A 115343-nucleotide genomic window follows, 5' to 3' on the forward strand; every position below is an offset into this window, starting at 1 on the left:
CGACGGGTGGCGGGTCTTCCACGCCCGCAGGAACGGTCCGATCACCGCCCACTGCTCGTCGGTCAGGTCACTCGGATACGCCGCGCGTTCACCCATGATCGACCCAACGCGGTCGGGTCCTCACCGGTTACGACCAACGTTCACATCCGCACGATCAGACCAACCCACAATGGACAAGACCTAGCGAACCAGCCTCTGACGCCGCGGGCACCGGTTCAGCCGACGCGGAGCGCGGCGGCCATGGGCGGTTAATCGACCGGGTCGCCGCTGCGGCGCATCGCCCACAACGGCGGGCCACCGGCCGGCAGGTGCGCCACCCGTACGACGCGGTAGCCGTGGTGTTCGTAGAACGCCTTCGACCGTTGGCTGCTCGCCTCGACCACAGCCGGCATGCCGATCCGGTCCAGCCGGTTGTGATGCGCGGCCAGCAGCGCCGACCCGATGCCTTTGCGTCTCAGCCAGGGTGCCGCCGCCAGGAACGCCAGGTGGTGGTGCCGGCCGGTCGGTTCCAGACGGCCGGCGGTGAAGGTGTAGTGCGCGTACGGTCCGTGCCGATCCCCGCAGGACCGCAACCTGCGCCGCTGATGCTCCGCACCCAGCAGCCGATCCGCCGGATGCGGATACCAGATCGCCACCCCGTCACAGTGCCCCACCACATCGACGACCCCGTGCCGCACACCGAACTCCACCTCGGCGGTGAAGAACTGATGCATCGTCAGGTAGCGCAGCGCGTGATCACCGATCAGCCACGCCACCACCGGATCCACCACACACGACTGCGCCAACAACTCCCCCAACGGCTCCACGTCGGCGGCCGTCGCCGCCCGCACGGTCAGCACGGCCGCCACGTCCACACCAGGAACCGGTCGAACAACTCCGCCGCCGTCACCTCGGGCAGGTCGAACGCCGCCTCGGTCATCCGCTCCACCGCGTACGTCGCCAACGCGACCGGCCCGAACACCCCTGCCAACTCCACCCGCGCCACCAGACACGGCCACAACCCGCCGCAGCCGGCACACGACCACGACGGCCGCACCGCCACATGACCACCACCGCCGCCGCTGTCGGCCGCCGGCTCCACACCGGTCACATCGCGGTACGCCGAACCGCCGACCCGGCCGACCCCAGGTTGCCCGCCGTGCCGGACGACCAGCACCCCACCACCAGCAGCGGCCAGCTCCCGCAACTCTGCCCTCACCGCGACCACCGGCCACGGTTCACCCGAGCCGCGTCCACCGCCGCCCGACCCACAGCCCCGGACCGACCAGCACCCGCCGCACCGGGCACGCCGGCCGGACCGGTCGGGCTGAACCGCATCGAATGCCGAGGCCCACACTCCGGACACCGCAACGTCGCCCCACACACCGGACACCACCGCTGCTTCAACCGGAACGTGAAGAAGCCGAGCATGAATCCGGCAGCTATGCCCACCGTGGTGAACGCCAGCAGTCTTCCCACAGTCGTCTCCCGCAAGATCGATCGGACACGAATCGCGTGCCCACCGAGCGAACTCGCCCGATCTCGTTGTCGGCTACGCCGTCACGCCACGGCAGCAATCGGCTGACACTCCGGGCACATCAGCCGTCGACCCATCGGTGCGCCATGATGAGGACATGCGGCTGCTGATCCTGGGCGGGACCTGGTTCCTCGGACGCCACCTGGCCGAGCGGGCTCTCGCCGCCGGCTGGGCGGTCACCACCTTCAACCGGGGCACGTCAGCAGCCGACACCCCAGGTGTCTCCGCTGTCCACGGCGACCGGGAGAGCCCTGACGACCTCCACCGGCTGGCCGACCACGGCCCGTGGGACGCCGTGATCGACACCATCGGCTACGTCCCGAACCAGGTCCAGGCCGCCGCGACGGCGCTGGCCCCCGTCGTCGGACACTACGTCTACCTGTCCACTGTCAACGTCTACACCGGTTGGCCGGACCAGCCGCTCGACGAGGACTCCCCTGTCTTCGACTGCCCACCGGACGCCGGATCTGACTTCGGGGCAGACCTCGGCTACGCCGGCCAGTACGGCGCGCTCAAAGCCGGCTGCGAACAGGCCGTGACAGCGGCCGTCGGCACCGACAAGACGACGATCCTGCGCCCCGGCGTGATCCTCGGCCGCTACGAGTACGTAGGTCGGCTGACCTGGTGGCTGGCTCGCGCCGCCCGCGGCGGTCAGCTACTCGCGCCCGCCCCGGCGGCACGACCGATTCAGCCGATCGACGTACGCGACGTGGCCGACTTCGCCCTCCGCTGCGCCCGCCACGGCACCTCGGGCACCTTCAACATCACCGCCCCGCCAGGGCACGCCACATTCGCGGACCTGGTCACCGGCTGCATCACGGCAACCGGATCGGATGCGGAACCGGTCTGGGCCGACCCCGACTGGCTGACCGCACAAGGCGTCGAGCAGTGGACCGGCCTGCCGCTGTGGCGTACTCATGCCGGCGTGTGGGCCGTCGACAGCTCACGGGCACAGGCCGCCGGGCTGCGCTGCGCACCTCTCGCGGCGACCATCGACGACACCTGGGCGTGGCTGACCGACGGCGGCAGCTGGATCGTGGGCGAGGGCGAAGCGGCCCGCGCCGCCGACCACGGCCTGCCGCAGGACCGCGAACGCGAACTGCTGACCGAGTGGCAGCGCAGCTCAGACGCCAGGTAGCGCCGGAATCTCCGGCCGTACGGCCACGAACGCTGCGGCCCGATCGACGGTCGACCGGGCGATCGAGCTGCCACGCCAACGGCGGTCGTTGAGCGAGCCTCGGAGACTGTCGATCCGGCCGATCAGTCCGGCGCGACGCCACTGCGGCGGCATCGCCCACACCGGCGCGAGCGTCGGCTCCACCGCGTCGAGCTGCCCACCGAGCAGCAGACAGGCCGCCAGGTCGACGCGGGCTTCCGCAACAACCGTCGGCCACTGCGCCTGGGTCGCCGCCGCCAGATCGAGCGCACGTCGCGCCGCGTCGGTGGCCTGCGCGACCTGGCCGACCTGCAGCAGCGCGGTCCCGTCGCAACGGGCCTGCTGCTCGACCGTGAATCCGAACTCGCCGCCAACGACATCGTGCAACTCGTCACGACCGGCCTGGCTACGGGCGTCCGCTGCGGTGGCGATCGCGGTCACCACCGCGCCCGCGTCCCCTCGGTACGCCAGTGCACGAGCAAGGACGCTGTACGCGCGGACCCGCGCGACCCCTGCCGGGGCGAGGTCGGCGGCGGCCTGTGCGTAGTGAACGGCGTCGTCGACCTGCCCTGTCCAGTAGGCGATGGTCGCCTGCATCCCTCGGGCATAGGCACAGGCACCGGCGTGGCCGACTATCTCGCCGTAGGCGTAGGCGGCTCGGGCGTACTGCATCGCCGGTGACCACAGGCCGAGGTCGACGCTTTCGCTGACCAACAGCGCCGCTGCCTGGGCGACGATCAGATACAGCTCACTCTGCTGCGCGGGCCTGCGGGTGTGCTCCAGCAGACCGACCGCGAGATCGCGAATCCGAAGCGTCTCGCCGACGATCTGCTGCAGCTCCAGCTCCGGGAAGCGCCGCGCCAGCCGGCTGACGTCGTCGCGCAACTGCTCGATAGCAACATCTGACACTGCCAATGCACCTGCGTTCAAAGCATGTTCACGGGTCTCGTGCGCGGCCTGCACGATCGTTCGGACGGCTCCGCCCTGACCAGGCTCCGGCGGGGTCTCCGGAATCACCTCGGCCGGAAACCGGCTGGCCATCTGATCAACTTTATGCCGGCGGTGCTGCGACTCGACACGGTCAAACGCCGCCAGCAGGTCACCACCGGCGTCCAGCAGCTTGTCCGCCCGCTGCCAGAAGTCTCGTGGCGCTCGCTGACGACCGGTCTCCACGTTCGCCACACTGCTGCGGTGGTAGTGGATCAACCTCGGCAACTGATGCTGCGTGTAGCCGGCCGCCTGCCGCAGCACCGCCAACCGACGACCCAGCGCACGTCGCACCTGTAGAAGATCATCGACCGGCGACTCTTGATCAACACGACCATCGGACATACACAAATGATCTCGCATCCGCCGCCCAACGTGGAGGCGCCGGTTGTCAACATTTTGTCGGCAGGGCTCCGGAGATCACCTACACGGACCCTGGAACTATATTGTTTCCCTAAAGCTCCGCGACCGAGCCCAGCACCCCACAGACTCACTCTCACAAGCAATACGAAAATCGACATCTGCAAATCAAGGGAGTGCACTGGGGGCGTGATCCCGACCAGGATCCTCCAGGAGGTATCAATATGAGATAATTTCTCATCCTGATCTTGATCAACCGTTCGGAGACTTCACCGCCATGCGCGACACGTTTGACTTTGTGATGACCGAGCACGCCGCCTGGCAACCGGCCAACGGCACCGTACGACGAGTCTTCGTCCTTGACGACGGCGGCCGATGGCTGGCCTCACACCGCAGCGGCCAGCTGACTCTCGACCGTTTGACCGGCACTGGGGCTGGGCCGATGCACGATGTCTTCACACTGCCAAACACGTTCGACAGCGCTCCCGAGCTGGCAGACTCGCTACGCTCTCTGGGCTCGGTCATACGGCTTCGGAACCCGAGCCTATGGGACGCGATCAGCACTGCGGTCATCCGGCAAGTCATCCGCGCCGGACAGTCGAAGAAGCTGTATCGGGCCTTCTGCGATGCGCATGGCGAGAAGATCCCCCTACCGGACGGCAACTTGTATGCCCTTTTCCCGGCACCAGAGATCGTGCTTGAGTTGAGCGACCACCAGTTCAGTTCCCTCGGGATGGCTTTCAAGCGTCGCCCCTTGCGGGCTGCCGCCGAGGCCTACCTGGAGCGTGGCTTCAAATGGCGTGAGCTTGTGCCCGATGTGCTCGTCGCCGAGCTCCAGACCGTGCCGCGCATCGGCCCGTGGACCGCGCAGGCCGCCGTGGCTGACTGGTGCAACGACTGGTCGCTCTATCCCTACGCCGATCTGGCAGTGCGCACCTGGGCCAAGCGAGCTGCACCCTCACACGACTGGCCGGCCGACGAATCAACTTTCGGTCGCACCTGGCGCGCGCTCGCTGGCGAACATCTCTGCTCGCTCACGCTGTTAACGCTCGCTTGGGGTTCTCGACATGGAGATATCGGCTGACCGTGCCGTGGCAGGCGCGGACATCACTCGCCCTCTTGACGCCCTGTTCATCAACGCGCCGCTACGCGACTACAGTCTCCGTCCCCGCGTAAACGACTTCACGCTGCCCGTGCTCGGCATGGGCTACATCGCCACCTACGCCAAACACCAGGGCTTCAACGTCGGCATCATCGACGCCGAAGCCCTCGGGCTCGGCCTCAGCCAGACCGCGCAGTTCGTCAACCGCCTGTCGCCACGCTGGGCAGGCTTCAACCTGCTCGCCCCGACCTACGAAATCAGCGCCCGAATGGCGTCGCAGCTAGACCCGTCGATCAGCCTCATGCTCGGCGGCCATCAGGCCAAAGCCATGCCGACTGAGGCGCTGACCGACCCGCGGTTCGCCCGCTGCCAGGCGTTGGTGCTGGGTGAAGGCGAAACGCGAGTGGCCCAACTGCTTCAGGACCACCGCTTCCGCACCGAACTTCCAGGCGTGATGTGGCTCGACCCCATCCTGCACACCCCGGTCACCGGCGGCAGCATCGGTGCTGGACACCACCTCGCGCCCGACATCAACCGCCTGCCGTTCGTGGATCGCGCGTTTCTGGCTGACGACCCGTACCTCGCCGCTGACGGACGGCTGGAGGCGAACATGGTCGGGGCTCGGGGCTGCCCCTACGACTGCTCGTTCTGCGGAGCAGCCGTGTCAGCCAACCCTGACATCACCATCCGCACCCGCACGCCGGAGAACATCATCGAGGAAATGATGGACCTGCAGACAAGCTACGGGGTGACGGCCTTTCGCTTCGTCGACGATCTGTTCCTGGGGTACGAGCGCTTCATCCAACCCAGCATGGCCGCGTTCGCGGCAGCCGGCATCGGCGACCGCTTCGTCTGGGATGCGACCGGCCGCATCAACATCCTGCACCGCATGAGCGACGACATGCTGCAGACGTTGCAGCTCAACGGCTGCCGGGAGGTCGCGCTCGGCATCGAGTCCGGCAGCGAGCGACTGCTGAAACACATGGGCAAGCGCATCACCTCGGACATGACGCGCACAGTTGTCCGGCGCCTGACCGAGCGCGGCATCTCGGTCAAGGGCTACTTCATCCTCGGGTTCCCGACGGAGACACGGCAGGAGTTAGCGGAGACCGTGCGTCTCATCCACGACCTGTGGGAGACAACCGCCGACCAGCCCGGACGCTTCCGGGCCAGCGTCTTCGAGTTCCGGCCCTACCCAGGCACACCTGAGTGGAAGCGACTCATCACGACAGGGAAGTACAGCCCGCAGCAGCTCCTGGACTACACCGCCGTGGACCTCACCGCCGGTGGCGTCGATGAGGCGATGCGCGGACGAGACAAGTTCAACTTCTCGGTCAACATCCAGTTCGGCGAGGCTCCCGTGCACGAGGTGCGAGCCCGACTAACGGAACTGTCCCGCGAACAGTTCCAGCGTTCGTTGGCGATCTCCGCATGAACTTGGAGCCTGGGCTCTTCGTCGTGGTCGAAGGGCCGAGCGGCGTCGGCAAGAGCACGGTGGTCGAACACCTACGCGCCGAGCTGACCACCCGCAAAATCTCGGTTGTCGCCACCAAGGAGCCGTCGGACTCAACACTCGGCAAGCTGGCACGCCAGGGCACTGACGAGTACCGCGGTTTGGTGCTCGCCTGCCTCGTCACCGCCGACCGGTATCACCACCTGGAGCACACCATCCTGCCTGCTCTCCGGACAGGCACCATGGTCGTCTGTGACCGGTACGTGCCGACATCTCTCGTGCTGCAGCGGCTCGACGGCGTCGATCCGGAGTTCTTGACCCAGCTCAACCGGTACGCGACCAAGCCCGACCTGACGGTCGTGTTGACAGGAGAGGCGGAGCGTTCAGCCCAACGCGCGTCAGACCGTGGCATCTACAGCCGGTTCCACCGTGGTGGGGCAGCGACTCGGGCCGTCGAAGACCGGCTCTACCGAGACCTTGTACGCCAGCTTCGCGAGGCCGATTCGGACGTGCTGCACCACGAGGTCACGGACGAACCGGCCGAGGCCGTGGCAGCCGTCGTGCTCGGTGCCGTGCTGCAACGGTGGGAGCAGCGATCAGGCTGAGGCGAGGGCCGCGCGGACGAGGGAGTCGTACGTTTCATCGGTACGGAACGCCGCGATCCCGAGCGAAGCAACGAACGCCGCCAACTCGGCCTGCACGGCCTCACCCGGCACGCCTTCGGCCACCATGCGCTCCAGCTCCAGGAACGTGCCCAGTTCCGCGACCTCGTCCACGCACAGCTCACCACCGGGCATCCTGGCTACACGGCGTACCTTGGCGATCCGCATCGTAGCGCGGAAACCCATCGCCAGGATGGCGTTGTGCATCTGCTGGCGGTCGGTGACTTCCGCCTCGTACTCGTCACACGACAGGGCGTTCTCGGCGGGGCGCTTGAGGGTGAAGGTGTGCCGCCCGTCGACGGTCCGTAGCCGCACGAAGGGGACGCCGAGCTTGCTGTCGCCGTACGACCAGTCCTCAGGCGCGTACGCCTGATCGTCCTGCACGACCGGCGCACCCAGCTCGATGCCGCATGCTGCAAGCGCGGCGAGCAGCGCTTCGGTGTCCTGGACGCGGTATTTGACCTCGACCTCGCGCACTGTGCCTCCGTCGTCCCGCCATGCTGACGGCGCAGCTTTGCACGATCAGCACGACGGAGCAAAGCAACGCGCCAGCGCAGGTCTGGCAACGGGCGACGCTGGCCGCAGCGATAAGGAAGGTTGTTCATGCGCGAGTCAGTGCACTGTCAGGTCGTCACGGCTACCGACTCCCGTGCGGTGGCGGAGACACTGGCCGATACTGCGGTCGCGGCGCGGCTGGCCGCCTCCGCGCAGGTCGCCGGCCCGGTCAGGAGCACCTACAGGTGGCAGGGCGAGGTGGTGGCCGCCGAGGAGTGGCGGGTGACGTTCAGGACCACGGTCACCCGGTACGCGGAGTTGGAGGAGCACATCCGGGCACGCCACAACTACGACGTGCCCGGCATCGTGTGCATGCCGATCGTTGCCGGATACGCACCGTACTTGGAGTGGATGGCCGCCGAGACGCAGGAGCGTTGAACGTTTACGCCACGTGGGTCAGTAGCCGGTCGTCCAGCTCGGCGAGCACCGGGGCATCGAACTTGTTCCGGGTCCGGTGATCCAAGCCGTCCCAGTTCAGCCGACCCGGAGGGCGGCGGCCATCGGTGGTTGGTCGACCGGGTCGCCGGAGCGGCGCATCGCCCACAACGGCGGCCCGCCGGCCGGCAGGTGCGCGACGCGTACGACGCGGTAGCCGTGGCGTTCGTAGAAAGTCCGCTGCCGCACGCTGCTCGCCTCGACCACCGCCGGCATCCCGATCCGGTCGAGCCGGGCATGATGCGCGGCCAGAAGCGTCGACCCGATGCCCTGGCGTCTCAGCCAGGGTGCCGCCGCCAGGAACGCCAGGTGGTGGTGCCGGCCGGTCGGCTCCAGCCGGCCGGCAGTGAAGGTGTAGTGCGCGTACGGGCCGTGCCGGTCACCGCAGGACCGCAACCTACGGCGCTGATGCTCCGCACCCAGCAGCCGATCGAACGGATGCGGATACCAGATCGCCACCCCGTCACAGTGCCCGACCACATCGACGACCCCGTGCCGGACACCGAACTCCACCTCGGCGGTGAAGAACTGATGCATCGTCAGATACCGCAACGCGTGATCGCCGATCAGCCACGCCACCACCGGATCCACCACACACGACTGCGCCAACAACTCCCCCAACGGCTCCACGTCGGCGGCCGTCGCCGCCCGTACGGTCAGCACGGCCGCCACGTCCACACCAGGAACCGGTCGAACAACTCCGCCGCCGTCACGTCGGGCAGGTCGAACGCCGCCTCGGTCATCCGCTCCACCGCGTACGTCGCCAACGCGACCGGCCCGAACTCGGTCGCCAGCTCGACCCGCGCCACCAGACACGGCCACAACCCGCCGCAGCCGGCACACGACCACGACGGCCGCACCGCCACATGACCACCACCGCCGCCGCTGTCGGCCGCCGGCCCCGCACCGGTCACATCGCGGTACGCAGCACCGCCGACCCGGCCGACCCCAGGTTGCCCGCCGTGCCGGACGACCAGCACCCCACCACCAGCAGCGGCCAGTTCCCTCAACTCTGCCCTCACCGCGACCACCGACCCCGGTTCACCCGAGCCGCGTCCACCGCCGCCCGACCCACAGCACCAGTCCGACCAGCACCCGCCGCACCGGGCACGCCGGCCGGACCGGTCGGGCTGAACCGCATCGAATGCCGAGGCGCACACTCCGGACACCGCAACGTCGCCCCACACACCGGACACCACCGCTGCTTCAACCGGAACGTGAAGAAGCCGACGCACAACCCGCCCAGCGCGGCCAACACGACTCCTACCAAGGTCAACACTCTTGATCCTCCCCACCACACCGGTACGGCCGTGGCCAATCGGCGTGCTCATGAGCGTCTGAGTTGTCCTGTCGCGGATCGCGACGACACGCAGCTTGGCGATCACAGATAGTCAGCGCCACTCACAGCGGCATAGGAATCAAGATCTATACCTTCAGGCATACGCCTGCGACACGGAAGCGGCATAGTAGAGGAGGTCCGTGCGCTTCCCTGGCGAACGGATGCGCAGCACCGCAGGAGGGACAGATGCAAGGGCACGAACCAGCGCCGAGCTGCGCAGGCATGAGCGAATGATCAAGCTGCCACCCGAGATCCTGGAGCGAGCAGATGTCCGCCAGGCGTTGAAGGCCGGCGACTGGGCCACCGTCCTTCAGGTCGTCGCGGCAGAAACTCGGGTGTCGCAGACGGAGATTGCGCAAGCCGTTGGCGTATCGCAGCCACACGTTTCTCGACTACTCACCGGACGGAGCCGAGATCCAGGGCTTCGCACCGTACGGGCACTTTGCGACGGCCTGGGGATACCTCGATCTCTGGCCGGCTTGCTGGATGAACAGGAGAGTGATACGAACCGCCGCCAATTCGTCGCCGCAGCCGCAGCAGCCACGGGGGTGGCCCTGGTCGGCACAGCCGCTGGAGGCGTTCCCCTCGAATCACGCGACGACGAGCAACTACTGACCATCCCCTCGACCACCTACCGCAGGCTGGAACAGCGCATGCCTGCGCGCAGCCTACTTCCGCCCGTGAGCGCACACCTTGCGCTCATCCGCCAACTCGCATCGCGGAACGAACGCTCACCTGTGCACACCCGCCAGCTTTACTCGGTGCTCAGCGAAACCGCAGGGCTGACCGCGTGGCTGTACGTCGATGTCGACGACCGAGCCAACGCCCGCCGCCACTACCAGCTCGCGGTCCACGCGGCAGATCGGTCTGGACACCCGCTGCTCCTCGCATACATGCGGGCCAGTCTGGGCCAGTTCGCGGCAAACTGCGGCGACGCACGCGAAGCCGTCCAGATTGTCGCATCCGCTCGCCTTGCCCTCCCCCGTTCAGCGCCCGCTATCTCTACGGTCTGGATGGACGCGATCGAATCACTCGCGCTCGCTGAGGCTGGCGACAAAAAGTCGCTTCACCTCCTAAGCCAGGCCGAAGATCGCCTAGCGAAGGCTCGGAACGATGAGCCCGTCTGGCCTTGGATCTTCCGCTTCGATCACCAAAAACTGGCATCGTTTCGAGCGCACGTCGCAAGCAAGCTGGATCAGCCCAACCTGGCCAGCCGGGCGCTCTCTATAGCAGCCAGCGGTCCAGCTCAGAGCCCGAAAGCCAAAGCCTTATCCGACGTCCTTCGAGCAGAGATCCTGGCAAAGTCCGGACGCCTCGACGAGGCATGCAACATCGCCTGTGAGGCTTTCGACGCAGGCAAGAAGTACGAGTCAGAAAAGATCCTCCAATCAGTCTCGCGATTCCGCGAAGCCATCGGGGGACGGGCCGGAAAGCTAACCCTCGATCTTGACGATCGACTCTACGGAAGATATCAGGAGGATCGCTAAGTTGCGGATCGCCATCACCGGACATCGCGAACTGAACGACGAAGTCACCGCCAAGGTCACCGAAACCTTGAATATGAGGCTTTCCGAAGTCAAGGAGGAAATCGTCGGCCTAACCTGCCTCGCCGACGGAGCCGATCAACTCTTTGCCGAGGCGGTGCTCCGGCACGGCGGTCAGCTTGAAGTCGTCGTCCCCGCCCAGGAGTACCGCGACGGACTGCCCGAGCATGCCCACGCCACATACGACAGGTTAATCAGTCAGGCCGTGACCCTCCACCGCTGCGACTACCGCATCTCCGACTCGACTGCCCACATGGCCGCAAGCGAGTTGATGGTCAACCAGTCGGATCGGCTCTTCGCCGTTTGGGACGGCATGCCCGCCCGAAGCTACGGCGGCACCGCCGACGTCGTCGCCTACGCCGAGGCGCGCGGGATCCCGGTGACTGTCATCTGGCCGCCTGGCACCCACCGCGATTAGCCGGTTGACCGCTAACGGGGTTGACGAACGATCAGGACGCCGAAGAACCATGCGGACAACTTCCCGAGCCTCCCGAAATCTTCTTAGAGATTTTTATCTTTGGCTCGACCTCAAGGTCGCGACAGCGCCGCGCCCACGCATCGATCTTTTGTTTCAAAATTATCGATCCCGTATCTGATACACGAGCAGGGGTACGACTGACCGAAAAGGCGAACCAGAGGCAGTAGCTTACAAATTTTTGATCAAGAGCTTTGGTATTAGCCTTATTGCGCAAGATCTCCAGCACATTGCTTGCTTGATCACAGGCATAGCCAAGTTTTTGCGGCGTTCCAAACTTGACCGCGTAAACAGTTCCATCTCGGTATAAATCCCACGCCTCAACGGGAGTGCCTGTCGAAACACCAATCTTCGTAAAGTCCCTGTCAGCACTAGCATATCCGTAACTATTTATATACTCTGCCGCGTTGAAGCAACACTCCTTCATGTCGATTTCAAGCAGATCAGTTTCTGTCGACTCAACCGTTATTTCATCGATTGATAAGTTAAGCTGATGGATATAATCCTCGTTGAAGCGAACCCAGCGACCCTGAGATAGCATCACGTTCTCATCGTCGACAACGAACTCCAACGCGTCACGCAGGCCTTTTGAGTAAGTTCTCTGCCCTTCGTTCTCGACCTGGATCCGAACATCGAAAATCTCGCTGACAGGAATCCGCTCGGCTAGCACGTATTCTTGCAAAGTAGCCAGGTCCAATTCTCGCTCCCCGAGCTCGGCCACCCTCCTTCCCCTTAGAGAGAAGGAATATCGCTCGCTCCCCGAGAACACGAAATCGACACCCACGATATCATGCGTATCACACGAGAACTCGGCGTATCCGCCGTTCCCAAAAATTGCATCCAACAGCTTCTTATCATACTTTGCAACTTCGTCATCATCTCGAATAACACTCGTGCGAGGGAGTTGAAATTTCTCCTCTCGCCCCATAACCGCTACAATCTCGTCCAGAAGAAGTCCGAGTCTGTCCTTAGTAACCGGTGCTCCGATAAGCATGGAGGATCCGAACTTGCCGGAACGACCAAACTTGTCTTGCACCTCTGGGTCGATGGTTATCCTGAGATAATCAACCGACTCACCGCTCTCTACGCTGAGAGGTGAGTTGGTCGTATAGCTCTTGATTTCCTTCCGCTTCCGCCCCGCGAATCGTTTCGAAGAAGTTTGCTTCACATCCCGCTTATTTCCTAGCCTCTTAGCCATCTCAATACCGAAGTCATGATCACAGTACTGACGCACGTAGAAGTGACTCTTGCCGTAACTCAGAACGAAACATTCTCGCCCCTTCCGAAAGAAGTAGACCGCAAAGTAGATCAGATTGGCGGGCCGCCCTTCATCCATGAAAAAGTCGCTGAACGTTTCAACCCAGGGTATCGAACTCGGCCCTTCATCCTTCGAAAAATAGAACTTTCCCTCCCAGCCTTCTAGCTCACCTTGATGAATTACCCTCAATCCAACCGAACTAAGCTTCCCTTCCAAAGCAGCCACGTTAGCTTCGGGAATCCGAAAAATATTCATCTTCACTGAAGATATCCTCCAAACGAAATTGCGACTAAACAGCATCAGCATTTCTGCTAGGAGCCTGGCGCGAGATCTAATCTTATTGACATTAAGCGGCAAGACTGACCACTCATACAGCTGGCCGAGTCGAACCAAACGGAACCAACTTAGACGACAATTTTAAATACCTCAGGCCAGACTCAGAACTCGGGATAGCTTCGCAATTCTCAACTTTGCCGAATTTTAGCCGGTTGTGCGACTCAATAGCAAGAATCGGAGGGTGGTTCACGAGCTGAAGGAGGCTGACTCATGATCGAAAATGCCATCCTTGATCAGTCAGGAGGGGACGCGACCCTCGGATAAGTGCTTCCCGTGAGGGCTTCCGCGATGGCGGCGAACTCGCGTAGGGCGGCTTGTAGGTCTTCGACGATCTCCTGGGCGATGACCTCGGGTGGCAGGAGCGCGTCGGCGTCCTCCAGTGAGGCGTCCTTCAGCCAGGTGATGTCCAGGTTGACCTTGTCGCGGCTCAGCAGTTCGTCGTAGTCGTACGCCCGGAACCGCTCGCTCTCCACCCGCTCGGCCCGGTCCTTGCCCGGCAGGTAGCAGTCGACGAACTCCTGCAGATGCTCCCGGCGCAGCGGGTTCTGCTTAAGCGTGAAGTGCTGGTTGGTCCGGAAGTCGTACACCCAGAGCTTGCTGGTCCACGGCTCCTCGCGGGCGCGCTTGCGCTCGAAGAACAGCACGTTGGCCTTGACCCCACCGGCGTAGAAGATGCCGGTCGGCAGCCGCAGCATGGTGTGCAGGTCGTACTGCTTGAGCAGCCGCCGCCGGATCGTCTCCCCCGCCCCGCCTTCGAAGAGCACATTGTCGGGCAGCACCACTGCGGCCCGCCCGTCGATCTCCAGCATCGAGGCGATGTGCTGCACGAAGTTGAGCTGCTTGTTCGACGTCGTCGCCCAGAAGTCGGCGCGCTCGATCTCCCGCTCCTCGCGGCTGGCCCGCCCGTCCTCGCCGATCATGCGGATCGACGAGCTACGCCCGAACGGCGGGTTGGCCAGCACCAGGCTGACCTTGCCGTCAGGCTCCCGCCCGAGCGAGTCGCGGACGTCGATCAGCGACGGGCCGCTCGGCGTACCGATGCCGTGCAGCAGCATGTTCATGGCCGCGAGCCGCGCGGTGCCGTCGACCAGCTCGGTGCCGGTGATCCCGCCGTTGGCGAGGTGCCGGGCCTGGTCGCGGGTCAGGCTGTCGCCGTGGTGCCGCTGGATGTAGTCGTACGCCGACAGCAGGAACCCGCCCGTGCCGCACGCCGGATCGGTGATCGTGTCGTCCGGCGTCGGCTGCACGCAGTCGACGATTGCCTCGATCAGCGCACGCGGCGTGAAGTACTGCCCGGCACCCGACTTGGCGTCCTCCGCGCCCTTGGCCAGCAGCTCCTCGTAGGCGTCGCCCTTGACGTCGACGCCGGCCTGCGACCACTGTTCCTTGTCGATCAGGTCGACGATCAGCTTCTTCAGCTTCGCCGGGTCCTGGATCTTGTTCTGCGCCTTGCGGAAGATCGTGCCGAGCGTGCCGGACTCCTGCCCGAGCCCGCTCAGGATGTTGCGGTACTGCACCTCCAGCCGGACACCATCACTGTCGAGCAGCGTCTGCCAGCTCAGGTCAGCCGGCACGATCTGCTCCGGCTTGAGCGGCCGGCGCGCCCGCTCGTCGGCCATCTTCAGAAACAGCAGGTACGTCAACTGCTCCACGTAGTCGATCGTGGAAACCCCGTCGTCGCGCAGCACGTCGCAGTAGTTCCACAGCTTCTGCACCAGCCGGCGCGAATCCACGTTGCTCACAGCGGCAACTCTCCCTGCTGAAAATCGGTCCCAATCGCCCTGGTCGCGGGCGCTGCCAGCTCCTTGGCCGTACGCCGACCCCGCTGCTTCGGCACCTTCACCCGTTGCGCCCGGATGCGCGCCAGCAACTCCGACGCCGGCTCATCCGCCGGATCCTGCTCCACCAACCGCCCCGCAAACGCCTCCGCCAACAACGCCTCACGCAGCCGCCCAGCCCGCACCCCCGCGAGCTGGACCGAGTCCGCCAGCCGAGTCAGCCCGTCCAGCCGCTCCTTGGTCTGTGCGACGATCGCCCGCTGCTCCTCGATCGGCGGCACGGGGAATTCGACTTCCTTGAAACGGCTCGCAGACAGGTGTGCGATGTTGGTGGTAATTCGTACTTCCTTAATGAAACGTCCCGCGTGCATGTGCCTCCGGAACACCAGCAACGCCCACTCAGGATCGATGCCCTCGTACGCCCTAAACCGCAGCAAGCTGTTGGTGAAGGCCATTTCCGCTGGCTCACCCCGGTACATGGCGGGGCGACCGAGGTACTCCGGGCTCTGTCCCTCGTTGAGCAGGATGTCACCCGGCGTCAGCCGGAAACGCTCGAACACCTCGGGCGGAAAGTCCATCTGCATGACATCACGAAGATCGATTCGATCCTCGAACACGTTGGCCACCCGCAGGTACGGCCGCATGTTCGGCCCAGTGTGCCAGTCAGGATGCCGCTGGCGACCGAGATCCACCTTGCCAGCCTGGCCGACCGTGATAATTCGCCATCCAGGCTTGCCAGTCACCGGCACCGACTCAACCAACACGCGCTTCGTAAGCAGCTTCAGCCGAGCGCCGCCTGTCGCCACACTCTCTGTAGCTGCGGTGAGATGAGAGAACAGAGTCTCGATCTTCGTAACCATGCGGCGCTGCTCGACGAGCGGTGGCAGTGGGAGCCTTACAGCTCGCAAGCTCGCCCCTGAGATTCCGGCCTGGCCTGCGGTTGTGCGAGCGAGTGACCGTACCTGTTCGCGGATCGTCGAGGCGTTGAACGCGAGGCCGATGAAAGCCGAGTCAACGAGTCCTGCATCGACTCGAACCCGGATCAGCTTGTCGGGATAAGTCAACAGGTCAAGGCCACGAGGAACCAAGGCGCACGCGCCAACATAGTCGATGTTGCCGTTGTAACGGGTGAAGAGCAGGTCACCCGGCACAAGCAGCGCATCTGCAGCGGCGAGTTCCCGCTCATCCTTCCCGCTGTAGCGAACATCATCGGTCTGCAACTCGCCTGGGCGTACTGCGCTGATTCGTAGGATCGGAACGCCCTTGGGCTCGGTCCCCGGACGCGACACGAAGATGCCGTTCTTGACGGATGTCGCCACCTCTCCGAGAGTCGTCCACTCCCAGCCGGGGGGTAGGTCGCTCATGCGGTGAGTTCCTGGTTGAGTTCGGTGAGGAGGGGTTGAGCACGGTCGTCACCGAAGGCTCGCAGGTAGCCGTCGATGCCGCCGCGTTCGGTGAACGGGGCACCGTCCAGGTCGTCGGGGGTGACGGCAACACTTGCCGCTATCACGTTCTTGATCCTTTCCAGCCACCAGAGTTGTTCGGGGGTGAAGGCGGCGCCGGCCTGCTCCTGGCGCAGCAGCCAGGCGTGGAAGCGTTCCTCGACGACCGACCGGTAGGGGCGCAGCTCCTGGTCGAGGCCCAGCTCGTAGCGGACCAGGGTGATCAGGTCGGTGACGCCCCGGTCGCCGGGTGCTTCGGCGGTGCGGCCGAGCACGGCGTACGCCTCCCACAGCCGGTCCGGGGTCCACGCCTGCGGCGGTCGGGAGATCCGCGCGGCCAGCTCTTTGAGCTGGTCGAAGTCGACGCGGCCTTTGCCGTCGAAGAAGATCTGCAGCGCGGTGATCTCGTCGCGGTGTTCCTTCAGGTAGGCGTGCCAGCTGCGGACGACCTTCTGGGCGCGTTCGGCGGCCGGCACCCCGGCGGCGGACAGCAGGGTGTCCCGGTTGACTTCGTCGATGGTGATGTCGTGGGCGCGGCGGATCTCCAGGATGCGTTGCCGCAGCTGCGGTGCGGCGGCCAGCGGCCGGAGCGCGTCGGCGAGCAGGTCCCGTACCGCGTCGGGGCCGGCGGTGTGCGCGGGGATCAGCGATTCGGGGGCGACGGCGTCGGTGAGTCGGCGGGCGATCGCGGCGAGGGGTTGGCCGTCGGCGAGGTCGGTCAGCTCGGCGCGTTCGTCGTCGGTGAGCTGGCGGTCGAGCCGGGCCAGTCGGGCGGCGAGCGTGGCCACCTCGTCGGCGTCGGCGGTGAGGGTGCCGGCCTTGCCGAGCAGTTCCTTCAGCGAGATCTGCGCTTCGGTGCGCCGGTGCAGCGGCACCGCCTCGTCCAAGTCTTGCTCGGTGACGCCGACCGCGTCGACGATGACGAACCGGTCCTTGACCTGGGCGTCCGGGGTGACGGACTGGAAGTCGGCGGGGTCGATGGTGCGGGCGCCCCGGCCTTTCATCTGCTCGAAGTAGGTCGCTGTCCGCACGGGGCGCAGGAACAGCAGGCATTCCAGCGGCCGTACGTCGGTGCCGGTGGCGATCATGTCGACGGTGACGGCGATCCGCAGCTCGGGGCTGTTGCGCAGCGCCTGGATCAGCTCGTCAGGGTTGTCGCCGGTGCGCCACGACGCGTACGTGATCTTGGTGGCGAAGTCGTTGCCGCGGCCGAAGACGTCGCGGACCATGGTGACGATCTCTTCGGCGTGGTTGTCGTCCCGGGCGAAGATCAACGTCTTGGGTACGGTCGTGCGGCCCGGGAAGATCTCGGTGAACAGCCGGTCCCGGAAGGTCTCCAGCACCAGTTTCAGCTGCCCCTTGGAGATCACCGACCGGCCGACGTCCTTGCCGGCGTAGCTGAAGTCCTCCTCCAGCTCCTGGTAGCGCTCGGCGCGGGTCCGCCGGTCGCGCAGCGGCACCACCGTCTTCGCCTCGATGGTCGACCCGGCGTCGGTGATCTCGGTGCGGATGCGGTAGACGTCGAAGCCGACGTTGACCCCGTCGGCGACGGCCTGCTCGTACGTGTACTCGGAGACCAGATTCTGGCGGAAGAAGCCGAGGGTCTGCTTCACCGGCGTGGCGGTCAGCCCGACCATGAAGGCGTCGAAGTACTCCAACACGGCCCGCCACTTGCCGTAGATCGACCGGTGGCATTCGTCCACGATGATCAGATCGAAAGCTTCCGGCGGGATGGCCGGGTTGTAGGCGACCTGCGCCGGCTCGTCCAGCTCATAGCTGTCGTACGCCTGGTCGTCGACGTCGACGTCAGGCAACTCCCGCCCGGCCAGTGCGCCGTACAGCCGCTGGATCGTGGAGATCACCACCGCCGACGAGTCGAGCATGCCTGCCCCGGCCAGCCGGTCCACGTTGAACAACTCGGTGAACTTGCGCCCGTCGCCCGGCGTGGCGTAGCCGGCGAACTCGCGCAGCGTCTGCCGCCCCAGGTTGTTGCGGTCGACCAGAAACAGGACGCGGATCGCCTTGGCATGGTGCAGCAGCCGGTAGCTGCTGGTCACCGCCGTGAACGTCTTGCCCGCGCCGGTCGCCATCTGGATCAACGACCGGGGCTTGTCTGCGGCCAGCGCACCTTCGAGGCCACGTACCGCATCAATCTGGGCCTGCCGCAACCCCTCCTCCGCAAGCGGCGGCAGTTGCCGCAACCGGGCCCGCAGCGTCGGGGCCGCCGGGTCGTCGTCGGCCTCGCGCATCCAGCGGGCCAGGGTCTCCGGGCGGTGAAAGGCGAAAACCTCGCGGGTACGCGGCTGCGGGTCCAGCCCGTTGACGAACGCCGTCTCGGTGCCGGTGGCGACGTAGCCGAACGGCAGCGGCGCGTCCCGCCGCCACGCGGACATCCGCTGCGCGGCGGTCAGCCCGCGCAGGTAGCGGTCCAGCTGCGCCTCCACCCCACGCGGCGCGGTGCCTTCCCGCTTGGCTTCGACCACCCCGACCAACCTCTGCTGTACGTAGAGCAGGTAGTCGGCCCGGCCGGTCGCCAGGGTCACCTCCCGTACGGCGACACCCGTCCCCGCGTACAGATTGATCTGCTCCTGGTTCTGGACCTGCCAGCCGGCGGCGGCGAGCTGCCGGTCAATCTCGACCCGGGTCTGCACCTCGTTGAGCGGCTCGGCCGAGGCACGCCGGGCGCGGCTGATGAAGTCCTCGCGCCTGGCCGCCGACACCTTCGCCGGCTTACGGGCGGCGAACTCGGCACTGGCCGCCGTCATCTGCGGCTCCAGGTCGGCGACCAGCTCGGCGGCGACCGCCCGGCGGGCCGCCGACTCGGTGACCGCCCGGTCGGCGGCGGCTTCGGCCGCCGCCTGCGCCGCCGCCACCGACGACTCGCCGTCGAGCAGCAGTTTCGCCTCGGCCAGCTCGTGGCGGTAGCGGTCCAGCTCGGCCCGCAGACCGTCGACGACCTGCTGCGGCACCTGCTGAGGAGGTGGGCTGGGCGGGACGAAGCCGATCGGCCGGCGGTCGCCGCTCAACGCCCGGTGGAACCACACGCCCAGCTCGAAGCAGTCGCGCAGCAGCTCCAGCGCGGTGCGCACCTGGTCGAGGTGGTCGTGGACGGCCTGGTTGCCAATTGTCCGGAGCCGGTGGAACGCGTCGTTGATCTTCGGAGTGAGGACACCTGCTGCGTTGAGCGCCCGCACCTGGTGGAAGAAGCTGTCGCTTTCCGCCTGGGTGGCCGTACGGTGCACCAGCTCACGGGCGAGCGTGTCGCCGAATGCCCGCGCCTTGAACATCGATGCCTGCGCGTCCACGTAGATCAACGACTCGGCGCCGACGCCGTACCAGACCAGCAAACCATGATCCACAAGGAACCCGAAGTTGGCGGACTGGTTGGCGAGACGCCGAATCCGTTGATGATCCACAACTCTCCACAGGGGTACCCGACCGATGTAGAACGTCGGAGCCTATCCAGACTCTTGCCGGAATGGCATCAGCCGGGAAGCATCTGTTCGGTACCGATCGGGCAGCTTCCGCCGATCCGTCGAGGTGGCAGCCGGCTACGGTTGGCTGGCAGCCGACAATCCAGCGGAGTCCGATGGCCTGCGGATACCGGAGGCGTATCCGGGCAAGTTCTGCGCCACGACGCTGTCGACCCGCGAGTGGAAGCGGCGCTAACCGGGCAGCGAGACCCCGGTGGCCGGCGACGGGGTGAAGGTGGCGGGCAGGTTGACGTACCCGTTGACCACGCCGATGGACGGGTAGCGCTCGACGCGGTCCTCGTCGATGACGTAGTCGGGAATGCGCCGCAGCACCTCCTGCAGCATCACCACCGCCTGCACCGTGGCCAGGTGGGCACCGACGCAGCGGTGGACGCCAGAGCCGAAGGCCAGATGCCGGTTCGGCGTACGGTCCAGGCGCACCTGGGCCGGGCAGTCGAAGACGGCCGGGTCCCGGTTGGCGGCGGCAAACGACACCATCACCCGCTCCCCGGCGGCGATGCGCTGCCCGCCCAACTCGACGTCACGGGTCGCTGTCCGGGTCATGAACTGCACCGGGGCAGCCACCCGCAGGAACTCCTCGACCGCCACCGGGATCCGGGCCGGCTCGGCGATCAGCCGCTCGCGCTGTGCCGGGTGCCGGTGCAGCCAGTGCAGCGCGTGCGAGACCAGCGCGGTCGTGGTGTCCACTCCCCCGGCGATGACCAGCCCGCAGGCGGAGATCACGTGATCGAGCGGCAACAGTCGCCCGTCGTCGCCCGTCGCGGTCGCCAGCAAACTGATCAGATCGTCGGTCGGGTCGGTCCGCCGACGTACCACGGTCTGGCCGACGTCGGCCATCATGTCGCCGACGGCGGCCGCGGCCCGCGAGGCTTGCGCGCTGGCCGGCGGCGAGTGGACGATCCGGTGCACCGCCCAGGCGTAGCGTTCCCACAGTGGCAGCGGCAGGCCGAGAATGTCCAGCGTGACGATCGCCGGCACCGGGTTGGTCAGCGCAGCCACCAGGTCGGCGGCACCGGATTCGGTGATCCGGTCCAGGCAGGCGGTGGTGATCTCGCGGATGAACGGCTCCCGCTGGCGGGCCTGCTGCGGGGAGAACGGACCGCTCAGCAGCCGCCGGTAGACCGTCGACGCGGGCGGGTCGAGCTCCAGCGGCACGCTCAGTTGCGGTTGCGGCGGGGTGCTGGTGCCGCGTCGCGGGCTGGTCGGGTCGTGGTGATCCTGGTACGACGAGAAGGTCGTCCACTCGCGGAGCACCCGCACCGCGTCCTGGTGGCCGGAGACCACCCACACTCCGCCGTACGCTTCGGTCCAGGCGACCGGGCAGCGGTCCAGCAGGTCGTCCGAAATCTGCGGCCAGTGCTCCCGGTACGTCGCCGAGTGCTGGTCGAGGTCGACCGTGACGCGTTTCCGCCCGCCGGTAGTCGTCCCGTTCGTACCGCTGTCGGTCGTCGCCTCCACCACCGGACCACCTCCGCGTGTCGTCCGTCCATGTTGGCAAGATGGCCGCGCATCAGGCATGAACATTCGATTACATATCGAAGGCGACGGGTGACACGGGCGGGAGCCTGCGACCAGGCGGTCGGCGCAACCCCGGACGACGATGCGGATCGGGCCGGGTGAATGATGATGCGGTGAGCGAGTACCAGTACTACGAGTTCCTGGCGATCGACCGGCCGCTGAGCCCGGGGCAGATGGCCGAGCTGCGCGCGCTGTCCACCCGGGCGGAGATAACGCCGACGAGTTTCACCAACACCTACCAGTGGGGGAACTTCGGCGGTGACCCGGCCGCGATGGTCGAGGAATACTTCGACGCACATCTGTATCTCACCAACTGGGGCACCCGGCAGCTGATGTTCCGGCTGCCTGCCCGCCTACTCAGTCTGGAGACCGCGCAGGTCTACTGCTGGGCGGAACCGGCCGAGGCGTACCTGGCCGGCGAGCACGTCGTGCTCGACTTCACCAGCGACACCGAAGACGACGACACCTTCGACCGGGGCGGCGAAGGCTGGCTCGGTTCGATCGTGCCGGTGCGGGAACAGCTGGCCACTGGCGACTTTCGGGCTCTCTATCTGGCCTGGCTGGCGGCGATCCAGACCGGCGAATTCGGCGATCAGGCGAACGAGCCGCCGGTGCCGGCCGGGCTGGGTGAGCTGACCGGGGCGTTGGAGAGCTTCGCCGATTTCCTGCGGGTGGACCCGTACCTGATCGCGGTGGCCGCCGCGAGCAGCGCCAAGGCCGCCTCGGCCGCCGCCGATGCCGCCGAGCTCGCCACCTGGGTCGCCGGACTGCCGGTCGCCGACAAGGACCAGGCGCTGATCGCCCTGCTGGGCGGGGACGGGCTGACCGTCGGCGCCGAGTTGCGCCAGCGGTTCCGACTCGATCACGGCCAGCTCAACGGGGTGGCCAGCGGCGGCGGTTCAGGGCCACGGACCGTCGGGGAGTTGCTGGACGCGGCCGAGGCGATGCGAGGACAGGCCGGATAGATCGATTTCCATCTATTGACGTACGTCTGAGCGCCGGCGGAGAATCAGCGGACCGCTCCATCGCCCACACCGCGCACCCGGTTGGGAGTATCGATGAAACGATTCATCCGTCCGCTTCCTCGGCGTACCATGCTTCGCGGCCTGGTCACCGGCGCGCTCGCCGCCGCCGGTGCCACCGCAACCACTGCGGCCACCGCCTCCCTCGCCGGCTGCGGCACCCCGCTGGCCGCCGGCCTCACCGGCGCCGATCCGGCCCCCGGCACCGTCGAATACTGGAACCTCTTCGGCGGCGGCGACGGCGTTCGCATGCGGCAGATGGAACAGGGCTACCGCGCCGCCGACCCCGACCACCGGTTGCGCGCCGTCACGCTCGCCTGGGGCGATCCCTACTACACCAAGCTGGCCCTGGCCACCGTCGGCGACCAGCCACCCGACGTGGCGATCTCGCACCTGACCCGGATGACCACCCTGGTCGAGGCCGGTCTGCTGCGTGAGCTGACCCCCGGCGACCTCGCCCGGCACGGGCTGACCCCCGACCGGTTCAATCAGCGTGCCTGGCGGGCCGGCCTGATCGACGGCCGGGTGTACGGCATCCCGCTGGACACCCACCCGTTCGTGTTGTTCTACAACACCGACATCTGCGACCGGGCGGGGCTGCTCGACGCCGACGGCCAGCTCACCCCGATCCGCGGCGAGGACGGCTTTCGCGACGCGCTGGACCGGGTCAAGGCGGTCACCGGCCGGTACGCCGCCACCCATGGCGTCAACGCCGACCCGGCCTCCCCCTGGCGGCTGTTCCAGACCATGTACTCGCAACTCGAAGGCGAGATCCTCGCCGACAACGGCCGGCGCATCGTGCTCGACGACGACAAGGCCCGGCAGGTGCTGGACCATCTGCGGCTGCTCACCGTCGAACTGGACCTGATCCCCAGCGCCGACTATCAGGGTGCCATCGCCCTGTTCGCCGACGGACAGGCCGGATTCCATCTCAACGGCGAATGGGAGATCAGCACCTTCCAGACCGCCGGACTGCCGTTCGGCATGACCCTGGTGCCCAACGTCTTCGGTGGACCGCACGCGGTGCAGGCCGACTCGCACATGCTGGTCCTGCCCCGGCAGCGACACCTCGACCAGGCCGGCTTGGACCGCTCGCTCGGCTTCGTCCGCTTCCTGCTCGACCAGAGCGAGACCTGGGCCGCCGGCGGGCACGTGCCGACGTGGCAGCCCTTCGCCGCCAGCGACGCCTATCGCTCGATGACCCCTCAGTCGAACTACGCCGCCGCCGCGGACACCGCCGTGTACGACCCGCCCGCCTGGTACTCCGGCTCCGGTTCCAACTTCGAAGCGGTCATCGGATCCGCCGTCGGTGCCGTCGAAGGCGGGCAGCTCACCCCCGACGACGCGATCGCCCAGATCCGCTCCGACCTCGCCGTCCTCGCCGCCACCCCGTCCCCGGTCTGAGAGCGCAGAAGCCGACAGGAGGATCCCGTGGCCACCACGGCCGTCGAAGCGGTTCCGTCCGCCGCCGAGCCAGCCCCCGATACGCCCCGACGCCCCGACCAGAGCCGGCCCGCCTGGCTGTTCCTGACCCCGTTCCTGCTGCTCTACCTGCTGTTCGTGCTCGGCCCGGCACTGTACGGCCTGGTCATGAGCTTCTTCCACGCCAGCCTCGTCCAACCAGGGCTGGGAGCCTTCGCCGGCATCGACAACTACGCCGAAGCGCTGGGCCGCGACGACTTCTGGTCGGCGCTGTGGAACACCATCTGGTTCACCCTGCTCACCACCCCGCCGCTGGTCGTCCTGGCGCTGGTGTTCGCGCTGCTCGCCGAACGGGCACGCCGGGGCCGCTGGTTCTTCCGGCTGGCCTTCTTCCTGCCGTACGTGTTGCCGTCGGCGGTCGTCGCGCTGATCTGGATGTGGCTCTACGCCCCGTCGCTCGGGCTGCTCAGCCGCGCCGTGACCGCGCTCGGGCTGGCCGAGCCGAACTGGCTCGGGGACCCGGACTGGGCGATGGCGTCGCTGGCCATCACCACCGTCTGGTGGACGCTCGGCTTCAACTTCGTGCTCTACCTCGCCGGGCTGCAGGACATCCCCCGCGAACTGTACGAGGCGGCGGCGATCGACGGCGCCGGTCCCTGGCAGCAGATCCGCCGGATCACCCTGCCACTGCTCGCCCGCACCACCACCCTGGTCGTCGTGCTGCAGATCATCGCCTCGCTCAAGGTGTTCGACCAGATGTACATCATGACCAGCGGCGGGCCGAACTTCAGCACCCGCTCGGCGCTGCAGTACGTCTACGACGTCGGCTTCACCGACTACCGCACCGGCTACGCGGCCGCCGTCTCGACGCTGTTCTTCCTGGTGGTGCTGGCCGCCTCGGTGGTCTGGCTCACCGTGACCCGGCAGACCAAGGAGATCTGAACGACATGGCCGACCAGATTGTCCGCTCCGTCGACCGCCGGGTACGGCTGTTCAACCGCTGCTGCGTCGGCGTACTGATCGCCTTCGCGTTGCTCTGGCTCGTGCCGCTGGCCTGGGCGGTGGACACCGCGCTCAAACCCAACGCCGAAACCACCCGCCCGACCTGGCGGATCGAGGATCCGACCCTCGAATCGTTCCGCACCCTGCTCGTCCAGGGCGACATCCTCGACTGGTACGCCGCCAGCTTCGTCACCGCCACGCTCGCCGCGCTCGGCACCGTCGTCACCGCCAGCCTGGCCGCGTACGCGCTGTCGCGGCTGCGGTTCCGCTACCGCCGCGCGGCGTTCTGGTTGATCCTCGTCGGCGTCATGGTCCCCGGACAGGTGCTGATCGTGCCGCTGTTCCGGGAGTTCGGCGCCGTGCACCTGCTCAACACCTACTGGGCGGTGTTCCTGCCGCAGGTGCCGACCGCCATCGCGGTGTTCATCTTCAAGCAGTTCTTCGACGGGCTGCCGCGCGACCTCGACGACGCCGCCCGGGTCGACGGGGCTAGCCTGTTCCGCACGTACCGGCAGATCATCATGCCGTTGTCCCGCCCGGTGGTCTCCGCGGTGGCGATCTTCAGCTTCGTGTGGACCTGGAACAACCTGCTCTGGCCGCTGCTTGCGGTCACCAACCCGAACCTGATGACCATCCCGGTCGGGCTGGCCACCGTGCAGGGCACCTACGGCATCCGGTACGCCGACACGATGGCCTCGGCCGTCCTCGGCGCGCTGCCGCTGGTGCTGGTCTTCCTGCTCTTCCAGCGTCGCATCGTCGAGGGAATCGCCGGCACCGGGCTGAAAGGCTGACCGCTTCGGGAAACCCGGGCTGACCGCACCCGGCCGCTCGATCGGCGCGGACCCGGCCGCTAAGGTGCTGCGGGTGAAGTGGCCTACGATGCGGAACCTGCGCCAGCGTGTCCTGCTACCCGTAGTCGGCGTGTCGATCCTACTCAGCGCCAACGTGCCGCCACTGTACGACTTCACCAGCACCTGGCTACACGAGCGTGAGCTCAACAGCGTCGAGTACCAGCGGGCACACGGCTACTGGCGGATCCTCGAACTGCCCGAGAGCCAGCGGGTCAACGCCATCCACGCCGCGCTGCTGCCCACCGGCAAGGTGTTGCTGATCGCCGGCTCCGGCAACGACCGGGAGCAGTTCGACGCCGGCACGTTCAAGACTCTGCTGTTCGACCCGGCGACCGAGCAGACCGAACTGGTGCCGACCCCGGAGGACCTGTTCTGCTCCGGGCACGCGTTCCTGGCCGACGGCAACCTGCTCGTCGCCGGTGGCACCCAACGGTACGAAGTCCTGGAGTCCGACGTCGAACGGGCCGGCGGCACCATGCTGGTCAAGAACGAATCCCCGGACGGCGGGCCACGCAGCTTCGTCAAGGGCACCGAGTTCGTCGCCCCGGACGGGCGACGCTACACCGCCGGGCACGATTTCGTCGTACCACCGGCCACCAAGTCCGACGAGTCGGCGGGGCCGGCCGTCGTCACCGCCAGCGAGACGCAGGTCTGGGTCGACGCGGCCGGTTTCGGCGACGAGTACGTCGTCGACGGGCAGACCCAGTACCGGGTCAACGGCCTGGTCGGTGCCGACGCGCGAAACGTCTACGGCCTCGCCGAGGCGATCACCATGGACAAGCAGGACTACCAGGGGCTCGAGGACGCGTTCGAGTTCAACCCGTACACCGAACGGTACGAGCGGGTCGACGACATGCACGTCAAGCGCTGGTACCCGACGATGACCGCGCTGCCGGACGGGCAGGTGCTCACCGTCGCCGGCCTCGACGGCAGCGGCCAGGTCCTCGACGGCACGCAGAACGAGATCTACGACCCCGAGACCAAGAGCTGGACCCTGCGCCCGGACCTGGAACGCTACTTCCCGACCTACCCCAGCCTGTTCCAGACGGCAACACCCGACCTGCTGTTCTACACCGGGTCTAACGCCGGTTACGGACCCGACGACCAGGGTCGCGACCCCGGCTTCTGGGATCTGGGCGACAACACGTTCACCGAGGTCGACGGGTTGCGCGACACCGACCAGCTGGAGACCAGCATGAGCGCCTGGGCCGGACCGGTGCAGGAGCAGCGGATCATGGTCGTCGGTGGTGGCGGGGTCGGCGAGTCGGCCCTGTCCAGCGATCGGATCGACCTCATCGACCTGACCGCCGAGGATCCACGGTTCACCGCCGGGCCGGATCTGCCGGACGGGACCCGCTACCCCAATCTGGTGCAGCTGCCCGACGACACCGTGCTGATCACCAACGGTTCCAGCGACTACCGGGGCCGTGGACTCAGCGACAACCACGACGCCCGGATCTACCACCCGGACAGCAACACCCTTACGCCCGCCGCCGACCCCCGGGTCGGTCGCAACTACCACTCCGCGGCGCTGCTGCTGCCCGACGGGCGGGTGCTGACCGTCGGCTCCGATCCGCTGTTCCGCGACGCCAAGAACAGCATCAGCGGCGAGTTCGAACAGCGGCTGGAGCTGTACTCGCCGCCGTACCTGTTCCGGGGCACCCGCCCGGTCGTCGGCGCGGTGCCGCAGCAGGTCGAGCGCGGCGGCAACGTCGTCGTCATCAGCCCGGACGTCGACCGCATCGCCGCGATACGGCTGATCCGGCCCGGCGCCGCCACCCACATGCTCAACAACGAGCAGCGGTCGGTGGCCGTCGACTTCACCGCCACCACCGCCACCGGGCGGCTGGAGCTGGACCTGCCCGGGGAGGCGACGATCCTGCCGTCCGGGCCGTACCTGCTGTTCGCCGTCGACGTCGACGGGGTGCCGTCGGTCGGCGCACCGGTGATGGTGCGCTGACCCGTCGCCCGTCGCCCGTCGCCCATCGCCTGTCGCCCATCGGTCGCGCGTCGCTACCGCCGATGGTCAGGCCGCGCCGGCCAACCGGAGGGCGTACTCGGGCCACCACCGGCCGGCCGGCGGCTCACCCGGCCGGCAGTCGCCGTCGGACTCACCCGGGCGCTTGATCCAGAGCAGGGCGTCCACCCGGTCCAACCCGGTCGTCGTGGTCGGGGCCTCCCCCAGCGAGCGGCCGGGCGGGTTGCACCAGGCCGGACCGCCGTCGACGGACGCGCCGTCGACCGGTCCGGCACCGTTTCGGCTGGTGTCGACGACGAAGCGGGTACGCCCGCCGAGCGCGTCGGAGAGCCGGTGGCCGTAGTCGACGTTCTCCGGCGTACCGATGAAGTTGGAGACGTTGAGGGCGAAGCCGTCGGCCTGCGCGATCCCGGCCCGGCGTAGCGCGTCGGCCAGCTTCGGCAGGTCGCCGATCCAGCGGGGGTGACCCGCGTCGAGATACACCTGGGCGCTACCGGTCTGCTTGAGGACGGCGACCGCCTCGGCCAGCAGGGCCAGCCGGTCGCCACCGGCCGCGCAGCTGTCCAGGCTGTGCGCGACCGCGTCCGGTTCGACGATGACCGTGACCGGGCGGCCGGCGATCCCGGCCGCGAAGCCGCGGATCCAGGCCCGGTAGTCGTCGCCGTCGAGCGCGCCGCCGCCGCTGAAGCTGCCGCAGTCCCGGTCCGGGATGTGGTACGCCACCAGCACCGGCATGCCACCGGCCGCACCGGCCCGGGTCAGCACCGCATCGACGTCGGCCCGCACCGCGGCGGTGCCGCTGGTGATCCAGGCCGCCATCGGCCGGTCGCTGATCCGCCGGATCCGCTCGGCGTCGCCGGTCCGCCCGGCCGTCTCCCACTGGGCCGCCTGGTCGGCGGCGGCACCGGCCGGATCGACGAACAGCCGCGCTCCGGCGAGCGGCACCGCGACCGGCTGGCCGCCTTGGCCGGGCGGCGCGGCGGTCGGGTCAGCTGCGGGCTGGTTGCTGGCGGACTGGTTACCGAGGCTGTCGGCGGCCGTCGACGACGGCGCCGAGCCGCAGCCGGCGGCCAACAGTACGGCCGGCACGGCGAGCAGGGACACCGCCGACCGGCGGAGCATCGACCACAGCACCGTTCGTCCTCCGTCGCTGGCGTAACGCACGGCCGAGACTAGCTCAACCGGCCGATCCGGGCGCAGATCCCCGGTGCCGTACGATCGCCGGGACCGCCGGCCGGGGCGTGGAGGCCGGTGGGCACGCGGACGTGACGGCAGGGCTTGCTACTTGTGGCGGAACCATTCGACATCCCGGTGTACGGGCAGTCCTGGGCTCGACTCGAATCCTTCAGCCGGCTCGCCGGCCCGCTGAGTGAGCCACTGAGCGGCGAGCCACCTGGCGGCGAGCCCTACCGGGTGCGTTACCGCAGCATGCACCGGACGTACGGCAACCGGCAGATCGTTACGGCGGTGCTGATCGCGGTGGCGAACATCTGCTTCGAGGTGTTCTTCTTCGTCTGGCTGCTGCAGCCGGGCCACTTCGCCGACACCAACCCCGGTCCGGTGGCCGAGGCGGCCCGGGTCGCCAACGTCTTCGTCATCTGCTCGATCGCCGTCGTCGAGGCGTTACGGCTGGTCAACGTACTGTCGTTGTCGCTGGCCTCGGTGATCGCGCGGGATCCGGTGCCGGTCGTCCCGCCCCGGGGGTTGCGGGTCGCCTTCCTCACCACGATCGTGCCGAGCAAGGAGCCGATCGCGGTGGTACGCGACACGCTGCGCGCGGCGAAGCGGATCCGTCACCGTGGCGTCTTCGACATCTGGCTGCTCGACGAGGGCGACGACGCCGAGGTCAAGGCGATGTGCGAGCAGCTCGGTGTCCGGCACTTCACCCGCAACGGTGCAGAACGGTACAACCAGCCGCGCGGGCCGTTCCGGGCCCGGACCAAGCACGGCAACTACAACGCCTGGGTCGACGCGCACGGCGACCGGTACGACGTCTTCCTCTCCGTCGATCCCGATCACGTGCCGCTGGCCAACTTCGCCGAACGGATCCTCGGCTACTTCCGCGACCCGGACGTGGCGTACGTCGTCGGCCCGCAGTGCTACAAGAACGGCGAGGCGTTCGTCACCCGGGCCGCCGAGTCGCAGCAGTTCCCGTTCCACAGTGTCATTCAGCGGGCCGCCAACGCGTACGGCACGTCGATGTTGGTCGGCACCAACAACGCCGTACGGATCAGCGCGCTGCGCAGCATCGGCGGGCTGGCCGACTCGATCACCGAGGACATGGCCACCGGGCTGGCCGTGCACACCACCCGCAACCCGTCGACCGGACGGCGGTGGAAGTCCGTGTACACCCCGGACGTGCTGTCCGCCGGCGACGGTCCGGCCAGTTGGAGCGACTACTTCTCCCAGCAGCGGCGCTGGTCGCGGGGCACCTTCCAGCTGCTGGTCGGCCGCTACTGGCGGCACTTTCCCCGGCTGTCCGCCGGCGGGATGCTGCACTACACCCTGATCACCACCTTCTACCCGTCGATGGCCGTCGCCTGGCTGCTCGGCATCGTCAACGCGGTGCTGTTCCTGGCGCTGGGTGTCAGCGGCATGACGATCTCGCCGCAGATCTGGTTCGCCCTCTACACCGACGCGACCGCCTTCTCGCTCTGGCTCTACCTGCACAACCGGCGGTACAACGTCAGCCCGTACGAGGCGCCCGGTTCCCGCGGGCTCAAGGGCATGCTGATGTCGATCATCTCGGCACCGATCTACGCCGGGCAGCTGGTCAGTACGCTGCTGCGCCGCCCGGCCCGGTTCGTGGTCACTCCGAAGGGCGCGCACAGCAGCAGCGACGCGCTCTACACCTTCCGGGCGCACCTGGGTTGGCTGGCCGTGCTCGCCACGGCGATCGCCGTCGCCGTCGCCCGCGACTACGCCAGCCTGCCGTCGCTGCTGTGGCCCGGGGTGGCGCTGCTGATCTGCCTGCTGCCGGTGGTGCTGTGGCGCCGTGACCTGCGGTTGCGCTCCCGCCCGGCGCCCACGCCTGCCGACGATGCCGCCCACCTGCCGGCGCCGGTCCCGGAGGTGCGCGGTCCGGACCGGGCCGGCGACATCACCATGGAGATCCCACGCGCGCTGCTGGCGGCGCATCTGGCCAGCCGGTCGGCCGGTCAGCAGCCCGACGACGTCTCCGCCACGATGATCCTGCCCAGGGTGTCGGATGCGCCACCGATGGTCGACGCGCCCCGGGCCGCGGAGATCCCCCACCAGGCCGGCCCGCCCAGGACGGAGCGGAGCGACCTGCCGACGTCTGAGCGGCGTGCCGCCGCGGCCGACCGCCCGAAGCCGGCCGACCGCCCGGAGCCGGCCGGCGCAGACGGACTGGGTGCAGCGGACAGCGCGGGTGACGCCGGCCCGCCGCGACCGGCGGGCCGGGGGGCGTAGCGGCAGGAGCGCCCGCAGCGGCGGGAGTGCCCGGCGCGGGCGCTCGACCGCTACGATTGCGTCACGGCGTCCGGGGCAATCGGCAAGTCCGCGCCCTGCGGCGTGGATCCATGGCTGCCGACCGGCTCGGCCGGGGCGCGGTCGTCACGGTTGAGCGTGAGGAACACTGTGGCCGCCACCGCCGCGCCGATGAATTCGGCTACCAGGTGGACCCAGATGATCGACCAGGAGAAAAGGCCGGTGGCTGCGGCACCGACCGCGACCGCCGGGTTGAAGGCTCCGCCGGAGATCCCGCCCACCGTGAACGCCCCCACCATGACGGTTCCCCCGATGGCCAGGCCGTAGAAGGAGTTGTTCGGGTGGCTGCGGCTGGTAGCGACGTTGAGCACCACGTACGCCAGCGCGAAGGTGAACAGCGCCTCGACGGTGAACGCCGGCCCGATCTCACTGCCGGTGAAGGACATCGCGGTGGGCTCCGGCTCCGCGAGGACCAGCCGGGTGGTCACAGCGGCCAGCAGCCCGCCGATGACCTGAGCCACCACGTACCCACCGGCCTCGGCCCCACCGATCCGGCCGCGGATCAGCGCGGCCAGCGTTACCGCCGGGTTGAAATGCGCGCCCGAGACGTGACCTCCCGCGTAGACCATGATCATCAGAATGCCGCCGATAGCCAGCGGCGCCATTGCGTTCATCGTCGTCACCGCGATACCGACGGTGAGCACAAGAAAGAACGTGCCGACGAACTCTGCGGTGTACCTGCGCATACCACCCTCCCGTTCGGCGGGCCTTCCGTCCGGCGGGCAGATGAACGCTACGCCGCCGGGTAGATGAAGCTACGCCGCCGGCCAGACCTGCATGGACACGAGACCCGACATGAGCACAGCCAAACCTCTTGGCGATTCCCCGATAACCCTATGCAGCCACACCGAGCGACATCGATAGATGTACATCTTACGGATGTGTTACGTTCCATTACCCTACGATCATGTAGCTGATCTATTCCCATGACGAACCGGAACCCCGGGCCCGATCCGGGTCGGCCATCGGTCCGGTCGTATCCGTGCGCGAAACGGCCCGCCTCCCCGGACGCGAAACGGCCCGCCAGGGATTCCCTGGCGGGCCGTTCACCGTGGTAGCGGGGACAGGATTTGAACCTGCGACCTCTGGGTTATGAGCCCAGCGAGCTACCGAGCTGCTCCACCCCGCGGCGATGCGTTAACCCTAGCGCACTCGGTCAGCCGGCCGCAAAACGACCCCCAACCCGCCCGGCTGTCCCGCACCGTTTCCGACGATCTTGGACTTATCGAGGGACGAATCAGACGAAAGCTCACGACAAGTCCAAGATCGCGGGAAGGGCGGGAGGAAGGGCGCGGGGTCAGCCGCCGGTGCCGGCGCTGGCCGCGGCCTGCTGGGCCTGCTGGAAGGCGGTCATCGCGGCGTCCAGCCGGGCCAGCGCCTCGCCGTACCGCTGGAAGTCACCGGCGGTCTGTGCTTGCCGTACCTCCTCGATCGCGGCGTCGACCTCGGCAGCGGCGGCGGCCAGCTCCGGGGTGAGCACGCCCGGCGTACCGGTCGGCGACGGGGTCGCCGTCGGGGTCGGTGTCGGGGTCGCGCCCGGTTCCTCGCCCTCTCCCTCACCTTCGCCCTCACCGGGTGGCGGTTGCTGCCCACCGGCCTCCTGCCCCTGTTCGATCAGCTGCTGGATGCCGTCCTCGACGCTGTTGGCCAGCACCACGTACGAGCCGCCGTCGCCGTAGGACAACAGCACCCGCTGCAGCAACGGGTACGCGTTGGTCTGATTGCTCTTCACGTACACCGGTTCGACGTAGAGCATGCCGTTGCCGAACGGCAGCGACAGCAGGTTGCCGTACTGCACCTGGGCCTGGTTGGACGAGAGCAGGTTGAGCTGCTGGCGGATGGACGCGTTGTTGGTCATCCGCTGGTGCACCTGCACCGGGCCGGAGATCGCCGTCTGGTCCGGCAGCTCCAGCACCTGCAGCACCGGCTCACCGCCGACGTACGACCCGGAGATCAGCGCGGCCAGGTTCTGCCGGCCGAACGGCGTCACCGCGGACGTCAGCTGGAAACGCGGCTCGTCCTGCTCCGGCAACTGGGTCATCAGGTAGTACGGCGGCTGCTTGACCCCGGTGTCCGGTGCGTCCGGGACGTTGGGGACCTCCCAGAAGTCCTGTCCCGAGAAGAACTCCGCCGGATTGGTCACGTGGTAGCGGGCCAGCAGGTTGCGCTGCACCTTGAACAGATCTGCCGGGTAGCGGAAGTGCTCCAGCAGTTCGGTAGGCATTTCCGCCTTGGGGGTCACCAGGTCGCCACCGAAGGCCGCGTTCCAGGCTTTGAGCACCGGGTCGTTGTCGTCGAACTCGTACAGCCGGACCGTGCCGTCGTAGGCGTCGACGGTCGCCTTCACCGAGTTGCGAAGGTAGTTGACGTTCTCCCGGGCCAGCACGAAGGTGCCCTGGCCGGTCAACTCGTCGGCGGTCTCCACCTGCAGGTTCACCCGCTCGGAGTACGGGTAGGTGGCCGAGGTGGTGTAGCCGTCGACGATCCACTGGATACGCCCGTCGATCACCGCCGGGTACGGGTCGCCGTCCAGGGTGAGAAACGGTGCGACCTTCTCCACCCGGTCCCGGGGGTTGCGGATGTACAGCAGCTTGGAGTTCTCGTTGACCGCCTCGGAGAGCAGGAAGTTCGTCTCCTGCTCTTTGATCGCGTAGAGCAGCTTGCGGCCGAACGAACCGATTTCCACCCCGCCCGATCCGGTGTACGTGTAGTACTGCTCGCCACCGCTGTCGGTCGGCCGGTCGAACTCGACGTTGCTGTCCCCGGGGGACCCGACGATCGCGTAGTCGGTGCCGTCCATCTGCTCGCCGTAGTAGACACGCGGCTGCTCGACCGGAATCTCTTCGGTGCGTGACGAGCACGCCTCCTGGGTCTGGTCACCGAGGAACCCGGAGACGAAGTACGGCTGTCCGCCGCAGACCACCCGGTTGGCGGGCGCGGCGACCATGCCGTACCCGTGGGTGAAGACGGTGTGCCGGTTCAGCCAGTTGCTCTGCTGCTCGGTCAGCTCGCCGTAGTTGATCTCCCGCATGCCGACGACGTAGTCCTGCCGTTCCCCGTCGACGACGTACCGGTCGATGTCGAGCTTGGTGCCGAAGTCGTAGAAGCCGCGCACCTGCTGGAGCTGGGTGTAGGTCTCGGAGACCAGTTGCGGATCCAGCAGCCGGATGTTGCCGACCACCGTCTCGTCGCCGACGAGGCTCTCCGGCGGGGTCAGGTTGGTCGCCGGGTACGGGGTCATCATCGTGTCGGCCAGCCCGAAAGCGTCGCGGGTGGCGACGATGCCCCGCTCGATGAACTCGGCCTCCTTGTCCCGCAGGCTCGGATTGACCTCGAAGGTCTGCACCGCCCACGGGTAGATGCCGCCGATCGCCACCGCCGAGATGCCCAGCAGGGCCAACGAGATGCCCGGCCAGACCAGATTGCGCATCACCGCGTTGGAGAAGACGACGATCGCGATCGCCACCACGATGGAGATGTACGCCAGGATCTCCTTGGCCGGCAGCAGGGCGTTGATGTCGGCGTAGCCGGCACCGTAGATGTTGGCCTGTTCGTTGTACTCCAGCAGCATGCCGCGCCGGTCCAGTACGTACGCCACCGCCTTGAGCAGCACGAAGAGAGCGACCAGAGTGGTCAGGTGGGCGCGGGCGGCGGTGGTCATCCGGTCACCGATGCCCTGCAGCCGCACCCCGCCGTAGATGTAGTGCATGGCCAGCGCGCCGATCACCGACAGGACCACGGCGGTGAAGGCGAGCCCGAGCAGATAGCGCAGGAACGGGTACTCGAAGACGTAGAAACTGATGTCGACACCGAACTCGGGGTCGACGACGCCGAAGTCCTGCGAGTTGCGGAACAGCATCCACTGGCTCCACCGGCTCTGCGCGGACAGGCCGGCGAACAGTCCGACCAGCACCCCGACCACCGCGATCCAGGTACCCAGGCGCGGGCTCAGCACCATCCGGTAGCGCTCCAGGCTGACCTGCTCGGGTGAATGCGGACGCAGCGTCGGGCGCAGCCGGTACGCCAGCCACAGGTTGCCGCCGACGAGCAGCGCCATGGCCAGACCGACCGCGGCGAACAACAGCAAGCGGGTGACCAGCACGCTGGTGAAGACCTGGGTGTACTCGACCTCGTCGAACCACAGCCAGTCGGTCCATGCGTTCACCCCCCAGCCGAGCAGGGTGAACAGGAGAAAGATCCCGACGAGTACGCCGACCGTGACGCGGCCGCGTCGGCTCATTCCTGGCATCGGACTGCTTCGCATGACCACGATTTGCTCCGCACGTTGGATGTGATCCGCTGGCGATCAGGCACCAAGACTACGGGGTGTGTCCATCGCACCCCGGTCGAGGTCGGGCCGGATCTCGGTCGGGTTCGGCCCGACCACCGTTCAGTTGCCACCGCACAACGTCGGGTCGCCCCCGGTGCGCAGGGTCGCCAGCGCGTCGAGGGCTTCGTCGAGGGTGGCCACCCGCAGCAACGGCAGGTCCGGCTGGGCGTTGGCGAGCGCCTCCTCGCAGTTGGCCGCCGGCACCAGGAAGGCGACCGCACCGGCGGACTTGGCCCCGACCAGCTTCTGCGGGATGCCGCCGATCGCCCCGACGGTGCCCTCGTGGTCGATCGTTCCGGTGCCTGCGATGATCTTGCCACCGGTCAGGTCGTCCGGGTCGAGCTTGTCGATGATGCCGAGGGCGAACATCAGTCCGGCGCTCGGTCCGCCGATCTCGTCGAGGTCGATGGTCAGCTCGAACGGGTGGGGTTGTTCCTCGACGATCTCGATACCGATCCGGGGCGGGCCGCCGTCGGTGGCCCGGGTGGTGATCGGTACGGCGCCGGGCTCGCCGTCGCGGGTGTAACCGATGGTCAGCGCCGTCCCCTCCGGCTCGGCACGGATCAGCTCGGTCAGCTCCGTCGCGGACGTCACCTCGGTGCCGTCGACCGAGGTGATCACGTCGTCGACCTGCAGCAGCCCCACCGACGGCCCGTCCGGGGTGACCGCCCGGACCTGGACCTGGACGGGATAGCCGAGCTGACGCAGGGCGGCCGTCTCGGCACTGGTCTGCGAGGCGGCGAAGTCCTCCGCGTTGCGCTCCTCGACCTCCTCCTGGGTCTGCCCCGGGGGATAGATCACCTCGTACGGGACGACCGCCTCGGAGTCGCGCAGCCAGCCGGTGACCGCTTCGCGCAGCCCGACGTTGGGCCGTACCCCGACCGTGGTCAGTCGGAGCTGCCCCGCCGACTCCGACGTCTCGGTGCCGGAGATCTGGATGACCTCCGCGCCGTCGGAGCTACCCAGCGTGTCGACGGTCGGCCCGGGACCGAGTACCACGTACGGCACCGGGGCGGCGAACACGCCGTAGGCGAGCAGGGCGGTGAGCAGCGCGCCGAGGATGACCGTGACACCGCGACGTTTCATGCGCCTGAGGGTACCGACTCCGGTCATCGAGCGAGCCAGGTCATGGGTCGGCTTCGCGCTGAGCGGAACCCACCTCCGGCGTCCGACCGGCCGGCACGCGTACCGTGGAGGCGTGCCTGATATCCCGTTCGGCTTTCAGCTCCCCGGCGGCCAGCCTCCCGACCCCAACGACCCGCAGCAGTTGCAGCAGTTCATGGCTCAGCTGCAGCAGTTGCTCGCCGCGCCCGGCAGCGGACCGGTGAACTGGGACCTGGCCCGCCAGGTGGCCGCCAGCCAGCTCGCCGCCGAGGGCGACCCGGCGGTCAACCCGCACGAATGGCAGATCGTGACCGAGGCGCTACGCGTCGCCGATCTGTGGCTGGAGCCGTCGTCGGCGCTGCCGTCCGGGATCCGGACGTCGGTGGCCTGGAACCGCAACGAGTGGATATACCGGACCCTGGACGTGTGGCGCAAGCTGTGCGACCCGGTGGCCGGACGGATGGTGGGCGCCATGGGTGACCTGGTGCCACCGGAAGCGCGCGGGCAACTCGGCCCGATGCAGGCGATGATGACCACCCTCGGCGGAGCGCTGTTCGGCGGGCAACTCGGGCAGGCGCTCGGCTCGCTCGCCACCGAGGTGCTGTCGGCGAGCGACATCGGGCTGCCGCTCGGCCCGGCGGGCACCGCCGCACTGGTTCCGGCCAACATCCGCGCCTACGGCTCCGGCCTGGAGCTGCCGGAGGAAGAGGTGCGCCTCTACGTCGCGCTGCGCGAAGCCGCCCATCAGCGGCTGTTCGAGCACGTGCCGTGGCTACGTGGACACGTGCTGGCGGCGGTGGAGACCTACGCCTCCGGCATCACGGTCAACCGCGAGGCGATCGAGGACGCGCTCGGCCGCGTCGACCCGACCAACCCGGAGTCGATGCAGGAGATCGCGCTGGAGGGCATCTTCACCCCGGAGGACACGCCCGCGCAGCAGGCCTCGCTGACCCGGATCGAGACCGTCCTCGCGCTGATCGAGGGATGGGTCTGCCACGTGGTGGACGGTGCCAGCGCCAACCGGCTGCCGAACGTGGCCAAGCTGGCCGAGGCGTTGCGCCGCCGCCGCGCCGCTGGCGGGCCTGCCGAGCAGACCTTCGCCGCCCTGGTCGGGCTGGAACTGCGGCCGCGGCGGCTGCGCGAGGCGGCGGCGCTGTGGACGGCGCTGACCGACCACCGGGGGATCGACGGGCGCGACGGGCTGTGGAGCCACCCGGATCTGCTCCCGTCAGAGGAGGACTTCGCCGACCCGGAGGCGTTCGCGCGGGCCAAGCTCGACTTCGACCTCGGCGACATCGACTTCGACGGCCCGGAGCAACCGCCGCCCGCTGAGCCACAGCGCTGAGCCGCTACCCGCCGAGCCGCCGCGCTGAGCTACAGCTGCTGAGCTACAGCTGCTGAGCCGCCGCCCGTGTCGTCGCGCGCGCACCCGCGCCAGGTGTCGTTCACGGCACCGACAGCAACGCGCGGGTCGTTTCCCAGCCTTCCACCGCAGGATCGAGGGTCGGCAGGTCGGCCGGACCACGTACCCGCCGCCAGGACGGGGTGACCGCCACCGCCCCGCGTCGTGGTGCGGCGACGCGGACCGTCTCCGGGTCGTCGTCGAGATCGACCGGTGGCAGCCAGAGCGGTACGGGCAGCCGAGCCGCGACGCCGAGCAGCCCGCCGCCGGCGGCACCGACCGACTCGCTCGGCGCGACCGGCTCGGCCGGCGCGATGGCCACCAGCCGGGTGGTCAACGGGCGCAGCAGCTTGCCGACCAGCAGACCGGGCAGGTCGGGGGCATCGGCGGCGAGCACCGCAGCCTGATCGAAGCCGTCGGCGGCGGCGGCGGCCAACGCCGCGTTCACCGTCGGCTCCGTCAGCTCGTACGTGGGGGTACCGGGCCAGGCGACCGATCGGGCCAGCGGCAGGTCCGCGCCGGCCCCGGCGATCGCCGGCTCGATCTGGCTGAGCGTGGCGAGCAGGTCGACCATGTCCTCGGCGAGGGCGGCCCGCCACCGCGCCAGCCCGATGCCGGGCGGGGACCAGTGCACCGGGTTGAGCAGAACGACCACCGCACGACGCATCGGGCCACTGTAACGACTGTGTCCGGCCGACCGTGTCCGGCCGACCGTGTCCGGCGGATCAGTCGGCCAGGACGAAGCCGGTCGCCGCGGCGACCCCTTCCAGGTAGCCGCGGGCCCGTTCCGCCTTCGGGTAGCGGCTAACCAGCTCCCAGAACCGGGCGTTGTGGCTCGGCACGACCAGGTGCGCCAGTTCGTGCAGTAGCACGTAGTCGATCACCCAGTCGGGCATCTCCTGGATGCGGTGGGAGATCCGGATCGTCCGATCGGCCGGCGTACACGATCCCCACCGGCTGTTCTGGTTGGTCACCCACCGGACGCTGGCGGGCACCGCCAGCCGGCCGTGCTCCGGCAGGTACCGGTCGATCAGCCGACGGGCCCGGCCGATCAGCTCACTGTCGGATCGGCGGAGCCGCTCCTCGCGGGCGGCGAGGCGGGCGAGCATCCGGTCGACCCATTCGCTCTCCTCGGCCCGGGAGAACTGGTCCGGGATGAGGACGACGACCCGCTCGCCCTCGCGGTACGCGGACACCGTCCGGCGCCGACGCTGGCTGCGCCGTACCTCGACGACCGGCTTGCGCGCCCCAGCCATTAGCGGCCCGCGCAGCCCCGGGTTTGGCTCACGATGGCACGCTAATCCGTACCGACTGGGTGAACGCAAGAGGCAACACAGGGTACGCCGCCCGAATCACCCCTTTTAGGGCCGATTGTCGCGAAAAAAGTTGCCCGATCGACCGCGATCCGCCGCGCTCGACCTACCACCGACCACCGTAGGCGATCACGAAGAAGTTTTCACCTCTGCACCGCACGAGAGGGCCACCTGCGGATCTTCTCCCGGCGTGTCACTGCGAATCTGACTTATCCGACCTATTCCGGCATGCACACTCTCGACGTCGACTTACTCACAGTGTCGGCGGATTGTTGACATGGAACCACCCAGTCCTGGGTAGGGTCCGCGGACCGGCGGTCAACAGCGACCGCGGAAATCCCGACGCGCGGCGCCATCGACGGCGCCCGCGGTCGGGTGCACGCCGGGGCCGCAACCGCCCGGCGAAGAGACGAGGAGGGGGCACCGTGGCCGACCAGGCCCAGACCTACAACGGTTACTGCGTCAAGTGCAAGGAGAAGCGCGACTTCCAGGGCACCGTCGAGGTGTCGAAGACCGGGATGAACATGGCCAAGGGCAAGTGCCCGGTGTGTGGCACAACAGTGAATCGGATCTTGGGCAAGGCCAAGGTCTGAAGCGACATCGCGGACAGGGGCGGCTCCGGCCGCCCCTGTCCGCGCCGCCAACCGAGGACATCCACACGATCCGTGATGTCCTGGGTGCGACAGAGTCACCACCAGGTTGTGGATAACTCGCAAGCAGCTGTGGATAACCGAGTATTTTCGGGTCCACAGCTGTGGATAACGAGCGGCCCACCGTTCGGTAACGGTGACAGCCTGTGATCCATGACGCGCACCCCTCTGCTGCGACCCACCCTGTTGCCTGGGCTCGCCCGTCTCTGGCGGGACCCGCACACGCTCCAGCTCGGTGCCGATCCGGCGCACGCCGTACTGCTCGAACTCGCCGATCCCGCGCTCGCCAAGCTGCTCGATCATGTCGACGGCAGCCGACCGGTACGGGCGGTACTGGACCAGGCAGACCGACTCGGAATTCCGCGCACCCAGGCGCAGGAACTGCTCGACACGCTGTCCGCGCACGGTCTCGTCGTCGGGGCGCACACCCTGCTGCCGGCCGACCTGCCGGCACCCGCCCGGCACCGGCTGACCGCCGAGGCGATCTCGATCGCGTTACGCGGATCCGAGGCCTGCGGCACCCCGGCACAGATCCTGCGCCGGCGCCGCAGCGCCCGGATCGTGTTGGCCGGCCGTGGCCCGCTGGCCAAGCCGCTCGCCGTCGCGCTGGCCCAGGCCGGCATCGGACATCTGGGAGTCGATCTCACCGGATCACCGGCGATCCGCGACGCGGTGGCCGACGCGGTGGCCCAGGCCGTCGTCGGGACCACGACCGGGCCGGTACGCCGTGGCCAGGCCACCATGGTGGTCCTGCTCGGCGCCGACCGGCCGGCGAACCTGATCGCCGAGGCGTTCGCCCGGCACCGGCAGGCCCACCTGCTGGTGGACATCCGGGACCGGATACCGGTCGTCGGCCCGCTGGTGCCGGCCGCCGGTAGCCCTTGTCTCAACTGCCTCGACCTGCACAGATGCGACCGGGACCCCGGCTGGCCGCAGCTGGCTGCCCAGCTGTGTGCCCTCGGTCCGGCGACGACCTGCGACGCCACCACCCTGCTCGCGGCCGCGAGTGTCGCCGCGGCGGAGATCCTGACGTTCGTCGACGGCGGGGAGCCGGAGACGGTCGGGGCGGCGGTGGAGGTGCACGGGCCGACCCGGTTGCGGCGCCGGGCGTGGCCGGCGCACCCCGGTTGCCGCTGTCGGCAGCGGCGTCGGCGTGGCATGAGCCACGCCCAGGGAGGGGTCACCGTACGCGATCGTCGGTAACAATGGCCGGGTGACCGATATCCCGCGCTGGGCCGTTGCCAGGACCGCCAAGCTCGCCGCGCTGCCCATCGGCTTCGCTGGCCGCACCGTCCTGGGCTTCGGCAAGCGGGTCACCGGCCTCGCTTCCGACGTCATCTCCGCCGAGATCCAGGAGCGCACCGCGGAACAGTTGTTCAGCGTGCTCGGCCAGCTCAAGGGCGGCGCGATGAAGGCGGGACAGGCGCTGTCGGTGTTCGAGGCGGCGCTGCCGGACGAGTTGGCCGCACCGTACCGGCAGGCGCTGACCAAGCTGCAGGAGGCCGCCCCGCCGCTGCCGGCGAAATCGGTGCACAAGGTGCTCGGCGAGCAGCTCGGCGCCGACTGGCGGGACTCTTTCGCCGAGTTCGACGACCAGCCGGCGGCGGCGGCGAGCATCGGCCAGGTGCACAAGGCGCTCTGGCGCGACGAGTCCGGCCGCGGCCGGCCCGTCGCGGTCAAGGTGCAGTATCCGGGTGCCGGCGACGCGCTGATGGCCGACCTCAAACAGCTTTCCCGATTGAGCACGATGTTCCGGGCGATACAGCCCGGACTGGACATCAAGCCACTGCTCACCGAGCTGCGCGATCGGCTCGCCGAGGAGCTCGACTACGAGTTGGAGGCCGAGTCCCAGCGGGCGTTCGCCGCCGCCTACGCCGACGACGCGCAGATCCGGGTCCCAGCGGTGCTCGCCGCCGCGCCGCGGGTACTGGTGACCGAGTGGCTCGACGGCATCCCGCTTTCGAAGATCATCGCTGCCGGCACGCCCGCCGAACGTGACCGGGCCGGGCTGCTCGTGGCCGTTCTGCACTTCTCCGCGCCCACCCGGGCCGGGTTGTTGCACGCCGACCCGCACCCGGGCAACTTCCGGCTACTCGACGACGGCCGGCTGGGCGTGGTCGACTTCGGAGCCGTCGCCCGGCTGCCCGGCGGTCATCCCGAGCCGATCGGCCGGCTGGTCCGCCTGGCGCTCGACGACGATGCCGACGCCGTGGTCGCCGGGCTGCGCGAGGAGGGTTTCATCAAGTCGGACGACCCGATCGACGCCCGGGCGGTGCTGGACTTCCTGCTGCCGATGCTGACCCCGTTGGCCGTGCCGGAGTTCCAGTTCACCCGACAGTGGCTGCGTGACGAGGCGGCCCGTCTGGCCAACCCGAAGTCACCGGCGTACCAGTTGAGCCGACGTCTCAACCTGCCTCCCGCGTACCTGCTGATCCATCGGGTGACGCTCGGCTCGATCGGTGTGCTCAGTCAACTGGAGGCCCGAGCGCCCTATCGCGACGTCGTGCAGCGCTGGTTGCCCGGCTTCGCGCCGACGGGCTGAGCCGACCCCGCGACGCGGCGCGGGCCGGAGGGAAACCCCCCGGCCCGCGGATCGGTGTCAGTCGTCGGCTGCCGTCGGCTGGTCGCCGCCCGGCTCGGTCAGCGCCCGCCCAACTGCCGGGCCCAGCGGTGCCGGGCCTGCATGGCGACGGTACGGGCAGGACGGTTCGCCTCAGTACGCGGGTAGCCGGTCTGAGGCGGTTGCATTCGCGCCCGTGACAGCGCTTCGTGCAGTAGATGCATGGTTGTCTCGCCAAGAAGGGTCGGTGTGGTGTTCGTGGTCGTTGCCGGCGTCCGGCCGGCGGTTGCCGTGATCAGGTACATGTCAGGCCGCCAACCGGACCGCGCGGCGGGAGTCACCGACGCCGTTCGCCGCCATCCGCGCCTCGACCTCGACCTGCAGGGCGGCGTCGCGCGCGACGTCCTCCTTGCGCGGGCGGCCCCGTGGCCGCTTGCGCGGCACCACCGCGCCCCGCTCGAAGATCTCGCCGCCCCAGACGCCCCAGGGCTCGGCCCGCTCCACCGCTCCGGCCAGGCACTCCACCCGCAGGGGGCAGTCCACGCAGAGCGACTTGGCCAGCTCCAGCTCGGTCGGGGAGTCGGAGAACCACAGGTCAGGGTCGAACTTCCGGCAAGGCAGGTCGGCCATGACATCCGGTCGGCCGGATCCGGCCGGCCGGCATCCCGGCTGGGAGACGCTGCGCTCGAGTGTGGCCAACGCCAGACTCATCGCCCGGTCACCTCTTTCTTTCGCTTCGATCTCGTAGATCGCTTCCGACGTACTCGTACCTGTGCGGTCGCAAAAACTAAGGCCGCGGATCCCGGTTGCGGGTTCCGCGGCCTCGAGGTGAGCCGGTTGGTCTGGTGTGTCAGACCGGCCTTCCTCGAGGGGGAACACCGCGGGCAGCATCCATGAACGGCTTCTTGACCGCCGGGATGGTCGTGCGGACGCTGCCCTGAGAGCTGTTGACACCACTGGTCGCCACTACGGCCGCACCACGGTGCCGGAGCCATGCCCCGCTTGCCCGGCGCTGGACCTGGGCCTGGTGCTGGTGCTGGTTCGGCCCGGTCGGCAGGCCGGTGGGCGCAGTGGTGGTCAGATAGCCACCGACCATCGGAGCGCAGGCAGCAGGCAGCGTCGACAGCTCTGGGATCGAGATGATCTCCATCGTCAACACCTCCTGCCTGAGACTCGTCGCGGTAACCCTCGGCACCCCGGTCGAGCAGCGAGAACGCCCACTGCTCGCGAGGTGTGACCTGAGGCTAAGCCTCTTGCGCTGCCGGGGGCAAACCATTTTCCGGGTCGGATCCTGAACTTTTTTTCGAGTCAAGATCATCTACGGTCGCGCCGTCGACGAGAGCACATACCGACTGGCCATAAAGGCCCAGCTTGCGCGCGCCGATCCCGGCGATCGCCAGCAGTTCGGCGTCGGTGCGGGGGTGGCGCTCGGCGATCGCGACCAGGGTGGCGTCGGTGAACACCACGTACGCCGGAACCCGCTGCTCCCCGGCGGTGCGCGAACGCCAGGACCGCAGCCGTTCCAGCAACTCCTCGTCCAGATCAGACGGGCAGGTGGCGCACCGGCCCAGCTTGCGGTCCGCACCGGCCAGCAGGGTGGCCCCGCAGACCCGACAGGAGACCGGCTGCCCTCGCCGACGCTCCCCCGTCCGGCCGCCGGACGCCCCGGCCCGCGCGGCCGAAGCGCCACCGCCACCGCCACCGCCACCGCCGGAACGGTCCAGCTGCGGCAGGAACCGGCACGGCCGGCGGGCACGGCCCCCCGGCGAGCGGGACGCACCGTAGGACAGCCAGAGCCACTGCCGCGCCCGGGTCACTCCGACGTACAGCAGCCGGCGTTCCTCCTCCAACTGTTCGCCGGTGCGGGCGTAGCTGGTGGGCAGGGTGCCGTCGGCGAGCCCGACCAGGAAGACCGCGTCCCACTCCAGGCCCTTGGCCGAGTGCAGGGAAGCCAACGTCACTCCGGCCACGGTCGGGGCGTGCTGGGCCGCCGCCCGGCGCTGCAGTTCGGCGCAGAAGTCCGCCAGCGACGGCGCGCGCTCGCTCACCGCCGCCTCGCCCACCGGCACCAGCACCGGCCGGGCCGTGTAGTCCTCGGCGAGCCCGACCAACGCGGCCAGCGCCTCCCACCGCTCACGCGCCGCCCCGCCCGGCGGTGGCGCCCCAGGGGCCCAGCCGGCGGCGGCCAGTGCCGCGACGACCGCCTCGACCAACGGGGTCTCCCCCGGCGTCGACCGCACCGCGGCGCGCAGCGCCACCACCGCCTGGCGGATCTCGGCACGTTCGAAGAACCGCTCCGCCCCCTGCACCACGTAGGGCACCTCGGCCTCGGCCAGTGCCTTCTCGTACGCCTCGGACTGGGCGTTGGTGCGAAACAGCACGGCGATCTCCTGCGCCGGTGTACCGGCGGCGATCAGCTCGGCGCACCGGACCGCGACCGCCGCCGCCTCCGCCGGCTCGTCAGTGAAGATCCGTACGTCCGGTTCGGCCCCGGGTGGACGCTGGCCGACCAACTCCAGCCGCAACCGGGCCTCGGCACCGCGGGCCTGTTTGATGACCGCGTTCGCCAGTCCCACCACCTGCGGTGTCGACCGGTAGTCGCGGACCAGCCGGACCACCACCGCGTCCCGGTGCCGACGCGGGAAATCGACCAGGTACTCCGAGGTGGCCCCGGTGAACGAGTAGATGGTCTGGCTGGCGTCACCGACGACGGTCACGTCGTCACGCCCGCCCAGCCAGGCATCCAGCAGACGTTGCTGCAACGGGTTGACGTCCTGGTACTCGTCGACCACGAAGTGCCGGTACTGCGCCCGGACCTGCTCGGCGACGTCCGGGTGCTCCTCGATTCCCCAGATCGCCGCGCGTAGCACGTCCTCGAAGTCGATCACCCCGCTGGCCCGCTTCGCCTGCTCGTACCCGGCGTAGACCTCGGCCACCCTGGCCGGCTCGTGCGGCGTCTCGCGCAACGCCTTGGCGGCGGCGACCGCGTACTCGGCCGGCTCGACCATCGACGACTTGGCCCACTCGATCTCCCCGGCGAGATCGCGGCTGGCGGCCCGGTCGGTGCGGACCCCGACCCGGCCGGCCGCCAGGGTCACCAGGCGGATCTTGCTGTCCAGCAGCTCCGGCATGTCCCGGCCGCCGAGCAGCCGGGGGGCGAAGTAGCGCACCTGGCGCAGCGCGGCGGCGTGGAAGGTACGCGCCTGCACGCCGCCCACGTCGAGAGTGCCGAGCCGGGCCCGCATCTCGGCGGCGGCCCGGGCGGTGAAGGTGACAGCCAGCACGTGCCGGGCGGCGATCTCACCGCGGAGCGCCCGGTAGGCGATCCGGGTGGTGATCGCGCGGGTCTTGCCGGTGCCGGCACCGGCCAGGATGCAGACCGGCACGGCCGCCGCGGTCACCGCCGCACGCTGCTCCGGGTCGAGGCCGGTGAGCAGCCAGTCGATCCGCGTACGGGCTGGGTCTGGGTCTGAGTCCATGTCCGCCACCACAGCACGGAATCATCGCAGCCGTGTCTGACGTTGCACCGGCTAGCCCGGCCGACGCCGGGCCGGCACCGTCTGCCCGCACGACCCGTGGAGGACCGACCGATGTTGACCATGTACTCGACCTCGTGGTGTGGCTACTGCCACCGGCTCAAGTCGCAGTTCGACCGGGAGCAGATCGCCTACCAGATCGTCGACATCGAGCAGGACGCCGATGCCGCGGTGTACGTAATGGGTGTCAACGGTGGCAATCAGACCGTTCCCACGGTCCGTTTTCCGGATGGTTCCGCATTGACTAATCCGAGTATCACTCAGGTTCGCCAGCGACTCGCCGGCCTTGCCGGGAACTGAGTCGCACTCGCGGTCCGTCGAACGCCGTCCGCAACGTCGCATTTGGCGAACACGCCCCGCAGAGGACCCCACCGACGCATAAACAGGGCCATACTGGTTCGGGCCGCGACGTACGCTGGCGCCACTTCGACGGATCCAGGGGGAGTTTTCGGTGCAGCCCGAGCAGCCGATACCGAGCCCGACCCTGCGCCGCCGTCGCCTCGGCAGCGAGTTGAGGCGGCTACGGGAGACGGCCGGGCTCACCGGCGAGCAGGTGATCGAGCAGGTCAACTGGGCGTCCGCGTCCAAGCTCTCCAGGCTGGAGAATGGGCGTAGTCGACCAGACGTCGGCGACGTGATGGACCTGCTCGATCTGTACGGCGTGACCGGTGCCGAACGCGAGGAGTTGGTCGGCATCGCGCGCGACGCCGGCAACACCCGCGCTTTCCTCAGCTCGTACGCGGTGATGACCAGCCTCCAGCGCGCCTATGCCGAACTGGAGGCCGGCTGCACCGAGATCCAGGAATACGGTTCCATGATCGTTCCTGGGTTGTTGCAGACGTCCGCCTACGCCAAGGTACGGATCCTCGCCGCGCGCCCGCTCGTCGGCACCACCGATCGCCGCGCGATCTGGCAGAAAGCGACCGGAAAGGCCGCGGCCGGGCAGAAGGCCGCGGCCAAGGCGGCCGCCAAGAAGCGCGATCTGGACGACCCGGACACCGAGGTGGCCGCGCGGCAGTCACGGCAGTCGATGCTACTGCGGGAAAACGGCGGACCGAGCTATACGGCGGTATTGGAGGAGGCGGCGCTCGGCCTGCGGTGCGGGCCGCCCGATGTGATGGTCGGCCAACTGCAGCATCTGTGTACCGTGGCGAAGCTGTCCAACGTCACCCTACGAATCCTGCCGCCGACCGCGACCATCGCATCGTGGTACCTGCCGGAGACCGCCTTCTCGATCTACCACTTCGCTGATCCGGAGGACCCGAGCGCCGTCGCGGTGGAGTCGCTGGCCACCGATCTGATCGTCAACGACGGCCCGGTACTCGAACAGTACCGCAAGGTATTCAACTGGCTGTGTACGGCCGCCCGCAGTCCCGACGAGTCGATCGACTGGTTGACCGACGCGATCGTCCGGCACGTGGCCGCCGGCGCCGCTGAACTCGGCACCGTCCCCGGTGCCGCCGCCCCGCTCGACGCCACTCCTGCCCCCCTCGACACCACCCCTGCTGATTCGCCCACCACCACCCCTGCCCCGATGTCTCCGCCGGTAGCAGGCGGGACAGGCCCCGGCCGCCCGGCCGGGCCGCCCATCCAGCGTGAGCCGCAGGAGCCGGCCACGCACCGGGCCGAGCAGGTGACACCGGACTAGAGGTGTCCAGCGGCGGCTCGGTATGACCAGCAAGGAGCAGGAATGAACCCAGCAGATCAGTCCAGCGTGCGCAGCGGCGTCATGGCGACGCCGGCCTGGCGAAAGAGCAGCCGCAGCCAGAGCACCAACTGTGTCGAGGTCGGGCCGTTGGCCGGGGCGAGCGCGCCGGTGCTGATGCGCGACAGCAAGGACCGCGACGGAACGGTGTTGTCGTTCGACCGGGCCACCTGGCGTGACTTCATCGACGGTGCCAAGGACGGCGAGTTCGACCTGAACTGATCAGGACATGTACCGGCAGATCGGGTCGGGTAGCGCCAGCCGACCCCCGGCCCGGCTCGATCTGCCGTCACCTTCCCGACGCCGCTCATGACCGGACGGACGAGTGTCGATCAATCGATCAGTCACCAGGTTCGGCCCGGTTGTCAGGTTAGGCGATCGGCGGCTCGCCGCCTGACCACGACGGCCGGTGACCTCGGCCCGTCGCATCGCGGCAACGGTACCTACGGACCGAGGTTGGGCCGGTCATCCGCCATCCAGCGACGGATCAGAAAAGCGGCGATGGATGCCGGCGGCGCGAGCCGTACGGCGAACCCGTCTCCGGAGTCGACCCGCTGTCCCGCCAACAGCGCGGCGACCTCCGCCCGGGTGAACCAACGTGCCCGGACGATCTCCTCGGGATCTACCTCGATCGGCTGGTCGGCATCGACGTACGCGAAATAACCGAGCATCAACGTGCCGGGGAACGGCCAGGACTGGCTGCCCAGATAGGCCAGCCCGGACAGTTGTACGCCCACCTCCTCGGCGACCTCCCGGGCCACGGCGGCCTCGGCCGACTCGCCCGGCTCGACGTAGCCGGCCAGGCACGAGTAGAGCCGGCCGTGGTCGTCGCCACGCCGGGTGTGGTGGTTCGCCAACAGGCAGCGTCCCTGCGGGCCGGCGCGCCCGTCCTGCACCAGCGCGATGACCGCCGGATCGGTACGCGGCCAAATGCGCACCCCGCCGCTGTCCACCCGCGACCACCCGCCGTCGACCGAACGGGTCGGCAGCCCGGTCGCGGGAGCGTACCGGTGCCGGGCGTGCCAGCCGACCAGGGCGGCGGCCGTGGTCAGCAGCCCGGCGTCGCGGTCGCCGAGCAGATGACCGACGTCGCGCACGGTGACCCGCCGGGTGCCCGGCAGGTCAGGCAGCGGGGCGTCCACCGCGAACAGCGGCGTGCCGTCGACGTCCACCCCGACGAAGATCCGTGCGTCGAGCCCGGTCTCCGGCGCCTGCGCCGGGTCGACCAGCACCAGTTCGGCGTGTTCTCCGGCCCCCGCGGCGTCGCGGACCAACGCCTGGCCGCCGGTGTTGGCGTCGACCAGCAACACCCGGGCGACCGGCCACGCCTGCCGCAGCCACTGCTCGTCCGTGCGGTGCTGCGCCGCCCGGGCGAGCGCCGCCCGGGCCAGCGGCGGCGGCTCACCGGTCAGCGGTGCTGGGTCACCGACCGGCGAAGGCGGGCCACCGGCCAACGACGGCGGGTCATCAGTCATCGACGCTCGCCTGCCAGCTCGACCGGGGTCAACGCCGCCACCGGGCCGGCGATCCGGTCGACGTCGCCGAGCACGACACCCAGCGACGAAGCCGGTGCCAGGTAACGGGTGGCGGCTGCGGCGACCTCGTCCCGGGTGACCGCCGCCAGCCGGGCGGAATGCTCGGCGAGAAACTCCAGCGGCAGGCCGAACCCGGCGTAGGTGGTGGCCACCCCGGCCAGCCCGGCCTGGGTGGCCATGCCTAGCTGCAGGGTGCCGAGGGCGTACTGGCGGGCCTGCTCGAGCTCGTCGGCGCCCGGTGGCAGCACCGCCAACCGGCCCAGCTCGTGCAGGGTCTCCAGCAGCGCCGGTGCGGTCACCTCGGTAGCCACGTCGGCGGCGAGCAGCAACGCCGAGCCGGCCACCGAATGTTCGACAAGAGAGTACGGACTGTAGCTGTAGCCCTTGTCCTCCCGGATGTTCTCCACCCAGCGCGACGAGAAGTACCCACCGAACACCATGTTGGCCAACTGCAACGCGGCGTGATCGGGATGGCGACGGTCCACCGCCGGCAGCGCGATGCGCACCGACGACTGCACCGATCCCGGGCGGTCCACCAGCAGCAGCGGCGCGGGCCGTGGCTCAGGCGCCGGTGGCAGTTGAAGTTGCCGCCCGGCGCCGTTCCAGTCGCCGAGAGCCTGCTCCGCCGTGTCCAGCGCCCGCTTGGGGGCGACGTCCCCGACGAGCACCAGATGTGCCCCGGCGGGATGCACCCGGTCGGCGTGCAGGGCGCGCAGTGCGGTCGGGCGGACGGCCCGCACCTGGTCGACCCCGGGCGTCGGCTCGGCGTACGGGTGACGGCCGTACATCCGCCGGGCCAGGGCGGTCCGGGCCAGGTGAGCGGGCTGGCTCAACGCCACCTGGATCCGGTCGGCGAGCCGGTCCCGTTCGACGGCGACCTCGCCGGCCGGGTAGGCGGCGGTGGCCACCACCTCGTTGAGCAGCTCAAGAATCCGCTTCAGCCCGGCCGCCAGGCCCGCGCCGGCGATCAGCAGCCGGTCCGCGTCGACCCCGGCGGACAGGCCGCCACCCACCGCCTGCAGTTCGGCGGCGAGTTCCACGCCGGTCCGGGTCACCGTGCCGGAGAACAGTGTCTGGGAGAGCAGGGCGGCCCGGGGCAGCGGCGCCTTGCCGAACGGCAGCCACAGGCGGATCTCCACCAGTGGCACCGACGGCCGGCGGATGGCGATCACCCGCAGCCCGTTGTCCAGAATCCGTTCGGCCGCTTTGGGCAGCGGCGGTGTCCGGTTCGGTCCCAGTGGCGGCAACGGCCGGCGGCCAGGTGTCGTTGCGGTACCGGTCACCGGGCGCCTCCTGGAATGACTTCCACCACGGCCCGACGCGGTGGCCGCAGGGTGGCGGCAGCGGCCCGGACCTGTGCCTCGGTGACCGTACCGAGCCGGCGGGGCAGTTCGTTGATCAGCTCGGCCGCGCCGCGCTGCTGTTCGAGCACCGCCATCCGCAGCCCACGGCCGAGCACCGCGTCGGTGTCGCGCAGCAGGTGAGTCGCCATCCGGGCCTGGACGCGGGCGAGTTCGCCCCGGCCGAACCCGTCGCTGGCCAGCCGGTCCAGCTCCTCGTCGACGGCGACCAGCACCTTGTCCACGTCGCCGCTGGGCGGCAGGTGTGCCTGCAGCACCAGTACCGACGGATCCCGTACGTCGAACGGCTCGCCCTCGAAGCTGAGGTACCCACCGACGCTGGTCACCGACCGGTCCCGACGGACCAGGCGCTCGACCAACCGGGCGGCGTCACCATCGGTCAACACCTCGGCGAGAACCACGTACGGCAGGTAGGCGTCCAGGTTGGCGATCGGGTCGGGCACCCGCCAGGCGGCGGCGACCGCAGGCAACGGGGCGAGTGGATCGGTGTACGACTGTCGGCGTTCGGCGGTCAGATCCGGTTCGGTGAAACTCGGCCGTTGCGGCGCCGGCCGGGCCGGCACGTCCCCGAAGTGCGTCTCGATCAGCGCGACCGCTTCGGCGACCGCGAAGTCGCCGGCCACCGCCAGCACCGCGTTGCCGCAGGCGTAGTAGCGGGTGAAGAACTCGGCCGCCTCATCGACCGTGGCGCTCTCCAGGTCGACGAAGGAGCCGTAGCCGTCGTGCGCGTTGGGAAAGGTGTCGAAGACGACCGGTGGCAGGCGCAGCCACGGAAACCCACCGTACGGGCGGTTCAGCACGTTGACCCGGATCTCTTCCTTGACCACGTCGACCTGGTTGCGCAGGTTCTCCTCGGTCAGCGCCGGACCGCGCATCCGGTCGGCCTCCAGGAACAGCGCGCGTTCCAGCGCGTTGCTCGGCAGCACCTCGTAGTAGTCGGTGTAGTCCAGGTGGGTGCTGCCGTTGAACGTCCCGCCGGATCCCTGGACGTGCCGGAAGTGTGCCAGCTTCTCCAGGTTCTCCGAACCCTGGAACATCAGGTGCTCGAACAGATGGGCGAACCCGGTGCGGCCCGGTGGTTCGGACCGGATGCCGACGTCGTAGACGACGGCGACCCCGACCACCGGCGCGTTGCGGTCCGGGGCGAGCACCACCCGCAGGCCGTTGGCGAGGGTGAACCGTTCCGCCGGATAAGCGGTCGCCGGGATCCGCACTGTACGCGCCACGACCCGACCCTAGCCTGTCGGTCAGCTGCCGTGGCGCGCCGGCGGATCACTCGACCCGCACCGAGGCGTACAGGTCGTCGACCACCCAGTCATGCTGCCGGTGGGTGCCGGGGATGGACACGAACAGCACCGCCGCGCTAGGACGACCGACGTCGATGCAGGCGATCGCGACGAGTTCGTCGGTGGCCCGCAGACCGGGCTGGGTGAAGTACAGCCGGAACACGGTCAGCCAGGCCGGGCGCCCACCGAGGCTGGTCCGCTCGTCGCGGATCAGTTCGGACCGGTTGGGCTGTGGGTAGTACTCCGCGCGCACGTCTGCGGCGACCTGCCGGCCGACGCATTCCAGGTCGAAGGTGATCGCGTCGTTGTCCGCTGCCGGCACCGCGGCCGACAGGATCGAGGCGTGGTAGTCGCTGAACCCGTTGTAGGCGGCCTCGGTGACGAAATGCTGACCCACCTTGTACGGCACCTGCAACGTCCCGGCGTTCCACACCGCCCGCCACGGCTGCCACGGCTCGCCGTAGGCGGCGTATGAGATGCCCGCCTCCGGGTCGACGGTACGAGGGCCGGTCGGCGCGGGCTGCGGTGGCGGCGCCTCGGCCGGCGGCGTCGGCTCCGGGCCGGTACCCGGTGCCGTGCTGGATCCCGGGCAGAGCTGGGCCAGCGGAGGCCGCACGTCAGCGGGGCGATCGGGGGTACGAAACGAGCCGGTGTTGCCGGTGACCGCCAGCGCGCCGACCACGACCAAGCCGATGGCGAGCAACGCCGCGGCGACGCCGCCGAACCACCACAGCCGCCGCAGGTCCCGCCGCCGCTCGGTCGGGCCGGCGACGGCCGGTGCCGTGTCCGGAACCGCTGCCGGGGTGCCCGGCCGGGTGACCGCACCGGCGGAGAGGTCCACGGCGGTGGTGGACGACGGCCGAGCGGGCGGCGAAGCGAACATCTCCCCTAGTGAAGCACCTGACGGCCGGAAATCCGGCACCGGGCCGGTCTCAGCGTGGCCGCGCCGCGCCCAGATCAGGGGTGAGGGTGGGCTGCTGCGGCGCGTGCATCTCGACAACGACCGGCCGTCGGGTGTCGAGCGGGCCCGCGTACCAGGGTGCGAGCACCGAGACCAGCGCCAGCAGCACACCGAGCAGCGCGATGCTGACGACCACCAGGATTTCGCGCGCCGCGCAGGTATCGAGTTCCACCAGACCTCCCCAGCCGGGTAACCGTCCCGGAGCCGGCGGACGTGCCGCACGGAACAGGTTCCCTGCGAGGGACAGGATTCCGGCCATCGGCACGCGGTGCAGTCAGCCATCGGACCGAAAGCGTGGATGTCTCGCGGTATGGACCATCCGGACGACCATTCCGTCCCACCCGGACGGCGGACCCGCGCGCGAAACCGCCGACCACGCCCGGCCGGCCGGGCGAGTCGGTAGCGCCACGATCGGGTAGCAAGGAAGGGCAGGGTAGCGAGAGAGAACAGGGAGGCGCCCGTGTCGGACCAACTCACCGAAATCGCCGCACACCCCGTACCACCGCTTGTCGATGGATATCCGGAAATAGCTGATCATGGGCTGATCGGCGACGGACAGACCGCTGCCCTGGTCGGTCTCGACGGCACCGTACGGTGGCTGTGTCTGCCCCGATTCGACGGCGCTGCGCTGTTCGCCGCCCTGCTCGACGCCGATCGCGGCGGTGCCTGGACCCTGCGGCCGGCCGGCCTGCGTGCGGTACGCCAGGAGTACCTGCCGGACACCGCGGTGCTGCGCACCGAACTGCACGCCGCCAGCGGCCGGCTGGAGATCCGGGACGCGTTGCTGGTCGGCGGCGACGATCCCACCGACGGCCCCGACGGGCGTCCCGCAGGCGGCCCCGAACTGGGCGTGGCCGGCGGGGAGCTGGCCCGGCTGGTCACCGTGCTCGACGGCGAGGTGGACCTGGCGATCGAGCTCACCGGTCGGGGCGGGCTGCGCGCGTGCGCCGAGACCGACGAGATCCGCCTCGACTTCCCGGCGGGCGGGTCGCCACCGTTGCGGTTGACCGCCAGCCGACCGATCGCCGGACTGGACCGGCTGGCCGGCCGGATCCGGCTGACCGCCGGCGAGCGGATCGGTCTGGTCCTGCGCTGGGCCGACGGCCCCACCCGGCACCGCAGCGCCGATCAGGTCGCGGCGGCGATCGACCGGACCGCCGCCGGCTGGCGGATCTGGAGCCGGGAGATCAGCTTCACCGGGCCGCACGCCGACCTGGTCAGGCGCAGTGCCATCACGCTCAAGCTCTGCGACGACCACGACAGCGGCGCCGTCGTCGCCGCGCCGACCTCGTCGCTGCCGGAACGCATCGGCGGCGAGCGTAACTGGGACTACCGGTTCACCTGGATACGCGACGCCGCGTACACCGTCTACGCACTGCGCCGGGTCGGCCTGGCCAGCGAGGCGGAGTCCTTCCTGTCCTGGATTCTCGACGCCTGCACCCGCGACGGCGGCCCGCGCGTGCTCTACACCGTCGACGGCACCCGGCCGGCCGCCGAGCGGATCGACCACGAACTCGCCGGCTACCGGGGCTCGGCACCGGTACGCTGGGGAAACGCGGCAGCCGATCAGGTCCAGCACGACGTGTACGGGGAGATCCTCGACTGTGCCTGGCAGTGGGCCCGGGCCGGCGGTGAGATCGACGACCGCCGGTGGGGCAGGTTGACGTCGCTGGGCCGGTCGGCGTTGGCGCACTGGCGCACGCCGGGAAACGGCATCTGGGAGATCCGCCGATCGGGTCGGCTGTTCACGTACTCGGTGGCGATGTGCCAGGTGGCGGCGGACCGGATGGCGCGGATGGCCACCGCGACCGGACGCCGTGGTGAGGTGGCGCAGTGGCGCCAGGCCGCCGCGGACATCCGCGAGGCGCTGCTGACCGAGGCCTGGGACGAGCGGGCCGGACACTTCACCGAGCATCTCGGCGTCCCCGGCACGCTCGACGCCAGCCTGCTCGCACTGCCGCTGCGGCGGCTGGTCGAGCCGACCGACCCACGGATGGTGGCGACCGTCGAAGCGGTGCAGCGGCGCCTCGGCGCCGGTGGTGACCTGCTCTACCGTTACCTGCCCGACGAGTCGCCGGACGGGCTGACCGGGCACGAGGGCGCTTTCCTGCTCTGCTCCTTCTGGTGGGTGGACAACCTGGCCGGCAGCGGGCAACTGGACCGGGCCCACGAACTGTTCGACCAGCTCTGCGCCCGGGTGAACCACGTCGGGCTGTTGCCCGAGCAGATCGACCCCGCGACCGGCGCGTTCCTGGGAAACTTCCCGCAGGCGTTCAGCCACATCGGGCTGATCAGCAGCGCGGTCAACCTGGCCAGGTACGGAGGGCGGCGGTCGTGACGGCGAACATCATCGTGCTCGGCGCCACCGGCGACCTGACCAGCCGTTACCTGTTGCCCGGGCTCGCCCAACTGCGCGAACTCGGCAGACCGGTCGACGGCCTGCGGTTGATCGGGGTGGCCCGCGACGAACTCGACGACCGTGGTTTCCGGCAACGGGTCGGCGCGTCACTGCGCGCCCATGCCGCCGACGTCGCCAGCCGGGTCCGTGGCGAACTGGCCGACACGGCGAGCTACGTCCACGGCGACGTGACCGACCCGGAGGTGCTGGCGGCGGCGCTGCGCACAGCGCGCACCGGCGAGCACGCCAGTCACGGCGACGACGCCGTGGTGGTCTACCTCGCCCTGCCGCACGGGCTGTTCGAGCCGGTCGCCGTCGCGCTCGGTCGCTGCGACCTGCCGGCCGGCGTACGGGTGGTGGTGGAGAAGCCGTTCGGTGAGGATCTCGCCAGCGCCCGGCGGCTGAACACGGTGCTGCGCCAGGTGTTGCCGGACGACCGGGTCTTCCGGGTCGACCACTTCCTGGCCAAGCAGACCGTGCTGAACCTGCTCGGGCTGCGCTTCGCCAACCGGGTGCTGGAGCCGTTGTGGAGCAACACCCACATCGCCGGAGTCGACATCGTCTTCGACGAGACGATCGACGCACAGGGCCGGGCCAGCTACTACGACCACGCCGGGGCGCTGCGCGACATGGTGCAGAACCACCTGCTGCAACTGCTCACCCTGGTGGCGATGGAGCCGCCGCTCACCGTCGACCCAGCCGACCTGGCCGTCCGCAAACTGGACGTACTGCGGGCGGTGCGCCCGATCCGCGACGCCGACGTCGACCGGTGCACGGTCCGGGGCCGCTACACCGCCGGTACGGTGGCCGGTCGCGGCGACGAACGCGAGGTCGCCAGCTACGTACACGGGCCGGGGGTGGATCCGGCCCGGGGCACCGAGACGTACGCCGAGCTGACCGTCCACATCGACAACTGGCGTTGGTCAGGAGTGCCGTTCCGGCTGCGTACCGGCAAGGCGTTGGCCCGTGACCGGCGGGAGATCGTGATCCGGTTCACCGATGTGCCGCACGCGATCTTCCACGACCGGGACAGCCAGTGCAACGAGCTACGGCTGCAGCTCGACCCGGACCGGATGGCGCTACGACTCAACGTCAACGGCATCGGCGACCCGTTCGACCTCGAACCGGTGGAACTGGTCACCGAGCTGGCCCGGCAGGCACCCAGCCCGTACGGGCAGCTGTTGCTGGCCATCATCGACGGCGACACCCGGCTGTCCGCGCAGGCCGCCGAGGCGGAGGAGAGCTGGCGCATCATCGAACCGGTCGTCGACGCCTGGGCCGCCGGGCGCTCGCCGCTGCGGGACTACCCGGCGGGCAGCGGTGGTCCGGCACCGGAACCGGACGCGGAACCGGAACCGGAACCGGACGCGGCCGGTCCGGGCCGGTAGCCCGGCGTTCACCACCACCGGCGACGAAGCGGCGGGAAACGCAGGATCCGGTCGTCGTCAGCCGCCGGGATGCCCCGGCCGTCGCGATCCGACCCACGCCCACGCCCGACGGTGTCACCGAGAAACGCCACCAGCACAGACATACCACTGCCCGGCGCTGAGCTTCCCACTGCTCGCCCAGCGCAGGCCAGCCGGCGACGGCTACTCCCCCTGCGACTGCGGCAGCTGGGTGATCAGCGCCGCCAGCCCGTCGCGGTCGAGCAGGTCGGCCGGGCGCACCGTGACACCCTCGCGTACGTAGTGGAACGCCGCCCGGACCTGGTCCACCGGCACCCCGGCCAGATCCGCCCAGGCCAGCCGGTACGCGGCGAGCTGGATCGCGGCGGCGGTCTCGGCCACCCCGGTCGGACGCCGCCCGGTCTTCCAGTCGACCACGTCGAAGCGGCCGGCCGGGCCGGTGAAGACCGCGTCCATCCGCCCGCGCACCACCACCCCGGCGATCACCGTGGCGAACGGGACCTCCACCTCCACTGGCACCCGGTCGGCCCACTCACTGGCCAGGAAGCGCTCCTGCAACTCCAACAGGGCCTCGTCCGGTGCGGCGTCCTCGTCCGCCGCGCCGGGCAGCTCGTCCACGTCGAGCAGCCGGTCCGCGCCGAAGCGCTGCTCCAGCCAGGCGTGGAAGGCGGTCCCCCGCCGGGCGTACGGATCCGGGCGGGCCGGCAGCGGCCGACGCAGCGTGCGGGCCAGCGCGAACCGGTCGCGACGCAGCGCGACCAGCTGCGACACCGACAACTGCGGCGGCAGCGGCACGTCGACCGGCCCTATGCCGTACGCGAGACGTTCCCGCTCGGCCAGCAGGATCTCCGCCTCCCGCGCCCATGTCGACGCCGGCTCGTCGCCCGAGCCCGGATCACCGTCCACGCCGGGATCACCGTCCACGCCGGGATCACCGCCCGGCCCGGTCAACCGTTCCATCGCCTGGCGGACCAGAGCGGCGGCCTCGGCGACGCGTGGCCGGGCCGAGCCGAGCGGATCCGCCGGCCAGTCGGCCCGTACCGCCACCTCGTCGATCGGGTTGGTCGCGCCGGCCGCCGGCTCGGCCGCCCACCGGTCGACCACACCCGCCCCGGCCAGGCATTCGTCGTACGTCTCGCGAAGCAACGCCGACGGACCGCGGTGCCGCTTCACCCCGGCCCCCCACCAGTAGCCGGAACAGAGCAGCAGCCGCCGGGGCCGGGTGATGGCCACGTACGCCAGCCGCCGTTCCTCCCGCTCGTCGTGTTCGCGCCAGCGCTGGCCGAAGTCGGTCACCGCCCGCGCCACCGCCCGCTGATCGGCCACCTCGGCCAGGTCCAGCGCCGGCAGGCCGTCCGCGTCGCCGCGCAGCGGAAACGGCAGCACACCCAGGCCGTACAGGTAATGGTCGGAGCCCCGAACGGATCCCGGCCACACCTCGCGGGTCAGGCCGGCGACCGCCACGATGTCCCATTCGAGACCCTTCGCGGCGTGCGCGGTGAGGATCTGCACCGCGCCTTCCACCACGTCGACCTCGCCCGGGGTGAGGCCACGCTCCTCGTCCTCGGCGGCGGCGAGAAAGGCCAGGAACGACGACAGGGTGGCGGTGTCCGACTCGCCGGCGAACCGGGCGGCCACGTCACCGAGCGCGTCCAGGTGGCCCCGGGCCAGGCCGGCGTCTCCCCCTCCGCCGGCGCTACCGGCTCGCACCGCCACCTCGACGTCCAGCCCGATCGTCCGCTCGATGTCGGCGATCAGGTCCGGCAACGACTGGTCCAGGCGTTGGCGCAGCAACGCCAACTCGGTGCCGTACGCACGCAGCCGCGCGTAGCCCTCGGCGGAGTACAGCTGCGCCGGGCCGGGGTCGGCCAACGCCTCCACCAGGCTGGCCTCGTCGAGATAGTCGGCGACGGCCGCCGGCTCGGCCGGCTGTCCGGACGCCCCAGGGCCGTCCGGTCCGGCGTGCGGCAGATCGCGGCGGGCCTCGGCGATCGCCCGGGACCGGCGGTGCAACGCCACCAGGTCACGTGGGCCGATCCGCCACCGCGCCCCGGTCAGCAACCGCAGCAGCGCCGCACCGTCGGTCGGATCGGCCAGCACGCGCAGCGTGCTGACCACGTCGCGGACCTCCGGGGTGTCCAGCAGGCCGCCGAGGCCGACCACCTCCACCGGCAGCCCGCGGGCCCGCAACGCCGATTCGATCATCGGGATCTGGCTGCGGACCCGGACCAGTACGGCGCTGGTCGGCCGGGCGTCGACCGGGATCTCGTCGCCGCGGCCCGGTTCGACACCGGCCGCGCCACGCCAGGCGGCCAGTACGCTGTCGGCGATCCACTCGGCCTCGTCGAGCACCGTGTCGAGCAGGGCGCAGTGCACCGTGCCGGCCGGCGCGCCGCCGGCCGTGCGGCCCGGGACCGGCGCGGCGACCCGGGCGGCGGCGGCCAGTCGTGCCACCCGCGCGCCGGCCGAGCGCAGCGGCCCGGACAGCCGGTTGGCCACGCTGAGGATCTCCGGCCGGTTCCGCCAACTGATGGTCAGGGTGAGGGTGCGTGCCGGGTCGCCGCCCGGGCGGGCGAACTCGGCCGGGAAGCGGTCCAGTGTGCCGGCGCTCGCTCCCCGCCAGCCGTAGATCGACTGGCACGGGTCACCGACCGCCACCACCGGGTGGCCGCCGCCGAACAGCGAGTTGAGCATCACCACCTGGGCGTGGCTGGTGTCCTGGTACTCGTCGAGCAGCACCACCCGGTATCGCCGCCGTTCCTGCTCGCCGACGGCCGGATGGTCCCGGGCCAGCTGGGCGGCCCGGGACATCTGGTCGGCGAAATCCAGCGCCTCGAAGTCGGCCTTGCGCTGCTGGTACGCCCGCACCAGCGGCAGCAGCCGCAGTCGGATCTGCTGAATCGTCAGCGCCCGTTTCACGTCGGCGTACATCCGTCCGGGATGCGACTGCAGCTCGGCGAAGAACCGACCGGTCCAGGCGGCCAGCGCGTCCGGGGTGACCAGATGCTCGGCCAGCTCGCCGGCCAGGGCCAGCACCGCGTCGGTGACGGTGCCCGGCGCCCGGTCCACCTCGGACATGTCACCGTCGTAGTTGCGCACCAGGAAGTCGACGATCTGCCAGCGGGACGCCTCGGTGAGCAGCCGCGCGGACGGCTCGAAGCCGGCGCGCAGGCCGTGTTCGGTGACCACCCGGGCGGCGTACGAATGGTAGGTGGCCACCATCGGCTCGCCGGAGAGCGGATCCTCGTCGGCCATCCGCCCCTCGCGGCCCAGCCGACGCACCAGCTGCCCCAACCGGGTACGGATCCGGTGCGCCAGCTCACCGGCCGCCTTGCGGGTGAAGGTCAGGCCGAGCACCTGTTCCGGGCGTACCTGGCCGTTGGCGACCAGCCAGACCACCCGGGCGGCCATCGTCTCGGTCTTGCCGGAACCGGCACCCGCCACCACCAGCAGTGGCTCGACCGGTGCCGCGATGATCGCCGCCTGCTCCGGGGTGGGTGGCGGCAGCCTCAGCAGCTTGGACAGCTCGACCGGGGTGTAGCGGGGGCCGGCGTCGGCGGACCGGCGCGGCGGCGGGGTGCTGAACAGCGACTGCTGGGTCATCGCTGCTGCTCCGGTGGCGGCTCGACGACCTGGCGGCCCTTGCCCGAGACCGGGCAGCTGGTCTTGACCGGACAGACCCGGCAGCTGGAGTTGGCCACCGCGGCGAACGTCGACGCGGCCATGGTCTGCGCGGTACGGCGGACCATCGCCGACGCCCAACCGGCGTCGTCACCCTCGGCGGGCGGCGGCTGGTGCTGCTCGCGGGCGTCCTTGACCGGCGTGCCGAGCTGGATCAGGGCGGCGCCACCGGCTTCGTCGCCGTAGTCGGTGAACGCGCCGGCCTCCACCGCCGCCTGGTAGGCACCGAGCTGCGGGTGTTCGGCCAACTCGGCCGCGGTCACCGCGCTCGACCTGCCGGTCTTGAGGTCGATCACCACCAGCCGCCCGTCGGCGTCGAGCTCCAGCCGGTCCACCCGGCCGACCAGATCCACCGGCCGGTGCGGGTCGTCCAGCCGTACGGTGAACTCGTGCTCGATGGCGAGCAGCCGACGCGGATTGCCGGCCAGCCAGCGCAGCAGCTTGTCCACCATCGCCTCGGCCCGGGCCAGTTCCGGTCCGGCCATCCAGCGGGCGGCCAGGTCGATCGCGTCGAACCGGGCGGCCACGTACTCCAGTAGTTTCGCCCGGTCGGCGCTGGCGTCCTCGGCCAGCATCGCCGCCGCGTGCACCAGGTTGCCCACGGCGGCGGCCGGCCCCGGCTCGCCGCGTCCGCCGTGGCGCTCCAGCAACCAGCGCAGGCTGCAGCGCAGCGCGCTCTCCATGGTCGACGGGGTGACCCGGACCGGGTCACCGTCGTCGACCAACGGCCGGTCGTCGGACAGCCCGCGCAGCCCCCACCAGTCGTCCGGATGCGCACCGGGCACGCCGGCGGCCGCGAGGCGGGCCAGCACCGCCGCCGCGTCGTGCCGGCGGCGGGGCGGCGCGGCCGGGTCGGTGACCACCGTACGCAGCTCGGCGACCAGCGCCGACAGGGTCATCGAGCGGGGTGGGCGGGCCACCGGCAACGCCGGCAGTTCGCTATCGGTGCCGGTGCCGGTGCCGGCATCTGCATCGGTACCGGCACCGGCGCCCGCCGCCTCGATTCCGAGTTCGTGCAGGAACCGGCTGGGTTGTTCCTCGTGGTCGGCCCCACCGACGCCGGCCGAGGCGACCGCGGTGACCAGCAGCCGGCGGCGGGCCCGGGTCACCGCGACATAGAACAGCCGGCGTTCCTCGTCCAGCAACGCCGACGTCTGGGCGACCAGCGACGCGGTGATCCCAGCGCCGTCGGCACGGCCGGTGAGCACGTCCACGAGTCGTTCCGAGCCGAGCAGGCTGCCGCGCAGCCGCAGGTCCGGCCAGACCCCTTCCTGCACCCCCGCGATTGCCACCACGTCCCATTCCAGCCCTTTGGCGGCGTGCGCGGTGAGCAGGCGGACCGCTTCCCCCCGGTCGCCGCCAGGGGCCAGCGTGTCGGCCGGCAACTGCTGGCCGAGCACGTGGTCGAGGAACACCTCGGTGCGGGCACCGGGTAGCCGGTCGACGAACCGGGCGGCCGCGTCGAACAACGCCATCACCGCGTCGAGGTCCCGGTCGGCCGCCGCCGCCCGCCAGCGGGTACCGGTGTCCGCCGCGCCACCGACCTGCGCGGTGCCGGCCGGGCCGGCCGGGGTACGCCCCCGCACGATCGCCCCGAACCAGCGGTCGGCCAGCCCGCTGGCATGCCACACCGCCCACAGCACGTCCTCGACGGTGGACCCGGGACGGGCCGCGGTGTCCCGGGCGGTGGCCAGCAGGCCGGCCACCGCCTGCGCCGGTGCCGCCCAGCGACGCTCGATCGCGGCCAGCTCAGCCGGCTCCCGCAGCGCGTCGACCAGCAACTCGCCGGAGGGACGGCGGTCACCGGCGGCCAGCGCGAGGGCTCGCAGACCTTGCCGCAACCGCCGCTCGGCCAGCGGATCGACCCCGCCGAAGGGGGAGTGCAGCAGTGCGACGGCAGCTTCCTCGTCGAGCCGGTCCGGTTCCAGTGCGCACCGCAGCAACAGCAGTAGCGGCGCCACCGCCGGCTGCCGGTGCAGCGGCAGGTCCTCGGCGTGCACCACGGCCGGTACGCCGGTGATGTGCAGCGCCCGCTGCAACGGTGGCAACTGCAGGGTGGTGGAGCGCACGATGACCGCCATCCGCGACCAGGGCACGCCGTCGACCAGGTGGGCCACCCGCAGCAGGTGGGCCAGGTAACCGGCTTCACTGGTGGCCGACCGGAACACCCGGACCTGGGCGTCGGGCACCGCCTGGCCCGGCGCGGGGCCAGTGGATCGCGGCCCGCTCGCGGAGTCGATGCCGGCGGGGCGCATCGTCCGGTGGCCGGCCGGGCCGCGCAGCCGCCGGGCTATCCGCCCGGTCACCGCCAGCAGTCCGGCATCCGCCCGGTAGCAGACCGGCAGCGTGATCTGCCGGGCCACCGCCCCGGACGCGGTTGGGAACCGGTGCCCGAACACCGGCACGATACCCGGGTCGGCCCCCCGGAAGGCGTACGTCGACGAGTCGGGGTCGGCGAAGGCGACCAGCGGACGGCCGCCGCCGGCGATCAGGGTGAGCAGTTCGATCTGGGCGGGATCCGTGTCGGCCAACTCGTCGACGTACACATATGACAGTCGGTGGCGCTCGGCCTCCAGCAGCACCGGATCGTCGGTGAGCAGTCCGGCCGCGGCCCGGACCAGTTCGGCATGGTCGTAGCCGACCGAGCCCCGGTTGCTCACGTCGCGCAACGCCAGCACCGCCACGTACTGGCGCAGGAACCGCGCGGCGGCCGGCCAGTCGGCCCGGCCGAGCCGCTCGCCGAGCCGGGCCAGCTCGACCGGGCCGACGCCGCGCTCGGTCGCCCGCTGCAGCAGGTCCCGCAGTTGGGTGGCGAAGGCCCGGGTCGGCAGCGCGGCACGCAGCTCCGGCGGCCAGCCGACCGGGTCGGGCGACTCGTCGCCGGCCGGCTCGTCCGGCCGCGCACCCGATCGCGCACCCGGTCGCTCGCCCGGCTGCGGTCCCGCGACGTCCAGCAACTCCCGGATGATCAGATCCTGTTCCGGGCCGGTGAGCAGCCGGGGCGACGGCTCGCCGCGTTCGGCCGCGGCCCGGCGCAACAGACCGAACGCGTAGGCGGGAAACGTCCGTACCAACGGCTCGTGCAGCACCCGGCGGGCGCCGACGGCGATCCGGGCTTCGATACGCCGGCGCAGCGCGAGGGCGGCCCGGCGGTTGAAGGTGAGCACGAGCACCCGTTCCGGGTCGGTGCCGTGCGCGACGCGCGCCGCGACCGCCTCGACCAGCGTGCTGGTCTTTCCGGTGCCGGGACCACCGACCACCAGCAGCGGGCCGTCGGTGTGCGCGACGACCGCCTGCTGCGCGGGATCGGGCGACCACGCCGGCTCGGCCTGCGCCGGCCGGCGGACCAGCCGGTACGCCTGCACGACGCTCATCTCACGCCAGCCGCGCCTCGACGGCGTCCACGGCGGCTGGCACCGTGTCGACGACGACCAGCGTGTCGCGGGCGGAGTGCCCGACGAACGCGGTGTCGGCGAGCCGACCGAGCCAGTCGAGCAGGCCCTGGAAGAATCCGTCGGTGTTGACCAGCACCACCGGCTTGTGGTGCATCCCGAGCACCGTGGTCGTCCACACCTCGAACAGTTCGTCCAACGTACCCAGCCCGCCGGGCAGCGTGATGAAGCCGTCCGATTTCTCGATCATCAGGGTCTTGCGGCTGGCCATCCCATCGGTGACGACCAACTCGTCGGCGTGGGTGTCGGCGACCTCCAGGTCCACCAGCGGCTGCGGGATCACCCCGAGGGTGTAGCCGCCGGCCGCCCGGGCACCGTCGGCGAGCGCCCCCATCATGCCGACACAGCCACCGCCGGAGACCAGGGTGTGGCCCCGGTCGGCCAACTCCCGCCCGGTCCGGGTGGCCAGGTCCAGCCAGCGTTGCTCAAGCGTGCGTGACGAGGCGCAGAAAACGCCGATCGCGGCCACATGTGCTCCCCTCATCCGCCTGCCGGTGCTCACCGGCCGGCCCAGCGGTGCTCGGTCTGCCGCTCGGCCTCGGTCTGGGCCAGCGCCGTCTCCCGCAGCGATTCCTGCTCGGCGGCGAGCGTCGCGTCCGCGTCGACGATGTGCCGTACCGCCTCGCTGACGTCGTCGGTCAGGCAGATCAGATCGAGATCGACGGCGCCGATCTTCCCCTGTGTCTGCATGGTGTCACGCAACCAGTCCAGCAGCCCGGACCAGTACCCGGTGCCCATCAGGACGACCGGGAACCGGGTGACCTTGCCGGTCTGCACCAGGGTGAGTGCTTCGAACAACTCGTCGAGGGTGCCGAAGCCACCGGGCAGTACGACGAACGCCTGCGCGTACTTGACGAACATGGTCTTACGGGCGAAGAAGTAGCGGAAGTTGATGCCGACCTCCACCCACTCGTTGATGCCCTGCTCGAACGGCAATTCGATACCGAGTCCGACGGAGATGCCGCCCGCTTCGGTGGCGCCCCGGTTGGCTGCTTCCATCACACCCGGACCGCCGCCGGTGATGACCGCGTAGCCGGCCTTGGCGAGGGCCGTACCGAGCCGTTCGGCGAGTCGGCATTCCGGGCTTTCGGCCAAGCTGCGCGCAGATCCGAATACGCTGACCGCGGGTGGCAGATCAGCGAGCGTGTCGAAGCCTTCGACGAACTCCGACAGGATGCGCAACGCCCGCCAGGCGTCCTTGGTCTTCCATTCTCCACGGGTCCGCGAATCGAGCAGCCCTTGATCGGCGGTGTCCCGGCGGATCGCCTCCCGGCGCAGGGTCACCGCACCCCGGTGCCGCCGCGGCTCGGATTCTGCGGGCACCGCCCCGGACTTCCCGGACGCCGTGGCCCGGTCGTTGAGTTGGTCCATTCGGCCAACCGTAGCGGCCGGCCCGGCCTACGGTGTACCGGCCGGCCGCGTGTCCAGTGCGGACTCGGGTGGCCGATGGGGTGGCGGCCATCCGGATAGCGCCGGATAGGCGTCCGGACATCGACCGCCACCGGAGCGGAGCGGGTCGGTAACGCGACAGTGGCAATGTCACGCAGATCAGGTGCAGATGCAACCAAATCAGCTGCGGGTACGTCTTCATTGGCAGATACTGGGTTTGCCCGGCGGTGGGGAGGACACCGTCGCGGCATGTTCCGGGGGGAGGAGCAATCGTGATGACCCGCAACGAACTCATTCGGGTTCGGCGCCAGATGGACCGCCGGATCCGGGCGGTGGTGGCGGAGCGCCGGATCGCCGGAGGACGACCGCATCCCGCAGAGCCGGTGACCGAGGCCGCCGTCGAGCCGCAACCGCTCTTGCTGCAGTGACGCCGTACGGTGGGCGGCTGGTCCACTCGGGCCGGCCGCCCACGGCCGTATCGAGCGCCTGCCTGTCAGGCCTTGCCCAGCCAGCGGCGCAGCGTCTCGGCCCCGTCGCGGATCTTCCCGATCTCCACGTGCTCGTCCCTGGCGTGAGCCAGGTTCGGGTCACCCGGGCCGAAGTTCAGCGCCGGGATGCCCAGCGCCGCGAACCGGGCCACGTCGGTCCAACCCAGCTTGGCCACCGGCGGTTCGCCGATCGTCGCCAGAAACTCCTGGGCCGGCGCCGACTCCAGCCCGGGCAGCGCGCCGCCGGCACAGTCCGCGATCTCGACGTCGAAGCCGGCGAACACCTCGCGTACGTGGGCCTGGGCCTGCCGCTCGTCACGGTCCGGCGCGAACCGGTAGTTGACCTCGACGTCGCACCGGTCGGGGATCACGTTGCCGGCGATCCCACCGCCAATGCGCACCGCATTCAACCCCTCCCGGTAGGTACAGCCGTCGAGGGTCACCTCGCGGGCCCGGTAGTCGCCCAGCCGGCGCAGCACCTCGCCCGCCGCGTGGATGGCGTTCGAACCGTGCCAGGACCGGGCGGAATGGGCGCGCCGGCCGGTGCTGGTGACCACTGCCCGCAGGGTGCCCTGGCAGCCGGCTTCGACCACCCCGTACGTCGGCTCCAGCAGCAGCGCGAAATCGGCCGCCAGCCATCGCGGGTGTGCCTGCGCCACCAGACGCAGCCCGTTGAACCGGGAGTCGATCTCCTCGGCCTCGTAGAACAAGTACGTCACGTCGTAGCGCGGGGCGTCGACGGAGACCGCGAGATGCAGCGCGTGCGCGACACCGGACTTCATGTCGGACGTGCCGCAGCCGTAGATCAGGTCGCCGACCACCCGGGACGGGAAGTTGTCCGCCAGCGGGACGGTGTCCAGGTGCCCGGCCAGCACCACCCGCTGTGACCGGCCCAGCGTGGTGCGGGCCATCACCGTGTTGCCGAAACGTTCGGTGCTCAGCCACGGCACCCCGACCAGCACCTGCTCGACACAGTCGGCGATGTGCCGCTCGTTGCGCGACACCGACTCGATGTCCACCAGCGCGCGGGTCAGCGTCACCGGATCGGCCAAGACCTCGGGGGTCAGCGGGTTCACCATGGCTGGCACGGTACCGTCTCGACAGGGCCGGCCCGTCCACTGATCACCCAGATCGTCCGTATGCCGGCCGCTGGTCCGTATACCCCGATCGGAAGGCGACAGTTCGGTGACAGTTTCGACGCAGCCCGCGTGGGGCATCGGTCTGGCCACCATCACGGAGCAGGGCCAGGTGCTCGACACCTGGTACCCGGCCGGCCAGTTGGGTCTCGGTGACCGACGTCGCGACACCCGGCCACCGGCGGCGGCCGGCACCGCCGGGCACGCCGCCACGTCGGACGGCGACGACGCCGAGAATCCGCTCGGACTGCCCACCGCCGCCCTCGGCCCCCGCGCCCTGCCTGGTCTGCGTACGGCCACGGTGCGCGTCGAGATCGACTCACTCGCCGACCCGATCAAGGACGCCTCCGACGCGTACCTGCGGTTGCACCTGCTCTCGCACCGGCTGATCCGGCCCAACGAGGCCAACCTGGACGGCATCTTCGGCCAGCTCGCCAACGTGGCCTGGACCTCCGCCGGCCCGTGCCCGCCGGAACGCGTCGACGAGCTGCGCCTGATCGAACGGGCCGCCGGGCGGCATCTGGCCGTGTACGGGGTGGACAAGTTCCCCCGGATGACGGACTACGTCGTTCCCGCCGGGGTGCGCATCGCCGACGCCGACCGGGTGCGGCTCGGCGCCCATTTGGCCGCCGGGACGACCGTCATGCACGAGGGTTTCTGCAACTTCAACGCCGGCACCCTCGGCACCTCCATGGTCGAGGGCCGGATCGTGGCCGGGGTGGTGGTCGGGGACGGCTCGGACATCGGCGCCGGCGCGTCGATCATGGGCACTCTCTCCGGCGGCGGCACCGAGAAGATCCGCATCGGCGAACGCAGCCTGCTCGGCGCCAACGCCGGAATCGGCATCTGCCTCGGGGACGACTGCGTGGTCGAGGCGGGTTGCTACATCACCGCCGGAGCCAAGGTGACACTGCCGGACGGCCGGGTCGTCAAGGCCCGGGACCTGTCCGGCGTCGACGGGTTGCTGTTCTGGCGCAACTCGGTGACCGGGGCGCTGGAGGCCCGTCCCCGCACGGGCGCGGGCATCCAGCTCAACGCCGCCCTGCACGCCAACGACTGACCAGCGACCGACCCGGGCGTGCGCTAGGAGTGGGCCGATTCCACCGGTTTGCCGCCGCGCAACCAAGCGGCGGCGTGCGCCTCGGGCAACGGCCGGGAGAACAGGAAGCCCTGACCGAAGCCGCAACCAAGATCACTGAGCAAGTTACGATCGGCGACCGTTTCGATCCCCTCCGCCACCACATCCAGTTCCAAGGTGTGTGCCAACCGGATGATCCCGTCCACCAGCGAGCGCTGTCGCGGCGAGCAGGCCATGTCCGCGGTGAAGGACCGGTCGATCTTCAGTACGTCGATCGGCAACTGTCGCAGGTAGCTCAACGAGGAGAATCCGGTGCCGAAGTCGTCGATGGCCATCCGTACCCCGATCTCGCGTAACCGCGTCAGGTCGGGCCAGACCTCGTTGTCGCCGTCGAGCAGCACGCTCTCGGTGAGCTCCAGCGTCAACGCCCCGGCCGCCAACCCCGCGGCGGCGATCTCGCGGCGCACCTTGGCGGTGAACCCGGCGGCCCGGAACTGACGGGCTGAGACGTTGACGCTGACGTACGGCGCCCCACCCGACGGCAGATCCGCCTGCCACCGCGCGGCGGCGACGACCGCCTGACGCAACACCCAGTCACCGATCGGCTCGATCAGCCCGGTCTCCTCGGCCACCTCGATGAACTGGTCGGGGTGAAGCAGACCCAAGGTGGGGTGCCGCCACCGCAGCAGCGCTTCCATGCCGACCGCGCCGCCGGTAGCCAGGTCGACGATGGGCTGGTACTCCACCGAGAAGTCCGTCTCGGGCACCGCCCGCTCCAGGACCGCCCGCAGCTCCATCCGGCGTACCAGGCCGACGTGCAACGCCGGCTGGTACCGCCGCCAACGGCCCTTGCCGGCGCCCTTGGCGACGTACAGCGCCAGATCGGCATGCCGCAGCAACTCGTCGGTGTCGGCAGCGTCCGAGGTGGTCGCCACCCCCACGCTGACCGCGCCACCGACCATCCGCCCGGCCAGCCGGAACGGCTCGGCGAACGCCGACACGATCCGCTGGGCGACCTGCTCCACCGCGGCCGAGTCGGCGGCATCGTCGACCAGCGCGGCGAATTCGTCGCCGCCGAGCCGCGCCGCGGCGTCGACGCACCCAAGGATTCCCGTCAGCCGGTCGGCGACGGCGGCCAGCAACTCGTCACCGGCCGCGTGGCCCATCGTGTCGTTGACCACCTTGAAATCGTCGAGATCGATGAAGAGCACACCGACGGTGTGCGCGCCCCGCTGCGCCCGGGCCACCGCCTGGTGCACCCGATCGTGGAACAGCACCCGGTTGGCCAGCCCGGTGAGCGAGTCGTGGAAGGCGCGGTGGGTCAGCTCACGTTCCAGCCGGCGCCGCTCGGTGACATCACGCAACGTGACCACCAGGCCGTTCACCGTCCGGTCGGCACGCAGGTCGCGGCAGCTCACCTCCATCTGGACGGCGCTGCCGTCGGCGTGTCGCAGCTGCCAGTCCGGCCAGTCGTGCGGCTCACCGGAGGAACGGACCAGGGCCAGGCCCGCGGCCGCCTGGTCGTGGTCCACCGGGTTCACCAGCTCGGTCACGGCGATGCCGGCGGTCGCGGTCCGGCCGAGCACCGCCTCCAGCGCCGGGCTGGCGTACCGGATCCGGTCCTGGTCGTCGACGATCAGGATGATGTCCGCGCTGTTCTGCACGAGGGTCCGGAAGTAGGCCTCGGCGTCCCGCCGACTGATCTCGTCGGCGAGCCGGATCCGTTCCAGTGCCGTCGCGGCGTGGCTGGCGAGCACCTCGATCGAGTCGCGAAGCACGGACAGCACCGCGGTCTCCGCCGACACCAGCAGGACACCGGCACGTGGGCCGGCGGCCGGCTGTCCGTTGTGCCGGGCGCCGCGACCGGCGGTGTCGGTCCGGTTGTCGCGGGCCGCGACGCTGTGCTGCGCCGAGACCGGACCGGGCGGTCGCCGCTCCGGTAGCACCAGCGGGCAGAGCAGCGCCATCGGAAACGGGCTCAGCTGGTTGGCCAGGACCGGCTGGAGCGCCGGCCGACGCAACAGCCGGGTACGCCGGACCGCGACGGTCGGCGGCAGCAGCGTCCCGGTCGCCGTGATCGACACCGACGGACCCCAGATGCTGCTGGCCAGCGCCGGTACCCCGCCCGCGCGGTTGAGCACCAGTACGAGCCGGTGCACAGCGCCCTCCGGCATGATCCGGGCCAGCCCGGCCCGGACCGCGCGGTCGACCTCGCCGGCGTCGGCGGCGGAGACGAGTTCCGCGCACACGTCCCGCAGGCCCTGCTCCCGGCGCACGGTCTGGCGGTGCGCGGCGAGCACGTCGCCGAACCGGCTCAGGACCAGCGCAAACACCACCCCTGAGGTGATGGCGAGCATCGCGCCGTCACGAATCCGTCCGGTCAACGTCTCGATCAGCAGGATCGCCGGAGCGATCATCGTGGCCAGGATCAGCAGGATCGCCCAGGGCCGGCTGACCTTGCCCTGCTCCACGTCCACCGGTGCGGACAGTTCCGCCATCGACGGGTGTAGTCCCGCCATCCCCCAGGTGACGTAGAGCACCAACCAACCGAGCTCGATCGGCCCGCCGGGCTGCCACTGCGAGCCGAGGGTGGTCAGCCCGTAGAGCACGTCGCCGATCAGCATCCCGGCGGCCCCGACGAGCAACAGCAGCAGAGCCGGAGTACGCACGTTCGTGGCGATCAGCCGGATCATCACCGCCAGGATCAGCAGATCGCCGAGCGCGTACGCGGCGAGCAGGGACCGGTCGACCGTACTCAGCCCGGGAGCGGTGATGTAGGGACCGATGATGAAGATCCAGGCGAGCAGCGCGGCGGTGCACAAAAACGTGAGCACGTCGAGCAACCTCGCCCGGTCGCCGATCACCCGGGCGCCCTGGGTCAGGATGAACAACCCGGTGGCGGTCAGCACGAATACCGTCAGATAGCAGAGTTCCGTGACCGCTGAACCAGGAAAGACCGCATACACCGTGTCACCGGCGGCGAGGGCGACCACCGCAGCGGCCAGGCACCACCAGGCGACGGCCCGTTTGGGGCGGTAGTGACGGATCCCGAATACGATGGCACCGGCGCTGGCCATGCCGAGTCCAGGCCAGATGAACGGATGCCACGCGGGGGTGATGAACACTCCGGCCGACAGCAGGGTCGTCGCGGCGACGTATCCGCCGGCGAGTTTCCGGACCGACACAAGCCTCCCCTCAAGCCGGTGGTGCAAGCCAGTGGTGGACGGCCGCCCAGCGCCGGATCCCGGCGGCGCCGGTGTGCCGGCAGACCTTCGAGTGGGCGTCGGTTGCCGACGGCGACACGTCCACCGATCGGTTTACCAGCCCGGCAACCCCTTGGCTATACCTCTGCCGGGCAATGGTCGGCGACGATGAGATGCCGCTGCCGCGCCAATTTCCGGCAATGTCGGGGCGGCCGTTGTGGAAATGCGCCGCCACCTGGGCCGATATTGAATTTGCGAATCGCCGTACGCGGATCAAGCCGACCGACGCAGGGCCGCCGGTGGGGTTATCGTGAACCGGGCGTCGACCGCGGCTTGGACGGTCTGCACCTGGGGGTCAAGATCGATCTGCGGCAGGGCCCCGGATGCCGATTCCATCGCGGCGAAGCCAGGGGCCGCGGCACGCAGCATCACCGGCTGTGGCGCCGACATCCCGTGGTCGGCCAACTCGACGAGGCCGGTCACCTCGGCACCGAGGGCGGCGGCGTAGTCGCGGGCCCGGGCGATCGCGTCGTCGATCGCGGCCCGGCGGGCCTCACCCAGCACCGGGCTGTCCGGTCGCAGCGACCACCAGGGTCCACCGACCCGGGTCTGGTCCTGGTCGGCCAGCCGCAGCATCAGTTCGCCGAGTATCGTGAAATCGACAACGGTGACGGTCGTGGTCACGCTGGCGTGGTACGCGGAGACCCGTTCACCCGAGCGTTTCCACTCAGGGCGCACCAGCAGGCTGCCGGACTCCCGCCGTTCGATCGCCGGACCGTACCCGTCGATGAGGGACCGGACCGCGTCACCACGCTCGGCGAGTCGAGCCAGCGTGGCCGGCCGGTCCTTGCCCCGGGCGACCACCGTCACGCTGAACCGGGCCAGCTCGGGTGGGACCTCTCGGGTCACCTCGCCGCGCACCGCCACCACCGGGGTGTCCGTCATGTGGCGAGCCTAACCGAGCCGGTCCACCGCCGCGGCCACCCGGTCATCGCTCGCCGTCAACGCGATCCGCACATGTGATCGCCCCGCCGGGCCGTAGAAGGAGCCCGGCGCGACCAGGATCCCGCGGGCGGCGAACCAGTCGGCCGTCGACCAGCAGTCCTCGTCCCGGCTCGCCCACAGATACAGCCCGGCGGTGGAGTGCGTGATGCGCAGGCCGGCACCGGTCAACGCGGTTCGCAACCGCTCGCGGCGGCCGGCGTACCGCCGTCGCTGGACCGCGACGTGCTCCTCGTCGCCCAACGCGGCGACCATCGCGGCCTGCACCGGCGCCGGGACGATCATCCCCGCGTGCTTACGCACCGCCAGCAGGTCGGCGACGATGCCCGGATCACCGGCGACGAATCCGGCCCGGTAACCGGCCAGGTTGCTCCGCTTGCTCAGCGAGTGGACGGCGAGCAGCCCGGCATGGTCCGCGCCACAGACCTCGTCGCTGAGCACCGAGATCGGTTGGTCCTCCCAGCCCAGCGCGTGGTAGCACTCGTCGCTGGCGACGACCGCCCCTCGTTGCCGGGCCCACTCGACGACCTTGCGCAGATGTGCGGCGGGCAGCACCTGACCGGTCGGATTGCCGGGCGAGTTGACCCAGATCAGGCCGACCCGGCCCGACGGTCCGAGGGCGGTCAGCGAGTCGCTGCGGACCACCTCGGCACCGGCCAGCCGGGCACCGACCTCGTACGTCGGGTAGCACACCGACGGCACCACCACGATGTCGCCGGGTCCGAGCCCGAGCAGGGTCGGCAGCCAGGCGACCAGCTCCTTGGAACCGATCGTCGGCAGCACCGCCAGACCCTCGGCGGAGGCATCGCACCGGCGCACGCACCAGCTGCGGATGGCTTCGCGCAGTCCGGCACCACCGGCGGTCATCGGGTAGCCCGGGGTGTCCGTGCTGGCCGCGAGCGCCGCCTGGACCACCGGGGGCACCGGGTCGACCGGGGTACCGACGGACAGATCGACGAGGCCGTCCGGATGCCGGGCCGCCTGTGCCTTGACCGGCTCCAGCTGGTCCCAGGGAAAGTCCGGCAGGCCGGCGGCGCGCTGGCCGATCAGTGCGCGTCTCCGCGTGGTGGCTGCGCCGCGATGAACGGGGTGTCCTTCTCCACCTTGCCGAGCTTGGAAGCGCCCCCCGGCGAGCCGAGGTCCTCGAAGAACTCGTAGTTGGCGGTGGTGTAGTCCTTCCACTGCTCCGGCACGTCGTCCTCGTAGAAGATCGCTTCCACGGGGCAGACCGGCTCACAGGCACCGCAGTCAACACACTCATCGGGGTGGATGTAGAGCATCCGATTGCCCTCGTAGATACAGTCGACAGGGCATTCCTCGATGCACGCCTTGTCGAGCACATCCACGCACGGCTCGGCGATGATGTAGGTCACGGGCCTTCCTCTCCGCACGACATGCCGCGATCACCCGCGGCGCTTCGAGCCTAGTATCTCGCCGGGGAGGGGGTCGATCGTGCTCGGGATGCAAGATGTGGGACACCGGGTCGTGGTCCGGAGGATAGTCGGAGTCAGCGGCGGTCGTCCGCTCTACACCGATCTGCTCGGCGTACTCGCCGAACTGACCGGGACCGAACTCACCGTACTCACCCGGCACGGACCCCAGCGGGTAGCGCGCGCCGACGTGCACCGTGGCAAGCGGGTACCGCCGAGCGCCGATCCGGCGGTGCGCGCGGCGGCCCGGCGCGAAGCCGCCGCGATCGACCGGTTGGAACTCGTCGCCGACGAGACCTGGCCGGCACCGACACGGCAGCGGCTCGGCGACTGGCTGCTGCGCGCCGCCGACGGGTGGACCGGTCGGGCCAACTCGGCGTTGCCGCTCGGCGACCCCGGTCGGCCGCTGCCCGCCGCGGTGGACGCGGTGCACTCCTGGTACACCCGGCTCGGCCTGGCGCCGCAGGTCAACGTCCCGCTGCCGGCAGCCGCCGACGTCGCCGCCGAGCTGGCCGGCCGGGGCTGGCGGGCCCGGCGGCTGGTGCTGGTGCAGACCGCGGACCTCGCCGACCTGCTCCAGCGGGCGACCGACCAGCGCAGTCTGCCACCGGTACGGCTGGAGCCGACACCGTCGCCCGACTGGCTCGCGATGGTCGCGGCCGGCAAGCCGGTCACCGCCACCACACCTGAACCGGGTACACCGGCCGGTCCGTCGCTGCCGCCGGCGGCCTATCATGTGCTGACCGCGGTGCCGCAGGTCAGATTCGCGCAGGTGTACGACGGCGGCGACCTGATCGCCGTCGGCCGGGGCTGTCTCAGCGCCGACGGCCGGTGGTGCGGGCTGTCCCTGGTGCAGGTGGTACCGGCCGCCCGTCGCCGGGGCCTGGCCATCCGGCTGATCGCGGCCGTGGCCGGCTGGGCGCACCGCGAGATGGGCGCCCGGCATGCCTTCCTCCAGGTCGAACAACACAACCCGGCGACGGCCCTGTACACCCGGCTGGGCTTCACCACGCAGCACACCTACCTGCCGTGGCAGGCGGTCAGCGACGTACCACCCGGCGGGGCTTGCTGAGCTTGGTCTCCGCGTACCGCTTCAGCGACTGCGACCGGTGGTCCCAGCCCATCGCGGTCAGCACCAGATAGCCGATCAGCACGCCACCGACGGAGAACCCGGCGTAGAGCCAGATCTGGGCGAAGAACGCCCCGGCCCCGTTGGAGAACGGGTGGTCGCCGCTGATGAACGGACCGACGAAGATGGTCAGCACCAGCGCGCCGAGCACCGCCACTGCCAGGTCGCCGCCCCACCGGTCGACCGGCCGGTGCCGTCCCCAGAAGAACGCGACCACGCCCAGCGTCACCGCGATCACCGCGAACATGGCCAGCGAGAGCCGGTCCTGGGCCTCGGTGTCGGCCTCGAAGGCGAACCGACTCACCAATCTGGCCACCACGTTCACCGTGAACAGCGCACCCGCGAGTACGCCTACCGGCAGCCATCGCTGCCTCATCGCCACCTCCCGTGACCTGATCACCGACGATTCTAGAATTCGACGACCAATTCTAGGATTCGACGACGATACCGTCAGCTACCGTCGGCCGGTCGGCACGACCGACCGACGAGGCGGCTGAGACAGGATCATCCGGAAGGCGAAGACCGCGTACGCGATCGCGCCGGCGAAGATCATCGCGAAGCCGACCCAGTTGTCGCCGGCCAGCAGGATGTCGCCCTCGGTGGTACCACCGGCCGCCAACACCATCACCGCGAACCAGGCGAAAGCCGGCAACGCCAGCGCCCACCGTCCCCCGGTGACCCGCACCACGAACCAGCTCACCAGCACGTTGCCGACGACAGCCAGCAGCACCGACACGCCGACCAGGTACCCGCCGACGCGCGTCGTGGCGAGCAGCACCTCCAGGACCGCGCTGACCAGCGCCGCGACGACCGCGATCGTCCCGCCGGCTACCCGTAGGCCCAGATCGACCGCCCGCGGCCACCGTCGCGGTGCCGGGAGTCGGTCCACCAGCACCACCTCCTCCAGCGCCGGCACCGGGCCGGACATGCTCGGCGAGGTCACGGTGGCGTGCCAGGGTCGGTCAGGCCGGCGAAGAGGTCGTCCTCCCAGCCGTACGGGCCGCTGCTCGGCCCGCGCACGCCGTGGCCGAGGACGAAGTACTCCACCCCCATGAACTCGCCACCGAAGTTACCGGCGATCGAGTACAGCCAGGAGTCGTCCGCGATCTGCGTGGCGTGCGCCCGCATCGCGGCCGTCTTCGCCGGGTAGTGGTCGGTGCCGTCGATGCGCGCCGCGATCTGCGGATCGGGAGTGCCGAACGGCAGTTGGTCGACCTGCTCGACATCGCCGAACGGGTTGTTCGCCGCGCCTCGGAAGGCGTCGATCCCGGCGGCCAGGACGCTCTTCGGCATCGCCGTCCAGTAGACCTTGGCCGGTGCGACGCCGTCCGCCGTGGCCAGCTCGACCGCCCGCATCGTCACCCGGTGTGCCTGGATGTGGTCCGGGTGGCCGTAGAAACCGTTGGCGTCGTAGGTGATCACGACCTGCGGGCGTACCGCACGGATGATCTCCAGCAGCGCTCCGGCGGCCTCGTCGAGATCAGCCTGCCAGAACGCCCGTGGATGGTCGTTGGTCGCGAGCCCCATCATCCCGGAATCCCGGTAGCGGCCGGCTCCGCCGAGGAACCGGTGATCGGTGACCCCGAGCGCCGCACAGGCCGCGGCCAGCTCCGCGATCCGGTAGCCACCGAGCTGGTCGGCCCGGTCGGCGGCAAGCCCGGCCAGAGCCGGTACGTGGATCTCGCCTTCCTCGCCGAGTGTGCAGGTGACCAGCGTGACGTGGGCACCGGCGGCGGCGTAGCGGGCCATCGTGGCACCGGTGCCGATCGTCTCGTCGTCCGGATGGGCATGCACCAGCAAGAGCCGTTGGGCGGCGGCGGTCTCGGTCACCCGGCAACTTTACGCCGGACGGGCACCGGTGTGGATTACCGGTCTCATTGGTGAGCAGCCGGTTCTACCATCCGGGAGTGGAACATGCGCAGCCGACCAGCCCGACCGGCGCCATCGCCCGTGGCGCGCCCCGGGCGGTGACCGTCGGCGCCGACGGGGCCCGGGTGGTGTTCCTGCGCTCCGCCGGGCCAGGGGATCCGGCCGAGGCGCTGTGGTCGTTCGATACCGCCACCGGGGAGGAACGCCGGATCGCCGACCCGGCCGTACTGCTCGGTGACGGTCCCCGAGACGACGGTGACGGTCCCCGGCCCGGCCCGGCCCGCGGTGCCGGCATCGACCGGTACGCCGTCGACCCGGCCGCCAGGGTGGCCAGCTTCACGCTGGCCGGCCGGCTGTTCCGGGCCGATCTGGTGGACGGACACGTCGTCGAGGTCCCGGTGGTCGGCAACGTCACCCACGCCCGCCCGGACCCGACCGGGAGCCACCTCGCGTACGTGTCGGACGACGACGCGGGCAGCGCCGCGAGTCCGGCACCGGAGCGTGGCCGCAACCGACCGGCACCGGGCAAACTGCGGGTCGTGCGCCCAGACGGCGACGACATCCTGCTGGCCGGTGAGGACGGCGACATCACCTGGGCGCTGCCCGACCCGGCGGCGGCCGAGTTCGGGCGCGACCGCGGATACTGGTGGGCACCGGACGGACGCAGCATCCTGGCCGCCCGGGTGGACCGGTCCCGGCTGCCCCGCTGGCGGTACGCCGATCCGGCGCGGCCCCAGCAGCCGCCGGAGATCCGGCCGTACCCGCTGTGCGGGGGACCGATCGCCGAGGTGACGCTGCACCTGCTCGACCTGGACGGCGGCTGGGTCGACGTGCACTGGGACCGGGAGACCTACCCGTACCTGGTGTCGGTCGACTGGTCCGACGGCGGTCCGCTGGTCACCGTGCTGCGCCGGCTGCAGCAGCACGGCCTGGTGCTGTCCATCGACCCACGCACCGGAGAGACGCAGGTGCACGCCGAACTCGCCGATCCACGCTGGGTGGAGCCGGTCCCGGGCACCCCCTGCTACCTGGGCGACGGGCGGGTGCTGGTCGGTGGCGAGTTGGCCCACGACGGGTACGACGCCCGGTGCCTGTTCGCCGACGGCACCCTGCTCACCCCCTCGGCGCTGTACGTACGCCGGGTCGTCGGCCGGTTGCCGGGCCGGCACTCCAGCGCGGACCTGCTGGTCGAGGCGAGCGGCGGCGAACCGAGCGAACAGCACCTGTACCGGGTCCGCACCGCACCCGGTTCGGGCAGCCTGGACGCCACCCGGATCACCACGAACCCTGGCTGGCACGTCGGCGCGGTCGGTGGTGACGTGCTGGCCGTCGGCACCGCGACGCTGGACCAGCACGGTACGCGGTGGACGATCTGGCGCGGCGACACCGAGATCGGCACGCTGCGGTCGCTGGCCGCCACGCCACCGGTCACCCCGCGCCCGGCGTTGCAGCGGGTCACCGACCGCCGGCTGCCCACCGCCGTGCTCTACCCGCAGGCGCACGTCACCGGCCGGCGGCTCCCGGTCCTGCTGCAGGTCCACGGCGGTCCGGGCCAGCAGCAGATCACCGCCGCGCGGGCCGGCTGGTTCGCCGCGCAGGGCTGGGCCGACGCCGGGTTCGCAGTGGTCACCGTCGACAACCGGGGTACGCCCGGGGTGGCGCCGAGTTTCGAGAAGGTGGTGCACCGGCGTCTCGCCGACGTGCTGCTCGCCGACCAGGTCGACGCGCTGGGCGCGGTCGTCGACAAGCATCCCGACCTGGACCTCGACCAGGTGGTGGTGCGCGGGCACGGCTTCGGCGGCTGGCTCGCCGCACTGGCGGTGCTGCGCCGCCCGGACGTGTTCCGAGCCGCGGTGGCCCGCTCGCCGATCACCGACTGGGGTCTGCTGCCGGCCGCCTACGCCGAGCGTTACCTGGGCACGCCGGAGGAAGGCGGCGAGATCTACCCGCACCACAGCCTGGTCGAGCTGGCCGGCGAGCCGGCCGGCAGCGCCCCGCTGCGGCCGCTGCTGCTGATCCACGAGCTGACCGATCGGGCCGTGCCGGCGGCACACAGCCTGCGGCTGTCCGCCGCGCTGCTGGCCGCCGGCCGACCGCACGCGATGCTGCCGCTGGCCGCCGGCACCGACCCGCACGGCACGCCGCTGCTGCGCGCCGAACTCGACTTCCTGCGGCAGGCGCTGGTCGCCACCGGTGCCTGATCCGTATCGACATCTGCTACTCGTGAGCCGCCGTGGCTGTCGCATAAAGTGCAGCGCATGACCCACTTCGAGGTGGCGACCGCTGCGGTGCAGGCGGCGCTCGATGCCGGTGCCCGGTACGCCGACGCCCGCGTGATGCACCGCCGCCACGAGTCGATGACCGCCCGCAACGGGGAGATCGAGGCGCTGGTCCAGCACAGCGACGCGGGCCTGGGCGTGCGGGCGCTGGTCGGTTCCGGTTGGGGCTTCTACGCCGTACCGGATCCGTCGTCGGCCGCCGCGCGGGCGGCCGGCGGCCGGGCGGCGAGGATCGCCGCAGCCAGTGCTCAGGTGCCGGGCCCGGCGATCGACCTGGTGCCGGCGGGCGCCGGTACCGCCAGCTGGGCCAGCCCGTGCCTGATCGACCCGCTGTCGGTGCCGCTGACCGACAAGGGCGACCTGCTGGTGTCCGCCACCGGAACCATGCGCGAGCACGGCGCGGACCTGGCCGAAGGGCTCTACCAGATCTGGGACACCGAAAAGTGGTTCGTCTCCAGCGAGGGGCACCGGATCGACCAACGGATCCGTGAGTGCGGGGCCGGGCTGTCGGCCACCGTGATCGGTGACGGGGAGACCCAGCGCCGGTCCTACCCGAGCTTTCGCGGCCAGTACGGCACCAGCGGCTGGGAGCTGGTCGACGGTCTCGACCTGCCGGCGCACGCCGCCCGCATCGCCGAGGAGGCCCGGGCGCTGCTGACCGCGCCGCCCTGCCCGGCCGGGGAGACCACGCTGATCCTCGGCAGCGAGCAGCTGGCGTTGCAGATCCACGAGTCGGTGGGGCACGCCATCGAGCTGGACCGGATCCTCGGCTGGGAGGCCGCCTTCGCCGGCACGTCCTGGCTGGACCTGGCGCAGCTGGGCAGCCTGCGCTACGGCTCGGAGCTGATGAACGTCACCATCGACCCGACGATCCCGGGCGCGTTGGGCAGTTTCGGCTTCGACGACGAGGGCAGCCCGGCGGTCAGGCGCGACGCGGTCCGCGACGGACGGTGGGTCGGCGTGCTGGCCGGGCGGGACTCGGCCGCGGTCGCCGGGCTGGACTACGGCGGCAGCGTACGGGCCGACGGCTGGGCCCGGCTGCCGATGGTGCGGATGACCAACGTCGGCCTCGAACCCGGCCCGCACACCCTCGACGAGATGATCGCCGCCACCGACGACGGGGTGTTGATGGACCTCAACCGGTCGTGGTCGATCGACGACAAACGGCTCAACTTCCAGTTCGGCTGCGAAATCGGCTGGGAGATCAGGAACGGGCGGCTGGGACGGATGCTGCGCAACCCGACGTACACCGGGATCGGGCCGGTCTTCTGGCGCTCGATGGACATGCTCTCCGGCGAGAGCGTGGCCTGGGGCACCCCGAACTGCGGCAAGGGCCAACCGGGCCAGATCGGGCACACCGGTCATCCGGCGGCACCCGCCCGCTTCACCAACGTCCGGGTCGGGGTGCGCGGATGAGTCTCGACGCGGGGTTGACCGGAGCGGCGATGTCCCCGGCCGAGACCGACCTGGCCGCCCGCGTGGTGGAGCTGGTCCGCCGGGCCGCCGGCCCGGCGGCGCAGGCCGAGGTGTACGCCGATCACCATGCTCTGGCGTTGACCAGGTTCGCCAATTCGTACATCCACCAGAACGTCGCCGAGGCGGCCACGACCGTGTGGCTGCGGTTGCACATCGACGGCCGTACGGCGATCGGTTCGACCACGCTGACCGAGCCGGACGGGCTGACCGATCTGGTCGATCGGACCCTCGCCGCGGCCCGGCTCTGCCCACCGGATCCGGCCTGGCCGGGGCTGGCCGGGCCGGCACCGCTGCACGCCGCCGGGCTGTGGGACGAACAGACGGCACAGGCCGGCCCGGCCGAGCGGGCGGCCCGGGTACGTGACTTCGTGGCGGCTGCGGCCGGGTTGGAAAGTGCCGGCTACTGCCGGACGGTGCACCGGTCCACCGGTTTCGCCAACAGCGCCGGTCAGAGCGCAGGTGGGCGGACCGCCGAGGCGGCCATGGACGGGGTCGCGCGGGTGGCCGGCTCGGACGGGGTGGCCCGGCAGTCGGTGGCCCGACTGGCCGACCTCGACCCGGCCGCGCTGGGGGCCCGGGCGGCGGCCAAGGCACAGGCCGGGCAGCAGCCGATCGACCTGGCCCCGGGCCGGTACGCCGTGGTGCTGGAACCGACCGCGGTGGTCGATCTGCTGCAGATGCTGGCCCGGTACGGGTTCGCCGGCAAGGCCCACCACGAGCGGCGTTCCTTCGTCCAGCTCGGGCAGCCGCAGTTCGATCCGGCCGTCTCGCTGATCGACGACCCGCTCGCCGGAGCCGGGCTGCCGTTCGACGCGGAAGGGACCCCGACCGGGCGTACCGTCCTGGTCGACGCCGGAACGAGCATGGCGCTCACCCACGACCGGCGGACCGCGGCCGAGGCCGGGATGGCTTCGACCGGGCACGCCGCGCCGGGCGGCGTCGGCTGGGGCCCGGTCGCGCAACACCTGCGGCTGGTTGCGGCCGACGGTCCGCCGACCGCCCCGACCGCCCCGACCGCGACCGGTGCGACCGGTGCGGAACCGACAGTGGCCGGCCCGACCGGGGCGGACAGCGCCGTGCTGCTGTCCGGGATGGAACGCGGCCTGCTCGTCACCGACCTGTGGTACACCCGGGTACTCGACCCCCGCAGCCTGGTGGTGACCGGGCTGACCCGCAACGGGGTGTGGCTGGTCGAGTCCGGCGAGGTGGTCTCGGCGGTCCGCAACCTGCGATTCACCCAGTCCTACCCCCAGGCACTCGCCGCCGGTGCCGTACTCGGCGTCGGGACCGCGCTCGCCCGGTTGCCGGAGGCCTGGGACAGTACGTCCTGGCACGCGCCCGCGCTGCACCTGGCGAGCTGGCAGGTCACCGGCGGCGCCACCGGCTGACAGGTATCGGCGGCGAGCCGATTCATCGTATTGACCCGAGCGACCCTTCCGATTTAGGTTAGGCATACCTCACTTCTGGAGGTCCGCGACGGGCGGTGCGGGCTGGTCGACCGCGCCGCCCGTCACCCCGCCGCCGGCGCGATCTGTGACCGACGCCGCTGGAATAGCAGTGAGCTTGTGCACATCCGCCGCTCCACGGGCGGGCCGGGCTTTCGTAACCGGCGCGATACCGGCGAGACTCCCTTGCGCATACGTCCGCCGGTACGGGGCGTAACGTGTGCACCGGACTGCACCTACCTCCCGCGTAGATGGTCGCCAGCCACTGCGCGGGACGTGGCGCGGGTTGGAGCACACGGTCGTACGGCAATCTGGGCTGTGCCCTGTCGCCACGGACCGGCCGAAGATATCCGGGCCCGCCTGCTGCGGGTCGGGCCCCGTCAGGGAGACAGGATGACGACTACGGCAACGATGCCGGGGCAGGCGCGGGCGCGCGCCGCCATCGCGGCGAAGACGTTGCGCACCGACCGGTGGTGGCTACCCCCGCTCATCACCGTCATCGGACTCGGTGCCTGGGTCACCTACGCCACCGTCCGCGTTTTCATGCACGACTTCTACTGGGTCGCCGAGCACCACTACCTGACCCCGTTCTACTCACCCTGCGTCACCGAACGGTGCGTACCGGAGGCGGCGCACTTCGGCCGCTTCCTGCCCGGCTGGTGGATCATCCCCGATGCGGCGTTGACCCTGCCGTTCCTGCTGCTGTTCCGGCTGACCTGCTACTACTACCGCAAGGCGTACTACCGGTCGTTCTGGCTGTCCCCGCCGGCCTGCGCGGTGCCGGACGGTCACAAGAGCTACTCCGGCGAGACCCGCTTCCCGCTGATCTTCCAGAACGTGCACCGGTACACCTTCTACGCCGCGTCGATCATCTCGCTCATCAACACCTGGGACGCGGTCCTCGCCTTCGACGGCGAGGCCGGCTTCGGCATCGGCCTGGGCAACGTCATCCTGCTCGGCAACGTCATCATGCTGTGGGCGTACACCCTGTCCTGCCACTCCTGTCGGCACATCACCGGCGGCCGGCTGAAGCACTTCTCCAAGCACCCGGTGCGGTACCGCTTCTGGACCTTCGTCTCCAAGCTGAACACCCGGCACATGATGCTCGCCTGGATCACCCTCGGCACGCTGGCGCTGACCGACTTCTACGTGCTGGCGGTGTCCGCCGGCTGGTTCGGCGACCTGCGGTTCTTCAACTAGGGGCTTGGACGATATGACTACCCGAATCGAACGACACCACTACGACGTCGTGGTCATCGGTGCCGGCGGCGCCGGGCTACGGGCGGCGATCGAGGCCCGACTGGCCGGCAAGCGCACCGCGATCATCTCCAAGTCGCTGTTCGGCAAGGCGCACACGGTGATGGCCGAGGGCGGTGCCGCCGCCGCGATGGGCAACGTCAACAGCCGCGACAACTGGCAGGTGCACTTCCGCGACACGATGCGCGGCGGCAAGTTCCTGAACAACTTCCGGATGGCCGAACTGCATGCCAAGGAGTCGCCGCAGCGCATCTGGGAGCTGGAGACGTACGGCGCGCTGTTCGACCGTACGAAGGACGGCAAGATCTCGCAGCGCAACTTCGGCGGCCACGAGTACCCGCGACTGGCCCACGTCGGTGACCGCACCGGCCTGGAGCTGATCCGCACCCTGCAGCAGAAGATCGTTTCCCTGCAGCAGGAGGACAAGCGGGAGTACGGCGTCCACGACGCCCGGATCAAGGTCTTCGCCGAGACCACCATCACCGAGCTGATGCTGGAATCCGGCCCGGACGGTCCCCGGATCGCCGGTGCCTTCGGCTACTACCGGGAGAGCGGCGAGTTCATCCTGTTCGAGGCGCCGGCCGTGGTGCTGGCCACCGGTGGGGTCGGCAAGTCGTACAAGGTCACCTCGAACTCCTGGGAGTACACCGGCGACGGGCACGCCCTCGCGCTGCGGGCCGGGGCGAACCTGATCAACATGGAGTTCCTGCAGTTCCACCCGACCGGCATGGTCTGGCCGCCGTCGGTCAAGGGCATCCTGGTCACCGAGTCGGTCCGGGGTGACGGCGGGGTGCTGCGCAACACCGACGGCAAACGGTTCATGTTCGACTACGTCCCCGACGTGTTCCGCAAGCAGTACGCGGAAACCGAGGAGGAGGCGGACCGCTGGTACACCGACCCGGACAACAACCGGCGCCCGCCGGAGCTGCTGCCCCGTGACGAGGTGGCCCGAGCCATCAACAACGAGGTCAAGGCGGGCCGGGGCACCGAGTCGGGCGGGGTGCTGCTGGACATCGCCAGCCGGCTGCCGGCCGAGGAGATCCGCCGCCGGCTGCCATCGATGTACCACCAGTTCAAGGAGCTGGCCGACGTCGACATCACCAAACAGCCGATGGAGGTCGGGCCGACCTGCCACTACGTCATGGGCGGCGTCGAGGTCGACCCGGACACCGCGGCGGCGGTCGGTCACGTCAGCGGCCTGTTCGCCGCCGGCGAGGTCTCCGGCGGCATGCACGGCTCCAACCGACTCGGCGGCAACTCCCTGTCCGACCTGCTGGTCTTCGGCAAGCGGGCGGGCGAGCACGCGGCCGCGTACGCCGGCGGGCTGGACCGGCGGCCGAAGGTCTCCGCCGACGAGGTCGAGACGGCGGTGGATCAGGCCCTGGCGCCACTGTCCCGGGACACCGGCGAGAACCCGTACACCCTGCAGCAGGACCTGCAGGCGGTGATGGGCGATCTGGTCGGCATCATCCGCCGCGAAGGCGAGCTGGCGGAGTCCCTGGTCAAGCTGACCGAGCTGCGCGAGCGGGTGGCCAAGGTCAGCGCGGCCGGCGGTCGACGTTACAACCCGGGCTGGCACCTGGCCCTGGACCTACGCAACATGCTGGTCGTCTCGGAGTGCACCGCGAAGGCGGCACTGGAGCGCACGGAGTCCCGGGGCGGGCACACCCGCGAGGACTTCCCGACCATGTCGCCGCAGTGGCGCACGGTCAACCTGGTCTGCTCGATCGAGTCGGACGCGGCGGTCAAGCTGGAGCGCAAGCCGTTGCCGACGATGCGCCCGGAGCTGATCACGCTCTTCGACCGGGCGGAGCTGGCCAAGTATCTGACCGACGAGGAACTGGCGGAGTTCGACGCACTGGCGCAGGACGCGCTCGCTGAGGAGGCGGACAACTGATGGGCACCAAGCGCCACTTCAGGGTGTGGCGGGGCGACGAGACCGGCGGTGAGTTGCAGGACTTCCAGGTCGAGGTGAACGAGGGCGAGGTCGTTCTCGACGTCATCCACCGGCTGCAGGCCACCCAGGCACCGGACCTGGCCTGTAGATGGAACTGCAAGGCCGGCAAGTGTGGCTCCTGCTCCATGGAGATCAACGGCATGCCCAAGCTGGGCTGCATGACGCGGATGTCGACGTTCGAGGAGACCGAGACGATCAGCGTCACTCCGTTGCGTACCTTTCCGGTGATCCGGGATCTGGTCACCGACGTGTCGTTCAACTACCGCAAGGCCCTGGAGACGCCGGCGTTCGACCCGCCGGAGGAGCTGGCTCCCGGCGAGTACCGGATGCAGCAGGTCGACGTCGAGCGCTCGCAGGAGTTCCGCAAGTGCATCGAGTGCTTCCTGTGCCAGAACACCTGTCACGTGGTCCGCGACCACGAGGACAACAAGAAGGCGTTCTCCGGCCCGCGGGTGTTCATCCGCGCCGCCGAGCTCGACATGCACCCGCTCGACACCAGGAGCGACCGTAAGGAGTACGCGCAGGCCTCGCAGGGTCTGGGCTACTGCAACATCACCAAGTGCTGCACCGAGGTCTGTCCCGAGCACATCAAGATCACCGACAACGCGATCATCCCGATGAAGGAACGCGTCGTCGACCGCAAGTACGATCCACTGGTGTGGCTCGGTAGCAAGATCTTCCGTCGTGGCCAGAACGGCACAGCGCCGGCCGGCCCCGCTCCCGGCGAGTCGGGCATCGGCCAGCCGGTCGGCGCGGCCGTGCCGGCCGACGGCGACCACAGCCCGCAGGCGGACGCCGAGCGGGGCGTGAACTGGCATCGCCAGGTGCCGCGGCCGCAGGCGGCACCGGTGGACTCCAGCGGACATCTGCCGATCAGCGAGTTGGCGTTCGACCGGCCGGCGGCCCCGTCGCCGTTCGGCGAGGACGTCACCTTCCCGCTGCCGGACAAGTCCCTGAACTACCACCACCCCGACCAGGACCGCTGACCCTCACTTCGCCCCCATCCCCGTCCTACCCTGTCCCCACCCCCGTCCCCACCCGTCCCCGGCGATCTTGGACTTGTCGCGAGGCTTTGCCAGATTCATCCATCGACAAGTCCAGGATCGCCGGGGGACGGGGCGGTAGGTTGCCCGGCAGGGATCGACAGTCGTAGCATCCTCTGCGGAGCCGGGAACGAATCACATCGATCGTTTCCCGTCGTGGGTGGTGCCGGGCCGCCACGCCCACGGCACCAGTCCGCTGATGCGGGCTGCCCGCCGAAGGAGCTCCGCACCATGACGCTGCTCAGGCGCTACCGCCTGCGGTCGATATTCTTCGCCGCCGTCGTCGCGCTCGGCATCACGATCTTCTGGCTGGCTCCGGCCGCCGACGCCGCCGAACTCTGCGGCCGGGCGGACACGATCAACATCGCGGACAAGCGGTACGTGGTCATGAACAACGTCTGGGGCGCCCGTACCCTGCAGTGCCTCACCGTCGCCGGCGACGGCCGATTCGAGGTCGCCCACTCCGAACACGCCAAGTCGACCGGCTCCGCAGCCGCCTACCCGACCATCTACCAGGGCTGCCACTGGGGCAACTGCACGGTCGGCAGCGGGCTGCCGATCCAGGTCGGCAAGCTACGCTCGGCCCGGTCCAGCTGGGCGGTCAGCACCGAGGGGGTGCCGGGGCGCTGGAACGCCACGTACGACCTGTGGTTCCACACCGACGCGAACGCCCACCGGTCTCCGGACGGCGCCGAGCTGATGGTCTGGCTGGACCGGGCCGGTGGTGCCGAGCCCGGCGGCGTCCTCGTCGCCCGCGATGTGGTCCTGGCCGGAACCACCTGGGACGTTTACCACGCGGACTGGCATTGGAGCTATGTCGCGTACGTGCGGACCAGCCCGACCGCCGAGGTCCGCGACCTTGATCTGGCGGTCTTCACCCGCGACGCGGTCGGCCGTGGCTACCTCGAGCGGAGGTGGTATCTCAGCGGTGTCGAGGCGGGTTTCGAAATCTGGCAGGGCGGCAGCGGGTTGGCCGCCCGATCGTTCCAGGTCGACGTCAACCTTTGAACCCTGACGGCACGGGGCGGATCGCCGGTCACCGTTGACGAAGTCGTTCGACGACCCGCAAGCGGCGCGGGGTGGCTCGGCGCGGGGTGGCTCGGCACGGGGTGGCTCGGCGCGGGGTGGCTCGGCGCGGGGTGGCTCGGCGCGGAGACAGGCATGACCGCGAGCCGCTCTGGCTACCGGGCGGCCGCCCGCAGCACCGGGCCCAGCTTGGCGACGATCGGTCGGTCCGCCGGCATCCAACGCACGTCGTGCAGCTCGTCGGCGGCCAGCCAGCGCAGGGCCGAGTGTTCGAGCGCGGCGGGTGCCGTCGGCCCGAGCAGCTGTGCCAGGTAAACACGCAGCACGGCCCGCCCCTGCCCGAGCACCTGATCCTCGCCGAGCCGCTCGCCCACCGAGATGGTCACGCCGAGTTCCTCCTGGCATTCCCGGATCAGAGCCACCGGCTCAGTTTCCCCGATTTCTACCTTTCCGCCGGGAAACTCCCATTTCCCCACTGCTTCGGGCGGGTGAGACCGCGCGCACGCCAGTACCCGGCCGTCGAGCACGATCGCCGCACCGACAACGACCTGCAGTCTGGGCCGCCCGCTTCGCACAGCAGACCAGCCTGCCAGATCAATCAGCAATTCGGCCAACCCTGCTGGCTGCTAGGACAGCAGAAGCGGGAAGGGTGGACGTGGACACCCGGCCGGTCAGCGGTAAGACTGGGGACCACCGACCAAGACACAGGATGGCGACGATTTGGCCACAAGCCGGCAACGACGCCTGGGAGGTGTGGCTTTGCGAGCACTCTGGCCCGGCCGTCCGGGCCGCGACTACCTTAGCGACGCGCTGACCCAACTCGTAGGTTGGACTCAGGAAGGCCAGCAGATCCGGCGTGTCCTGCTGCTCGACGACAGCCAGCACGCCGAGTTGACCGAGCGGATCAAGGTAGCCGCCGACGCACTGCACCTGCGGCCGGATGTCCGGCGGATCGACGGAAGCACGCAGATCTGCCTCGGCTCGTCCGGTAGCGAGAAGATCACTGAGGGTGACGTTAGACTTGCCGCACGGATCGAGGACGCCTACCGGACCATCATCGACGCCGCGTGACCTCGGCCGTGGTTGCCGCCGCGACCTATCCTCGGTGCCATGGCCAACGTGACGTACGACCGGCGCGAGCAACTGCGGCAGATCGAGAGCGGCCTACTCGACGGGGAACAGGTGATCGCGGTCTACGACGCGATCGGCACCGGCACCGGCTTCATCGGACTGACCACCCGCCGGGTGATCATCCAGGACAAGTCCTTCGTCGGGAAGAAGGTCGCCATCACCAGCATCCCGTACGCGAAGATCACCAGCGTCAGCGTGGTCAGCAACAAGTCCTGGGGCGGTTCGTACTTCTCCACCGGCGCCATCGCCATCAACGTCGGCACCCACACGTACGAGATCGAGTTCCGCGGCGACCAGAAGTCGCACCACGTCCACAACGTGATCCTGCACTACATCTCGTGACCGACTGCGGGACCGACAGGCCGCAGGGCTGACCGCTCGATAGAGGTCAGGGCTGCGGATCCGGTCTGACGAATGCGCCGCGCCCGGTGAAGGTGACCACTCGGCCTTCCTCGCGCAGGATGTCGAGCGCGGTCCGCACGTGCCACGCTCGCACTCAACTCAAGCGGTCGGCTTCTCCGGCTCGACACCGCCGGCTCGCAGGATCCGCCGGACCTGTTCCCGGCCGTAGCCAGTCACCCGAGCGATCTCGCCCACGCGGGCACCGCCTTGGTATGCAGTCACGGCCGGCTCAGGCGGAACCGGTCATCGGGTGGATGTCGCCGTCGACCGACTCCGGCTGGCAGATCGACTCCGGCGAAGGGGTCACCGCCCTCTACCGCCAGCGTCGAGGTGAGGCTCACGCACCTTAAGACCGCCTCTTAAGGTGCGTGAGCCTCACCTCGATGCGGCGTAGACATCGAGGCTGAACGACGGTAGGACAGCAGAAACCGGATGTTACGGTGAAAAACATGACCGCGGTGCCCGAGTGGATGCAGCCGCCCCGCCCGGAGGGGTGGTACGCCGACGACCTCGACCAGCTTTCGCAGGCACCCCGTCACACCGAGCTGATCGATGGAGCACTCGTCTTCATGATGTTCCCCCAGCGGGTCTGGCACGCACGTACGGTCACCGCGCTGGTGAACAGTCTGACTGACCAGGCACCGCCGGGCGTCGAGGTCGACCGGGAGATCACGATCCGACTCGACAAGTGGAATCGTCCCGAGCCCGACCTTCTGGCCGCAGCGGCATCCTACGATCCGTCCCGGACCTTCTACACGCATGAGGAGACTCTCCTGGTCGTGGAGGTGGTGTCGCCGGAGTCAGCACACCGGGACCGCACGGTCAAGTTGCGCAAGTATGCGGAAGCCGGCATCCCGCACTACTGGCGCGTCGAAGACGAGGGTGGATCACCGGTGGTCCACGCCTACGAGCTCGACGGACCCGCCCGGTCCTACGTGCCGACCGCGATTTATCGCAACAAGCTACGCACCGCCACGCCGTTCACGATCACGCTCGACCTTGATGGGCTGGTGCCAGGCCCCAAGAATTGAGTTTGTCCCGGGCGGGAGCACCCGAACTTTGTCGCCGCGTCGCGCCGGCCTGCCGGGCAATTCGACGGCCTCGGGCTGGTGCTGCTCAAAAACACTTTGCGTGCCTGCCGCAGCAGTTCCGTCGGTCTCGACAACGGTGCGCCTCCCTCGCCTGCACCGATAACCTCCGTCCGTCAGCTTCTTGCGCTAGACGTTGAAGCGGAACTCGACCGGGTTGCGTCGCCGAACAACATCACCAGGCGCGCGGCCGATGACGCCGGAGCCGGACTCACACCGCCACAAGCCGGACGCGATCACCGCAGAGCTTGGCCATGTCGTCGACGTCGGAAGTCACCATGACCACCGGGCGATGCTGGCGCAACGCAGCCTCGGCGACTGCCGCGTCGATCGCGTACTTGTGTCCGTGCAGACCAGCATTCATCAGCAACTCCGACGCCGCCCGCGCTTCCTCGTCGCCGACCGGAATCACTCGCAGCCCAGAAAGCAACCAGTTCAGGCGTGCCTTGTGTGTGCGGGCATGGACGGCCTCGATGATGGTTAGTGCGCTGATCACGGCCTCCATGCCGCGCGAGCGCGCCTCGGCCGTCATCGCCACCACCTGCTCGTCGTCGGCGAGCAGCTTCGAGAGTCCTTCGCTGTCGAGGACCAGCGTTCCCTCGTGGATCAGCTTGCGGCGGGCCACTCGCCCTCCTCAGCGAACACCTCGTCGAAGACCTGCCGCGCCCGCTGACGAGCCCTCTCGGAGACCGGCCCCTTGCGACTCTCATAGTCGGCCAGGTATTCGTCGAGCACCTGGCCGCGAAGCTCACGCTCGACTGCCTCAGCGATAAACGCGGAGAACTCCCGCTTGCCCACCCGAGCCCGGATCGCCTCAGCTGTCCCCTCGGGCAACGACAGGCTCACCCGCGTCGCCGGCCCCTCGCCGATGCGGTACACCGCTTCACTCATCGGCCCAGTGTGTCAAACGAGTAGGAAAAGCGCCACGCGCTGGGCAGCTGACCGGGATCGAGCTACGCCCCAGACGTTGGACCGAAATCAGACATTAAATCTGAATTCGACGACGTCGCCGTCCTGCATGACGTACTCCTTGCCCTCCATCCGGACCTTGCCGGCGGCCTTGGCCGCCGGCATCGTCCCGGCCGCGACCAGATCGTCGTAGGAGACGATCTCGGCCTTGATGAAGCCACGCTGGAAGTCGGAATGGATCACCCCGGCGGCCTCCGGCGCGGTCGCGCCGACCGGGATGGTCCAGGCCCGTGCCTCCTTCGGCCCGGCGGTCAGGTACGTCTGCAGCCCGAGGGTGCGGAAGCCGACCCGGATCAGCTGGTTGAGCCCCGGCTCGCTCTGCCCGGTCGACTCCAACAGCTCCAGCGCCTCGTCGTCGGGCAGGTCGATCAACTCGGACTCGATCTTGGCGTCCATGAAGACCGCCTCGGCCGGGGCGACCAGCGCCCGCAGCTCGTCGAGCAGCACCGCGTTGCCCAACTCCTCCTCGTCGACGTTGAATACGTAGAGGAACGGCTTGGTGGTCAGCAGGTGCAGCTCGCGCAGCTCGGCCACGTCGATGCCGGCGGAAGCGGCGCCGGCGTACAGCGTGGTGCCGTTGTCGAGCAGTTCGGCGGCGGCCTTCGCGGCGGAATGCACCGGTGCCCGGTCCTTGCGCAGCCGGGCTTCCTTCTCCAGCCGGGGCAGTGCCTTCTCCAGGGTCTGCAGGTCGGCCAGGATCAGCTCGGTGTTGATCGTCTCGATGTCGTCGCCCGGGGAGACCTTGCCGTCGACGTGCACCACGTTGGGATCGGAGAAGACCCGGACGACCTGGCAGATCGCCGCCGCGTCGCGGATGTTGGCCAGGAACGCGTTACCGCGGCCCTGGCCCTTGGACGCTCCCCGGACCAGGCCGGCGATGTCGACGAAGGAGACCGGCGCCGGGATGATCTTCTGCGAGCCGAAGATCTCGGCGAGCTTGTCCAGCCGCCCGTCCGGCAGCCCGACCACGCCCACGTTGGGTTCGATCGTCGCGAACGGGTAGTTCGCGGCGAGGACGTCGTTCTTGGTGAGCGCGTTGAACAGGGTGCTCTTGCCGACGTTGGGCAGGCCGACGATGCCGATGGTGAGACTCACGTCGGACGAGTCTACGCAGCCGAGTGGATCAGGTCGGGCCGCGGCACCCGGCGGACGGGGCCAGGTGCCGCGCTTCACGAGCCGTGATCAGGCGCAGGCGGCCTTGATGTCGTCGGCGAGCTTGGCAGCGCCGTCCACCAACTGGCCCATCGGAGTGTTGTCCTGCGGGTCGTTGATCTGGGCGACCCATTCCGAACCGTCCAGCAGCGCCTGCCGCACGCCCTCGTCGACCGGCTCCGCCGCCAGCGAGCTCAGCGATTCCTCCCACTCGGTGAGCATGGCCCGGAACTGCGCCTCGGCCTTGTCCCCGCCTTCGGCGCCTTCGACCGCGACGGCCATCATCTCCGCGAGGTCGTTCTCGAGGTTGGCCGCCCGTTCCTCGCTGAGCGCGATCGCGCTCTCGCACGCGGCAGCCGTCGCTTGGGCGTCCGCTCCGGCGGACGCGGCCGGGTCGGCCGAAGCCGTGGTCGCCGCCGCGCCTGCCTCGGCGGCCGTCTGATCGGCGGATTCCGCCTCGACGTCGGCGCCGCAACCGCCGAGCGTGAAGGCCAGAACAGCACCCATCGTCACCGCAACCAGTGTCTTCCGCATCCTGTCCATCCAATGTCCACTACGGGCAAAACCCGTGCACTCTAGCGGACAGTCACCGGCGATAGGCAAACAGAAATTCGGATCGAGCGGTCACTGGCAGACGGCACGCAGGTTGTCGGGCACTGCCGTCACCGCCGCGATCTGGTCCTCAGTGAACGCCGTGTCGCCCACCTCGGTGGCCGCCTCGATGGCGGTCACGCTCTCGGTCAGTACGGCGTGGACCTCCTCCCGGACCGGCCCGGTGGCCAGCGAGGTCAGCGTGGCCGACCAGGCCCGCATCTGCGCCTCGAAGTTCTCCACCGCCTGCGGTGGCACCTGCTCGCCGGTGCTGGCCGCATCGGCGAACTGGCCGACGTCGCGCTGGAACCCGGTCGCGAAGTCGCTGCTCATCGATACGGCCTGGTTGCAGGCGGCGTTCGTGGCGGCGAGGATGTCGGCCTCGGTCGCGGTGTTGGCGGTGTCCGGTGCCGATGTGCCGTCGGTGGTGTTCGGGGCGGACTCGAAGCCACAGCCGGTCAGGCCGGCGGCCACAGCCACGCCGAGGACGGCGGCGACCAGTGAGCGACGCATGATATTTACGTACTCCTTTATTGAGATGGACCGAACCGAGCTACTTTATCGATTCGCCGGCCGGTCCGCCCGGTGGCGAGGAGCCGTACCGACCGGCCGGGGGGCCGATCGGGGCCGATCGGGGCCGTCAGCGGACACTTCGGGGCCCGAGTGTGCCCAGGACATGCCGAGAGCGCTTCAGGACGTGATACGGGCGATCGCCCGGCGGGCCAGCACCATTCCGCCGACCATCGTCGTCGCGCCGCCCACCGCCGCGTAGCTCGCGGTCAGCAGCACCCCACCGAGCGGTGTACCCCCGGCGGCCTCCGATGCTTCGGCGGTCTGCTGGGCGAGGGTCACCGCCGCTGGCGGAAGCGCCGCCGACAGCCAGGAGACCGGTGCCGGTGACTGCAGCCACGGCAGCGGCAGCCACGGCAGCGCGGCCAGTGCCAGCACCGCCCCGCCGAGCAGTTTCAGCAGGGCCAGACCGTGCACCTTGTTGCGGGCGTACCCGGCCACCACCAGCAGGATCAACACCGCCTGGCCGGCGGCGAGCAACACCGCCGCGAGCAACTGACGCAGCGGTACGACGGCGAGCCCGCTCACCGGTACCGCGATCAGCAGGCCGACCAGGGTCAGCCCGACCGTCGATCCGGCGCGGTAGCCGAGGTAGCGTTCCAGCGTGACCGGGGTGACCCGCAACAGCAGCAGATGCCGCTCGTCGAGGTCGTCGAGCAGCAGCAACGACCCGATCATGCCGCCGATGACCGGCACGTGGACCAACACCAGCAGCCCCAGCAGCACCCCCTGATGGGCGGCGAGGTCGACGCCGTAGCGATCCGCGACGATCCGGGCCGCCGGCGGAAAGCCGTACCGCAACGCCAACGCGAGTAACAGCGGCGCGCCCAGCAACACGATCAGCAGCCGATCGGCGCCGAACAGTCGCAGGTCCAGCCGGACCAGGGCCGGCAGCCAGCCTGCCCGCCATGGCCACGGCAGCCGCAGCCCGGCCGGCCACGGCCCGGCGGCCATCGAGCGTGCCCGGTGCCGGGCCGCCGGCGCATTGGCCGCACCCGTGGTGGAGCGCCGCACGGCGAGCAGCACCAGTCCGATGATCCAGACGAGCGCGTAGCCGGCCAGCGCCGGTGCCCGCCACCAACCGGCCAGCGGCCAGCTTGAGCCGGACCCGGCCGACCCGGACCCGGCCGACCCGGACACGCCCGAACGGATCAGCTCGGCGGCCCCGGTGGTCGGCAGCAGATAGGTGAGCGGGTGGTCGAACAGCCCGGCGAGGTACGCCAGCGGGACCACGAGCCCGGGCAGCAGCACCAGCGGCGCGGACGTCAGATAGCCGGTCATCGAGCCCTGCCGCAGGGCCAGCACGAGTGAGGCGGTCAGGATCAGCAACGCGGCCAGCCCGACTCCCAGCAGCACCGAACCGAGTCGGCCGGGTCGTCCGGCGGCGACGGCGACGGGCACCGCGGCCAGGACCGACAACCCGGTGAGTACGGCGAGCTTCGCCGCCAGATGCTCGCCGGTGCGCAGCGGGGTGACCCGCAGCGCGGCGAGCGCGCCCTCGGTGCGCTCGTGCAGCACGAGCAGCCCGACGAAGAAGGCGCCGAACGCCGCCGTGTCCAGCAGCAGTACGAACGAGCCGAGCGCGCGGGCAACCGGAGCGGGCACGACGAGCAGCAGGGCGGTCCAGCCGACGGCGAACGCGGCTGCCGCAGCCACCACCCGGTAGCGCCACTCGATCCGCGACTCCAGCAGCAGCGCCGCGGCCAGCCGCCGAGCGGTTCGGGTCATGGCTGCGAACCCGCCGAGCCAGGCTGCCCGTCTGCCCCTGCGGGCCGCTCGCCGGCCGGTTCCGGCTGCCCCCCACCGGTCACCGCGACGAAGACCTCCTCGAAGCTCGCCTCCCGGGTGTGCATCGTCTCGATGGCGCCGCCGTCCAGCAGTTCCCGGAAGCCAGCGTCGGCACCGAGCCCGACCAGGTCGAACTCGCGCCGGGCCGGCCCGGCGTCGTTGCGGTACTCGACGATCACCGTGGCCCGGCCGTACCGCAGCCGGTGACCACGTGGGGTGTCGATCGCGGCGATCCGCCCGTCGACGATGAACGCTACCCGGTCGCACACCTGTTCGGCGGTGGTCATGTCGTGGGTGGTCAGCAGCACGGTCCGGCCCTGCGCCGCCTGCCCGCGGATCAGCTGCCGTACGGCAGCGGCGTGCACCGGGTCCAGTCCGGATGTCGGCTCGTCGAGAAAGAGCACGTCCGGGCGGTGGATCAGGGCTCGGGCCAGGTTCAGCCGCAGCTGCATCCCTTTGGACAAGCCGGCCACCTGCTGGTCGGCGACGGACGCCAGCCCGACCTGGTCCAGCAACACCGTGGCGGATTCGGTCGTCCCGCGCGGGTAGAGGCCGGCGACCACCTGCAGATTCTCCCGGGCGGTCAGCCGGGCGAAGTGTGCGGGCAGCTCAAAACTGACGCCGATCCGTTCGTACAGTCGCGACCCCCACTGACGCACCGGCCGGCCCAGGACGTCGGCCCTGCCCTGGTAGTCGCGCAGCAGCCGGGTAAGCACCCGGGCGGTGGTGGACTTGCCGGCACCGTTGGGGCCGAGCAGACCGAAAACCTCACCCAGGGCGACCGCGAACGACGCTCCGTCGACGGCGTACCGTGGCGAATCCCGGTAGCGCACCCGCAATCGCTCGACGACGATCGGAGCCGGATCCGGCACGGCGACCTCCGTACGCATCCGGTTGGTGAGCATTGTCATGTTACCCGCGCCGGTCCAGTGCTCTACCGTCTGCGCTGGTAATCACCGGTTGCGCAGGCAGTGGTTACCGGGAACGGGACGACACGGGAAGCGGACGGACGTGGTGGCGGATCAGGCGGGCACCGAACCGACGGGCACCGGGCCGGCGGACTCGGGACAGGTGGATACGGTGCCGCACGTGGTGGTGGACCGGGCACGGATCGCGGTCGGGCTCGCGTTCTGGGTCAGTGGACTGGCCTTCGCGTCGTGGATCTCCCGTACGCCGGCCATCCGCGACGCGCTGGAGCTGAGCAACGCGCAGTTCGGGTTGCTGCTGCTGTGCATGTCGGCGGGTGCGGTGAGCGCGCTGCCGCTGTCCGGTCCGCTGGTGCACGCGATCGGGCCACGCCGGACGGTGCTGGCGGGGGCCACCGCGGTCGCGGTCGGGATGCTGGCCGTCGCCGCCGGCGCCACGTTCGGTACCGCCCTGCTGGCCGGCGCCGGGCTGTTGCTCACCGGCGCCGGTGTGAGCAGCTGGGACGTGGCGATGAACGTGGAAGGGGCCGACGTCGAGCGCCGGCTCGACCGCCCGCTCATGCCCCGCTTCCACGCCGGATTCAGCCTCGGTACGGTGACCGGCGCGCTCGCCGGCGCCGGTTGTGCCTGGCTCGGGGTTCCGGTGGACTGGCAACTGGTCGTCACCGCCGTGTCGACGATCGCGCTCATCGCGGTCACGGTCCGGATGTTCCTGCCCGTTCCGGCGCGTGAGCCGGGCACGTCGGCGTCGCGTTCCGGGGTACTGCGGGCCTGGCGGGAGCCGCGCACGCTGCTGATCGGTCTGCTGGTGCTGGCGTTCGCGTTCACCGAAGGGGTGGCCAACGACTGGATCACGCTGGCCGTGGTCGACGGTTACGGGGTCGGCGACGCGCTCGGCGCGGTGGCGTTCGGGGTGTTCGTGGCGGCGATGACCGGTGCCCGGATGATCGGTGGGGCGGCGCTGCAGCGCTGGGGACGGGTGTCGGTGTTGCGGGGCACCGCGCTGCTCGCGCTGGTCGGGCTGGTGCTGGTGGTGTTCGGTACGGCGCTGCCCTGGGCACTGTTCGGCGCGCTGCTGTGGGGTGCCGGAGCGTCGCTGGGTTTCCCGGTCGGCATGAGCGCCGCGGCGGACCAGGCGGACCGGGCCGCCGTACGGGTCTCGGTGGTCAGCTCGATCGGATACACCGCGTTCCTGGCCGGCCCACCGCTGGTCGGTTTCCTTGCCGAGCGGGGCGGGATCCTGCGGGCGCTGCTGGTGGTGCTGGGCGCGCTGGCCATCGGCCTGCTGGTGGCCGGCGCCACCCGGCGTCCGGAGCCGTCCGGACGCTCGTAGCCGGGACGCTCGTGACCGGGACGCTCGTAGCCGGGACGCTCGTGACCGGGACCCGGCGCTGCAACACCAGGTCCGATTCCCGCCAGCCGGGGCGACCACCGGCGGGGCAGGATCGATGGCATGGAGCTCGACTTCGAGCGGTGCTACCGCGCGGTGGACAGCCGCGATCCGCGGTTCGACGGGTGGTTCTACACCGGCGTCACGTCGACCGGCATCTACTGCCGGCCGTCCTGCCCGGCGGTCACCCCGAAGCGGCACAACGTGCGGTTCTATCCGTCGGCGGCCGCTGCCCAGCGGGCCGGCCTGCGGGCCTGCCGACGATGCCGGCCGGACGCCACGCCGGGCTCGCCCGACTGGGACACCCGGGCCGACCTGGCTGGGCGGGCGATGCGACTGATCGGCGACGGGGTGGTGGACCGCGACGGGGTGCCCGGGTTGGCCCGCCGCCTCGGCTACACGCAGCGGCATCTCAACCGGGTGTTGACCGAGCAACTCGGTGCGGGGCCGCTGGCGCTGGCCCGGGCCCAGCGTGCCCAGACCGCCCGGATCCTGGTGGAGACCACTGAGCTCGGACTCGCCGACGTCGCGTTCGCGGCCGGGTTCGGCAGCGTACGGCAGTTCAACGACACGTTTCGCGCCGTGTACGGGACGGCACCGGCCGGGATGCGGTCGCGTCGCCGCGTGCCGGCCGGCACGGCCGCCGACCCGATCGTCGGCACGCCGCCGGACGGGACGCCCGGTGCGGTGCCCGGCGGCACGATCGGCGTACGGCTGGCGTCGCGTCAGCCGATGCCGGCCGGCCCGGTACTGGACCATCTGTCGGCGCGGGCGGTGCCGGGCGTGGAGTCGACCGACGGTGGGACGTACCGCCGGGCGCTGCGTCTGCCGCACGGTGCCGGTACGGTCGCGCTGACGCCGCGCGCGGATCACGTCGGCGCCGTGTTCCGACTGGCCGATCTGCGGGATCTGGCGCCGGCGGTGGCGCGCTGCCGCCGGCTGTTCGACCTGGACGCCGACCCGCTGGCGGTGGACGCCACACTGGGCGCGGATCCGGCGCTGGCGGCGGCGGTCGCCGCCGAACCGGGGGTACGGGTGCCTGGTGCGGTCGACGGCTTCGAACTGGCCGTACGGGCCGTCGTCGGGCAACAGATCTCGGTGGCCGCGGCCCGGCGGGTCCTGGCGCGGCTCTGTCAGGCCGACCCGACCGCCGCCGGCGATCCGGCACCCGACCTGCTGCCGTTTCCCGACCCGGCGCATCTGCTCGACCTACCGGACGAGGCGTTCGCGATGCCGGCGGCCCGCCGGAACACGTTGCGTGCGCTGGCCGCCGCGACGGCCGGCGCGACACTGCGGCTCGACCCGGGCGGCGACCGTACCGAACTGGTCGCCCGGCTGGTCGCGCTGCCCGGCGTCGGAGAATGGACCGCTGGATACGTCGCGATGCGGGCGCTGGGCGATCCTGATGTGCTGCTCGCCACCGACCTCGGAGTACGGCGCGGGGCGGACCTGCTCGGCCTGCCGGTCGAGGTGGCGGCGCTGCGCGAGCACGCCGTACGGTGGCGTCCCTGGCGGTCGTACGCCACTGTACGGCTGTGGCGCTCGGCGGTGACGACGGCCCGCCGGACCTGACTCGGACCTGGCCCTGGACCTGGACCTGCCCTGACCTGTCCTGACCTGTTCTGACCGGACCTGTCCTGACCTGAACGAATCATCATCAATGTAGGGATCGAGCATGTCTCCGACTACCTTGGACTTCTCGCTGATCGACACTGCGGTCGGCCCGTTGAGCCTGCTCGCCGGTGCGGACGGGGGTGTGCGGGCCGCCGGCTTCACCACCGACCCGGCCGAACTGCTGCCGCTGATCCATCCCGAACTGCGCGGGCCGGTGCGCCAGCGGGCCGATTTGGGCGTGCTGACCGCCGCGGTCCGGTCGTACCTGGCCGGTGAGCTGACGGCGATCGACGATCTTCCGGTCGACCAGCGGGGTGGCGCGTTCGTCAGCACCGCCTGGTCCGTGCTGCGCGACGTCAAACCCGGCGATCCGGTCACCTATACCGGATTCGCCGCGCTGGCCGGCCGGCCCCGCGCGGTACGGGCGGCGGCCGGAGCGTGCGCCAGCAACGCGGTGGCGCTGATCGTGCCCTGCCACCGGGTGCTGCGCAGCGACGGCACGCTCGGCGGATACCGATGGGGCCTGCCGGTCAAGAAGTGGCTGCTCCAGCACGAACGGCAGGTGACCGATCGGGGGCGGTAAACGCCGGCCACACCGGCTACCGTCATACTGTGGACGCCGAATCTGCTCGATCCCCGTCCAGACAGCAGGCGATCCACAACCTTTGGCGGCTGCGTCGCTACCTGCGCCCTTACCTCGGGCAACTCGGCTGGCTACTGGCCGCCGCCGCGACCGCGACCGCAGCCGGCATCACCATCCCGATGGTCATCGCCGCCGTGGTGGACGGACCGGTGGCCGCCGGTGATCCGGCCGGACTGGTCGTCCTGGGCGGGCTCGCGTTGCTCCTCGGGCTCGTCGAGGCGCTACTGATCTTCATCCGGCGGTGGGCGCAGACCGCTTCGTCGATCGGCATGGAAACCACCATCCGCAACGACATCTACACCCATCTGCAGCGGCTGCCGGTCGCCTTCCACGACCAGTGGCAGTCCGGCCAGCTGCTGTCCCGGGCCACCAGCGACCTGTCGGTTCTGCGCCGGTTCCTGTCGTTCGGGCTGCTCTTCCTGATCGTCAACTCGGCCACCTACCTGACCGTCATCGCACTCCTGCTGCACCTGCACTGGCCGCTGGGTCTGGTGGTAGCGGCCAGTGCCGTCCCACTCTATTTGTTCAGCCGCCGGTTCACCCGCGCCTACCTGCAGGTGTCCCGGCGGCTGCAGGACCAGCAGGGGGACCTGGCCACTCTGGTGGAGGAGTCGGCGCAGGGGATCCGCACCATCGTGTCGTTCGGCCGCGCGCCGTACCTCACCGACCGGTTCGCCCGGCAGGCGCACGTCCTGCACGACACCGCGGTCGGCAAGGGTCGGCTGCTGGCCCGCGCGTCGGCCCGCTACGACCTGGTGCCGAACGCGAGTCTCGCGGTGGTGCTGGTCGCCGGCGCTATCGCGGTCGCCTACCAGCAGCTCACCATCGGGCAACTGGTCGCCTTCGTCACGCTGCAGCTGATGCTGATCTGGCCGATCAAGTCGCTCGGCTGGATCATCGCGCAGGCGCAGGAGGCGATGACCGCGGCCGACCGGATCTACGAGGTCCTGGACACCACGCCGGCGATCGTCGACCGGCCGGACGCGGCCCGGATCCACGTCGACGAGATCCGTGGCGAGTTGCGCTTCGACGGTGTCACCTTCGGCTACTCCGGGTCGGCCACGCCGGTGCTACGCGGAGTCGACCTGGTCGTACGCCCGGGCGAGACACTCGCCATCGCCGGGGTCACCGGCAGCGGCAAGACCAGCCTGGTCTCGCTCGTGCCCCGGCTCTACGACGTCACCGGCGGCCGGATCACCCTGGACGGGCACGATCTGCGTGACCTGCGGCTGGACGAACTGCGCCAGTGCGTCGGCATGGCATTCGAGGATCCGACATTGTTCTCCATGTCGGTACGGGAGAATCTCACCCTGGGCCGGCCGGGCGCCACCGACGCCGAGGTGCGGGCCGCGATCGCGCTGGCGCAGGCCGACTTCGTCCACAGCCTGCCGTGGGGGCTGCGGACCCGCATCGGCGAGCAGGGGCTCTCGCTGTCCGGCGGGCAGCGTCAGCGTCTGGCGCTGGCCCGGGCGGTGCTCGGGCGTCCTCGGGTGCTGGTGCTCGATGATCCGCTGTCCGCACTCGACGTACACACCGAGGCGCTGGTCGAGCAGGCGCTGCGCCGGGTGCTCACCGGCACCACCGCCCTGCTGGTGGTGCACCGGCCGTCCACGGTCGCGCTGGCCGACCGGGTGGCGCTGCTCGACGACGGCCGGATCGTGGCGGTAGGCACACACGCCGAACTGCTCGCGACCGTACCCGCGTACCGGTCCGTGCTCTCAGCGGACGGGCACGGGCTGGTCACGTCGCGATGACGACCGACTGGCGGGGTGTCGCGGACGGATCCAACACCGAGCCGACCGCGTCCGACGCCGCCAGCGGTGGCAACCCCGATACCGCCGGCGGCGGTAACCCCGACGACGTCGGCGGCGACCTCGACGACGACGTCGGCGGCGCCCGGTTACGGGCCCGCAGTCGGGCCCTGCTCGGCTCGCTCGCCCGGCCGCACCGGCGGATGATCGCGGTCGCGGTCGCGCTGCTGCTGCTGCAGAACGGCGCCGCCATGGCCGGGCCGTACCTGGTCATGCTCGGCATCGACCGGGCCATCGGGCCGCTGCGCGACAGCGGTGACGCCCGCCCGCTGACCGCCATCGCGGTGGCGTTCGCCGTCGTCACCGCCGCCGAGTACGCCGGCAAGCGCAGCTTCCTGATCCTGTCGTCCCGCATCGGCCAGGCCATCCTGCTGGAGCTGCGGCAACGGGTGTACCGACACTTCCTGCGCCTGTCGGTCGGCTTCCACGAGCGCTACACCTCGGGGCGGGTGGTGGCCCGGCTGACCAGTGACATGGACTCGATCGCCGAACTGGTCGAAGGCGGTATCGACGACCTGGTGCTGGCCGGCCTGTCGGTGCTCTCGGTGGCGGGCATCCTGATCTGGCTGGACCCGCCACTGGCGGCGGTGACGCTGGTGGCGTTCCCGTTCCTGTTGTGGATGTCGGTGTGGTTCGCCCGCGCGTCCGCCCTCGCCTACCGCCGGACCCGCGAGGCCGTCTCGCTGATGATCGTCCACTTCGTCGAGTCGATGGGTGGCGTGCGGGCGGTGTACGCGTTCCGTCGCGAGCCCCGCAACCAGGAAATATTCACCGAAGTCAACGGTGGTTTCGGCCAGGCCAGCCTACGGGCGTTCCGGCTGATCGCGATCTATTCCCCGAGTTTGAAGGGCATCGGCAACATCGCCATCGCCGTGGTACTCACCTACGGCGGCTGGCAGGTGCTGCAGGGCAACACCGAAATCGGCGTACTGGCCGCGTTCCTGCTCTACCTGCGGCGGTTCTTCGAACCGATGCAGGAGCTGAGCCAGTTCTACAACTCGTTGCAGTCGGCGACCGCGGCGCTGGAAAAGCTGTCCGGGGTGCTCGGCCAGCAGCCCGAGGTGCCCGAGCCGGCCGAGCCACGCCCGCTCCCCCAGCCGGTACGCGGCGCGGTACGACTACGCCAGGTGTCGTTCGGGTACCGGCCGGACCGGCTGGTGCTGCCGGAGTTGAGCCTGCACGTACCGGCCGGGCAGACGGTCGCGCTGGTCGGTGCGACCGGTGCCGGCAAGTCCACCATCGCGAAGCTGGTCGCCCGGCTCTACGACCCGCTCAGCGGATCGGTCACCCTGGACGGGGTCGACCTGCGTGACATCGACGGCGGGCAACTGCGCCGGCACATCGTCATGGTCACCCAGGAGAACCATCTGTTCGCCGGCAGCATCGCGGACAACATCCGGCTCGGCCGTCCAGACGCCACCGACGCGCAGGTGCAGGCCGCGGCGCGGGCGATCGGCGCGCACGGGTTCATCGCCGGTCTACCCGACGGGTACGCCACCGACGTGCACCGCCGGGGCGGACGGCTGTCCGCCGGTCAGCGGCAACTGGTCGCCTTCGCCCGGGCGGTGCTCGCGGATCCGGCCGTGCTCATCCTGGACGAGGCCACGTCATCGCTGGACGTACCGACCGAACGGCTGGTGCAGCAGGCGCTGCGGACCATGCTCAACGGTGCCGTCGGTGACGGTGACAGCGCCGGTGACGGCGGACGGACCGCGCTGGTGATCGCCCATCGACTGTCCACCGTGCAGATCGCCGACCGGGTGCTGGTCCTCGACGACGGCCGGATCGTGGAAGACGGGCCGCCCGCCGAACTGATCTCCGGCGGTGGTCGCTACGCCGTGCTACATCACCAGTGGCGGGACAGCCTCAGTTGATCTTGACGGCCTGCAGGGTGTAGCTCAGCGGCAGCCGCTCGCGTCGCTCGGTGAGCCGCCACTCCCGGTCGTCGCCGCGAACCATCCGGCCGGGCAATGCCTCCCATGGCACGCTGTCGTGCTCGATGAGCATCGTCACCCGCAGACCGGCGCCGGTGAGCGCGGTGAAGATCTCCCCGAGCCCGTGGTTCCAGGAGTGGGTCAGGTTCTGGGTGAAGGTGACATCGGTGCTGACGTACGTGCCACCCTCGTCCCAGACCAGCGGTTCGGCGGTCTCGAAGTACGGTAGATCGGGCACGAGCAGCCCGTCCGGCCGATTCTCGTTGATCGCCCACAACGCGGGGTGACCTTCGCGGATGAACAGCCGCCCGCCTGGGCGCAGCAGTGCGGCCACCGTCTGCGCCCAGCGGACCACGCTCGGCAGCCAGCACAACGCACCGATCCCGGTGAAGACCAGGTCGAATCCGTTGGTGCCGAGCACCTGCGCCGCCCGGTAGACGTCGGCTTCGACGTACTCGATCGGGGTCTGCGCCGCGGCGGCGATCCGCCGGGCCTGCGCCAGCGACGCGCCGGACAGGTCCAGGCCGGTCATGGTGGCGCCGAGACGAGCCAGCGACAGCGTGTCGGTACCGATGTGGCACTGCAGGTGCACCCCTCGTACGCCGGTGAGGTCGCCGAGTCTCGGCAAGTCGAAGCGCACCACCTCGCTGAGCCGCGCCGGGTCGGCGAGCAGCCGCTCGACCTGGTAGTCCGGCGAGGCGGCGTGCGCCGGGGCACGCTCGTCCCAGCTGGCCCGGTTGACGGCGAGGTAGTCGGTCATGCCGACGACGATGGCACGACCGCCTGCCGTCCGGCATCTCGTTATTCGTCCCGGCGTTCGTCCCTGTCATCGACGAGCGGGTGGTTCCGGGCCTGTCGCGCGCCCGGAACCACCCGCTCCCTTCGGTTCGGCTGCGTCACGCCCTGCTCACGCGCCGACGGGCGAGCAGAAGCAACGCGATACCCAGGACCACGAGTGCCCCACCGCTGGTGATCAGGCTCGTGGTCGCGCTACCGGTGACCGGCAGCCCGACGTACCGGAAGGCGATCGCGTTCGACGTCCCGTTCGGTGTGGTCACCGTAATGGTCGTCGCGCTGCGACCGCAGGCCGGAGTGACGAAGACCAGCGAGGTCCCGGTGCTGTCGACCGTGACGGAGCTCGCCGGGATCGTCTGGTCGCAGATCGTCACCGTGGTCTGGCCGGGAATGAACCCGCTACCGCCGACGACCACCGTGGTTCCGCCACCGGCCGGTCCCTGTCCGGGATCGACCGAGTCGATCACGGGAGCCGGACCTCCCGCATAGGTGAAGGCGTCCGGTGCGGTGGCGTCGTCGCCCGGCAGCACCACCGTCACATCGACCACACCAGGCGCACCCGGCGGCGTCACCACCGTCAACGACGTCCCCGACGGATCCACCACCAGACCGGTCCCCGGCACACCACCGAACAACACATCCGTCGCCCCGGTGAAACCCGTACCCGTCACCGTCACCGTGGTACCACCCGTGGACGGACCCGAATCCGGCACCACCGCATCGATCGTCGGCGCCACGTACGTGAACGTCCCCGCAGCCGCCGAACCAGCCGGGAACGTGATCACCACATCAGCCGGACCCGCCGTCCCCGGCGGAGTCACCACCGTGATCTCCGTACCAGCCGGATTCACCGAAAACCCCGTACCCGCCACGCCGTCGAACGTGACCCCGGTCGCCCCCGTGAACCCACTACCGGTGATCGTCACCGCCGTACCACCCGACGTCGGCCCGAAATCAGGATCGATCCCGGTCACCACCGCATCACTACCATCAGCCAGATACGTGTAAGCCAACGGAGCGGCAGAACCACCATCAGTGGTCACCACCACATCAGCCGGACCCACCGCACCCGCCGGCGTCACCGCCGTCAACGACGTCCCCGACGGATCCACCACCACACCAGTAGCCGGCACCCCGTCGAACGTCACCGTCGTACCACCCGGCACGAACCCCGTACCCGTGATCGTCACCGTCTGACCACCAGACTGCGGACCAGAATCCGGATCAATCGCCGCCGCCGTCGGTGCCACAGCGACATAGGTGAAGGCGTCCGGTGCGGTGGCGTCGTCGCCCGGCAGCACCACCGTCACATCGACCACACCAGGCGCACCCGGCGGCGTCACCACCGTCAACGACGTCCCCGACGGATCCACCACCAGACCGGTCCCCGGCACACCACCGAACAACACATCCGTCGCCCCGGTGAAACCCGTACCCGTCACCGTCACCGTGGTACCACCCGTGGACGGACCCGAATCCGGCACCACCGCATCGATCGTCGGCGCCACGTACGTGAACGTCCCCGCAGCCGCCGAACCAGCCGGGAACGTGATCACCACATCAGCCGGACCCGCCGTCCCCGGCGGAGTCACCACCGTGATCTCCGTACCAGCCGGATTCACCGAAAACCCCGTACCCGCCACGCCGTCGAACGTGACCCCGGTCGCCCCCGTGAACCCACTACCGGTGATCGTCACCGCCGTACCACCCGACGTCGGCCCGAAATCAGGATCGATCCCGGTCACCACCGCATCACTACCATCAGCCAGATACGTGTAAGCCAACGGAGCGGCAGAACCACCATCAGTGGTCACCACCACATCAGCCGGACCCACCGCACCCGCCGGCGTCACCGCCGTCAACGACGTCCCCGACGGATCCACCACCACACCAGTAGCCGGCACCCCGTCGAACGTCACCGTCGTACCACCCGGCACGAACCCCGTACCCGTGATCGTCACCGTCTGACCACCAGACTGCGGACCAGAATCCGGATCAATCGCCGCCGCCGTCGGTGCGGCGGGGGCCGCTGGGCGTTCACAGGTGGCCTCCGCGACGATCACTTCACCGACCGGGATGACCACCGGGATTCCGAGAACCTCACCCGACAGCGCGACGGTGAGCACGATGGTGGCCGCCGCCGCGGTGTCGGCGGTGACGGTCTCGGTACGCGACAGCGACACGTCGAGGCTCGCACCGACCAGACCGGGCACGGTCACCGCAGCGCTCAGGTCGAGGCTCGGCCCGTTGGCGACCAGGACCTGCGGCAACCCGAAGACCGTCAAGTCGGTCAGCGTCGTGTCAGCCGTCTGCGGGCCGAGGTACGGGCAGCTGACCGCCGCCTCGACCGCCGAAGCACCGACTACGTCCAGCCCGAGAATGCTCAACGACAGGCCGGCCACCGATGAGGAGGCGAAGGAGGATATCGGCCCTCTGGTCGCGCTGACCTCCACGACGGTGCCGTCGGCGATCACTCCGATGGCACCCGGCAGGTCGATGTCGATCAGGGTCTCGGTGTCGGTGCCACCGCCGGGTGGGGCGGTGGCCGAGCCGATCACGGCGTCGGCCTGGATCACCGGGATCCCGAGCACTTCCGCATCCAGGTTCACGACCACCCCGCGCGCCTGCGCGTCTCCGGGAGCGGCATGGGCCGGCGTGGTGGTCACCGCCAAGCCGCCAGCGGTCCCGAGTAGCGCGGCCATCGAGAAGGCGGCCACCCGGTTGATTGTTGAACGCACGTCTTCCTCGTCTCGTCTGCAACGTGAACCGGACGGGCGGAGTGCCCGTCCACCAGAAACGAGAACGAGGGCAAATCAGGTTAAGTTGCTGCGAATAGGATGCATCGGACGAACATCGGCCCGATCGACCGACCGCGCTCACCGGACCATCGACCGGCAGATCCGCCGGACGAGCAGACTTCGGCCATCGACCAAGCCCTCACCGCATCCAACACGTAGAGTGATCGCCTCGAACGGCCAGTTCTGGCCCAGCGTGCCGCGTCCACCCGCGCGGGATCCGCGTCACAGCGCCCTTCGGTACCGGGAGGTAATTTGGTTCCCGCCGGTGCGGGACGGGGAGGTCGCGGGTGCGGTACGTGGCGATCGGGGACAGCTTCACCGAAGGCGTCGGCGACGAACTGCCGGACGGGACCGTACGCGGCTGGGCGGACCTGGTCGCCGCCGGCCTGGCGACGGCACACGGCGGCACCGTGCAGTACGCCAACCTGGCAGTGCGGGGGCGGTTGCTGGAGCCGATCGTCACCGACCAGTTGGAGCGGGCGCTGGCCCTCTCCCCCGCCCCGACGGTGATCACGCTCAACGGCGGCGGCAACGACATGATGCGCCCCGGCGCGGACATGGCCCGGCTGGTCGCGTTGACGGAAGGCACGGTGCGCCGCTGCGCCGACGCCGGCGTACGGCTGGTGCTGCTCAGCGGTGGCGATCCGTCCGCGCGGCTGCCGTTCGGCTCGGTGATGCGCCGGCGCGCGCTGGCGCTCACCGCCGCCACCGCCGAGCTTGCCGCCCGCTACGGCATGGAGTTCGTCGACATATTCAACGATCCCGAGACCAGCCGCTCGCAGTACTGGTCGACCGACCGCCTGCACCTCAACTCGGCTGGCCACCGGCGGGTCGCCAGCCTGGTGCTGGCGGGGCTGGGTCACACCACCGCCGCGCACGTGGTCGATCCCGATCCGGTCGGTCGCCGTGGTCTGCTCGCCGAGGCCCGGTACTACCGCGAGTTCGTCCTGCCCTGGGTGCACCGCCGGCTGCGCGGGCGCTCGTCGGGTGACGGCCGCGTCGCCAAGTATCCCGGCTGGGTGCCGGTCCGGGCCGCCGGGGCGAACACCGCACCCGACACGGGAACCCGAGCCTGATGCGGGACCGGACGCGACTGCTGGCCGGTGCACGGACGTGGCCTTGCTGATGTGCCCTTGAACCGGTGGTCACCAGCCACGCAGGAAACGCAGGCCGAGCAGGAATGCCACGACCGACGGGCCGGCGAGCAGGGTGACAGCCTGCAACCGGTACGGCATCCGGTGTCGGCCGAGTTCGAGCGCGTTGGCGAAGACCACGGCGGCGGCGAACATCATGAACGCCCCCCACCAGCCGGTGTCACCGAAGTCGACCACGCCGTTGACGACCAGTCCGAAGGTGGCGCCGACTCCTGCCCCGGTGAGGGCGAGCAGGGCAACGGTGCGGTGCAGCCCACGGGCGAGCGGATGGTCCGGGCGCCAGCCGTAGGTGCCGGTGACCGCCAGGCACGGCAGCGTGATCATCAGTGGCCAGCCGACGGCCATCAACCCGAGCATCAGCAGCGTGCCGACGGTGAACACGAGCGCACCGATACAGGTGATGACGTACCCGCCGAAGGCCCGGCCACCGCCGCGGGTCAGCAGCGGGCCGCCGACGGCGGCGATCAGCGCGCCGGGCACCAGGACGAAGCCGGCCCACCAGTGGAACCGGCCAACGGACTGGGCGGCGGCGGTCGCGACGCCGGTGGCCAGCGCGGCCGTGCCGAGCCCGGCGAGCCAGCCGACCCGTTCGGGCTGACGGCTCATGCCGGCGGCCGACCGGCCGGCGGTGCCGGCCGGGCGGTTGCCGGCGGCCTCGGCCGCGCTGGTACCGGGGGGACGCTGTTGCTGGGTTTCCACAACGACGACTCTGCCGGCTGCGACGCCGACGCACCATCCGGTTAGCCCTACTCCATCGGGTCTGCCCGGCCCTACCTAGAAGTCTCCGAAGCCGCCGAAGTCGCCACCACCGAAATCACCACCGCCGAAATCCGCACCGAAATCACCACCGCCAGGGTCTTCGACACCGCCGAACTCGTCGCTACCGGTGAAGTCCTCGTCGCCGGCGCCGGCATCCTCCAGTCCGGCGGCGTAGCCGGCGTCGTAGCCCGGGTCGGCGAAGGCCGGGGAGAACAGCGCGCTGAAGACCAGCATGCCGCCCACGGCACCGGCGGCACCGGCGAGCGCGGGCTTCCACAACGGCTGCGAGTACCAGCCGGCCGGGACCGGCCGGCCCTGGTAGTAGCCGCCGGGGTAGTAGTGCGGGGTCTGTGGCCCCGGATGCGGGCCGGCCCGGAAGGTCTGTCCCTGGACGTCGACCTCGCGCTCCTTGGTGAGCTGCCCGGCGCCGCGGGCGGCGGCCAGCTGGGGCAGCTCGGGACCGGGGTCGATACCGAGCGCCACCCGGGCGGCCCGCACGTACGCCAGGCCCTCCAGTGCCGTTTCGCGGGCCAGTTCGAACTGCTTGACGCTGCGGGCCTGCTCCAGCTGCGAGCCGGCCGCGTTGTAGCGCTCACCCGCGTCGAGCAGCGCCTGCTTCACCGCGGGCTCGTCGCCGTGCAGGTTCATCACCTGGCCGCCGAGCCGTTCGTACCAGCGCTGCGCCTCGGCCCGGGCGTCGGCCAGCGCCCGCTGGGTCCGCGCGGTGCTCTCCCGCCGCCACCACAGCACGCCACCGGCAAGCAGCGCCACCAGCACCAGGAGCAGAAGAAATTCCATGGGTACGACGGTAGCCGCCCCGATCCACCGTCAGCCAGCACGCCGCCGCACGCCAGCGGCGGCCTGCGGCGCTACGTCATGAGTGTTTGGCATGCTTTCCGGCGTGGATGTCGCGACGGTAGTGGTGGTGATCGTCTGTCTGGGTTGCGGGGCGGCACTCGGCTGGCTCGCCGCTCGGGCCCGGTCGGCGACCGAGATCGCCCGCCTGGACGCGACGCTGCGGGCCACCCGGGACGGCGAGGGCCGGCTGGAACAGTCGCTGCGGGCGCTGTCGTACGAGGCGACCGCCCAGTCGCAGGAGGCGGTGGCGCGGGCGGTGGCACCGCTGCACGACGCACTGCGCCGCTACGAGCAGCGGGTGGCCGAATTGGAGCACGACCGGATCGACGCGTACTCCGAGCTGCGCGAGCAGGTACGAACGATGAGCACCGTCTCCGGCGAGCTGCGGACCGAGACCAAGCAGTTGGTCGCGGCGCTGCGGGCCCCGCAGGTGCGCGGCCGGTGGGGCGAGCACCAGCTGCGACGCATCGTCGAGGCGGCCGGCATGCTGGAGCACTGCGACTTCGCCGAGCAGGTCACCGCGGCTACCGATCAGCAGGTGGTACGTCCGGACCTGGTGGTCCGGCTGCACGGTGGGCGCAGCGTGGTGGTCGACGCCAAGGCACCGTTCGAGGCGTACCTGTCGGCGATGGAGGCACGCGAGGAACGGTCCCGCGACCAACAGCTCGACAACCATGCCCGGCACCTGCGCGCCCATGTGGACGGACTCGCCGGCAAGCGGTACTGGTCGGCGTTCGAGCAGGTGCCGGAGTTCGTCGTGCTGTTCGTGCCGGCGGACCCGTTCCTGGACGCCGCGTTGCAGCGTGATCCGGGTCTGCTGGAGCACGCGTTCAGCCGGGACATCGTGCTGGCCACCCCGGCGACGCTGGTGGCGTTGCTGCGCACGGTGGCGTACTCGTGGCGGCAGGAGGCGCTGGCCCGCAACGCGGTCGCGGTGCATTCCCTGGCCCGCGAGTTGTACGGGCGACTGGGCACGCTCGGCGAGCACGTGACGAAGCTGGGTAGCGCGTTGGGTGGGGCGGTCACCGCATACAACCGGGCGGTCGGGTCGCTGGAGGCACGGGTGCTGGTCAGTGCCCGCAAGCTGGCCGATCTCGGGGTTTCCGGCAGTGCGCTGACACCGCCGGAACAGGTGGAGCTGGCGCCGCGCCAGGCGCAGGCACCCGAGTTGGTGGAGCCGACCGGTGCGGACGGACAGCGTCCGTCACGTCCCGAGTGGACGGGTTGAGCTGGGAAAACCCCGGATTGACATCACTAATTGCAGGCATATCGCTACAGCCATACCACCCATTCAGGCCAATGCATGTCACGGGCTGGTCACAACGCGGTGAGAAGTAGTGACAGCGATCGTCCACAGCGCAAAGGATGCGGTCACACGTGTCCTGCACCCCAGGGCCAAGTTCTTCCGGAGGAAGAGAAAACGTGAGTAAACCCCGCATCTGGAGACGGCGAACCTCGGCCGCCCTCCTGGCATCCGTCATGGTGGCTGGTGCCATGACGCTGGCGGGTGGTGCGTCCACCGCTAGTGCCAACCCGTCGACCGAAGCCGACGTCTTGAAGGACACCCCTGCCGACACGTTGGGGTCCCACGACATGGACCTGCTCGCCGAGGCGGAAGCCAAGAGTGAGCAGAGCGTGACGCTGATCGTCGCGACCGACAAGGGCCAGGCCCCGAAGGTCGCCGCGGAGTTGACCAAGCTCGGCGGCGTGATCGGCAACCAGGTCGACGAGGTCGGCTATGTACGGGCCCGGGTACCCACCAGCAAGGTGCTTGCAGCGTCGAAGATTCCCGGTGTGTCCGCGGTCGACCTCAACGAGACGATCCCGATGCCGGACCCGGTGCCGGAGAGCGCGCCCGCCGCTTCCTCCGTCGCGACCGAGGCCACCGGCCCTGGACCGGACACCCCGGCGGTCAACCCCTACATGCCGACGCACGAGACCGGTGCGGTCTCGTTCAAGAAGAGCCACCCCCGCTGGGACGGCCGCAACGTCGTCGTCGGCATCATGGACTCCGGCATCGACCTCGATCACCCGGCGCTGGCCACCACCTCCACCGGCGAGCGGAAGATCATCGACTGGGTCACCCCGATCGACCCGGTGTACGAAAACGACGGCACCTGGCGCCCGATGCTCACCAGCGTGAGCGGCCCGAGCTTCAGCTATGCCGGCGTCACCTGGTCCGCACCGGCCGGCTCCTACATGATCAACCTGTTCTCGGAGTCGATCACCGTGGGTGGGGCGGCCAACGGTGACGTCAACCGGGACGGCGACACCACCGACCGGTTCGGTGTGCTGTACGACCCGGCCACCAACGACGTACGGGTCGACGTGGACCAGGACTTCGACTTCACCGACGAGCCGGTGATGCGCCCGTACCAGGAGAACTTCGACATCGGCCACTTCGGCACGGACGACCCGGCGACCCCGATCGCCGAGCAGGTGCCGTTCGTCGTCGAGTACCGCACCGACGTCGACACCGCTCCGGTCGGCGGCCCCGGTCTGATCGACTACGTCAACATCGGTCTGATCTCCTCCTCGCACGGCACCCACGTGGCGGGCATCATCGCCGCCAACGACATGCTGGGCAACGAGGACTTCGACGGTGCGGCGCCCGGCGCCAAGCTGGTCTCCTCCCGGGCCTGCACGTTCGCCGGCGGTTGCACCGCGGCGGCGCTCACCGACGGCATGATCGACATGGTCATCAACCGGGGCGTCGACATCATCAACATGTCGATCGGCGGCCTGCCGGCGCTCAACGACGGCAACAACGCCCGCGCGGAGCTCTACGACATCCTGATCGACGTGTACGGCGTGCAGATGTTCATCTCGGCCGGCAACTCCGGACCGGGCACGAACACCATCGGTGACCCGTCGGTGGCTTCCAGCGTGGTCAGCGTCGGCGCCAGCGTCAGCCGGAGCACCTGGCTGGCCAACTACGGCTCCGAGGTCCGCACCCGCAACGCGATGTTCAACTTCTCCTCGCGCGGCCCGCGTGAGGACGGCGGGTTCAAGCCGAACATCAGCGCCCCGGGTGCGGCCATCTCCACCGTCGCCGGCTGGGAGGCCGGTGAGCCGGTGCCCGAGGCCGGCTACCCGCTGCCGCCGGGCTACGCCATGTACAACGGCACGTCGATGGCTTCCCCTCAGGCCACCGGCGCGGTCGCGCTGCTGATGTCGGGCGTCAAGGCCAGGGGCCTCGACGTCACTCCGATGCAGTTGCGTCGGGCACTGTACAGCGGTGCCCGGTGGATCAACGGCGTCGACGCCCATGAGCAGGGCAACGGCATGCTGCACGTGGCCGACACCTGGAAGCTGCTGCGCGAGGACATCGAGGTCAACGACTACGACGTCACCGCTCCGGTGTGCACGCCGATCTCCGAGTTCCTGGCCACCCCGAACGAGGGCACCGGCGTCTACAACCGGTGTGCGGCCGACGCGGGCGGTCACCGGCCGGGCCAGTTCAAGTCCTACCCGGTCACCATCACCCGCACCAGCGGGCCGGACATCGACCTGCTGCACAAGCTCAAGTGGGTCGGCAACGACGGCACCTTCGCCGCTCCCGGCCAGGTCGTGCTGCCGCTCAACGAAGAGGTCACCATCAACGTGCGGGCCACCCCCGACGCCGGGGTGCACAGCGCGATCCTGCGGGTGGACAACCCGTTCACCGCCACCATCGACTTCGAGATCATGAACACGGTGGTGGCGTCGACCGCGATGCCGGGCCCGGACTACGGGTTCAGCACCTCCGGCAAGGTCGACCGCAACGCCTACACCTCGTACTTCGTCACCGTGCCGGAAGGCGCGACGGCGCTGCAGGTGAACCTGTCGGGCATCGCGGACGGGTCGCAGACCCGGTTCATCCCGATCAACCCGTACGGCGTACCGGTGGAGAGCTCCAGCAGCCTGGTCTGCTACACCAACTTCTCCGACCCGGCCGGCTGCAAGCCGGACGAGCGGGACTACCAGAACCCGTTGCCGGGTGTCTGGGAGATCCAGGTGGAGTCGCGCCGGACCTCGCCGCTGATGCAGAACCCGTTCGAGCTGACCGCGCAGGTGCAGGGCGTGACCGTCGACCCGGCCACGACCGTGCTGGACGGGGTCACCGTCGGTGAGCCGACTCCGATCACCTGGACGGTCACCAACGCCTTCGGCCCGGTCATGGTCTCCGGCGAGGGTGGTTCGCTCGGCTCGGCCAACAGCGAGCGGCCGACCATCGCCGATCTGGAGGTGCAGACCTTCCAGGTGACGGTTCCGGCCGGCGCGACCAGGTTGTTCGCGAAGATCGGCAACACCAGCGATCTCGGCGCCGACCTGGACCTGTTCATCTACCGTGGCGGGTCGCTGATCGCGTACAACGCCGACGGTGACTCGGAGGAACAGGTCACCATCAACAACCCGACGCCCGGTGTCTACGACATCGAGGTCGACGGTTACGCGGTGCCGGCCGGCACCACCGAGTACGACTACCTGGACGTGTTCTACTCGACCGGGTTGGGCACCATCTCGGTCGAGCCGGTCTCGGTCGAGCTGGCCAACGGCGCCAGCACGACCCTCAGCGGCAGCGTCACGGTGGACGCCGCGCCGGACGCCGGCCGGGAACTGTTCGGTGAGATGCTCGTCGTCACCGGACAGGGTGCGGTCGTGGGCCGGGGCGGTGTCTCGGTCAACTCGGTGAGTTAGCAACCGACTGTCTGATCCGTACGACGGAAGGGGCCCATCCCGGTTCGGGATGGGCCCCTTCCCCGTTGGCGGGTGTCGACCGCCTCGTCTCAGGCGGGTTCGACCCGCTGCACCATGAACGGGATGCCCTGTTGGCAGGTGGTCATCAGATCCGCCTGGACGTGACCGGTGACGCTGAGCCGGGCACCGGGACGGACCAGGTCACGCGCCCCGCCGACGAGCAGGTAGCCGTCCAGCAGGAAGCAGTTGTGCTCCACGCCGGCCACCACGGTGCCGGTCAGCGTCATCGACCGCGACGACCCGCTCGGCTTACCCGAGCCGGGGGTACGCCCCGGCGACGTCGGCGCCGGCAGGTCTTCGGGCGGTCCAGGGGTCTGCTCGGGTGGTGTGCTCACCGTGGCACCTCCGCTCGGGGAATCCGGTGCCGAGGTCGGTTCGACCGTCACGGTCGGCACCGGGTCGGGGTCGGGCTCGGTGCCGGGCTCTGCGGTGCCACACGCCGGCAGCGCCAGGCAGGCAAGCAACAGGGGTACGCCGATCCGAGTGACTCTCATACGATCTAGGACGCACCGGCTCGTACGTCAGTTCCCACCACGCCAGGGCCGGTCTCCGTCGTCGTCGCGGCGGCGGCCCGCAGGTCACGGCGCAGCTCCGCCGGCAAGGCGAAGGTGATCTGCTCGTCGACGGTGGTGACCTGCTCGACGTCGGCGAAGCCCCGTTCGGCGAGATGGGCCAGGACCTGCCCGACGAGTTCGTCCGGCACACTCGCTCCGGAGGTCAGCCCGACCGTGGTGGCACCGGCCAGCCAGGCGTCGTCGATCTCGCTGGCGTAGTCGATCAGGTAGCCGGCCCGGGCACCGGCACCGAGCGCCACCTCGACCAGGCGCACCGAATTCGACGAGTTACGGGAGCCGACCACCAACACCACGTCGCACTCGGCGGCGAACTGCTTGACCACCTGCTGGCGGTTCTGCGTGGCATAGCAGATGTCGTCGGTGGGCGGCGACTTCAGCATCGGCAGCCGGCGCTTGAGGTGGGCCACCGTCTCCATGGTCTCGTCGACCGACAGCGTGGTCTGCGACAGCCAGACCACCTTCTCCGGGTCGCGTACGGTGATCCGGTCGGCGTCGTGCGGGCCGTCGACCAACTGGATGTGCGCCGGGGCCTCACCGGAGGTGCCGACGACCTCCTCATGGCCTTCGTGCCCG

General features: G+C 70.0%; 93 protein-coding genes, 1 tRNA gene and 3 pseudogenes (2 of these 97 cut by a window edge). 44 read left to right on the top strand and 53 right to left on the bottom strand.

Going from position 1 to position 115343, the window contains the following annotated elements:
• From ACN27F_RS12040 to ACN27F_RS12050, 3 genes are all read right to left on the bottom strand, one after another.
• Positions 1-96 carry the 5' end (the start) of an IS5 family transposase gene (locus ACN27F_RS12040; protein ID WP_421432800.1) on the bottom strand. 735 nt of this gene lie to the left of the window's left edge, so the window shows 96 of its 831 coding nt (coding positions 1-96); its start codon is at positions 94-96; the stop codon falls past the left edge of the window.
• Between the two features lie 152 nt (positions 97-248).
• Positions 249-848, bottom strand: a complete 600-nt coding sequence (locus ACN27F_RS12045; protein ID WP_421433381.1) for a GNAT family N-acetyltransferase — start codon at positions 846-848, stop codon at positions 249-251.
• The gene (locus ACN27F_RS12050; RefSeq protein ID WP_421433382.1) at positions 833-1198 is read right to left on the bottom strand and encodes a hypothetical protein; all 366 of its coding nucleotides are present in this window, start codon (positions 1196-1198) and stop codon (positions 833-835) included. Before ACN27F_RS12050 ends, ACN27F_RS12045 begins: the two co-directional genes overlap by 16 nt.
• Positions 1199-1613: 415 nt before the next feature.
• Here ACN27F_RS12050 and ACN27F_RS12055 point away from each other — a divergent pair, with 415 nt between their 5' ends.
• Entirely contained in the window at positions 1614-2654 is a 1041-nt protein-coding gene (locus ACN27F_RS12055; protein ID WP_421433383.1) for an NAD-dependent epimerase/dehydratase family protein, read from the top strand.
• On the opposite strand, the gene ACN27F_RS12060 is transcribed toward ACN27F_RS12055, so the two are convergent.
• Positions 2640-3953 carry a helix-turn-helix domain-containing protein gene (locus ACN27F_RS12060; RefSeq protein ID WP_421433384.1) on the bottom strand — a complete coding sequence of 438 codons (1314 nt, stop codon included), beginning with the start codon at positions 3951-3953 and terminating at the stop codon, positions 2640-2642. The two genes, ACN27F_RS12055 and ACN27F_RS12060, sit on opposite strands and share 15 nt — an antisense overlap.
• A 343-nt stretch (positions 3954-4296) precedes the next feature.
• Between ACN27F_RS12060 and ACN27F_RS12065 the strand changes: the two genes are divergently transcribed.
• Genes ACN27F_RS12065 through tmk form a run of 3 tightly spaced genes read left to right on the top strand, consistent with a single transcriptional unit; the run spans position 4297 to position 7179 of the window.
• Positions 4297-5103, top strand: coding sequence for a hypothetical protein (locus ACN27F_RS12065; RefSeq protein ID WP_421433385.1), 807 nt, complete (start codon positions 4297-4299; stop codon positions 5101-5103).
• Positions 5087-6556: a B12-binding domain-containing radical SAM protein gene (locus tag ACN27F_RS12070; protein ID WP_421433386.1), complete on the top strand. Its 1470-nt coding sequence runs from the start codon at positions 5087-5089 to the stop codon at positions 6554-6556. The genes ACN27F_RS12065 and ACN27F_RS12070 overlap by 17 nt, the downstream gene beginning before the upstream one ends.
• Positions 6553-7179: a dTMP kinase gene (gene tmk, locus ACN27F_RS12075; RefSeq protein WP_421433387.1), complete on the top strand. Its 627-nt coding sequence runs from the start codon at positions 6553-6555 to the stop codon at positions 7177-7179. Before ACN27F_RS12070 ends, tmk begins: the two co-directional genes overlap by 4 nt.
• On the opposite strand, the gene ACN27F_RS12080 is transcribed toward tmk, so the two are convergent.
• Positions 7171-7713 (bottom strand): class IV adenylate cyclase, encoded by a 543-nt coding sequence (locus tag ACN27F_RS12080; protein WP_421433388.1) that lies wholly within the window; start codon positions 7711-7713, stop codon positions 7171-7173. The two genes, tmk and ACN27F_RS12080, sit on opposite strands and share 9 nt — an antisense overlap.
• Before the next feature lie 126 nt (positions 7714-7839).
• On the opposite strand from ACN27F_RS12080, the gene cutA reads away from it, so the two are divergent.
• On the top strand, positions 7840-8169 hold the full coding sequence (cutA, locus tag ACN27F_RS12085; protein WP_421433389.1) for a divalent-cation tolerance protein CutA: 330 nt from the start codon (positions 7840-7842) through the stop codon (positions 8167-8169).
• A gap of 96 nt (positions 8170-8265) precedes the next feature.
• Here cutA and ACN27F_RS12090 read toward each other — a convergent pair whose 3' ends face one another.
• Together ACN27F_RS12090 and ACN27F_RS12095 are read right to left on the bottom strand one after the other, a co-directional pair.
• Entirely contained in the window at positions 8266-8898 is a 633-nt protein-coding gene (locus tag ACN27F_RS12090; RefSeq protein ID WP_421433390.1) for a GNAT family N-acetyltransferase, read from the bottom strand.
• Complete coding sequence (locus ACN27F_RS12095) at positions 8883-9248, bottom strand: hypothetical protein (protein WP_421433391.1); 366 nt, start codon at positions 9246-9248, stop codon at positions 8883-8885. The genes ACN27F_RS12090 and ACN27F_RS12095 overlap by 16 nt, the downstream gene beginning before the upstream one ends.
• A 547-nt stretch (positions 9249-9795) precedes the next feature.
• Here ACN27F_RS12095 and ACN27F_RS12100 point away from each other — a divergent pair.
• Positions 9796-11052 (top strand): helix-turn-helix domain-containing protein, encoded by a 1257-nt coding sequence (locus ACN27F_RS12100; RefSeq protein ID WP_421433393.1) that lies wholly within the window; start codon positions 9796-9798, stop codon positions 11050-11052.
• A gap of 1 nt (position 11053) precedes the next feature.
• Positions 11054-11527 carry a hypothetical protein gene (locus ACN27F_RS12105; RefSeq protein ID WP_421433394.1) on the top strand — a complete coding sequence of 158 codons (474 nt, stop codon included), beginning with the start codon at positions 11054-11056 and terminating at the stop codon, positions 11525-11527.
• A gap of 31 nt (positions 11528-11558) precedes the next feature.
• On the opposite strand, the gene ACN27F_RS12110 is transcribed toward ACN27F_RS12105, so the two are convergent.
• The 5 genes from ACN27F_RS12110 to ACN27F_RS12130 form a co-directional block, all read right to left on the bottom strand.
• Positions 11559-13097, bottom strand: a complete 1539-nt coding sequence (locus ACN27F_RS12110) for a DUF6119 family protein (protein ID WP_421440144.1) — start codon at positions 13095-13097, stop codon at positions 11559-11561.
• A 314-nt stretch (positions 13098-13411) separates the two neighbouring features.
• Positions 13412-14920, bottom strand: coding sequence for a type I restriction-modification system subunit M (locus tag ACN27F_RS12115; protein ID WP_421433395.1), 1509 nt, complete (start codon positions 14918-14920; stop codon positions 13412-13414).
• Positions 14917-16275: a hypothetical protein gene (locus ACN27F_RS12120; protein WP_421433396.1), complete on the bottom strand. Its 1359-nt coding sequence runs from the start codon at positions 16273-16275 to the stop codon at positions 14917-14919. The genes ACN27F_RS12115 and ACN27F_RS12120 overlap by 4 nt, the downstream gene beginning before the upstream one ends.
• Positions 16276-16316: 41 nt before the next feature.
• Positions 16317-19814 (bottom strand): type I restriction-modification enzyme R subunit C-terminal domain-containing protein, encoded by a 3498-nt coding sequence (locus ACN27F_RS12125; RefSeq protein WP_421433397.1) that lies wholly within the window; start codon positions 19812-19814, stop codon positions 16317-16319.
• A 249-nt stretch (positions 19815-20063) separates the two neighbouring features.
• On the bottom strand, positions 20064-21353 hold the full coding sequence (locus ACN27F_RS12130) for a cytochrome P450 (RefSeq protein WP_421433398.1): 1290 nt from the start codon (positions 21351-21353) through the stop codon (positions 20064-20066).
• Between the two features lie 170 nt (positions 21354-21523).
• Between ACN27F_RS12130 and ACN27F_RS12135 the strand changes: the two genes are divergently transcribed.
• The 5 genes from ACN27F_RS12135 (at position 21524) to ACN27F_RS12155 (ending at position 27667) form a co-directional block, all read left to right on the top strand.
• Entirely contained in the window at positions 21524-22375 is an 852-nt protein-coding gene (locus ACN27F_RS12135) for a hypothetical protein (RefSeq protein ID WP_421433399.1), read from the top strand.
• A gap of 93 nt (positions 22376-22468) precedes the next feature.
• Positions 22469-23836, top strand: a complete 1368-nt coding sequence (locus ACN27F_RS12140) for an extracellular solute-binding protein (protein ID WP_421433400.1) — start codon at positions 22469-22471, stop codon at positions 23834-23836.
• 27 nt (positions 23837-23863) lie between these two features.
• Positions 23864-24796: a carbohydrate ABC transporter permease gene (locus ACN27F_RS12145; RefSeq protein WP_421433401.1), complete on the top strand. Its 933-nt coding sequence runs from the start codon at positions 23864-23866 to the stop codon at positions 24794-24796.
• A gap of 5 nt (positions 24797-24801) precedes the next feature.
• On the top strand, positions 24802-25647 hold the full coding sequence (locus ACN27F_RS12150; protein ID WP_421433402.1) for a carbohydrate ABC transporter permease: 846 nt from the start codon (positions 24802-24804) through the stop codon (positions 25645-25647).
• 73 nt (positions 25648-25720) lie between these two features.
• Entirely contained in the window at positions 25721-27667 is a 1947-nt protein-coding gene (locus ACN27F_RS12155; RefSeq protein ID WP_421433404.1) for a galactose oxidase-like domain-containing protein, read from the top strand.
• 66 nt (positions 27668-27733) lie between these two features.
• On the opposite strand, the gene ACN27F_RS12160 is transcribed toward ACN27F_RS12155, so the two are convergent.
• Entirely contained in the window at positions 27734-28819 is a 1086-nt protein-coding gene (locus tag ACN27F_RS12160; protein ID WP_421433405.1) for a glycoside hydrolase family 6 protein, read from the bottom strand.
• Positions 28820-28972: 153 nt separating this feature from the next.
• Between ACN27F_RS12160 and ACN27F_RS12165 the strand changes: the two genes are divergently transcribed.
• Positions 28973-31117, top strand: a complete 2145-nt coding sequence (locus tag ACN27F_RS12165) for a glycosyltransferase family 2 protein (protein ID WP_421433406.1) — start codon at positions 28973-28975, stop codon at positions 31115-31117.
• Positions 31118-31248: 131 nt separating this feature from the next.
• Here ACN27F_RS12165 and ACN27F_RS12170 read toward each other — a convergent pair.
• The 4 genes and pseudogenes from ACN27F_RS12170 to ACN27F_RS12185 form a co-directional block, all read right to left on the bottom strand.
• A pseudogene (locus tag ACN27F_RS12170) lies at positions 31249-31881 on the bottom strand (MIP/aquaporin family protein); the annotation flags it as partial.
• A gap of 366 nt (positions 31882-32247) precedes the next feature.
• A tRNA-Met gene (locus ACN27F_RS12175) sits at positions 32248-32324 on the bottom strand.
• Positions 32325-32492: 168 nt separating this feature from the next.
• Positions 32493-35435, bottom strand: coding sequence for a UPF0182 family protein (locus ACN27F_RS12180; RefSeq protein WP_421433407.1), 2943 nt, complete (start codon positions 35433-35435; stop codon positions 32493-32495).
• Positions 35436-35585: 150 nt separating this feature from the next.
• On the bottom strand, positions 35586-36611 hold the full coding sequence (locus tag ACN27F_RS12185; RefSeq protein WP_421433409.1) for a PDZ domain-containing protein: 1026 nt from the start codon (positions 36609-36611) through the stop codon (positions 35586-35588).
• Between the two features lie 112 nt (positions 36612-36723).
• On the opposite strand from ACN27F_RS12185, the gene ACN27F_RS12190 reads away from it, so the two are divergent.
• A complete protein-coding gene (locus ACN27F_RS12190; protein WP_421433410.1) occupies positions 36724-37974 on the top strand; it encodes a zinc-dependent metalloprotease in 1251 nt (416 codons plus the stop codon).
• Positions 37975-38074: 100 nt separating this feature from the next.
• On the opposite strand, the gene ACN27F_RS12195 is transcribed toward ACN27F_RS12190, so the two are convergent.
• Both ACN27F_RS12195 and ACN27F_RS12200 read right to left on the bottom strand, forming a co-directional pair.
• Positions 38075-38698, bottom strand: a complete 624-nt coding sequence (locus ACN27F_RS12195; protein WP_421433411.1) for a hypothetical protein — start codon at positions 38696-38698, stop codon at positions 38075-38077.
• Between the two features lie 58 nt (positions 38699-38756).
• Complete coding sequence (locus tag ACN27F_RS12200) at positions 38757-39287, bottom strand: M48 family metallopeptidase (RefSeq protein ID WP_421433412.1); 531 nt, start codon at positions 39285-39287, stop codon at positions 38757-38759.
• 482 nt (positions 39288-39769) lie between these two features.
• On the opposite strand from ACN27F_RS12200, the gene ACN27F_RS12205 reads away from it, so the two are divergent.
• The 3 genes from ACN27F_RS12205 to ACN27F_RS12215 all read left to right on the top strand — a co-directional run bounded on the left by ACN27F_RS12205 (position 39770) and on the right by ACN27F_RS12215 (position 42536).
• Positions 39770-39937: a DUF5679 domain-containing protein gene (locus ACN27F_RS12205; protein ID WP_421433413.1), complete on the top strand. Its 168-nt coding sequence runs from the start codon at positions 39770-39772 to the stop codon at positions 39935-39937.
• A 210-nt stretch (positions 39938-40147) separates the two neighbouring features.
• A complete protein-coding gene (locus tag ACN27F_RS12210) occupies positions 40148-41197 on the top strand; it encodes a hypothetical protein (RefSeq protein ID WP_421433414.1) in 1050 nt (349 codons plus the stop codon).
• Between the two features lie 10 nt (positions 41198-41207).
• Positions 41208-42536 carry an ABC1 kinase family protein gene (locus tag ACN27F_RS12215; protein WP_421433415.1) on the top strand — a complete coding sequence of 443 codons (1329 nt, stop codon included), beginning with the start codon at positions 41208-41210 and terminating at the stop codon, positions 42534-42536.
• A gap of 324 nt (positions 42537-42860) precedes the next feature.
• Here the strand turns inward: ACN27F_RS12215 and ACN27F_RS12220 are convergent, their stop codons facing one another.
• The 3 genes from ACN27F_RS12220 to ACN27F_RS12230 form a co-directional block, all read right to left on the bottom strand.
• On the bottom strand, positions 42861-43265 hold the full coding sequence (locus ACN27F_RS12220; RefSeq protein ID WP_421433416.1) for a WhiB family transcriptional regulator: 405 nt from the start codon (positions 43263-43265) through the stop codon (positions 42861-42863).
• A gap of 139 nt (positions 43266-43404) precedes the next feature.
• On the bottom strand, positions 43405-43704 hold the full coding sequence (locus ACN27F_RS12225; RefSeq protein ID WP_421433417.1) for a hypothetical protein: 300 nt from the start codon (positions 43702-43704) through the stop codon (positions 43405-43407).
• A gap of 94 nt (positions 43705-43798) precedes the next feature.
• Positions 43799-46033, bottom strand: coding sequence for an ATP-dependent DNA helicase UvrD2 (locus ACN27F_RS12230; RefSeq protein ID WP_421433418.1), 2235 nt, complete (start codon positions 46031-46033; stop codon positions 43799-43801).
• A gap of 111 nt (positions 46034-46144) precedes the next feature.
• Between ACN27F_RS12230 and ACN27F_RS12235 the strand changes: the two genes are divergently transcribed.
• The 3 genes from ACN27F_RS12235 (at position 46145) to ACN27F_RS12245 (ending at position 48017) form a co-directional block, all read left to right on the top strand.
• The gene (locus ACN27F_RS12235) at positions 46145-46390 is read left to right on the top strand and encodes a mycoredoxin (RefSeq protein ID WP_421433419.1); all 246 of its coding nucleotides are present in this window, start codon (positions 46145-46147) and stop codon (positions 46388-46390) included.
• Between the two features lie 151 nt (positions 46391-46541).
• Positions 46542-47738, top strand: a complete 1197-nt coding sequence (locus tag ACN27F_RS12240; RefSeq protein ID WP_421433421.1) for a helix-turn-helix domain-containing protein — start codon at positions 46542-46544, stop codon at positions 47736-47738.
• Positions 47739-47780: 42 nt separating this feature from the next.
• Positions 47781-48017, top strand: a complete 237-nt coding sequence (locus ACN27F_RS12245) for a DUF397 domain-containing protein (protein WP_421433422.1) — start codon at positions 47781-47783, stop codon at positions 48015-48017.
• 221 nt (positions 48018-48238) lie between these two features.
• Here the strand turns inward: ACN27F_RS12245 and nudC are convergent, their stop codons facing one another.
• Genes nudC through ACN27F_RS12270 form a run of 5 tightly spaced genes read right to left on the bottom strand, consistent with a single transcriptional unit; the run spans position 48239 to position 53110 of the window.
• Entirely contained in the window at positions 48239-49207 is a 969-nt protein-coding gene (gene nudC, locus ACN27F_RS12250) for an NAD(+) diphosphatase (protein WP_421440146.1), read from the bottom strand.
• A gap of 59 nt (positions 49208-49266) precedes the next feature.
• On the bottom strand, positions 49267-50613 hold the full coding sequence (locus ACN27F_RS12255) for a M16 family metallopeptidase (protein ID WP_421433424.1): 1347 nt from the start codon (positions 50611-50613) through the stop codon (positions 49267-49269).
• Complete coding sequence (locus ACN27F_RS12260) at positions 50610-51917, bottom strand: M16 family metallopeptidase (protein ID WP_421433425.1); 1308 nt, start codon at positions 51915-51917, stop codon at positions 50610-50612. Before ACN27F_RS12260 ends, ACN27F_RS12255 begins: the two co-directional genes overlap by 4 nt.
• Before the next feature lie 46 nt (positions 51918-51963).
• On the bottom strand, positions 51964-52860 hold the full coding sequence (locus ACN27F_RS12265) for a hypothetical protein (protein ID WP_421433426.1): 897 nt from the start codon (positions 52858-52860) through the stop codon (positions 51964-51966).
• 49 nt (positions 52861-52909) lie between these two features.
• On the bottom strand, positions 52910-53110 hold the full coding sequence (locus ACN27F_RS12270) for a hypothetical protein (RefSeq protein WP_421433427.1): 201 nt from the start codon (positions 53108-53110) through the stop codon (positions 52910-52912).
• Between the two features lie 288 nt (positions 53111-53398).
• On the opposite strand from ACN27F_RS12270, the gene ACN27F_RS12275 reads away from it, so the two are divergent.
• Together ACN27F_RS12275 and ACN27F_RS12280 are read left to right on the top strand one after the other, a co-directional pair.
• Positions 53399-55276 carry a glycoside hydrolase family 15 protein gene (locus tag ACN27F_RS12275; protein WP_421433428.1) on the top strand — a complete coding sequence of 626 codons (1878 nt, stop codon included), beginning with the start codon at positions 53399-53401 and terminating at the stop codon, positions 55274-55276.
• Positions 55273-56724, top strand: a complete 1452-nt coding sequence (locus tag ACN27F_RS12280) for a glucose-6-phosphate dehydrogenase (protein WP_421433429.1) — start codon at positions 55273-55275, stop codon at positions 56722-56724. The genes ACN27F_RS12275 and ACN27F_RS12280 overlap by 4 nt, the downstream gene beginning before the upstream one ends.
• A 201-nt stretch (positions 56725-56925) precedes the next feature.
• Here the strand turns inward: ACN27F_RS12280 and ACN27F_RS12285 are convergent, their stop codons facing one another.
• Genes ACN27F_RS12285 through ACN27F_RS12300 form a run of 4 tightly spaced genes read right to left on the bottom strand, consistent with a single transcriptional unit; the run spans position 56926 to position 65246 of the window.
• Positions 56926-60345 carry an ATP-dependent helicase gene (locus ACN27F_RS12285; protein WP_421433430.1) on the bottom strand — a complete coding sequence of 1140 codons (3420 nt, stop codon included), beginning with the start codon at positions 60343-60345 and terminating at the stop codon, positions 56926-56928.
• Positions 60342-63788: an ATP-dependent helicase gene (locus ACN27F_RS12290; RefSeq protein ID WP_421440148.1), complete on the bottom strand. Its 3447-nt coding sequence runs from the start codon at positions 63786-63788 to the stop codon at positions 60342-60344. The genes ACN27F_RS12285 and ACN27F_RS12290 overlap by 4 nt, the downstream gene beginning before the upstream one ends.
• 10 nt (positions 63789-63798) lie before the next feature.
• Positions 63799-64344 carry a TIGR00730 family Rossman fold protein gene (locus ACN27F_RS12295; protein ID WP_421433432.1) on the bottom strand — a complete coding sequence of 182 codons (546 nt, stop codon included), beginning with the start codon at positions 64342-64344 and terminating at the stop codon, positions 63799-63801.
• A gap of 29 nt (positions 64345-64373) precedes the next feature.
• The gene (locus tag ACN27F_RS12300) at positions 64374-65246 is read right to left on the bottom strand and encodes a TIGR00730 family Rossman fold protein (RefSeq protein WP_421433433.1); all 873 of its coding nucleotides are present in this window, start codon (positions 65244-65246) and stop codon (positions 64374-64376) included.
• A gap of 293 nt (positions 65247-65539) precedes the next feature.
• Between ACN27F_RS12300 and ACN27F_RS12305 the strand changes: the two genes are divergently transcribed.
• Complete coding sequence (locus ACN27F_RS12305; RefSeq protein ID WP_421433435.1) at positions 65540-65692, top strand: hypothetical protein; 153 nt, start codon at positions 65540-65542, stop codon at positions 65690-65692.
• Positions 65693-65757: 65 nt separating this feature from the next.
• On the opposite strand, the gene dapE is transcribed toward ACN27F_RS12305, so the two are convergent.
• Positions 65758-66831 (bottom strand): succinyl-diaminopimelate desuccinylase, encoded by a 1074-nt coding sequence (gene dapE, locus ACN27F_RS12310; protein WP_421433436.1) that lies wholly within the window; start codon positions 66829-66831, stop codon positions 65758-65760.
• A gap of 106 nt (positions 66832-66937) precedes the next feature.
• Between dapE and dapD the strand changes: the two genes are divergently transcribed.
• Positions 66938-67948 carry a 2,3,4,5-tetrahydropyridine-2,6-dicarboxylate N-succinyltransferase gene (gene dapD, locus ACN27F_RS12315; protein WP_421433437.1) on the top strand — a complete coding sequence of 337 codons (1011 nt, stop codon included), beginning with the start codon at positions 66938-66940 and terminating at the stop codon, positions 67946-67948.
• 23 nt (positions 67949-67971) lie between these two features.
• On the opposite strand, the gene ACN27F_RS12320 is transcribed toward dapD, so the two are convergent.
• The 4 genes from ACN27F_RS12320 to fdxA form a co-directional block, all read right to left on the bottom strand.
• A complete protein-coding gene (locus ACN27F_RS12320) occupies positions 67972-71151 on the bottom strand; it encodes a putative bifunctional diguanylate cyclase/phosphodiesterase (RefSeq protein ID WP_421433438.1) in 3180 nt (1059 codons plus the stop codon).
• A 291-nt stretch (positions 71152-71442) separates the two neighbouring features.
• Positions 71443-72114, bottom strand: coding sequence for an SIMPL domain-containing protein (locus ACN27F_RS12325; protein ID WP_421433439.1), 672 nt, complete (start codon positions 72112-72114; stop codon positions 71443-71445).
• Between the two features lie 9 nt (positions 72115-72123).
• On the bottom strand, positions 72124-73218 hold the full coding sequence (gene dapC / locus ACN27F_RS12330; RefSeq protein WP_421440150.1) for a succinyldiaminopimelate transaminase: 1095 nt from the start codon (positions 73216-73218) through the stop codon (positions 72124-72126).
• Positions 73218-73544: a ferredoxin gene (gene fdxA / locus ACN27F_RS12335; protein WP_421433440.1), complete on the bottom strand. Its 327-nt coding sequence runs from the start codon at positions 73542-73544 to the stop codon at positions 73218-73220. The genes dapC and fdxA overlap by 1 nt, the downstream gene beginning before the upstream one ends.
• Before the next feature lie 79 nt (positions 73545-73623).
• Here fdxA and ACN27F_RS12340 point away from each other — a divergent pair, with 79 nt between their 5' ends.
• Positions 73624-74673 carry a GNAT family N-acetyltransferase gene (locus ACN27F_RS12340; RefSeq protein WP_421433442.1) on the top strand — a complete coding sequence of 350 codons (1050 nt, stop codon included), beginning with the start codon at positions 73624-73626 and terminating at the stop codon, positions 74671-74673.
• Here the strand turns inward: ACN27F_RS12340 and ACN27F_RS12345 are convergent.
• From ACN27F_RS12345 to mshB, 3 genes are all read right to left on the bottom strand, one after another.
• Positions 74642-75106 carry a hypothetical protein gene (locus ACN27F_RS12345; RefSeq protein WP_421433444.1) on the bottom strand — a complete coding sequence of 155 codons (465 nt, stop codon included), beginning with the start codon at positions 75104-75106 and terminating at the stop codon, positions 74642-74644. The two genes, ACN27F_RS12340 and ACN27F_RS12345, sit on opposite strands and share 32 nt — an antisense overlap.
• Before the next feature lie 78 nt (positions 75107-75184).
• Positions 75185-75673 carry a hypothetical protein gene (locus ACN27F_RS12350; protein ID WP_421433445.1) on the bottom strand — a complete coding sequence of 163 codons (489 nt, stop codon included), beginning with the start codon at positions 75671-75673 and terminating at the stop codon, positions 75185-75187.
• On the bottom strand, positions 75670-76560 hold the full coding sequence (gene mshB, locus ACN27F_RS12355) for an N-acetyl-1-D-myo-inositol-2-amino-2-deoxy-alpha-D-glucopyranoside deacetylase (RefSeq protein WP_421433446.1): 891 nt from the start codon (positions 76558-76560) through the stop codon (positions 75670-75672). The genes ACN27F_RS12350 and mshB overlap by 4 nt, the downstream gene beginning before the upstream one ends.
• A 77-nt stretch (positions 76561-76637) precedes the next feature.
• On the opposite strand from mshB, the gene ACN27F_RS12360 reads away from it, so the two are divergent.
• From ACN27F_RS12360 to ACN27F_RS12395, 8 genes and pseudogenes are all read left to right on the top strand, one after another.
• Positions 76638-78800, top strand: coding sequence for a prolyl oligopeptidase family serine peptidase (locus ACN27F_RS12360; protein WP_421433448.1), 2163 nt, complete (start codon positions 76638-76640; stop codon positions 78798-78800).
• 57 nt (positions 78801-78857) lie between these two features.
• Positions 78858-80294, top strand: coding sequence for a TldD/PmbA family protein (locus ACN27F_RS12365; RefSeq protein WP_421433449.1), 1437 nt, complete (start codon positions 78858-78860; stop codon positions 80292-80294).
• 14 nt (positions 80295-80308) lie between these two features.
• Complete coding sequence (locus ACN27F_RS12370; RefSeq protein WP_421440152.1) at positions 80309-81742, top strand: TldD/PmbA family protein; 1434 nt, start codon at positions 80309-80311, stop codon at positions 81740-81742.
• Between the two features lie 450 nt (positions 81743-82192).
• Positions 82193-82999, top strand: a complete 807-nt coding sequence (locus ACN27F_RS12375; RefSeq protein ID WP_421433450.1) for a hypothetical protein — start codon at positions 82193-82195, stop codon at positions 82997-82999.
• Between the two features lie 13 nt (positions 83000-83012).
• Positions 83013-84953, top strand: a complete 1941-nt coding sequence (locus tag ACN27F_RS12380) for a fumarate reductase/succinate dehydrogenase flavoprotein subunit (RefSeq protein WP_421433452.1) — start codon at positions 83013-83015, stop codon at positions 84951-84953.
• A pseudogene (locus ACN27F_RS12385) lies at positions 84953-85705 on the top strand (succinate dehydrogenase/fumarate reductase iron-sulfur subunit); the annotation flags it as partial. The gene ACN27F_RS12380 and the pseudogene ACN27F_RS12385, both read left to right, overlap by 1 nt.
• Before the next feature lie 72 nt (positions 85706-85777).
• Positions 85778-85999: pseudogene (locus ACN27F_RS12390) on the top strand (succinate dehydrogenase/fumarate reductase iron-sulfur subunit); the annotation flags it as partial.
• A 288-nt stretch (positions 86000-86287) separates the two neighbouring features.
• Positions 86288-87064, top strand: a complete 777-nt coding sequence (locus tag ACN27F_RS12395) for a GH12 family glycosyl hydrolase domain-containing protein (RefSeq protein ID WP_421433453.1) — start codon at positions 86288-86290, stop codon at positions 87062-87064.
• Positions 87065-87237: 173 nt separating this feature from the next.
• Here ACN27F_RS12395 and ACN27F_RS12400 read toward each other — a convergent pair whose 3' ends face one another.
• On the bottom strand, positions 87238-87684 hold the full coding sequence (locus ACN27F_RS12400) for a (deoxy)nucleoside triphosphate pyrophosphohydrolase (protein ID WP_421440154.1): 447 nt from the start codon (positions 87682-87684) through the stop codon (positions 87238-87240).
• A gap of 157 nt (positions 87685-87841) precedes the next feature.
• On the opposite strand from ACN27F_RS12400, the gene ACN27F_RS12405 reads away from it, so the two are divergent.
• The 3 genes from ACN27F_RS12405 (at position 87842) to ACN27F_RS12415 (ending at position 89646) form a co-directional block, all read left to right on the top strand.
• Positions 87842-88153, top strand: coding sequence for a 4a-hydroxytetrahydrobiopterin dehydratase (locus ACN27F_RS12405; RefSeq protein WP_421433454.1), 312 nt, complete (start codon positions 87842-87844; stop codon positions 88151-88153).
• 39 nt (positions 88154-88192) lie between these two features.
• Positions 88193-88555 carry a PH domain-containing protein gene (locus ACN27F_RS12410; protein ID WP_421433456.1) on the top strand — a complete coding sequence of 121 codons (363 nt, stop codon included), beginning with the start codon at positions 88193-88195 and terminating at the stop codon, positions 88553-88555.
• Positions 88556-89064: 509 nt separating this feature from the next.
• A complete protein-coding gene (locus ACN27F_RS12415) occupies positions 89065-89646 on the top strand; it encodes a Uma2 family endonuclease (protein ID WP_421433457.1) in 582 nt (193 codons plus the stop codon).
• A 268-nt stretch (positions 89647-89914) separates the two neighbouring features.
• On the opposite strand, the gene ACN27F_RS12420 is transcribed toward ACN27F_RS12415, so the two are convergent.
• The 7 genes from ACN27F_RS12420 to ACN27F_RS12450 all read right to left on the bottom strand — a co-directional run bounded on the left by ACN27F_RS12420 (position 89915) and on the right by ACN27F_RS12450 (position 95684).
• Positions 89915-90328 (bottom strand): hypothetical protein, encoded by a 414-nt coding sequence (locus tag ACN27F_RS12420; protein WP_421433459.1) that lies wholly within the window; start codon positions 90326-90328, stop codon positions 89915-89917.
• Positions 90310-90594, bottom strand: a complete 285-nt coding sequence (locus ACN27F_RS12425; RefSeq protein ID WP_421433461.1) for a hypothetical protein — start codon at positions 90592-90594, stop codon at positions 90310-90312. The genes ACN27F_RS12420 and ACN27F_RS12425 overlap by 19 nt, the downstream gene beginning before the upstream one ends.
• A gap of 87 nt (positions 90595-90681) precedes the next feature.
• Positions 90682-91767, bottom strand: a complete 1086-nt coding sequence (ychF, locus tag ACN27F_RS12430; RefSeq protein WP_421433463.1) for a redox-regulated ATPase YchF — start codon at positions 91765-91767, stop codon at positions 90682-90684.
• An 87-nt stretch (positions 91768-91854) separates the two neighbouring features.
• Positions 91855-92367, bottom strand: coding sequence for a hypothetical protein (locus ACN27F_RS12435; protein WP_421433465.1), 513 nt, complete (start codon positions 92365-92367; stop codon positions 91855-91857).
• A gap of 81 nt (positions 92368-92448) precedes the next feature.
• On the bottom strand, positions 92449-92928 hold the full coding sequence (locus ACN27F_RS12440) for a hypothetical protein (RefSeq protein WP_421433467.1): 480 nt from the start codon (positions 92926-92928) through the stop codon (positions 92449-92451).
• 177 nt (positions 92929-93105) lie between these two features.
• Positions 93106-94713, bottom strand: a complete 1608-nt coding sequence (locus ACN27F_RS12445) for a hypothetical protein (RefSeq protein WP_421433468.1) — start codon at positions 94711-94713, stop codon at positions 93106-93108.
• A complete protein-coding gene (locus ACN27F_RS12450) occupies positions 94710-95684 on the bottom strand; it encodes an ABC transporter ATP-binding protein (RefSeq protein ID WP_421433469.1) in 975 nt (324 codons plus the stop codon). Before ACN27F_RS12450 ends, ACN27F_RS12445 begins: the two co-directional genes overlap by 4 nt.
• 103 nt (positions 95685-95787) lie before the next feature.
• On the opposite strand from ACN27F_RS12450, the gene ACN27F_RS12455 reads away from it, so the two are divergent.
• The 5 genes from ACN27F_RS12455 to ACN27F_RS12475 all read left to right on the top strand — a co-directional run bounded on the left by ACN27F_RS12455 (position 95788) and on the right by ACN27F_RS12475 (position 103031).
• Entirely contained in the window at positions 95788-97032 is a 1245-nt protein-coding gene (locus ACN27F_RS12455) for an MFS transporter (protein WP_421433471.1), read from the top strand.
• Between the two features lie 120 nt (positions 97033-97152).
• Positions 97153-98661: an AlkA N-terminal domain-containing protein gene (locus ACN27F_RS12460; protein WP_421433472.1), complete on the top strand. Its 1509-nt coding sequence runs from the start codon at positions 97153-97155 to the stop codon at positions 98659-98661.
• Positions 98662-98764: 103 nt separating this feature from the next.
• Entirely contained in the window at positions 98765-99286 is a 522-nt protein-coding gene (locus ACN27F_RS12465) for a methylated-DNA--[protein]-cysteine S-methyltransferase (protein ID WP_421433474.1), read from the top strand.
• 29 nt (positions 99287-99315) lie between these two features.
• Complete coding sequence (locus tag ACN27F_RS12470; RefSeq protein ID WP_421433475.1) at positions 99316-101100, top strand: ABC transporter ATP-binding protein; 1785 nt, start codon at positions 99316-99318, stop codon at positions 101098-101100.
• The gene (locus tag ACN27F_RS12475) at positions 101097-103031 is read left to right on the top strand and encodes an ABC transporter ATP-binding protein (RefSeq protein ID WP_421433476.1); all 1935 of its coding nucleotides are present in this window, start codon (positions 101097-101099) and stop codon (positions 103029-103031) included. The genes ACN27F_RS12470 and ACN27F_RS12475 overlap by 4 nt, the downstream gene beginning before the upstream one ends.
• Here ACN27F_RS12475 and ACN27F_RS12480 read toward each other — a convergent pair.
• Both ACN27F_RS12480 and ACN27F_RS12485 read right to left on the bottom strand, forming a co-directional pair.
• Positions 103024-103851, bottom strand: a complete 828-nt coding sequence (locus ACN27F_RS12480; RefSeq protein ID WP_421433477.1) for a class I SAM-dependent methyltransferase — start codon at positions 103849-103851, stop codon at positions 103024-103026. The two genes, ACN27F_RS12475 and ACN27F_RS12480, sit on opposite strands and share 8 nt — an antisense overlap.
• A 136-nt stretch (positions 103852-103987) precedes the next feature.
• On the bottom strand, positions 103988-106624 hold the full coding sequence (locus tag ACN27F_RS12485) for an IPT/TIG domain-containing protein (protein ID WP_421433479.1): 2637 nt from the start codon (positions 106622-106624) through the stop codon (positions 103988-103990).
• A 347-nt stretch (positions 106625-106971) separates the two neighbouring features.
• Here ACN27F_RS12485 and ACN27F_RS12490 point away from each other — a divergent pair, with 347 nt between their 5' ends.
• Positions 106972-107760: an SGNH/GDSL hydrolase family protein gene (locus tag ACN27F_RS12490; RefSeq protein WP_421433480.1), complete on the top strand. Its 789-nt coding sequence runs from the start codon at positions 106972-106974 to the stop codon at positions 107758-107760.
• Positions 107761-107829: 69 nt separating this feature from the next.
• Here ACN27F_RS12490 and ACN27F_RS12495 read toward each other — a convergent pair whose 3' ends face one another.
• Together ACN27F_RS12495 and ACN27F_RS12500 are read right to left on the bottom strand one after the other, a co-directional pair.
• Positions 107830-108537 carry a hypothetical protein gene (locus tag ACN27F_RS12495; protein WP_421433482.1) on the bottom strand — a complete coding sequence of 236 codons (708 nt, stop codon included), beginning with the start codon at positions 108535-108537 and terminating at the stop codon, positions 107830-107832.
• Positions 108538-108612: 75 nt separating this feature from the next.
• Positions 108613-109395 carry a hypothetical protein gene (locus tag ACN27F_RS12500; RefSeq protein WP_421433483.1) on the bottom strand — a complete coding sequence of 261 codons (783 nt, stop codon included), beginning with the start codon at positions 109393-109395 and terminating at the stop codon, positions 108613-108615.
• Between the two features lie 91 nt (positions 109396-109486).
• Between ACN27F_RS12500 and ACN27F_RS12505 the strand changes: the two genes are divergently transcribed.
• Entirely contained in the window at positions 109487-110683 is a 1197-nt protein-coding gene (locus ACN27F_RS12505) for a DNA recombination protein RmuC (protein WP_421433484.1), read from the top strand.
• A gap of 194 nt (positions 110684-110877) precedes the next feature.
• Positions 110878-114135, top strand: coding sequence for a S8 family serine peptidase (locus ACN27F_RS12510; protein ID WP_421433486.1), 3258 nt, complete (start codon positions 110878-110880; stop codon positions 114133-114135).
• A gap of 89 nt (positions 114136-114224) precedes the next feature.
• Here the strand turns inward: ACN27F_RS12510 and ACN27F_RS12515 are convergent, their stop codons facing one another.
• A complete protein-coding gene (locus tag ACN27F_RS12515; protein WP_421433487.1) occupies positions 114225-114689 on the bottom strand; it encodes a hypothetical protein in 465 nt (154 codons plus the stop codon).
• 5 nt (positions 114690-114694) lie between these two features.
• Positions 114695-115343: the 3' portion of a 4-hydroxy-3-methylbut-2-enyl diphosphate reductase gene (locus tag ACN27F_RS12520; RefSeq protein ID WP_421433489.1), read on the bottom strand. The gene runs 389 nt beyond the window's last position; the window shows 649 of its 1038 coding nt (coding positions 390-1038); its start codon lies off the right edge, out of view; its stop codon occupies positions 114695-114697.

Origin of the sequence: Solwaraspora sp. WMMB335, from assembly GCF_049179075.1 — a bacterium.
GTDB lineage: Bacteria > Actinomycetota > Actinomycetes > Mycobacteriales > Micromonosporaceae > Micromonospora_E.

Coding starts and splice junctions, on each gene's coding strand:
- ACN27F_RS12480 (WP_421433477.1), bottom strand. CDS start 103,851: ATGACCGACTACCTCGCCGTCAACCGGGCCAGCTGGGACGAGCGTGCC.
- ACN27F_RS12515 (WP_421433487.1), bottom strand. CDS start 114,689: ATGAGAGTCACTCGGATCGGCGTACCCCTGTTGCTTGCCTGCCTGGCG.
- ACN27F_RS12380 (WP_421433452.1), top strand. CDS start 83,013: ATGACTACCCGAATCGAACGACACCACTACGACGTCGTGGTCATCGGT.
- ACN27F_RS12235 (WP_421433419.1), top strand. CDS start 46,145: ATGTTGACCATGTACTCGACCTCGTGGTGTGGCTACTGCCACCGGCTC.
- ACN27F_RS12440 (WP_421433467.1), bottom strand. CDS start 92,928: ATGCGTCGCTCACTGGTCGCCGCCGTCCTCGGCGTGGCTGTGGCCGCC.
- ACN27F_RS12425 (WP_421433461.1), bottom strand. CDS start 90,594: ATGAGTGAAGCGGTGTACCGCATCGGCGAGGGGCCGGCGACGCGGGTG.
- ACN27F_RS12325 (WP_421433439.1), bottom strand. CDS start 72,114: ATGACGGACACCCCGGTGGTGGCGGTGCGCGGCGAGGTGACCCGAGAG.
- ACN27F_RS12375 (WP_421433450.1), top strand. CDS start 82,193: ATGACGACTACGGCAACGATGCCGGGGCAGGCGCGGGCGCGCGCCGCC.
- ACN27F_RS12415 (WP_421433457.1), top strand. CDS start 89,065: ATGACCGCGGTGCCCGAGTGGATGCAGCCGCCCCGCCCGGAGGGGTGG.
- ACN27F_RS12070 (WP_421433386.1), top strand. CDS start 5,087: ATGGAGATATCGGCTGACCGTGCCGTGGCAGGCGCGGACATCACTCGC.
- ACN27F_RS12345 (WP_421433444.1), bottom strand. CDS start 75,106: ATGAGGCAGCGATGGCTGCCGGTAGGCGTACTCGCGGGTGCGCTGTTC.
- ACN27F_RS12065 (WP_421433385.1), top strand. CDS start 4,297: ATGCGCGACACGTTTGACTTTGTGATGACCGAGCACGCCGCCTGGCAA.
- ACN27F_RS12305 (WP_421433435.1), top strand. CDS start 65,540: ATGACCCGCAACGAACTCATTCGGGTTCGGCGCCAGATGGACCGCCGG.
- ACN27F_RS12230 (WP_421433418.1), bottom strand. CDS start 46,033: ATGGACTCAGACCCAGACCCAGCCCGTACGCGGATCGACTGGCTGCTC.
- ACN27F_RS12245 (WP_421433422.1), top strand. CDS start 47,781: ATGAACCCAGCAGATCAGTCCAGCGTGCGCAGCGGCGTCATGGCGACG.
- ACN27F_RS12285 (WP_421433430.1), bottom strand. CDS start 60,345: ATGACCCAGCAGTCGCTGTTCAGCACCCCGCCGCCGCGCCGGTCCGCC.
- ACN27F_RS12210 (WP_421433414.1), top strand. CDS start 40,148: ATGACGCGCACCCCTCTGCTGCGACCCACCCTGTTGCCTGGGCTCGCC.
- ACN27F_RS12225 (WP_421433417.1), bottom strand. CDS start 43,704: ATGGAGATCATCTCGATCCCAGAGCTGTCGACGCTGCCTGCTGCCTGC.
- ACN27F_RS12365 (WP_421433449.1), top strand. CDS start 78,858: ATGACCCACTTCGAGGTGGCGACCGCTGCGGTGCAGGCGGCGCTCGAT.
- ACN27F_RS12195 (WP_421433411.1), bottom strand. CDS start 38,698: ATGCGTCGTGCGGTGGTCGTTCTGCTCAACCCGGTGCACTGGTCCCCG.
- ACN27F_RS12200 (WP_421433412.1), bottom strand. CDS start 39,287: ATGGCTGGGGCGCGCAAGCCGGTCGTCGAGGTACGGCGCAGCCAGCGT.
- cutA (WP_421433389.1), top strand. CDS start 7,840: ATGCGCGAGTCAGTGCACTGTCAGGTCGTCACGGCTACCGACTCCCGT.
- ACN27F_RS12055 (WP_421433383.1), top strand. CDS start 1,614: ATGCGGCTGCTGATCCTGGGCGGGACCTGGTTCCTCGGACGCCACCTG.
- ACN27F_RS12220 (WP_421433416.1), bottom strand. CDS start 43,265: ATGAGTCTGGCGTTGGCCACACTCGAGCGCAGCGTCTCCCAGCCGGGA.
- ACN27F_RS12100 (WP_421433393.1), top strand. CDS start 9,796: ATGATCAAGCTGCCACCCGAGATCCTGGAGCGAGCAGATGTCCGCCAG.
- ACN27F_RS12395 (WP_421433453.1), top strand. CDS start 86,288: ATGACGCTGCTCAGGCGCTACCGCCTGCGGTCGATATTCTTCGCCGCC.
- ACN27F_RS12435 (WP_421433465.1), bottom strand. CDS start 92,367: ATGGACAGGATGCGGAAGACACTGGTTGCGGTGACGATGGGTGCTGTT.
- ACN27F_RS12300 (WP_421433433.1), bottom strand. CDS start 65,246: ATGGACCAACTCAACGACCGGGCCACGGCGTCCGGGAAGTCCGGGGCG.
- ACN27F_RS12110 (WP_421440144.1), bottom strand. CDS start 13,097: ATGAATATTTTTCGGATTCCCGAAGCTAACGTGGCTGCTTTGGAAGGG.
- ACN27F_RS12185 (WP_421433409.1), bottom strand. CDS start 36,611: ATGAAACGTCGCGGTGTCACGGTCATCCTCGGCGCGCTGCTCACCGCC.
- dapE (WP_421433436.1), bottom strand. CDS start 66,831: ATGGTGAACCCGCTGACCCCCGAGGTCTTGGCCGATCCGGTGACGCTG.
- ACN27F_RS12150 (WP_421433402.1), top strand. CDS start 24,802: ATGGCCGACCAGATTGTCCGCTCCGTCGACCGCCGGGTACGGCTGTTC.
- ACN27F_RS12410 (WP_421433456.1), top strand. CDS start 88,193: ATGGCCAACGTGACGTACGACCGGCGCGAGCAACTGCGGCAGATCGAG.
- ACN27F_RS12265 (WP_421433426.1), bottom strand. CDS start 52,860: ATGTTCGCTTCGCCGCCCGCTCGGCCGTCGTCCACCACCGCCGTGGAC.
- ACN27F_RS12180 (WP_421433407.1), bottom strand. CDS start 35,435: ATGAGCCGACGCGGCCGCGTCACGGTCGGCGTACTCGTCGGGATCTTT.
- ACN27F_RS12475 (WP_421433476.1), top strand. CDS start 101,097: ATGACGACCGACTGGCGGGGTGTCGCGGACGGATCCAACACCGAGCCG.
- ACN27F_RS12140 (WP_421433400.1), top strand. CDS start 22,469: ATGAAACGATTCATCCGTCCGCTTCCTCGGCGTACCATGCTTCGCGGC.
- ACN27F_RS12500 (WP_421433483.1), bottom strand. CDS start 109,395: ATGGAATTTCTTCTGCTCCTGGTGCTGGTGGCGCTGCTTGCCGGTGGC.
- ACN27F_RS12460 (WP_421433472.1), top strand. CDS start 97,153: ATGGAGCTCGACTTCGAGCGGTGCTACCGCGCGGTGGACAGCCGCGAT.
- ACN27F_RS12445 (WP_421433468.1), bottom strand. CDS start 94,713: ATGACCCGAACCGCTCGGCGGCTGGCCGCGGCGCTGCTGCTGGAGTCG.
- ACN27F_RS12465 (WP_421433474.1), top strand. CDS start 98,765: ATGTCTCCGACTACCTTGGACTTCTCGCTGATCGACACTGCGGTCGGC.
- ACN27F_RS12450 (WP_421433469.1), bottom strand. CDS start 95,684: ATGACAATGCTCACCAACCGGATGCGTACGGAGGTCGCCGTGCCGGAT.
- tmk (WP_421433387.1), top strand. CDS start 6,553: ATGAACTTGGAGCCTGGGCTCTTCGTCGTGGTCGAAGGGCCGAGCGGC.
- ACN27F_RS12505 (WP_421433484.1), top strand. CDS start 109,487: ATGCTTTCCGGCGTGGATGTCGCGACGGTAGTGGTGGTGATCGTCTGT.